General features: G+C 40.9%; 79 protein-coding genes, 1 tRNA gene and 4 pseudogenes. 45 read left to right on the plus strand and 39 right to left on the minus strand.

Annotated features, from left to right (window positions below):
• A partial coding sequence (locus M595_RS11350) for an HNH endonuclease (RefSeq protein ID WP_040483967.1) occupies positions 1-238 on the plus strand: 238 nt, incomplete at its 5' end.
• A gap of 154 nt (positions 239-392) precedes the next feature.
• Here M595_RS11350 and M595_RS11355 read toward each other — a convergent pair.
• From M595_RS11355 to M595_RS11370, 4 genes and pseudogenes are all read right to left on the minus strand, one after another.
• Positions 393-1,634, minus strand: a complete 1,242-nt coding sequence (locus M595_RS11355) for an RNA-guided endonuclease InsQ/TnpB family protein (protein ID WP_023066450.1) — start codon at positions 1,632-1,634, stop codon at positions 393-395.
• 173 nt (positions 1,635-1,807) lie between these two features.
• A pseudogene (locus M595_RS11360) lies at positions 1,808-2,077 on the minus strand (Uma2 family endonuclease); the annotation flags it as partial.
• A 137-nt stretch (positions 2,078-2,214) separates the two neighbouring features.
• Positions 2,215-2,814 carry a CPBP family intramembrane glutamic endopeptidase gene (locus M595_RS11365; protein WP_023066385.1) on the minus strand — a complete coding sequence of 200 codons (600 nt, stop codon included), beginning with the start codon at positions 2,812-2,814 and terminating at the stop codon, positions 2,215-2,217.
• 35 nt (positions 2,815-2,849) lie between these two features.
• The gene (locus M595_RS11370) at positions 2,850-3,935 is read right to left on the minus strand and encodes a DUF3326 domain-containing protein (RefSeq protein ID WP_023066375.1); all 1,086 of its coding nucleotides are present in this window, start codon (positions 3,933-3,935) and stop codon (positions 2,850-2,852) included.
• 120 nt (positions 3,936-4,055) lie between these two features.
• Here M595_RS11370 and M595_RS11375 point away from each other — a divergent pair, with 120 nt between their 5' ends.
• Positions 4,056-6,206 carry a serine/threonine phosphatase gene (locus tag M595_RS11375; protein WP_023066444.1) on the plus strand — a complete coding sequence of 717 codons (2,151 nt, stop codon included), beginning with the start codon at positions 4,056-4,058 and terminating at the stop codon, positions 6,204-6,206.
• A gap of 201 nt (positions 6,207-6,407) precedes the next feature.
• Positions 6,408-6,878, plus strand: coding sequence for an Hsp20/alpha crystallin family protein (locus tag M595_RS11380; RefSeq protein ID WP_023066441.1), 471 nt, complete (start codon positions 6,408-6,410; stop codon positions 6,876-6,878).
• Between the two features lie 103 nt (positions 6,879-6,981).
• Here the strand turns inward: M595_RS11380 and M595_RS11385 are convergent, their stop codons facing one another.
• Complete coding sequence (locus M595_RS11385) at positions 6,982-7,596, minus strand: PQQ-binding-like beta-propeller repeat protein (RefSeq protein ID WP_023066366.1); 615 nt, start codon at positions 7,594-7,596, stop codon at positions 6,982-6,984.
• Positions 7,597-7,767: 171 nt separating this feature from the next.
• Between M595_RS11385 and M595_RS11390 the strand changes: the two genes are divergently transcribed.
• Together M595_RS11390 and clpS are read left to right on the plus strand one after the other, a co-directional pair.
• Positions 7,768-8,451 carry a lecithin retinol acyltransferase family protein gene (locus M595_RS11390; protein ID WP_023066449.1) on the plus strand — a complete coding sequence of 228 codons (684 nt, stop codon included), beginning with the start codon at positions 7,768-7,770 and terminating at the stop codon, positions 8,449-8,451.
• A gap of 370 nt (positions 8,452-8,821) precedes the next feature.
• Entirely contained in the window at positions 8,822-9,115 is a 294-nt protein-coding gene (clpS, locus tag M595_RS11395; protein ID WP_023066376.1) for an ATP-dependent Clp protease adapter ClpS, read from the plus strand.
• Here clpS and M595_RS11400 read toward each other — a convergent pair.
• From M595_RS11400 to M595_RS11405, 3 genes and pseudogenes are all read right to left on the minus strand, one after another.
• Positions 9,112-9,345, minus strand: coding sequence for a DUF6737 family protein (locus M595_RS11400; RefSeq protein ID WP_040483970.1), 234 nt, complete (start codon positions 9,343-9,345; stop codon positions 9,112-9,114). The genes clpS and M595_RS11400 overlap by 4 nt on opposite strands.
• Positions 9,346-9,628: 283 nt before the next feature.
• Positions 9,629-9,724, minus strand: a pseudogene (locus M595_RS30125) (RNA polymerase subunit sigma); the annotation flags it as partial.
• 35 nt (positions 9,725-9,759) lie between these two features.
• On the minus strand, positions 9,760-14,211 hold the full coding sequence (locus M595_RS11405) for a WD40 repeat domain-containing protein (protein WP_040483971.1): 4,452 nt from the start codon (positions 14,209-14,211) through the stop codon (positions 9,760-9,762).
• A 500-nt stretch (positions 14,212-14,711) separates the two neighbouring features.
• On the opposite strand from M595_RS11405, the gene M595_RS11410 reads away from it, so the two are divergent.
• On the plus strand, positions 14,712-14,918 hold the full coding sequence (locus M595_RS11410; protein WP_023066396.1) for a hypothetical protein: 207 nt from the start codon (positions 14,712-14,714) through the stop codon (positions 14,916-14,918).
• Positions 14,919-15,060: 142 nt separating this feature from the next.
• Here M595_RS11410 and M595_RS11415 read toward each other — a convergent pair whose 3' ends face one another.
• From M595_RS11415 to M595_RS11445, 6 genes are all read right to left on the minus strand, one after another.
• On the minus strand, positions 15,061-15,849 hold the full coding sequence (locus M595_RS11415; protein ID WP_040483972.1) for a peroxiredoxin-like family protein: 789 nt from the start codon (positions 15,847-15,849) through the stop codon (positions 15,061-15,063).
• Positions 15,850-15,988: 139 nt separating this feature from the next.
• Positions 15,989-16,498 (minus strand): MogA/MoaB family molybdenum cofactor biosynthesis protein, encoded by a 510-nt coding sequence (locus M595_RS11420; RefSeq protein ID WP_023066365.1) that lies wholly within the window; start codon positions 16,496-16,498, stop codon positions 15,989-15,991.
• A 116-nt stretch (positions 16,499-16,614) separates the two neighbouring features.
• The gene (psb28, locus tag M595_RS11425) at positions 16,615-16,950 is read right to left on the minus strand and encodes a photosystem II reaction center protein Psb28 (RefSeq protein ID WP_023066420.1); all 336 of its coding nucleotides are present in this window, start codon (positions 16,948-16,950) and stop codon (positions 16,615-16,617) included.
• A gap of 121 nt (positions 16,951-17,071) precedes the next feature.
• On the minus strand, positions 17,072-19,450 hold the full coding sequence (locus M595_RS29230; protein WP_071809909.1) for a DUF1565 domain-containing protein: 2,379 nt from the start codon (positions 19,448-19,450) through the stop codon (positions 17,072-17,074).
• A gap of 294 nt (positions 19,451-19,744) precedes the next feature.
• Positions 19,745-20,293: a DUF3611 family protein gene (locus M595_RS11440; RefSeq protein WP_040483974.1), complete on the minus strand. Its 549-nt coding sequence runs from the start codon at positions 20,291-20,293 to the stop codon at positions 19,745-19,747.
• Positions 20,294-20,451: 158 nt separating this feature from the next.
• The gene (locus tag M595_RS11445) at positions 20,452-20,760 is read right to left on the minus strand and encodes a hypothetical protein (RefSeq protein ID WP_023066439.1); all 309 of its coding nucleotides are present in this window, start codon (positions 20,758-20,760) and stop codon (positions 20,452-20,454) included.
• Positions 20,761-21,454: 694 nt separating this feature from the next.
• On the opposite strand from M595_RS11445, the gene M595_RS11450 reads away from it, so the two are divergent.
• Positions 21,455-22,669, plus strand: a complete 1,215-nt coding sequence (locus tag M595_RS11450; protein ID WP_023066423.1) for a 2,3-bisphosphoglycerate-independent phosphoglycerate mutase — start codon at positions 21,455-21,457, stop codon at positions 22,667-22,669.
• 40 nt (positions 22,670-22,709) lie between these two features.
• On the plus strand, positions 22,710-23,582 hold the full coding sequence (locus M595_RS11455) for a YihY/virulence factor BrkB family protein (protein ID WP_023066389.1): 873 nt from the start codon (positions 22,710-22,712) through the stop codon (positions 23,580-23,582).
• A gap of 132 nt (positions 23,583-23,714) precedes the next feature.
• Here the strand turns inward: M595_RS11455 and M595_RS11460 are convergent, their stop codons facing one another.
• Complete coding sequence (locus M595_RS11460; protein WP_023066400.1) at positions 23,715-25,196, minus strand: cytochrome P450; 1,482 nt, start codon at positions 25,194-25,196, stop codon at positions 23,715-23,717.
• Between the two features lie 138 nt (positions 25,197-25,334).
• On the opposite strand from M595_RS11460, the gene M595_RS32710 reads away from it, so the two are divergent.
• The 4 genes from M595_RS32710 (at position 25,335) to M595_RS11475 (ending at position 29,732) form a co-directional block, all read left to right on the plus strand.
• On the plus strand, positions 25,335-25,463 hold the full coding sequence (locus M595_RS32710) for a hypothetical protein (RefSeq protein WP_275044461.1): 129 nt from the start codon (positions 25,335-25,337) through the stop codon (positions 25,461-25,463).
• Between the two features lie 457 nt (positions 25,464-25,920).
• The gene (locus M595_RS11465; protein ID WP_023066399.1) at positions 25,921-27,615 is read left to right on the plus strand and encodes an FAD-dependent oxidoreductase; all 1,695 of its coding nucleotides are present in this window, start codon (positions 25,921-25,923) and stop codon (positions 27,613-27,615) included.
• Positions 27,616-27,639: 24 nt separating this feature from the next.
• Positions 27,640-28,875, plus strand: coding sequence for a hypothetical protein (locus M595_RS11470; protein ID WP_023066394.1), 1,236 nt, complete (start codon positions 27,640-27,642; stop codon positions 28,873-28,875).
• Positions 28,875-29,732, plus strand: coding sequence for a mechanosensitive ion channel family protein (locus M595_RS11475; protein ID WP_023066373.1), 858 nt, complete (start codon positions 28,875-28,877; stop codon positions 29,730-29,732). Before M595_RS11470 ends, M595_RS11475 begins: the two co-directional genes overlap by 1 nt.
• Before the next feature lie 24 nt (positions 29,733-29,756).
• On the opposite strand, the gene M595_RS11480 is transcribed toward M595_RS11475, so the two are convergent.
• A complete protein-coding gene (locus M595_RS11480) occupies positions 29,757-30,176 on the minus strand; it encodes a hypothetical protein (protein WP_023066428.1) in 420 nt (139 codons plus the stop codon).
• Positions 30,177-30,270: 94 nt separating this feature from the next.
• Between M595_RS11480 and M595_RS11485 the strand changes: the two are divergent.
• Positions 30,271-30,618: pseudogene (locus tag M595_RS11485) on the plus strand (aminotransferase class I/II-fold pyridoxal phosphate-dependent enzyme); the annotation flags it as partial.
• Positions 30,619-30,683: 65 nt separating this feature from the next.
• On the opposite strand, the gene M595_RS11490 reads toward M595_RS11485, so the two are convergent.
• The gene (locus tag M595_RS11490) at positions 30,684-31,022 is read right to left on the minus strand and encodes a hypothetical protein (RefSeq protein WP_023066437.1); all 339 of its coding nucleotides are present in this window, start codon (positions 31,020-31,022) and stop codon (positions 30,684-30,686) included.
• A gap of 78 nt (positions 31,023-31,100) precedes the next feature.
• Here M595_RS11490 and M595_RS11495 point away from each other — a divergent pair, with 78 nt between their 5' ends.
• A complete protein-coding gene (locus M595_RS11495; RefSeq protein ID WP_023066433.1) occupies positions 31,101-31,844 on the plus strand; it encodes a YdcF family protein in 744 nt (247 codons plus the stop codon).
• A gap of 33 nt (positions 31,845-31,877) precedes the next feature.
• Here M595_RS11495 and M595_RS11500 read toward each other — a convergent pair whose 3' ends face one another.
• Positions 31,878-32,363, minus strand: a complete 486-nt coding sequence (locus tag M595_RS11500; RefSeq protein WP_023066434.1) for an allophycocyanin subunit alpha-B — start codon at positions 32,361-32,363, stop codon at positions 31,878-31,880.
• A 158-nt stretch (positions 32,364-32,521) separates the two neighbouring features.
• Here M595_RS11500 and rlmD point away from each other — a divergent pair, with 158 nt between their 5' ends.
• The 8 genes from rlmD (at position 32,522) to M595_RS11535 (ending at position 39,276) form a co-directional block, all read left to right on the plus strand.
• Positions 32,522-33,922 carry a 23S rRNA (uracil(1939)-C(5))-methyltransferase RlmD gene (rlmD, locus tag M595_RS11505; protein ID WP_023066431.1) on the plus strand — a complete coding sequence of 467 codons (1,401 nt, stop codon included), beginning with the start codon at positions 32,522-32,524 and terminating at the stop codon, positions 33,920-33,922.
• A 120-nt stretch (positions 33,923-34,042) separates the two neighbouring features.
• Positions 34,043-34,363 (plus strand): YkvA family protein, encoded by a 321-nt coding sequence (locus tag M595_RS11510; protein WP_023066367.1) that lies wholly within the window; start codon positions 34,043-34,045, stop codon positions 34,361-34,363.
• Between the two features lie 356 nt (positions 34,364-34,719).
• Positions 34,720-35,280, plus strand: coding sequence for a universal stress protein (locus M595_RS11515; RefSeq protein ID WP_083492816.1), 561 nt, complete (start codon positions 34,720-34,722; stop codon positions 35,278-35,280).
• A gap of 147 nt (positions 35,281-35,427) precedes the next feature.
• Positions 35,428-36,477 (plus strand): UDP-3-O-(3-hydroxymyristoyl)glucosamine N-acyltransferase, encoded by a 1,050-nt coding sequence (gene lpxD, locus M595_RS11520; RefSeq protein ID WP_023066417.1) that lies wholly within the window; start codon positions 35,428-35,430, stop codon positions 36,475-36,477.
• Between the two features lie 678 nt (positions 36,478-37,155).
• Positions 37,156-37,563: an AbrB/MazE/SpoVT family DNA-binding domain-containing protein gene (locus tag M595_RS11525; RefSeq protein WP_023066374.1), complete on the plus strand. Its 408-nt coding sequence runs from the start codon at positions 37,156-37,158 to the stop codon at positions 37,561-37,563.
• Between the two features lie 29 nt (positions 37,564-37,592).
• Positions 37,593-37,826, plus strand: coding sequence for a hypothetical protein (locus M595_RS32285; protein WP_023066401.1), 234 nt, complete (start codon positions 37,593-37,595; stop codon positions 37,824-37,826).
• Complete coding sequence (locus tag M595_RS11530) at positions 37,786-38,448, plus strand: CPBP family intramembrane glutamic endopeptidase (RefSeq protein WP_238987064.1); 663 nt, start codon at positions 37,786-37,788, stop codon at positions 38,446-38,448. The genes M595_RS32285 and M595_RS11530 overlap by 41 nt, the downstream gene beginning before the upstream one ends.
• Before the next feature lie 24 nt (positions 38,449-38,472).
• Positions 38,473-39,276, plus strand: a complete 804-nt coding sequence (locus M595_RS11535) for a radical SAM protein (protein ID WP_023066416.1) — start codon at positions 38,473-38,475, stop codon at positions 39,274-39,276.
• 23 nt (positions 39,277-39,299) lie between these two features.
• On the opposite strand, the gene M595_RS11540 is transcribed toward M595_RS11535, so the two are convergent.
• Complete coding sequence (locus M595_RS11540; RefSeq protein ID WP_052001757.1) at positions 39,300-44,090, minus strand: GAF domain-containing protein; 4,791 nt, start codon at positions 44,088-44,090, stop codon at positions 39,300-39,302.
• Positions 44,091-44,884: 794 nt separating this feature from the next.
• Here M595_RS11540 and M595_RS11545 point away from each other — a divergent pair.
• On the plus strand, positions 44,885-46,927 hold the full coding sequence (locus tag M595_RS11545) for an AAA-like domain-containing protein (protein ID WP_040483975.1): 2,043 nt from the start codon (positions 44,885-44,887) through the stop codon (positions 46,925-46,927).
• Positions 46,928-46,958: 31 nt separating this feature from the next.
• Positions 46,959-48,158 carry an AAA-like domain-containing protein gene (locus tag M595_RS11550; RefSeq protein WP_052001758.1) on the plus strand — a complete coding sequence of 400 codons (1,200 nt, stop codon included), beginning with the start codon at positions 46,959-46,961 and terminating at the stop codon, positions 48,156-48,158.
• On the opposite strand, the gene M595_RS11555 is transcribed toward M595_RS11550, so the two are convergent.
• Genes M595_RS11555 through hpsE form a run of 3 tightly spaced genes read right to left on the minus strand, consistent with a single transcriptional unit; the run spans position 48,104 to position 51,019 of the window.
• Positions 48,104-49,027, minus strand: coding sequence for a polysaccharide pyruvyl transferase family protein (locus M595_RS11555; RefSeq protein WP_040483976.1), 924 nt, complete (start codon positions 49,025-49,027; stop codon positions 48,104-48,106). The two genes, M595_RS11550 and M595_RS11555, sit on opposite strands and share 55 nt — an antisense overlap.
• Positions 49,024-50,058, minus strand: a complete 1,035-nt coding sequence (locus tag M595_RS11560; protein WP_023066397.1) for a hypothetical protein — start codon at positions 50,056-50,058, stop codon at positions 49,024-49,026. Before M595_RS11560 ends, M595_RS11555 begins: the two co-directional genes overlap by 4 nt.
• A gap of 13 nt (positions 50,059-50,071) precedes the next feature.
• Entirely contained in the window at positions 50,072-51,019 is a 948-nt protein-coding gene (gene hpsE, locus M595_RS11565) for a hormogonium polysaccharide biosynthesis glycosyltransferase HpsE (protein ID WP_023066387.1), read from the minus strand.
• A 359-nt stretch (positions 51,020-51,378) separates the two neighbouring features.
• On the opposite strand from hpsE, the gene M595_RS11570 reads away from it, so the two are divergent.
• Entirely contained in the window at positions 51,379-52,608 is a 1,230-nt protein-coding gene (locus M595_RS11570) for a DUF790 family protein (protein ID WP_023066418.1), read from the plus strand.
• Here the strand turns inward: M595_RS11570 and M595_RS11575 are convergent.
• The 3 genes from M595_RS11575 to M595_RS11585 all read right to left on the minus strand — a co-directional run bounded on the left by M595_RS11575 (position 52,605) and on the right by M595_RS11585 (position 54,642).
• A complete protein-coding gene (locus M595_RS11575; RefSeq protein ID WP_023066381.1) occupies positions 52,605-52,889 on the minus strand; it encodes a hypothetical protein in 285 nt (94 codons plus the stop codon). The two genes, M595_RS11570 and M595_RS11575, sit on opposite strands and share 4 nt — an antisense overlap.
• Before the next feature lie 74 nt (positions 52,890-52,963).
• Positions 52,964-54,016 (minus strand): ABC transporter permease, encoded by a 1,053-nt coding sequence (locus M595_RS11580; RefSeq protein WP_040483977.1) that lies wholly within the window; start codon positions 54,014-54,016, stop codon positions 52,964-52,966.
• Positions 54,017-54,126: 110 nt separating this feature from the next.
• Entirely contained in the window at positions 54,127-54,642 is a 516-nt protein-coding gene (locus M595_RS11585; RefSeq protein ID WP_023066372.1) for an adenine phosphoribosyltransferase, read from the minus strand.
• A 375-nt stretch (positions 54,643-55,017) separates the two neighbouring features.
• Here M595_RS11585 and M595_RS11590 point away from each other — a divergent pair, with 375 nt between their 5' ends.
• The 3 genes from M595_RS11590 to M595_RS11600 all read left to right on the plus strand — a co-directional run bounded on the left by M595_RS11590 (position 55,018) and on the right by M595_RS11600 (position 57,890).
• Positions 55,018-55,623 (plus strand): DUF3038 domain-containing protein, encoded by a 606-nt coding sequence (locus M595_RS11590; protein ID WP_023066380.1) that lies wholly within the window; start codon positions 55,018-55,020, stop codon positions 55,621-55,623.
• Positions 55,620-56,705, plus strand: a complete 1,086-nt coding sequence (locus M595_RS11595; RefSeq protein ID WP_023066378.1) for a DUF4335 domain-containing protein — start codon at positions 55,620-55,622, stop codon at positions 56,703-56,705. The genes M595_RS11590 and M595_RS11595 overlap by 4 nt, the downstream gene beginning before the upstream one ends.
• 294 nt (positions 56,706-56,999) lie before the next feature.
• Positions 57,000-57,890 carry an OmpA family protein gene (locus tag M595_RS11600; RefSeq protein ID WP_023066411.1) on the plus strand — a complete coding sequence of 297 codons (891 nt, stop codon included), beginning with the start codon at positions 57,000-57,002 and terminating at the stop codon, positions 57,888-57,890.
• Positions 57,891-57,979: 89 nt separating this feature from the next.
• On the opposite strand, the gene M595_RS32715 is transcribed toward M595_RS11600, so the two are convergent.
• Positions 57,980-58,105, minus strand: a complete 126-nt coding sequence (locus M595_RS32715; protein ID WP_023066390.1) for a hypothetical protein — start codon at positions 58,103-58,105, stop codon at positions 57,980-57,982.
• A gap of 19 nt (positions 58,106-58,124) precedes the next feature.
• On the opposite strand from M595_RS32715, the gene fmt reads away from it, so the two are divergent.
• The 4 genes from fmt (at position 58,125) to M595_RS11620 (ending at position 61,657) form a co-directional block, all read left to right on the plus strand.
• On the plus strand, positions 58,125-59,108 hold the full coding sequence (gene fmt / locus M595_RS11605) for a methionyl-tRNA formyltransferase (RefSeq protein ID WP_023066414.1): 984 nt from the start codon (positions 58,125-58,127) through the stop codon (positions 59,106-59,108).
• 319 nt (positions 59,109-59,427) lie between these two features.
• Positions 59,428-60,432, plus strand: a complete 1,005-nt coding sequence (locus tag M595_RS11610; protein ID WP_023066446.1) for an anti-sigma factor antagonist — start codon at positions 59,428-59,430, stop codon at positions 60,430-60,432.
• An 8-nt stretch (positions 60,433-60,440) separates the two neighbouring features.
• Positions 60,441-60,887 (plus strand): ATP-binding protein, encoded by a 447-nt coding sequence (locus M595_RS11615; protein ID WP_040483978.1) that lies wholly within the window; start codon positions 60,441-60,443, stop codon positions 60,885-60,887.
• Between the two features lie 212 nt (positions 60,888-61,099).
• The gene (locus tag M595_RS11620) at positions 61,100-61,657 is read left to right on the plus strand and encodes an NUDIX hydrolase (RefSeq protein WP_023066406.1); all 558 of its coding nucleotides are present in this window, start codon (positions 61,100-61,102) and stop codon (positions 61,655-61,657) included.
• Positions 61,658-61,918: 261 nt separating this feature from the next.
• On the opposite strand, the gene M595_RS11625 is transcribed toward M595_RS11620, so the two are convergent.
• Positions 61,919-62,953: an adenosine deaminase gene (locus M595_RS11625; RefSeq protein WP_023066413.1), complete on the minus strand. Its 1,035-nt coding sequence runs from the start codon at positions 62,951-62,953 to the stop codon at positions 61,919-61,921.
• A gap of 168 nt (positions 62,954-63,121) precedes the next feature.
• On the opposite strand from M595_RS11625, the gene M595_RS11630 reads away from it, so the two are divergent.
• A complete protein-coding gene (locus M595_RS11630) occupies positions 63,122-64,462 on the plus strand; it encodes an adenylosuccinate synthase (RefSeq protein ID WP_023066388.1) in 1,341 nt (446 codons plus the stop codon).
• Between the two features lie 98 nt (positions 64,463-64,560).
• Here M595_RS11630 and M595_RS11635 read toward each other — a convergent pair whose 3' ends face one another.
• The 4 genes from M595_RS11635 to M595_RS11650 all read right to left on the minus strand — a co-directional run bounded on the left by M595_RS11635 (position 64,561) and on the right by M595_RS11650 (position 68,754).
• Positions 64,561-65,547 (minus strand): patatin-like phospholipase family protein, encoded by a 987-nt coding sequence (locus M595_RS11635; RefSeq protein ID WP_023066368.1) that lies wholly within the window; start codon positions 65,545-65,547, stop codon positions 64,561-64,563.
• A 63-nt stretch (positions 65,548-65,610) separates the two neighbouring features.
• The gene (locus M595_RS11640) at positions 65,611-66,276 is read right to left on the minus strand and encodes an HAD family hydrolase (protein ID WP_023066443.1); all 666 of its coding nucleotides are present in this window, start codon (positions 66,274-66,276) and stop codon (positions 65,611-65,613) included.
• 238 nt (positions 66,277-66,514) lie between these two features.
• Positions 66,515-67,954, minus strand: a complete 1,440-nt coding sequence (locus tag M595_RS11645) for a thioredoxin domain-containing protein (RefSeq protein ID WP_023066410.1) — start codon at positions 67,952-67,954, stop codon at positions 66,515-66,517.
• On the minus strand, positions 67,951-68,754 hold the full coding sequence (locus M595_RS11650) for an alpha/beta fold hydrolase (protein ID WP_023066405.1): 804 nt from the start codon (positions 68,752-68,754) through the stop codon (positions 67,951-67,953). The genes M595_RS11645 and M595_RS11650 overlap by 4 nt, the downstream gene beginning before the upstream one ends.
• A 317-nt stretch (positions 68,755-69,071) precedes the next feature.
• Here M595_RS11650 and M595_RS11655 point away from each other — a divergent pair, with 317 nt between their 5' ends.
• Positions 69,072-69,317, plus strand: coding sequence for a TIGR02450 family Trp-rich protein (locus M595_RS11655; protein ID WP_023066426.1), 246 nt, complete (start codon positions 69,072-69,074; stop codon positions 69,315-69,317).
• Between the two features lie 4 nt (positions 69,318-69,321).
• Positions 69,322-69,927, plus strand: coding sequence for a hypothetical protein (locus M595_RS11660; protein WP_023066435.1), 606 nt, complete (start codon positions 69,322-69,324; stop codon positions 69,925-69,927).
• Positions 69,928-70,083: 156 nt separating this feature from the next.
• On the opposite strand, the gene hpf is transcribed toward M595_RS11660, so the two are convergent.
• Positions 70,084-70,722: a ribosome hibernation-promoting factor, HPF/YfiA family gene (hpf, locus tag M595_RS11665; RefSeq protein ID WP_023066427.1), complete on the minus strand. Its 639-nt coding sequence runs from the start codon at positions 70,720-70,722 to the stop codon at positions 70,084-70,086.
• Positions 70,723-70,956: 234 nt separating this feature from the next.
• Here hpf and lipB point away from each other — a divergent pair, with 234 nt between their 5' ends.
• From lipB to M595_RS11685, 4 genes are all read left to right on the plus strand, one after another.
• Positions 70,957-71,643, plus strand: a complete 687-nt coding sequence (lipB, locus tag M595_RS11670) for a lipoyl(octanoyl) transferase LipB (RefSeq protein ID WP_023066429.1) — start codon at positions 70,957-70,959, stop codon at positions 71,641-71,643.
• 66 nt (positions 71,644-71,709) lie between these two features.
• Entirely contained in the window at positions 71,710-72,480 is a 771-nt protein-coding gene (locus M595_RS11675) for a pentapeptide repeat-containing protein (protein WP_040483980.1), read from the plus strand.
• Between the two features lie 45 nt (positions 72,481-72,525).
• Entirely contained in the window at positions 72,526-74,268 is a 1,743-nt protein-coding gene (locus tag M595_RS11680; RefSeq protein ID WP_023066438.1) for a hypothetical protein, read from the plus strand.
• A 106-nt stretch (positions 74,269-74,374) separates the two neighbouring features.
• A tRNA-Ser gene (locus M595_RS11685) sits at positions 74,375-74,466 on the plus strand.
• A gap of 185 nt (positions 74,467-74,651) precedes the next feature.
• On the opposite strand, the gene M595_RS11690 is transcribed toward M595_RS11685, so the two are convergent.
• From M595_RS11690 to M595_RS11705, 4 genes are all read right to left on the minus strand, one after another.
• Positions 74,652-75,119 (minus strand): DUF2141 domain-containing protein, encoded by a 468-nt coding sequence (locus M595_RS11690; protein WP_023066384.1) that lies wholly within the window; start codon positions 75,117-75,119, stop codon positions 74,652-74,654.
• A gap of 463 nt (positions 75,120-75,582) precedes the next feature.
• Positions 75,583-77,496 (minus strand): molecular chaperone DnaK, encoded by a 1,914-nt coding sequence (gene dnaK, locus M595_RS11695; RefSeq protein ID WP_023066409.1) that lies wholly within the window; start codon positions 77,494-77,496, stop codon positions 75,583-75,585.
• A gap of 381 nt (positions 77,497-77,877) precedes the next feature.
• Positions 77,878-78,237, minus strand: coding sequence for a DUF760 domain-containing protein (locus tag M595_RS11700; protein WP_023066370.1), 360 nt, complete (start codon positions 78,235-78,237; stop codon positions 77,878-77,880).
• Between the two features lie 159 nt (positions 78,238-78,396).
• Positions 78,397-79,662, minus strand: a complete 1,266-nt coding sequence (locus M595_RS11705; RefSeq protein ID WP_023066415.1) for an MFS transporter — start codon at positions 79,660-79,662, stop codon at positions 78,397-78,399.
• 205 nt (positions 79,663-79,867) lie between these two features.
• Between M595_RS11705 and M595_RS11710 the strand changes: the two are divergent.
• Positions 79,868-80,064 (plus strand): annotated as a pseudogene (locus tag M595_RS11710) (transposase); the annotation flags it as partial.
• Between the two features lie 292 nt (positions 80,065-80,356).
• Here the strand turns inward: M595_RS11710 and M595_RS32290 are convergent.
• Positions 80,357-81,727, minus strand: coding sequence for a carbonic anhydrase family protein (locus M595_RS32290; protein WP_023066395.1), 1,371 nt, complete (start codon positions 81,725-81,727; stop codon positions 80,357-80,359).
• Between the two features lie 303 nt (positions 81,728-82,030).
• Positions 82,031-83,101: an RNA-guided endonuclease InsQ/TnpB family protein gene (locus M595_RS11720; RefSeq protein ID WP_023066448.1), complete on the minus strand. Its 1,071-nt coding sequence runs from the start codon at positions 83,099-83,101 to the stop codon at positions 82,031-82,033.
• A 140-nt stretch (positions 83,102-83,241) separates the two neighbouring features.
• Between M595_RS11720 and tnpA the strand changes: the two genes are divergently transcribed.
• On the plus strand, positions 83,242-83,649 hold the full coding sequence (tnpA, locus tag M595_RS11725; protein WP_023066447.1) for an IS200/IS605 family transposase: 408 nt from the start codon (positions 83,242-83,244) through the stop codon (positions 83,647-83,649).
• A gap of 132 nt (positions 83,650-83,781) precedes the next feature.
• Here tnpA and M595_RS11730 read toward each other — a convergent pair whose 3' ends face one another.
• The gene (locus M595_RS11730; RefSeq protein ID WP_152983565.1) at positions 83,782-85,173 is read right to left on the minus strand and encodes an ABC transporter substrate-binding protein; all 1,392 of its coding nucleotides are present in this window, start codon (positions 85,171-85,173) and stop codon (positions 83,782-83,784) included.
• Between the two features lie 700 nt (positions 85,174-85,873).
• On the opposite strand from M595_RS11730, the gene M595_RS11735 reads away from it, so the two are divergent.
• The 4 genes from M595_RS11735 to M595_RS11750 all read left to right on the plus strand — a co-directional run bounded on the left by M595_RS11735 (position 85,874) and on the right by M595_RS11750 (position 90,219).
• Positions 85,874-86,749 (plus strand): SDH family Clp fold serine proteinase, encoded by an 876-nt coding sequence (locus M595_RS11735; RefSeq protein ID WP_040483981.1) that lies wholly within the window; start codon positions 85,874-85,876, stop codon positions 86,747-86,749.
• 50 nt (positions 86,750-86,799) lie between these two features.
• Positions 86,800-88,866, plus strand: coding sequence for a prolyl oligopeptidase family serine peptidase (locus M595_RS11740; protein WP_023066445.1), 2,067 nt, complete (start codon positions 86,800-86,802; stop codon positions 88,864-88,866).
• Between the two features lie 470 nt (positions 88,867-89,336).
• Positions 89,337-89,675 carry a hypothetical protein gene (locus M595_RS11745; protein WP_023066386.1) on the plus strand — a complete coding sequence of 113 codons (339 nt, stop codon included), beginning with the start codon at positions 89,337-89,339 and terminating at the stop codon, positions 89,673-89,675.
• A 208-nt stretch (positions 89,676-89,883) separates the two neighbouring features.
• Positions 89,884-90,219, plus strand: coding sequence for a hypothetical protein (locus tag M595_RS11750; RefSeq protein WP_009783543.1), 336 nt, complete (start codon positions 89,884-89,886; stop codon positions 90,217-90,219).
• Positions 90,220-90,304: the final 85 nt, after the last annotated feature.

Here is a 90,304-nt window from a genome sequence, read left to right on the forward strand (position 1 = left end):
TGATGGGGACTGGGTTTACTGGTCAACCCGAATGGGGAGACATCCCGAAGCCAAAAAGAAAGTCGCTTACCTACTAAATCAACAAAAGGGAAAATGCTCTCATTGTGGACTCAGATTCTTCGTGGATGACCTCATGGAAATCCACCACATCGATAAGAATCACCATAACAGCAAATGGGAAAATTTAACCTTATTACATCGCCACTGCCACGATGAGGTACACAAGACAAGTGCCTAGTTATTGAGGAGCGGTGTGAACGAAAGTCTCATGCACCGTTCTGAAGACGAGTATAAAACGGTGACGTTTATGCTTAGTTTAACAACATTCCTGGAATACTGGATAAACGCTTCCGGACAGATGAGCCTCTTTTGTATTGATGAAAATCAATACTCTAAGTTCGCTGGTTGAAGGAAGAATCCCCCGCTAAAATCTTCGATTTAGCGGCGGGAGTGTCAATCCGACTTACATCTGGGCGACAGGCTTTATCCCCCGTTCCAGGGGTCTGTCTTGAGTGCGTCTTACATTCGCCGTGCGACGGCGAATTGCGTACTCGCAAAATTCGTAGTCCCTCGTCTCTGAGGTTAATAGCTGCGTTCACATCCCTATCATGTTTTGTATGGCAGTTATTGCAAGTCCAATATCTTACATCAAGTGGCAAACTACCAACTTGATTAAGGCAAACATGACAGATTTTTGAACTCGGGAAAAATCTATCAACTTCCTGATAAATTTTCCCTTCCATTTCTGTTTTGTATTTCAGCATTGTGCAAAACATTCCCCATCCTACTTGATGTATAGCTTTGGCTAGTTTATGATTCTGCATCATGCCTTTAACATTGAGATTTTCAGCCACAATAACTTGGTTTTCGTTGACTATCCTACGAGATAGCTTGTGTAGAAAATCCTCACGGCAGTTAGTTATTTTCCTGTGAACTCTAGCAACTTTTCTTCTAGCTTTTATACGGTTATTAGAACCTTTCTTTTTCCTAGATAATTGTTGCTGCTTGAATTTTAAGTTTTTTTCATGTTTATTGAGTATTCTAGGATTTTCAAACTTAGAACCATCGCTAGTAATAACAAAGTGAGTCAAGCCCAAATCAATACCTATCGCTTTACCATCTGTGTTTGATTCTGGCTTATCCTTACCATCATCAAACAGAATAGCAGCAAAATATTGATTAGAACAGTTTTTGGATATAGTTACAGTCTTAACTTTTCCATCAATCGGTCTATGAATTATTGCTGATACATCCCCTATCTTGGGCAGACTTAAATAATTATCAGCAACCTTGACGTTTTGAGGATATTGTATTGACTGCTTACCATGTTTTGATTTGAATCTAGGGTATTTAGCTCGTTTTTCAAAGAAATTATTGAAAGCTACACCCAAGTTTAAACAGACTTGTTGCAAGCATTGTGAATAGGTCGAAGTTAACCATTCATACTCTTTCTTTAACTGGGGAATTATCTTTTTTACTGCATAGCCAGATAAACCCTTACCAGTCTCTTTGTATGTTTGATTCATCAAATTCAGGCAGTAATTCCAAAGCCAACGACAACAGCCAAAAGATTGCGCTAGAGACTGCTGTTGTTGGACATCTGGATATAACCTGACTTTGACGACCTTGAACATATTAGAATAAACAGCGTTTGCTATAAAATACTATATCATAATGATTGCTCGTTTCCGACCTGTTCTGTTCTCTGTTTTTCCGAAGGGAAAAATTGGTCACAGAACTGTCGTCAACTCGCGCGCAATTCATCTCACGCTCCCCTTCGGGTGAGACGTGGGGCAACATGGCTGTTCAAGCTAAATCCTGTCGAAGAATCGAAAGCTTCTCCTAACTCCTGATGCTCCTCATACCAGCGAGCAAGTTGCCCAATAATACTAAAATTCCGTTTACCTGATTCACCACCCGTAGGAGGATTCACAATTAACTCTCCAAGTGAGGTACGTTCTAGTCTTAAATCCCGGTTCGTTATGGCGATCGCTTCAAACTGTTCTGGAGTAACATTGAGAACAATTTCAGGAGGTATTTCTAAAGATAAAGTGTCTGATTCAAATGAAATTTGCATGAGCAATCATCTCCACCGAAAATTTGAGTAAGCCAGCCTTGAACTTAATTCTGAATGTAGAATTCATAATTCTGAAAAGAACTCCCGAATCGGAAAACAAAAATCTCTGTCCTCTCAGAATTAATCCTTTTGATCATTCATAATTCTGTTCCTTGTCCGATATATTTTAACTTCCATAAACAACCAGAGATCAAGTTGGTAAAAATATGAGCGACAATCGGCACAAATAAATTCCCTGTGATGATCGCACTATATCCCAAAATCAATCCGACTACGGTTGCCCAAATCACATAAGGCCATTGTTGAGAACCACTAAAATGCAGCACCCCAAAACAAACACTAGAAATCACTAACCCTATCGGAGTAAAGCCAAACGCAGCCAAAATCACACCTCGAAAAAGCAATTCCTCACTTAAACCCGGTAACAATCCTAACCACACCAAATCCGGCCATAAAAGTGGCGTAAGCACCAACTTCAAATATAAATCAGCACTGCGACTATAAGCCTGCCAAAGCCGATAAATGACCGAACTAGCAAGGGTAATTACAATCCCAATGGTCAAACCCCAAAATAGATCAAGAGGGGTAAAATGCACAGGTAACATTGAGATGTTCCCCAAAGAAAGCCACAATTTAGCAACAATAAACAGTAACGTCGCTGTCCCCCCCATCGCCACAAGAACTTGGGTGCGCGTTAACGATTCAAACTCTGGATTTTTAGGACTATGTTCTACCACGATATTTTGATAAAATGCAAAAACAAAAAAACAGTTTAAACAAAAGAACTCGAATTAATTTTAGCGATCGCTAGCAGATTTGGACGCAGAGTATTGGGATCAATTCCGGCTCGAAAAGCCGCCAAAACCCCTAAAGCTTCCAGATAAGAATTCACCGTGATGGCTTTAATTCCTAGTGATTCTGGAGAAACTTGCATTTGAGTTTGATTTTCCTCCACTGCAATAATCTGAGTCTGGTGATCACTAAAACTTAGAATAGCACTCCCACCGCAGGCTGTGGCAGGAACAACAACCGCATCTACAGTATTTCCCCAAATCAGATCCGATGAAAAATGAGAACCCGGAGTCTCGAATGCAGGAGTCACAAACTGCGGCGCCCGACTCAACCCCACCAAAACACAAGGAAGAAAAGTATACCCTAATTCCTCGGCTGCCGAACGAGGCGATAAATCAGGATCGAGCGGTAAAGTCGATAAAGCTGGAGCATGAGCGCAAGGAATGTTAAACTGGCGGACAATTAAGTGAGAGATCACGGCTTCTGCTCCCGCTAATGGATCAACACCTTGGCCATGTCGGTAGTGTTCGAGGGCAAGACTGTCTTGATCTTCAGGAAATCGAGTCACAACTGCAATTGCATTGGCTTTAGCTTTTTCAATCAAAGCTGTCGCACCTCGTAACAAGCTACCGGGGTTGCCAATCGTTCCCCAGGAGCCTCCAGAAGCCGCCGTTCGCAGCTCAACATCAATTGGAGCATCTGTGACGACATAATCGGTTAAACTTAAACCTAGCGTCGCTCGTGCCGCATCAGCCACTTGTAGATGGCGTTGGCGTAACTCCGGTTCAATTGCTTGATCGAGAAGTAACCCGACACGATTTTGATGAACGGGTTGTAGTCCCCAATTTCCTCTGGCAAACTGATCGAGTGCATAGCCTTCGACATAAAACACATTTGACAGCGGCCAATAGAGTTGAGCGCCATTGAGAACGTTAGGATGAGTAATCAGGCGATCGCAAACTTGAGACATCGCTCTAGCGACAGGTAAAGCATCTCCAGCATACCCTCCAATAGCGGCACCAACTCCGGTTGGTACGATTAAAACAACAGTGTATGGACGAAACATAGTCATTTCAATTGTGAAGACAACGACAGCGATTGCTCATTCCTGATAAATTGTGCCTTAGAATGGAAGTCTGCACATCCCAAAAACCCTAACGACTTTATCGCTCTAGGGAATCGAGTTATGCTGGTCTGTCCCCAATGTCTGTTTGAAAATCCGAGTCATCACAAGTTTTGTCAGAAATGCGGCTATAGTTTAACGCAGAAGGTTTGTGGTGAATGTGGTTCTACGGTTTCTCTGAGTGTGCTTGATTGTCCGAATTGCGGTGCAAGGACAGGCACGGTAGCGATCGCGGTTATTTCTCGCTTACCTGTTGAGCGTGAGCATGATATTCTTGATCGGGTTGAAAATCCTTCATCTTCACCAGAACAAGATCGACTCGGTGGGGCGATCGCTGAAATTCCTGAAGAAACTCAGACACAAAGTGATAAAATTCAAGCGGCTTCGGTCAAATCTGAGCTAGAACTGACTCCTGATGAGATTGCATCTTTGAGTGAAAATGCTGTAGAAGTTGATTCGGTGGCGGCTGAAACGGAGTCTAATCAGATTTGGGGTTTAGAGGCTTTTGATGCGAGTGAAATTCCTGTTAATGATGCTCTCGATCCTGATTCAAATGACTCTGTTGAGTTAAAATCAGATGGCTCTTGTCTTTCGGATTTAGAGAAGGGAATGTATTTAGATGAAAATCAGCGATATCAACTGATTAAACCTTTAAAGACGTTGAAACCGGATGAAACGGTAACGGTAGAAGTTCTTGATACTCAGCCGCTGGAGATGTCTCCCCCAGAAGCCGCCCAACTTAATTTACTGTCGTCATCCGAGAAGATGGATACTTTTGTGATTGCTGCGGCGCAAGCTTATTTGATTTTACAATCTCAGTTTCAAGACCATTTTCCCAAACTTAAAGATGCGTGGAAATCGGATCTTTACACGGTTGTTATTCTGGAAAATTACTCTGATTTTCCGATGTTACTTGAAAAATTTAGGGATTCACAAACCACACCTCAACAAATTCTCTCATGGTTTCAACAAATGGCGAATTTATGGGGAGATTTAGAAAGTTTTCAGTGTCGTCAAAGTTTACTTGAATTAACGAATATTCGGGTTTATCCGACTTCTCCTCATCAAATTTGTTTACAACAGTTGTATCAGGAACTGCAAGCGGATACTATTTCTCTATCGGATTTGGGCAAAGCTTGGAAAACGTTAATCCAACAGTCACAGCGTACTTTGTTGGGTTCTTTGACTCAATTACTGCGAGATCTAAATGAAGGTGAAATTAAAACGATTACTCAACTTCAAGATCACTTAGCAGAGATTGAACAAGAACTTCATTCTTCTTCGACTGAAACCCCGTCTATACCTATTTCTTCCCCAACTCGTATTCAGGAAAATGTTGATGAGGATATCACTGATGTACCGACTGGGGGTAGCGTTGCGCCCACGATTCCTCGTCTTAGTCAATTGTTGCATTTAGAGGCAGTTGGAGCAACTGATATTGGTCGCCGACGTCAACGCAATGAAGATTCGTTTGGTGTACAAACGACTATACACGAACAACAAACGCCTCAAGGGCGAGTGGTAGAAGCCAAAGGATTGTATATTTTGTGTGATGGTATGGGAGGACACGCCAGTGGTGATGTGGCGAGTCAGTTGGCTGTCAATACACTCAAGCAATATTTTCAAAGCCAATTGACGGGTGAACTTCCCACCCAAGAGATGATCAAAAATGCGATTATCCAAGCCAATACGACAATTTATGAAGCCAATCAAGGAGCGGTTCGTTCTGGAGTTGGACGCATGGGGACAACCCTAGTGATGGCAATTGTAGCAGAAAATCAAGTGGCGATCGCTCATGTCGGAGATAGTCGGCTTTATCGCTTAACGTCTCAGGGGATTGAACAAGTTACGGTGGATCACGAAGTCGGACAACGGGAAATTCAACGGGGAGTGAGTCCAGAGGTGGCTTACGCTCGTCCTGACGCTTACCAACTGACTCAAGCGTTAGGGCCACGCGATCGCAATTTTGTTAAGCCTGATATCCAGTTTTTGGAAGTACAAGAAGATACTGTTTTTATTTTAGCATCGGATGGGCTAACAGACAATGATTTACTCGAAATTTATTATGCGACTCATCTTGATCCTCTACTCAATCCCAAAACCGATCTTAATACGGGAGTGAAACAGTTAATTGAGCTAGCAAACGAACATAATGGTCACGATAATATCACGATTATTGCGATTCGGATGTTAGTCTCTCCCAGTCGGAAATAGGGAATTTTGAGAACTAGAGAAAAAGTGATCAACTTCAAACCCCAAAGATTCGGTTTTCCTCCCCAAAGGTTCGGTTAAAGATTCGGTGTGGAAACCTCACTCTAAAGTGGGGTTCTCTACTCTTTAAAATTGCTTTTTTGATTGGCATTATTAAAACTGTAAGCAATAAATCATCACCACAAAAACAGGAGAGAAAACAATATGATGTTAGTCAGTCGTTACAACCCCTTCGCTGAAGTTGAAAAAATGCACAACCAATTTGAAAGAATGTTTGAAGAAATGACAACAACTAGAATGACAAATGATTGGACTCCCGCAGTTGAGTTACAAGACAAGTCAAATCACTTTATTCTACGAGCGATTATTCCCGGTTTAGAGACATACAAACTGGATATTCAAGCCACAAAGAAAGGGATTGTATTCTCAGGAAAAACAACACGTCCCCAACTCAATGAGGCTGAAAAATACCTGTACAGTGAGTTTCCAGTGGGTGAATTTCGTCGAGTTGTTGCTTTACCAGAAGCGATTATCAATACAGAAGTTAAAGCCGATTATACCAACGGAATTTTAACTCTAACTTTACCCAAAGCACCGGAAGCTGTCAATCGTGTGGTTAAGGTAAACTTAATGGAAACTCATCAACCTGAACAGTTAGAAACTGCCGAAGTTTAATCACTCAAAACCCCTTTAAATTTGGGGTTAAAAATAGATAAATTAACCCGGTTTCTCAAGATAATTTTAACTCTTAATCTCCCCTCAGAAACCGGGATTATTATTAAACTTCAGAATCTATAGTCCAACACCAAAGTTGATGATCAGAAGTGGCGGCATACAATTTTCCATCCATTCCCGCCATTGCAACCACATTATTAGCATGACCGATTTCTTGCCATTTTATCCCATCAGAAGTGAGATTAACCTGCCAAAGTTTATGATCAAAAGTTACTGCATAGAGTTGATTATTTGTCGCAGCTAATGAGATCACAGAAATTCCTCGACCAATCTGTTTCCAGTTGAGATCAACTCGACCATCTCGTACCCAAAATTTATCATCGGAACTCACGGCATAAAGTTTACCATCCATGGCAGTCATTGTAACTATATTATTCGCCACAGTAATCGCTTGCCAACCCCGATCTTCTGTTACAATAGCTCGTATCCAGAGTTGATCTTCAGAAGTGGCTGCATAGAGTTTTTCATCCATTGCCGCCATGGCAACTACATTATTTGCATGACCAATAACTTGCCAGTTAATATCACCCCGAATAGCAACTCGTACCCAGAGTTTATTCTCAGAAGTTGCAGCATAAAGGGTTTCATCCAACGCTGTCATTGCAATCACATTATTCGCATGACCAATCAGTTGCCAATTCACTGAATTAATACTCATTGTACCTGATCCTTTTCAATCCCATTAATAAGACAAATGCAGCAAATGCTAGGATACTTCCGGAAAGGTTAATCAACTTTCAAAACAAACAACACTTCTGAAGATAAATCATTCTCAGTAGACAACTTAAACAATTTATACTAAAAAATAGAGTTAAACAGCAGGGGAAATATGGCCAGAGGCGATCAAGTTTATGCTTATCGAGAATTTTTTAATCTAGATGGCGTTTATGAGCATCATGGAGTAGACTGTGGAGATGGTAGCGTTATTCACTACCGCAAACCCAGCGAAATCGTTGAACGGACTTCAATGGAAACTTTTGCACGGGGGGGGAAAGTTTATATTAGACCTTATCCGGTGCGCTATATTCCTGATACTGTGATTCAGCGAGCAGAAAGTCGTTTGGGAGAGTGTAAATATAATTTATTATTCAACAACTGTGAACATTTTGCGACATGGTGCGTGACAGGTGTCAATGATAGTCGCCAGATTAGAAATTTTGTACCGCTTCTCAATCAAATTGATGTTGATCAATTATATCGACCTATTCAAGAAGCTTTAACCGGGATTAAAAAAGATAACGCACCGTTGTTGTTAGATAAAGCCTTAGCTGATATTCGTACTGCTTGGGATGATGTTCATCCGCAATATAAACAAGCTCTTGAAGATATGAATACTTGGCAAAATGTAGCGAAGGAAGCTTTAAAACGAAATCGAGAAGATTTAGCTCGCCAAGCATTACAACGAAAGATTGGTTATGAAAAACGCGCTCAAGAACTTGAAGAAAATTTAGAAAATTTAGCTGCAATGACTCAAACTTTAATTAGTAATCAGAAAAATCTACAAATTCTCTAGAAGGGATTGTCTCTTGACCCTAAAATTAGCGCTGATTTCAATCTGGGTCAGGAGTGCAGGAGTCCGAAACGCGCCGATGATGAACTCATAGAGGAGTGATCGCGATTTTCTCCCAACCCCATGACCCTGACCCATAAATCCGTCAATAGGGGCAAGAGTGCTGACTCCATCTGTTCTAACTCCTTAAATAACATTTGAGCCTGTTTGGGGCTGATCAGTAATGAGATTAACCCCTTGTCAAGTTGGAGATTTGTGTTATATTTTTAGACTAATGGCTATACTTGCCAATAGTTTGTCCGAGCTATTCGGCTGAGTTTAGATTAAAGTCTTGATTGTAAAGTTGTTAAACCCTTGTTCTGGTAACTGACCCATGACATCTTCTCCTACTGTTGCGCCCAGTCGTTCCAGTCAAGTTACCCAGCAACCTTATCCCAACTATAAGGTAATTGTTCTGAACGACGACTTCAACACCTTTGAACACGTTTCTAGTTGTCTGATGAAGTATATTCCAGGAATGAATAGCGATCTCGCCTGGAAACTTACGAATCAAGTTCACTTTGAAGGCCAAGCAACAGTATGGGTTGGCCCTCAAGAACAGGCTGAACTTTATCATACTCAATTAAGTCGAGAAGGATTAACGATGGCCCCCTTAGAAAAGGCTTAACGTTTGGAGTCTAGGATACCGCTTTCCACCATTAATTTTGGCCAGAGTAATAGAAAGTATCCCATCCAAACTAAAATCGGAATAGCAATAATAGCAGTTAACCAAAGGGTTTGAAAGACCAGCCAACTCCCTCCGATTAAAGAAATTCCTGTTAGCAAGATTGACCAAGGTTGACACCACCAAGGTTTATAATTCCAGGGATTCAGGGGTTTAGGATTTTCTGAAGTCATAAAAAAGTATTGAATCTGTTGAGGTAACAACCCTGCTAAAAGTCTTGTAACTTGGTAATAAGAGTGATCTTTGGTATAAAAAGAACAGTCTCAATGATCAACAAGATCGCTAATGGGTGAAAATACTTCAACAATTCTATCAGATTTACCCTCAAAATCGATTATATACTACTCAGTCTACATTTTAGCTTCCTAGTCACTCCGTCAAGTGATTTTGGTCGATGGAGAGGATAGTCAACACAATTCTCACAATATTTTCTACAACCCATCTAGTTTTCTACAGTTATGTGAAATATTCTAAGTAATCACGAACTCGGTTGTGATGCTTGGGTTGACGCAGTTTTTGTAAGGCTTTGGCTTCAATTTGACGAACCCGTTCATGATCGCTGAACATCCTATGTTTCTTCAAACTTACTAGGCGGCGCCGATTTTGTTTTTAGTTTCTTCTAGAATTTCTTCTATCGCCCAAACAGTGGCTTGTTTTACAGTAATTTTATTATCAGACCCATACATTATTCTTTTTACTTTTCTAGAAACAACTCTCACCAATTCATATCTATTGATTTTGTGCGGCTTACATTCCGTTGTTAATCGATCCAATAATAATTGTATGGGATCGAAATCTTTATCAAGATTTGCATGATATTGTGACTGATTATTTTGATTGCTTGAACTATTATTTGCGGAAGTTGGTGACTGATTATTTGAATTGCTTGAGCTATTATTTTCGGGATTTTGTGGCTGATTATTCGGTGAATAAAACTGAAAATCCAGAGCTTCAATTTTTATCGATATTGAATGACTACGTTCTCCAACTCTAGCTTGAAATGAGAAATCACCCTCTACATCGCCAGCAATAAAATCAAATTCAGCAATCCAATCGTTAGACTTTTTAGAAATCCTTAAATTCAAGATTTGATTATCTTTTTTAGCGGTAATTTTACCCCCTTTTGACTGCCATTTTACATCATTTACTTTAATTGAATCTCCAACTTGATCGTACCCCTTAAGCGTTAAAGTACACTGTTCACCGGGTTGAAGTTTAGTTTGGCTAGTGGATATTTCTAATGTTCTGAGTACAGGAACAATTTCAACCGTTACTGTATCATCAACTCCTGATACTTCGATAAATCCATCGGCAATCCATTCAATGATATTCAATATGTATTTAAGAACTGTTTTAAGTACCCAGGCTTGAAGATTTAACTCTGCTGTAGATATATCAGGATCAAAATCAGCATCTGAATCAATGATTTCTTCTCCCATCTCATCTTCTGGCTGTAACTCAGCATTTTCTTCTTTATCCTTAAACAAATTTGTAAATTTTTTAATCTTGATACCCCATGAAAAAATTTGTTGTATTTGTCGGATGATCTGTAAAATCAGTTTGAGATAAATTCCCCAAGTAAAGAGTTGTACTTGAATCCCATATTTAGGAACACTACAAGTTTTAGCTTTAACCCTGTATACACCCTTTGAGTTATAGCCAGCAGTATAATGTCCTTTCTGGTTAATTATTCCTCCGGTTGCTTCCCAGTTAATTATTCCAGGGTCTATAGAATAACCAAACTGATCTAAACCAATTACAGTAAATTGCTGATGTTCACCAGGTTCTAATTGAATAATTGAACTCGGATTAATCTTGATTTCTCGTAAGACAGGAAGTAATGTAACAGAAGCAGTTTTATAAACTTCTCCCACACTCGCAGTAACAGTTACATAACGTTCTTCATATCCTCCTTTAAAAACTCCATTAGAATTAATTTTACCTCCTGGACTACACTCCCATTTCACATCATCCAAAGCACAGAGTTCGCCTGTCTGATCGTATGCAATCACATCAAAATGCACGGGTTGATTCGGTTCAACAGATATGTTTTCTGGTGAAATTAAGACATATTCTAAGACAGAAGGAACAATAAATTGAACAGAGGCTTTGAGATTATAACTGGGAATAGATGCGGTAACTTCAAAAGAACCTTTAGCGTTTTCATCAACAGTTAAACAGCCTTGTTGGTCAATTTTTCCTCCTACCGCTTTCCAATAAACAGACTTAACAGGAAACTCATTCCCCCTTTGGTCAAAACCTTTAACTGTAAATTGGAAAGTTTTACCGGGGTTTAATTCTATTAAAGATGAATTCAACTTGCATATTGTTTCAGGTAGAGCAATCTCGATAGCATCAAGACGCGCAGGTTCAAAAACTTTAACAAATGCTTTACCTGAAATGTTGTTAGCAGTTGCAGTAATCGTAACATAAGCATCTCGATTAGATACTTCATTACCATCCGATAAAGATTCTTCTGTGTGCGGATCAATAGGCAAATCTTGATTCTCTAATTCGGATGGGAGTTCATTCGAGTCATCATAATCTTGATTAGATACTTCATTACCATCCGATAAAGATTCTTCTGTGTGCGGATCAATAGGCAAATCTTGATTCTCTAATTCGGATGGGAGTTCATTCGAGTCATCATAATCTTGATTAAATACTTCATTACCATCCGATAAAGATTCTTCCGCCATAAATTGATAGGGTTGGTCAGGTTTGAGTGAAATATATTCCGGTTCAATCTTTAAGTTTTTAACAATAGGAGGAACTTCAACAGTAGTAGAACCTTTGACATTCAACTCCGATGAAATAGCTTGAACTGTAAATTTTCCTTTTGTATTTTGACCAACTTTTAGATAGCCGTTGTTGTCAATTTCAAGACCTTCTGCTTCCCAGATGATAGGATTTTCCGTTGAAATTTCCCGTTGATGTTGGTCAAAGCCACGAACTTTTAATTGTTTAGTTTCACCCGGCTTTAAAGTGAAATCAGAAGGAATGATTTCTAGAGATGTTAACTTAGCAGGTTCAAGGACTGTAACCTCAACTTCAGCTTTTATTTCTCCAACAGTAGCGGTAATTTTTACTTTTTCTTCGGTCTGACTGGCGGTAAAAGTTCCATCCTCATTAATCTTTCCACTTGTTGAAGTCCAGCAAACCCGATCTATTTTGATAGTCTGTTTATATTGATCAAAACCTTTGACTTGAAAAGACTGAGTTTCACCAAATTCTAACCCAACAAAAGATGGGGAAATTTCTAAAATCGTCAGTTTGGGAGGTTCAAGAACTTTAACCGTTACCTCGTTACTACTAATACTTCCAGACTTGGCGGTAACTTGAAAAATCCCATCATTATTTCCGGCTGTATAGATACCATTTTCAATAGTTCCACTCGTTGCATTCCAAGAAACAGTTTCAAGTTTAAATTCGTTATTATATTGATCGAATCCTACGACGGTAAACGTTTGTTTTTCTTGAAAGTACAGCTTAGACACAAAACCCGGTTTAATGACTAACTTATCAAGCCTTGGCGGTTCTAAAACATCAATAGTAATGCAATCCTTTAGACAAGTTCCAGCTTTTGCTGTAACGGTAACTTTAGCCGTTTTTTGATCCGCTTTATATTCACCCGTCTGAGGATTGATTTTACCCTCTGTAACTTGCCAAAATACAGGTTGAGTTATTTCAAATATTTTATCATATTGGTCAAATCCCTGAGCTTTAAACTGATAAACATCTCCGACTTCCAAAGGTTTAGTCGGTCTTAAAATTTGAACTTTGCTTAATTCGGGTTTGGAACTTCCTTTAAATGTATAGGGTGATTCCTTCGTGTCTAGATTCCAAACTTTTAGCCAATCACAGCTTCCGCAAATTAGCTTTTTATAATCAGAATAAATTGCTATACAATTAGTCAAGCCATGATTTAAAACCCAAGATTTTTCCGTTTCTATATTTTGAAACCAGATTGTACCATTACTGTCTACAATCACGAGAGTCTTTTCATCTAAAGTTAACTTAATGTCTTGAATTTTAGTGGACTTTTTGAAAATAGTATTACTGGAAATAAAGTCATATTTTTTTGGATTATCTTGGTCATTATTAAAGTTTAATAAAATAGACATAAAACCCAGACTCATTCCACCTGTCAACTTAACCAATATAAGTGAAATAGCTATAATTAATACTTTAAAAGCGTTGATTATTTTGTTGTTTTTATCGGAAGGAACATTTTTCCAAAATTTTATTTCTCCATTTCGACTTCCACTAAATAGCCGTTCACCATCTGAACTAATCGCTAAGGCTTGAACCCAGTCCGAATGTTCCTTGAGAGTTTGTAAGAGTTTACCGCTATTTAAGTCCCATAATTTAATCGTGTTATCGGTGCTACCACTGGCTATAATGCCGTCAGAACTAATTACAGCAGAACAAATCCACCCCGAATGATCGGTTAGAGTATGTTGCTGTTTTCTGGTGTTTAAATCCCAAATTTTAAGGGTTTTATCGCAACTCCCACTGACCAATTTTTTTCCATCAGGACTAACGGCGAGCGTTGTTACCCAACTCGAATGTCCTTCCAAGGTAAATAAAATTTTTCCGGTTTCCAGACTCCAAATCTTAATTTGACTATCTGTACCCCCCGTAATTAGAGTTTTACTATCTGGAGCGATAGCAACAGACAAAACCCAATGAGAATCAGCCTCTATTTTTCGTAATAATTCTCCGGTTTCCGCATCCCAAACTCTAACAATCTTCCAACTTCCACCAACAATATATTTATTATCAGGACTAATAACAATACTTGTAATTGTATCGGTAGCAATGGGTAAGTTACCGTTTTCAGTTAAATCTGGGTTGTATCCCTGCAAAATTCTATAGGTTGATTGTTGTACTTTTTCGGATTTATCTTTTAACGCCTGTCGTGTAAACAAATCCAAGTGTTCGTTAGATTTTAAGCAATTTTGCAAGGCATTGAGTCGAACATGAATATCGGGACTATTTAGGCAAGATTCAAGAGTAGGTTTGGGTAGAGTTTCCATGATTTTACCTTGTTTAAAATTGCTTTTTAGATTAGAATTTGGAGATTGGAGATGATGCAGGTTAATCAAGCTTTAATTGAAATCTTGGTGGTGGCAACTGGATGATGAGTTTATTTCAACCTCTACTCTCCAGATTAAGCGTTTTAAACTTGGATAGCTACGGGGTAATTACGGAACTTTGATAATTTTATTAGCCTCAAAAATTAGATCGTTCTCAGTAGAATTACTGATCTGATAGCCCAACACCCTATAGGCTATGCTTTTCATTCAACTGTTGAATAAGTAAGTCGGTGTGAAAAAATTGAAGTCTGTAACAAAATATACAATATTTAAATATTTCTTCCCTGTGGCATAAGTGCCTATTGCCTTGCCATAAGGACTATTTTCAACGTCAACCGACTTAAATGTCAGAGTATTAATATTAGTTGTAGATTGATTATCGCTCGTCATTGCGATCGCCAGAAAATTGTACAATGTAATGATTCACAAGAAGACAACTAATGAGTAAAATCACAGTAGAACACAACCAACTCAATCATTTTCCTCAAGTTGGTGACACCATTGCCAATGCTTCAACCGGAGTACAATATGAAGTTTTGAGTTATGAATCTGGAATTTTCACTTTAACAAAACTTCCGCCAGAGGATGAAGTTACATCTGATTACATAGTTGCGGTTTTTAATGGAGAAGTTTTAGAGTCTGACTAAAATATTCCCCGATAACTAGCAGGATTATAGAGATAAAAAAAGCCTCCTGCTTTCAATTTGGAGGCTTTTTAACTTCAGTTTATGGAGAGCTTAAAAATTATTGATTTAAGAGTTGATAGCGCAAATTCTGTTGTTGATTTGACTAATATTTATTAGGAGTAACAAAACCCGAGAGGAAAGAGAGCGGATTACTCATATTAGCAGCGAAGTCAAGGATGGCGCGATCGCGATGTTCATAAAGCAATTTCCCTTGTTGATTAAACAGGAAAGTGGCTCCTCGTTGAGTCAGATAAGCAGAATTAGGAACATAGGTTTTCCAGTTGGTCAGCACTTCTGTCATATTTCGTAGTCGCAAAGTCGCTAACTCAAATGGACGCTGAAAACCCCGACCCCCTGCCCATTGGAAGAATGAACCTTTGAGTGGAGGTAGAGGAGTCGCCCGAACAATTTCGTCATCGCCAATTAACTGAGGTGCTTTGGCATCACCCCGATATCCGCGAAACACTTCGGCTAAAGTGCCGGGGCTACCAATTCCAGCACACATCAGCATCAGGTTCAGCCCTGCATTTACACCCGGTGATAAACCCGGTAACTTCAGAGATAAACCTGAATATAGATCGAGTGTTTGATGCAGTTCGGCGCTGCGATCGACAAACAAACAAGCGGGCGGAAATCCAGTATAATCACAGAATCGCTGACCCGAACTGCGATCGCCAATTCCTACAGCTCGAATTGTGATGGGTTGCTGAGATAGCTGTTCGGCATCTCGTCGCAACCACCAAGCATACTCCAAGCTGTCGAAATCTCCCAATTGTGGCAAGATTAGCACCAACTGCCAGGGTTTATATTGGCAACCGCTCAAGATAGATGTGACAACTCCATCACTCACCCGTTGCCGTTCAGTTTGATTCAAGAGAGTATATATATTCATCAGCGACCTGTCTACTCATTCCTACATTTTCCTTTAACCCCATCAACCCCGACAATTTTTTCGGTGAGAATGAATTTAGGAGAATAATCAAGTTATCAAAAAAAGTATTAAACTTAAACCATCAAAATGCGGGTTAAAATTAAGAAGATTTTAATTGGGTGATCAAATGAGTGAGTTCAGGTAAAATCAGCTTTTCCATGGCTAATTTGACTGCATTGGTTGAACCGGGAAGCGAAAACACCAACGTCCCCTGACAAATTCCAGCCACAGCCCGAGAAGCGATCGCCCGTGACCCGACTTCAGCGTAACTCAAACTGCGAAAAATTTCACCAAACCCCGGCAACGTTTTCTCTAAAATCCCTGCGATCGCATCATAAGTGGTATCGCGGGGTGCAATTCCGGTACCTCCATTGAGAATTAATACATCAAGATCCCGAAGTTGACACAAGCCCCGAACTTCAGTATGAATTTCTCCAGGTTCATCGGGAAGAATCAAATATTCTTTAATCTGATATCCCGCTTGTTGGAGTTTATCTTGAATCAACTGACCACTACTATCGGTTTCTGGGGTGCGAGTATCACTCACCGTAATCACCACACAATTGATCTTAATCTCAGAATGATCAGCATGAGGACGGGATGAAGTCATCGTCAATTTCCTCGTTTATACTTCTGACAAAGAGGGTTGGAAAAATGTCCATTTTCTAATGAGAAGTCAGGTTTTATGGGACGTAAAGACCTTTCCCGACTTCCCCTAGCACCCTATCAAGATTTGCTAAATTCTAAGCCATTGGCTTCAGCATAACGGTTCATAAACCGCATAAACCGATTCCACTCCTCCTCCGACTGCATTAAATAAAATGCCTCTATTGCTTCGGGCTTACCATTAATAAACTTTGCTTTCACCTCACGGGTTAGTAATTCTCCTTCCTCGTCAATTAAGTACATTCCCGTAATTTCCTCAGCAAAATCATTCGCGAGGGCGTTGGGATTATCAAAATAAAAAGTCGCCGTTCCCTGAGTGTTATCGCGAGAACGAGTTAAACGAACATTCGGAATTACATCTTCATCAATTCCTTTTGCAAATTGGATTGTAGCCATAATCTTACGAACAGATTTTAAACAATTGTTAAATTTCCATCCTCCATCATAAAACGCCAAGGGCACCTAAAACTAGATGCCCTCAAAAATTGAAGATGAATTTCTCGAACTTCACCCTACCTTAGACAATATAAGGAGAATCAATTCTCTGGGCGCGACCTGTCGCCACTAAGGTTTGATATAAAATCGCTGCCACTTCTCCGCGAGTAATATCCCGTTGAGGCGACAATAAATCCCGACGGGGATGATTAACCACCATTCGTTTTTCTGTTGCTGTCGCCACCGCATCTGTCGCAAAACTCGGAATTTGGGCGCGATCGCTATAAGCGAGTAAAGAGTTCGAGGTTCCCCCGGTCAGCTTCAATCCATTTACTAACGATACAATGGCTTGGGCGCGAGTTAAATTTTGGCTAGCCCGAAATGTACCATCGGGGAACCCGGCTAAAAATCCCCCCCGGTTGGCTTTCTCAATTACCGCTTTTGCCCAGAAATCAGAGGCAATATCCTTAAAGTTCGTCCCGGAACGAATGGGAGTGAGTTCAAACGCCTTTGCTAATAATGCGGCGTGTTCAGCGCGACTTAAACTATTATCGGGTCGGAAAGTACCATCAGGATAACCGCTAATAATATCTAAATCAACTAACCCCTCAATAAACGCTTTTGCCCAATGTGTACTAATATCGGTTAGACCATTACCACCAGGTGTGGGTGTAGGAGTGGGGGTTGGAGTGGGTGTGGGTGTGGGTGTGGGGTCACTAATACCATAATCAATGTCTCCTTTTGTGTTATTCGGGTTAATTTGGTTTCCGACGGAGATCAGTTTAAATTTTCCCGCATTCTGCACATCATATTTGCCGTTATCGCGGAAAATATTCTCACCCGGATCTTGATAATTGCCTAAATCGGGAAGGGCATCTGCAATTACAGTTAACCCATCTTGGAGGTTCTTTTCAATTAGATTTTTCCGTAAAACGGGTTTACTACTCCCGGAGAGAACCAATCCGGTGCGATTTCCTGAAATCTCATTATCTACAATTAACGGCGCGGCTTGAGATTGTACTGCGATCGCATATCCAGTATCTTGAAACTTATTACCGCGAATTTCTCCTTTGGCATTTCCGGCTAAAGCAATTCCATTCCCGGCATTTTGCAGGAATACACTGTTTAAAATTTCAGGAGTCGCGGTTCCGGTAATAAATACCCCTTCTCGCTTAGATTTCGCAAAAGTACATTGACTCACGGTACAAGAAATTGATTCGATCCAAACGGCGGTTCCGCGAATTTGGTCATTGGTGACACTAAATCCTTCTAGCGTAGAACCATTTTCCATCCACACCGTCACATTCTGACCTGCCGCACTCGGACTGGTAAACCGTCCACTTCCGGTAATTTGAGTATCCTGACCCTTTTTAGCTGCATTTCCAGAAAGCTTCACCCCAGACGAGACAAAGATCGGAAAGCTTTCTCCACTAGCTGCGGTATAGGTTCCCGGTGCGACTTGTACAACGGTTCCCGCTTGGGCTTGTTGGAGGGCTTTTGTAATTGTTTTAAATGGACTCGATTGAGTACCGGAGTTAGAATCATTTCCTGTAGTGGAATTAACGTAAAGAGTCATAACTGAAACTGTAGTAAAATTCTGAGCAACAACATTGACATTACCTTGAATGCGATTTCCGCTAACCTGATTGCCAAAGGAAGCGATCGCCACAAGGCTACTATTTTGTACATCAAATCCGCCATTAGCGGTGAAGGTATTTCTCCCCGGATCTTGAGAAGATCCCAAATCAGGGGCAGCATTTTGAGTAATGACGATGCCATCACTACTATTGCGTTCAATTCTATTGCGGCGTAAGATGGGCTTGGCATCACCTGAGATCAAGATCCCCGAGCGATTTTCAAAGATGCCATTATCGCTAATGTAGGGGGCAGCCTGGTCTTGGATAGAAAGGCCGTATCCAGTATTTTGAAAGATATTTCCCCGGACTTCTCCGGTGACAGTCCCGACGATCGACAAGCCATAGCCAATATTCTCGATCAACAGATTATTGAGAATCTGCGGACTTCCTGAACCTGTGGCGTAAATCCCTTCCCGTTTGTTATGCGTTAGAGTACAGTTGGCTATTGTTACTGTTGCAGACTCTAACCAGATCCCCGTTCCGCGAATCTCGCTATTGCTGACAGTAACACCTCGGAGTTGAGCCTTATTTTCTAATAATAAGGTAACACTTTGACGACCTGCACTCACACTGGGGAAAAGACCACTTCCCTCAATCAAAATACCACTGCCTTTCCCTGACTCATTCCCCATAACAATCACTCCAGCAGGAATCTTTAACGGAAAAATTTCTCCACTGGCGGCGCTGTAAGTTCCAACCTCAAGTTGTACTGTTGTATCAGACTGCGCTTGAGATAATGCTTGTGTCAAGGTTTTCAAAGGCACTGACTGACTACCCTCACCCTGATCATTACCTAAAGCTGGGTTGACATATATCGTTGTCATCGCTATTGGTGGCTACCTAACCCTTTTCGCTTATTCTATGATTCAATTACACCTTCGTTAAACATTGTTCGGGAAATGTCCATTAAAAAATTAATTTCACTTTTCCTGTTCGCTTAAAAGATGCTGTAACCTCGATTATCAAAGGATTACAGCTTTTTTTGTCAAAAAGTCCCTTTAGGCAAGGTTTGAACGTAAACTCTTTCCCAAGTTCGTCAGTGCTATCCCATTTTTTTAAGCGAAAGATTTCACTTTTGTGATCCACTTACCCAATTTATTTTTTTATTACCATTACATTTAGATTTGATATTTCAACCAGATTGAGGTCACAGTCCCAATAAAATGAGCCGCAACTCCATTCAAATTAGCCACCATAATCAAAACATCTAGCGCCCGCACGGCTTCACTGGCATCGGTTAATGTGGTTCCCGGAGGTTGAGAAATTGTTTTGGCCACTAATACTGCTGCTGTTAAACCTGAACCGATTAAAGTCACAAACATTCCTCCTAAACCGATGATTAACCCCAGTTGAATCAGTCGAGTTAAATCTGATTTTGGAGGGGGTTGAGTGGAATCCGCTTTTCGTAAACGTTGACCCACTTGCGTATACCAAAATGCCAAAATAATACTGACGACCGCAGCGATCATTCCACTGATCGCCAAAAATACTCCCCATCCCATTGCTGGATTGGTTTGGGCAGAAATCTGACGACCTGTAATCACAAACAACAAGGAAATTCCCGAAACTAAAACCCCTACAATTTGCAACCAGAAGCAACTCCATCCAGTTAGACGCAAGTTTAATGCTTTTTTCTTTAAGTTTGGAGAAACGGATGAGCTATTCATTTTTTTACTTTTGTATTATGTTAATAAAACTGTCAGTAAACTGCCTAAATTTTCGCTAAATTTTCAACATAATCTAGCTTTCCAGTAAGAGATAAAAAATTAATCAATGTTATGTCTATTTAAAAAAAATTGAGACATTGAGCTGGATATTTCAGTTTCTATTCTTCTATTGAGGGTTTAGAGGAGCGGCGATAAACAGAATTCAGTAATACATCCAATACACCGATTTGTCTAGCTTTTAGGACAGCTTTATGAGTAATTAAATCACCGACATTGAGAATAATTTTGTCCTGTTTATCTCGAATGATGCGCTTAATGGGACGGCCGAGAGCCGCCTTAATTTCCTTGTCTTGTGTGATGCTAGCGATTTGATCTTCGGTGAGGTGAACCGATGAAGACTCTTTCCTGCTTCTTCCTCCCCCCGGTGATCCCATCTGAACTTGTTTTAGATAACTGGGTACTCTCATTTGTGATAACCTCCTGTTTTGGTTTTGGATTTAACGCTGTTTTGATTTAAAATATAGGTTGTAAAAATCAAGTTTTTTAAAATTTACCCCATATATAATATAGTTGAAATCCCCTCTTAGTTTTATCTTCCATAGGTCATAACTTTAGCTGGAAAGGGCATTCTCGTTAAAAATAGTCTCCCTCAACTTGACTGAGAACAGTTCCCAGAAAAGGCTAATCGTCTCAAAAATTGCTATTTTAGCAGAGGAAAATAGTAGACTGACCAAGAAAATATTAAAACTTTCTGAAAATTGATCAAGTTCAACACATTATTCATCTGGATCAAAATAACCGATTAGATTTTACAATCTCTGGCTTAAGTTTGCAAAACACTGGGCGTTACTAAGACTAATCGTATACAAGTTTAAAATGTCCCCACTAAATTTTTTGTAAATTAAGGGCAAACAAGGCTAACTGTTTACTGTTCCCTGTGGACTAACTGAGCCTCCCCATCCTGATTTATATCTTCTCATAGCGATTAATCTGTCTTAGGTTAGAGGAAATTTGATCTATATTTATATATTCTCAAGATATTAGTCTATAATCGGAATCTTTAACCAAAAATTACTGGAAATTCGAGGTACGGCGAGCATAGCCTCAGTTAAATCATCTGATTTCAGATATATTAATTATCGATTAGAGGAAACAATTATCATGGATATAACAACCGTTTGGGAAGAACTCGCCTGGGAACGAGGGGGCAAGATTATATACATAATTCTCGATGGTGTTGGAGGACTTCCTCACCCCGAAAAAGGAGGCACTGAACTCCAAATTGCTCACACTCCCAACCTCGATCAAATTGCCCAACAGTCGAGTTGTGGACTCTTAGAAATTGTCGGCCCAGGAATTACCCCCGGCAGTGGCCCCGGTCATTTAAGTTTGTTCGGTTATGATCCCCTATCCTGGGATGTAGGTCGGGGGATTTTATCAGCTTTGGGGATTGAATTTGACTTACAACCGGGAGATATTGCCGCCCGAGTTAACTTCGCAACGCTTGATGAACAAGGAAATGTTTCTGACCGTCGCGCAGGTCGTATTGAAACCGATCTAAACCGTCGTTTATGCAAAAAAATTAATGAAAAAGTTACATTAGATTTTGAGGGAGAATATTTTTTTGAAACCGTTAGTGAACATCGAGCGGTATTTGTATTACGAGGAAAAGAATTAGATGGTCAGTTAGAAGATACCGACCCACAAGCAACAGGAATCCCGCCAAAAGATCCAAAGCCGTCATCAGAAGAATCTGAAGCAACAGCAGAGTTAGTTAGGTCTTTTATCAATCAAGTTAATCAAGTTCTCGCCGATGAAAACCCCGCGAATAGTATTTTGATGCGAGGATTTGATCGTTATGTTCCTTTTCCTTCTTTAAATGATCGCTTTGAGTTAAATGGGGTTTGTATTGCCGATTATCCCATGTATCGGGGTGTTAGTCGGTTGGTGGGAATGGAGGTTTTACCGCGTCCGGGTGGCATGAAACAACGGTTTCAAGCTTTAGAATCTTGCTACGGCGATGATTATAATTTCTATTTTCTTCATGTTAAACATTCAGATAGTCGCGGTGAAGACGAAGACTTTGAAGCAAAAGTGAAAGTGATTGAAGAAGTTGATCAACTGATGCCAACCGTTACTCAATTAAATCCGGATGTATTAGTGGTGAGCGCTGATCATTCTACACCTGCAATTATGGGCCGCCATAGTTGGCATCCAGTTCCAGTTATGATACAAGCCAAAACAGCACGAATTGATGATGTGGCTACCTTTGATGAATATGCTTGTTTGCGAGGCGCATTAGGGACAAGACCCGGTGTTCATCTGATTGGATTGGCATTAGCTCATGCTCAACGATTGCGGAAATTTGGGGCGTAATTTAGGGAAATTTATTGAATAATAACTCGGAGTAATTTTGATGGGATTTAAGCAAATTTTTCGGCTTTTAAAAGAAACCTTTCAAGAATGGCAAGAGGATAAATCTTCTCGTTTAGCGGCTGCTTTAGCTTATTATACTGTTTTTTCATTAGCACCTTTGTTAATTATTGTAATCGCGATCGCGGGGGCTATTTTTGGAGAAGAAGCAGCTCGGGGTGAAATAGTTGGTCAAATTCAAGGGTTAGTTGGAAAAGACGGGGCGACGGTTATAGAAGAAGCGATTCAAAATGCAGATAAACCTCGAATTAGTAGTATTGCTTCAATTTTTAGTCTAATTTTTCTATTGATTGGAGCATCCGGTGTGTTTGCTCATTTGCAGGAATCTCTGAATGCAATTTGGAATGTTAAAGCCAAGCCTAAAAATGGTTTAGCCGGATTAATCAGAAAGCGAGTTCTCTCCTTTTCTGCGGTTCTGGGAATTGGATTTTTGCTATTGGTTTCTCTGGTTCTCAGTGCAGTTATTTCAGCTTTGAGTAATTATTTAAGCGGTTTAATTCCAGGCGTAGATTTCCTTTGGCAAATTCTAAACTTTGTGGTGTCTTTTGGTGTGATTACTCTGTTATTTGCGTTGATGTACAAGTTCTTACCGGATGCTAAAATTCAGTGGAGTGATGTTTGGATTGGTTCGCTAATTACGGCTTTATTATTTACGATTGGTAAATTCGCACTCGGACTCTATCTCGGACGGGGTAGCTTTGGTTCAACCTATGGTGCAGCAGGTTCTCTGGTGATTATTTTGGCTTGGGTTTACTATTCGGCTCAAATTCTATTTTTTGGGGCAGAATTCACTCAAGTTTATGCCCGAAAATATGGTTCTCGAATTGTTCCAGATGAACACGCAATCCGAATTTAATTCTAGAGAAAAAACCGTTGGTTAGAAAGGGTTTATTATAGAAAAGTAGACTGAGTTAATCGGAATTTTAGCAGCAATACTCAGTCTACAAATATCAAGGTTATTCTTGAAAAAACTAGAAATTTTATCAGCCTATGAAGGTAACTTTACCATTTCTCTAACGTTACCTTCTACACAGCCAACTCCTCGCACAAATTCCCGATCTTGTGGACAGACTTTCATTTGCATTCCAAATTTGGGTTTAATGGCAATAAAACCATTACGATCTATTTTTTGTACCGGAAGATATTCCCAGCGGAAACGCTGTAACAACATCGCTAAAACGATTTTAATTTCCATCATCGCAAAAGCCGCACCCAAACATAAACGGGGGCCAGCACTAAACGGATTGTATTCATAAACAGAAGGATTAATATTCTCCCATCGATTAGGATTAAATGCTTCAGGGTCGCGATAAATATCAGATAGATGATGAGTGTGATAAATACTCACAAAAACCTCTGTTCCCTTCGGTAATAAATAACCTCCTAATTCAGTGGTCTGGGAAGTTACTCGTCCATTCCAAGGAACAGAAGTTATGACTCGTAAACTTTCCTTGATTACTCTTTCAAGTAAAGGTAATTGCTGTAATTGTTTGACGCTTGGAGAGTCGCCATGTAGGGTACTATCAAGTTCATCAAGGAGATCGTTACAGACTTGAGGATGTTGGGAAAGCAATAATAAAGTCCAAGTTAGAGCGTTGGCTGTGGTTTCGTGACCTGCGAGAAAAAGGACTCCGGTATGAGCAATTAATTCGTCTTCTGTTAACGGATGACCCGTATCTTCATAACGGGCTTTGATCAACATTGAAAGTACATCTGAGTCGGGAGTTGTTTTAGCTTTCTTTTCTGCAATAATCCCTTTCATTTGTGTTTCAAACAGGCTCAAGTAATTGAGATATCGATGAAAACTAAAGCCGGGTAAATCTAAGGGCAAGAGTTTGGTAAAAGGAGAGATTTGAATATTAAGAATTTCTTGCAGCAGACTCCCTGCACTTTGATCTTTTTGAGTAACATCCTCACCAAATAAACTCTTAGTAGCGATTCGTAACGTTAACCTTTTCATAAATTGGTTAATTTCACAAGGCTCATTCATCTTAATTTGTTCGATTTCTGACTGCGTGATAGCAACCATATCATCTCGATAAGAATGAAGTTGTTGATGATGAAAAGCGGGCATCATCAATTTTCGTTGCTGTAAATGAGTCTCGTCATTGACTCCAAATAATCCAACACCATAATTTTTGAGGGGTTTAGTTCGTTCTGAAATATCTTTGTAACGATAAAGTGTTCCCGATAAAGGTGCTTTATGATAAATATGAGTTTGAGTGGCAACCTGACGCACAATTTCCGGCCCATAAGCAATCACACTACCCGGACAGTCCGAAGCAGCAGAATAAAGATTTGTTCCCCCTCCCGCAACGATAGAAGCAACTTTACCATAGGTTTTAAACAGTTCACTACTGTAGCCAATAGAGTCTTTAGCGAAGTTGATTGTATTCACTGTCCGTCCTACTAACGGTAGGGGACTAGGGCCAGGAATTGTCCATGCTTTTTGATTAGCGATGGCAGTCATCTTTTTTACTCCCAGATCTATAAATTTGGCTTGATATGCTACCGAAGTTAACATAGGTCGCTATACATTACAAGTGTTTTTTATAAACAATTCTAATGATTGTAGAACCATTAAAGCTTTACACTAATATTCAGTTCAATGGGTATCAATATGCAAAATCTACAATATTTATCTGAGAGTGGAATTCTAGATTGGCTTGTTGTTTTTGGATATCTGGGAATTACCGTTTTTATCATGTGGCAAGTGTTTAATACAAAACCCCGATAAAATTAACTCTGAACCCAATTTCACTTAAATTGAATCAAAAAACAAAAAGCACCCCAACTCCTGGGTGCTTCTTATATAACTCTAGCTCATCGTGATTCAATCACGTTTCATCCCAATCAACTCAAGGAGTTGGGTTGATAATTGAATTAAAGATCGACCATAGACAAAAACAATTACTGATCTTAGTATTGTTATATCTAGAACTCATAAGATTGAATTGTGAAGTCAGTTCTCTTTCAGGATGAAACCCGGACTCTTGTCGGTTAGGGATAGTTGTTAGGACATAATAGAGGAGTGAGTCAGGGGGGCAAATGCCGTCACCTGATAGCGATGACCTTAGATCAAACAAGAATGAGATTTAATTTTAAATTAACAACCTCCTAAAGATAGATATTTTAAACATGAAGGGTCTGCTAAAGTATATAAAATTATTCGGTTAGGAATAGAAGCTATTACTGTGTCTGGAAACTCTCAGGTTGTGATTGTTGGAGCCGGGTTTAGTGGAATTACGGCTAGCAAGATTCTCGCTCAAGCGGGAGTTAACGTTATACTCATTGATCGTAATAGTTATAACACTTTTATTCCGTTACTCTATCAAGTTGCAACTGGACTTCTACAGCCCCAACAGGTTATTTATCCAGTTAGTCGTATCTTAAAAAATTATCCTCAAGCTCGATTTTTGCAAGCTGAGGTTAATGATACAGACTTTGAACGTCAAATTATTCATACCCATGCGGGAGAAATTGACTACAACTATTTGGTTTTAGCCACGGGAAGTCAGCCCCAATTTGCTGAAGTTCCTGGTGCTTCTGAATACGGAAAACCCTTAGTTTCACTTTCAGATGCGGTTAAACTTCGACAACATTTGCTGACTTGTATTGAGCAAGCTCAACAAGAATTAAGCCCAGAACAGTGTAAAATGCTGTTAACATTTGTGATTGTAGGAGGAGGGCCAACTGGAGTTGAAATGGCGGGGGGTTTATGTGAACTCTTGAACAGTTTATTGACGAAGAATTATCCCCAATTACGACAACTCTCTGAAGTTATTTTACTCCAATCTCGCGATCGCTTATTGGTCAGTTTTCCCGAAAAACTGAGTCGATATACCGCCCAACATTTGCAGAAAATGGGCGTAAAATTGCAATTTTCCAGCCGAGTTCAGCGTGTGAGTCCAGAGGGTGTACAATTAGAAGATGGTACGATAATCCCGACAGCAACGACGATCTGGACAGCCGGAGTCGAAGCCAACCCCGCCACCGACACTGAAAACCTTCCCACCGCCCGCAAAGGAAAAATTGTTGTCCAGCCAACCCTACAAATTCCGAATTATGATCATGTTTATGCGGTTGGGGATGTTGCTTATGTGAAATTGGGGGATGAAGCCTTAGCAGGAGTGGCGCCGGAAGCGTTACAACAAGGAGAAGCAACGGCTCATAATATTCTTCGACAAATTCGGGGTAAATCTCCTCAGCCTTTTGAATATATTGATAAAGGTAGAGCAGCAATTATTGGGCGAAATGCGGGTGTTGTTAGCAAAGATAAATTACAACTACAGGGAATATTGGGATGGTTAATTTGGTTAGGAATTCACTTCTATTATCTTCCCGGTGGGCGAAATCGTCTTAATGTTGTTTATAGTTGGATTTGCGATAATATACAACAGTCTCGCTTTGTTAAGCCCATTCTTTCACCTTACCCCGAGTTCAAATCTCTCTATCCTCATAATAAACCGATTTTAACTGTTAGTCAAGGAGCTAAACCCATGAAATATATTCCTTTAGTTGGACGTTCTTTTTTATCGAGTATCTTTCTGTATTCAGCCATTACTAAAATTTTTGGCTTTGCAGGCACCCAACAAATGATCGCAGATCGTGGATTACCGTTTCCGACTTTAATGCTCTTAGGAAATATTATCTTTCAGTTAGTTGGAGGAATTTCGTTAATTTTGGGATATAAAACCCGGATTGGAGCTTTGGTTTTAATTGCCTTTTTAATTCCCACAACATTAGTCTTTCATAATTTTCTCGCTGATCCCGCAGAAACAACAGCATTTCTTAAGAATTTAGCTCTAATTGGGGCATTATTAATGGTATCCTATTTTGGAGCGGGGCCGGTGAGTTTAGATACTGGCAGTGGTGTTGATAAAATTTAACGGAGTCTGAAACTAATTATTCAGATGAACTTTCACATTGAAGATATTGTTCAAAAAGTTAAGGCTTGGTTTCCTAAAGCTCAAGCCCAGATTGAGGCTCAAGCTGCTGAACTTGAAGCCCGATTTAATGAGCAGAATTATATGCCGCTTTCCCCCGAAGAAGTTGCGGATTATCAAAATAAAATTCAGTCTTTATCCTTGCCAGAAGTCTATAACAATGCAATTCAAACTAAACTTTCAGAGGTTTTAACGCCCTGGAAAAAAAACAAAAATTCTGCCAACCATTTATTTATTGTATTTAGTCCTGTTGAGCCAACACAAGCCATTTTTAAGCAAACATTAGAGCAAGTAAATGATGAAACTTTACTGAGAAAATCTCTATCTTGGGAAACTCGCCCGGACGACTATTTGACACTTGAAAATCAGCTTCAAAGCCAAATAGAATCCTCAGAGGATTCTGAGGGAAGCGATAACAACACAAACTCCCAATCTTTAGTAATTATTCCCGACTTAAGTTTATGTTTTTTACGCTGTGTTGAGGGATTAGATAGTGTCGAATACTTGTTTGATTTGATTCTCAAAGATCATTCTCGATTTTGGGTGGTGGGTTGTAATCAATGGGCTTGGAACTATTTTAACTATCTCTATAAAGTGAATAGTTGCTTTGAGCATATTTTTCCTTTAACGAGTTTGAATGCAGTTCAACTAAAACAATGGTTAACTCCCCTTTATGAAAACCTTCCTATAGAATTTGGTGATAATAATGAAGAAAATTATGAGAATAAAGCGAACGAATGGGATGAAGATCAAAACTGGATTTCTAAAGAGGAAAAACAATATTTTGAGCGTTTAGCAGATATTTCCGAAGGATTAAGTCAGCCTGGTGCTTATCTTTGGTTAGATTCCCTGCGATATGTTAAACAGCAAGAAGAAACGAACTCAAAAACGGTAGAACTTCAGGAAGATAAACAAGAAAAACGCTTAATTCTCAAGCGAGCAACTCTGCCCAATTTACCGGAACTGACGAAAGAAGATCGATATTTATTATCTTCTATTGGCTTACATGGAGAAATCAATTTGTCAGCTTTAGCTGTGAGTTTAGGAGAGCCAGAAAGTCAGATAAGAATTCAAGTACAGGGATTATTAAAAACTGGACTTATTTTGCAACAACAGGAATTATTACTATTAAGTTCAGCCTATTATCCTCGACTCAAACGAGATTTAATTGACAATCAAATTTTAGCCGGAGAAAAGGATTAATGCTACTCGGATATTTTTTGGCTCAAATCAATAATGATAATGGTTTAGAAAAAGCTTCAGATATTCTCTCAGAAATTACAACTTCTAAAATCATTCAAGCCCTGATTATTCTTGCCATTACTTACGTGGGAATGTTTGCTATCGATAAGTTAATTCATTGGTTGGCAGAAGAAGTTCCCCTCAGATTTCGCTTGAGTGTAAAACAATCTTTACCCTTTTGGAGAGCATTTTTACTCGGTTTAGCGATCATTCTGTTGATTCGGTTATTTTTGAAGCTGTCTTCTAACAATGTTTTAGCTTTAACGGGAACAGTTGCAGTTGCGTTAGGGTTTGCATTTAAGGATTATATTAGTTCGGTTATTGCTGGAATTATTGCTTTATTTGAACGTCCCTATCAAGTCGGTGATCGGGTTAAAATTGGAGATGAATATGGAGAAATTGTTGACTATGGTTTGCGAGGTATTCGTTTACAAACACCCGATGATAATATTGTTTCTATTCCCCATAACAAAATTTGGACGGAAGCGATTTCCAATTCTAATAAAGGGGATGTAGAAGCTCAAGTTGTCGCCAATTTTTATTTTGAACATAATGTTGATGTTGACAAAGTGATTAAAATCTTATACCGAGTTGCGTATACGAGTAAATACACTCAATTAATGCTACCAGTTTTGGTGATTATGGATGAAAAACCTTGGGTAACTAACTTTAAACTGAAATGTTATCCCATCGATGCTCGGGATGAATTTATTTACAAAACGGACTTAATTAAACGGGCTAAACAAACCTTTGCAAAACAAGGAATTTCCTATCCGATGCTCTCTCCTCAATCCTACGACCTTTTGGAAACCGATTGATAATTATATCCTGAATTCAAAAGTTTAAATTCTCCGCCTTCCGCTAACATAGTCTATCCAATATGCCGCAACAATTCCCCAAATGGCGTTAAAAAGAATCACAAAAACCGGAGTCAAAGCCCCCAAGTCCAAACCCATCATTCCCTTTTGGGCTTTTAACGGAAAAACGATAAATAACTGTACCAAAGTTGGCCCAATACTCAATAATAATCCCTTTAAAAAAGGTTTGTAAGCTAATCCCGGAAGAAAAAATAAAAAGCCCCATAAACCGCCCCAAACAATGCGAGGATAAAGCCAAGCTGGGGTAAGTTGAGGGGCGATACTCACACCCAGAGAAGTCGTAATTCCCAGTAGTCCAAATAACCAAACTGCTAGACTATTCACTAAACCCCCTAAACAGCCGGCTGCAAAAAATAGTGTTAATTTTTGGGTGATTGATTTCATGTTAAAGTTAACCTAAGTTTAATATTAAATTGAATGTAATCAGAGATTTAGTCTAAAATTATTTTACTAAAAAATCACTCATTTTTCAAGGTTTATGACTTCTCAATTTTCTCGAATGCAGTTTGTTCAGTCTCCGATTATTCCCGTTGTTGCTGAACTGATTAGCGCCCATCCCGGTACAATCTCGTTAGGTCAAGGTGTAGTCTATTATAACCCGCCAACTGCCGCATTTGAAGCGATTTCTAATTTTGCCAATTCCGATAATCACAAATACAAAGCCGTTGTCGGAATTGAACCTTTACAAGAGGTTATCGCCGCCAAACTCCAAGCCGAAAATCAGATTTCAATCACCGATAAAAACTGTATTGTTGTCACCGCAGGGAGCAATATGGGGTTGATGAATACGATTTTAGCGATGACCTCTCCCGGCGATGAAATTATTTGACAAACGCCTTATTATTTTAACCCTGAAATGGCGATTGTGATGGCAAGTAAAGTTTGTCAGTTTTATTGAGTTAATGTTGCTGCACAAGCTGTTCCTACATCAAAAATTGCGGCGGGGGGTTCATCACTTTGATTAGTCTCCGCATAAACTTGAACAAACTCATCAAAAGTATATCGAGCTTGAAACTGTTCGAGTGTACAAGTACATAAAGATTTTGACTGTTTTTCTGTCAAACCTTGAGCCATAGATCCTTGCAAACAAGCCTCTAAATAAGCATCAGTAACCTCTTGAGGATAGGGATTTTTTGGTTGTTCTTGAGTCGGTTGTGCCGTCACACTGGTGATGGTTCCATAACCGAGAATAGCAGACAAAAGAATAACAGAAAGTTTTAAGATTTTCATGGTTATTGTTAGCTCAATCTGGTGTTAAATAAAATTACATCAATTCCCATCAAGACTGCTTCATCGTTCCCAATTTCTATGAGCCATCCCGCTAGCAAACCCTCAGTATTTAGACGTAGACTGTCTCAAAAAGTTCTACTGATTAGTTTGGGAATTTTGCTGATTGTGACTTCCGTTCGACTCATTTCTCAAGTGATCACTTTACCCTCCGCTGCCCAACACCCTGTTGATGCCTTTTTGGTTCTGGGGGGAAGTATCAAGCGAGAAATATATGTCTCCGAGTTAGCGGCGCAGTCTCCTAACACTCGAATTTTAATTTCAACGGGTTCTGATGACCCTTGTATTTTAAAACTATTTGAACGCAACAACACCCCCTTAAAACAAGTTTGGTTAGAAAAATGTGCCAACTCAACCTTTACTAATTTTGTCTTTTCCCAACCGCTTCTCAGTCAGTGGAATGTACATCATATTCAGTTAATTACTTCCAAAAGTCATCTTCCTCGGGCGCTGTGGATGGCGCAAATTATTCTCGGTGCCCACGGAATTTGGGTAGAACCGAACCTAGTCCCTGAAACGGGGGTTCCGGGAAATCGAGAGTCTATTGTCAAAACCGGACTTGATCTGACTCGCGCTGTCATTTGGGCGTTTGTGAGTCAAGGGGTTCAACTGTCTTGTTCTAACGTTGTTCAACTTCGTGATGTTAATCTTAAACAATGGTGTAAAGATGGATTTTCCTGTGAATATCAAGGCGGAGTTAATCCTCAACAGATTTGTCAGGAGTTGGGAAAGGGCGAAAAAAAAAACCCGCCCCTACAGTGGTAAAAGGCGGGTGAGGTAATCCTAAAAAGATAAAGATTAAGACATCGCTTGAATGATAAAGTCGAAATAAGGCCCTGCTTCGCGGGCATCATCTTCATCTAATAGGGCTAGAGAAGCATCCTTTAAACAGCGAATTGCTTCAACCATTCCCGGCATCGGGACACCGAGAGAGTTGTACATCTCTTTAACCCCAATTAAGCCAATGCTTTCAATGGGGTCTTTGTCTCCAGAGAGAATCCCGTAGGTAATCAAACGCAAATACCAACCATAATCGCGCAGACACAGCGCTTTTTTTTGTTGTCCGAAAGCATTACCCCCTGGGGCAAGGAAGTCAGGACGCTTTTTCCACAGTTGACCACTGGCGCGATCAACAATTTTCTTTTCATTTTCAGACAACGTGGTGGCAATACGCACCCGTTGTTCCCCCGTTTTTAAAAAGTCGCTGATGTTTTGGAGTTCACCAGTGCTAGGATAACGGAGTTCATCGTCAGCTTTGAGAATAACTTGGCTTACTACAGTCATCTGTAATTGGAGTTTATCAAGATCACATTAAGTAGTTTAGCGACTCTGGGATACACAAACCAACAAATAGCCAATTTTAACAAAACACTAAGTAATAATTCTTATTGCTATCTGTGTAAAACTTGATATCTAACAAATTTTACAGTGAACTCCGCGCCATGAGTGATTCCCTTTGGAAACAGGGTCAACAGCTTGAACTCGAAATTACCGACTTGACCGACACAGGCGATGGTTTAGGACGCGACCAACAACGGGTGGTGTTTGTTGCCGATACGGTTCCTGGCGATCGCATTATCGCCCGTCTGCTACACGTTAAACGCCAATACGCCACCGCTAAACTCGAAAAACTCCTCACCCCCTCTCCTCAACGCATTCGTCCAGCTTGCATTGTGGCTGATAAATGCGGGGGTTGTCAGTGGCAACATATTGATTATGACGCTCAACTGACCACAAAACAAAATTTAGTCGTTCAAGCTTTAGAACACATTGGCGGCTTTTCCCAACCCCCGGTGAATTCGATTTTACCCTCGCCCTCTCTACTCAATTATCGCAATAAAGCCACTTATCCTCTGAGTCGGTCATCGACAGGTCAAGTCCGGGCAGGATATTATCAAAAAGGCTCTCATCGTTTGATCAACCTCAATCAGTGTCCTGTACAAGATGAAAATCTTGATCCCTTCTTAGCGAATATTAAACAAGATATTCAAGATCAAGGCTGGTCGATTTACAATGAACGCCAACATCAAGGGATTATCCGACATCTATCAGTCCGAATTGGACGACTCACCGGAGAAATTTTATTAACTCTCGTCGCCACTCGCCCCTTACCTCGACTCGAAGAACAAGCCGAAACCTGGTTACAACAATATCCTCAATTAGTGGGGGTTTGTCTCAATATTAACCCCAATCAAACCAATGTGATTTTTGGGGACAAGACTCACTGCGTTAAGGGTCAAGGCTTCCTCCGGGAAGAATTTGCGGGGTTGACTTTTCATCTGACCCCAGAAACGTTTTTTCAGGTGAATACAGAAGCGGCTGAGACAGTCTTGAAAGTCATTCAACAGCAGTTAAACTTACAAGGTGATGAAATTATCATTGATGCTTATTGTGGCATCGGAACGTTAACGCTACCCATTGCTAAACAAGTACAGCTTCTGGCTTCTTCCCGAGAGAAAAACTCACAAAAACAGGTGATTGGGATAGAAGTCCAACCCTCAGCGATACAGCAAGCTTACCAAAATGCTTGGTTAAATGGGATTGATAACGTTACTTTTGAAACGGGAACAGTACAAAAGGTTTTATCTCGGTTCAGCCTAAAACCTGATATTATTTTACTTGATCCCCCCCGCAAAGGATGCGATCGCCAAGTTTTAGAGAGTTTGTTGAAGTTGCAACCCACTCAAATTGTTTATATGAGTTGTAAACCTGCGACTCTAGCCCGTGATTTGAAAATACTCTGTGAAAATGGATTTTATCACTTAACTCAAGTTCAGCCAATTGACTTCTTTCCCCAAACCCCTCACGTTGAATGTGTGGCTTTCCTAGAAGCAAAAGGTTAACGAGAAGATCGCGAAATCGGGAAATCGGGAGATTTTTACTTTTGCCTTTTGATCTTACAACCTCACAACCTCACGACATATACGCTGTTCCCTGTTTAGCAATTATTCTATTTTGATTCAATGCGGATTTCTATTCAAGCTTTGTATAGCCTCTATCGCAGTATCATCCGTAATCCAAAATACCGAGGATGGGTGATCTTGGGAACCTTGGTTTATTTACTCAGTCCGTTGGATATCTCTCCAGACGTCATCCCCATTTTAGGACAAGTCGATGATGTTCTACTGCTGACCATTTTCTTTTCAGAAGGGTATCAGATGTTAGTGGATTATACCCGTTCTTTAATGGGTCAGAGCGCAGAAAAAAAAGCCGACACTCCAGAATATCAAGGTTCGTCTCCGAGTCAAACCGTCGTTGATGTCGAAGCCGAAACAGTAGAATGATTGCTATCCATTCTCACTGAGGTATTCCCACTCACTATTGTGATCTCAGGTATTTTTACTGAGATTTGGGATCTTTTTCTGCAAAAGTTTTAAGAAAACTTACCAAACCCAATAAATTGATCACTTTTATAGTATGATTTTATTGAATATAGATCAACAGTGAAAACTTCTAGAGCATCGGTCTGGTTACAAAAAAACTGCTTTCGTTTCCAGGAATCATCGAGAGACACACACCAGACTTTTTGTGCCGATACTGGTAGGACTCTATCCCTCGTTTGATCAGCACGCTAACCGAAGTTCGGGTCAAGGAAATCATCCATTTTTGGGGAAACTGACCCAAACAATAATCACAGCAGATGTTTCGACTGGGTTTAATGGGGTTCAATTTTCTCAATGCTGCTGTCAAACTGATGGGAGGTAAGAAGATGTTTACAAAAATTCTAGTTGCGATTGATCTTTCGACCGTGAGTGAGAACGTGTTTGAAAAAGCATTATCCATCGCCAAACTCACTCAAGCCAAGCTGATGATCCTTCATATTCTCTCTCACGATGAACAAGGAAGTCCGATTGTAGAAGGAATCACCGGTTTGAACTACTACGAAATGGTAGAACTCGAAACCCTCAAAAGCTATCAAAAACGATGGCAAGAGTATGTAGAAACAGGGGTAGAAACCCTAAAAACCTATGCAAATCAAGCCACAGAAGCGCTCGTCAGTAGCGAATATTCTCAACTGACAGGAAAACCCGGTCGTCAAATTTGTCAAGTCGCCCAAGAATGGAATGCCGATCTGATTGTGATGGGACGTCGAGGATATTCAGGTTTAAGTCAGTTAATTTTAGGAAGTGTGAGTAATTATGTACTCCATCATGCTCATTGTTCCGTTTTAATCGTACAATTATCTCCACAGACTGAATAAAGATTTGGAGTAGCGAGGAACTTTTGCCGATCTTAAACAGACCATTCCTGTGAAGACGAATAAATCTAATGGTAATCAGACCAAACCTACAACGGTAGGTTTTCTTTTTGGGGATGATGTGTGGAGTTTAATCAAATCAAGTCGCCCATGAAATTTAGTGAATTGCTAAAAAAACTTAGTGCTTCTATTACTCAGCATAGCCTCAACACGGCTGAGTCCACTGATCTTGAACTCTGGGGAATAGATGCTATTGATCGCGCCGAAGCCGGAATGTTGAGTTATATTGAAGGGCCGAAATTTGCCGCCTACGTCGAGAAAACAGCCGCCAGCGCCTTAATTTTACCTGTCGATGAAACGCTACAAACACAAGCGACACAACGGGGCATTGCTTGGCTTTCAACCCCTCAACCGCGACTGGTCTTTGCTGAAGCAATCGGCTTATTTTATCAACCCTTTCGACCAGCGCCGAGTATTCACCCTTCTGCAATAATCGATCCCAATACAACGATTGGTGATCAAGTTTATATCGGCCCTCATGTCGTGATTCAAGCTGGTGTCACCATTGGGGATGGAGTCTGTATTCATCCGAATGTGACGATTTACCCCGACGTCCAAATCGGTTCACGTACTATTCTTCACGCGAGTTGTACAATTCACGAACGGAGTCAAATTGGTGCCGACTGTGTGATTCATAGCGGGGCGGTTATTGGTGCTGAAGGGTTTGGGTTCGTTCCCACTGCTGAAGGCTGGTTCAAGATGCAGCAGTCGGGGGTGACGGTATTAGAAGATGGAGTCGAAGTGGGATGTAATAGCACCATTGATCGTCCAGCAGTCGGAGAAACCCGAATTCAAAAAAATACAAAACTCGATAATTTAGTCCATATTGGTCACGGTTGTCGGGTGGGTGAAAATTGTGCATTAGCCGCACAAGTGGGCTTGGCAGGAGGCGTGGTGGTCGGTAATCAAGTCATATTAGCAGGTCAGGTGGGAGTCGCCAACCAAGCCAAAATTGGAGACAAGGCGATCGCTACCGCCCAAGCCGGAATTCATAGTAATGTAAAAGCGGGAGAGATTGTTTCTGATTCTCCGGCAATTCCCAATAAACTCTATCTGAAAATTTCTGCAATTCGCAAGCGCCTCCCCGAAATTTACAAAACTATTAAAGAACTCCAGCGCCAGTTGAATGATCATCAGTAGGAATTGATACCTGTTGGTCAATTCTCAACCCTCCTCAGCACAAACGAGTGAAGTTCATTAGACCTTAGAAACATCTCAGCGGCCGATCAGGGTTCCTGGGGTTTGTTTTGTCTGGGTTGGAAACCCGGCTGTAGATAGCCAGACTGTTTGTTCATCGGCAATTCAGCAAATTGAGTGTATTTTCTGAGGGGATTGAAATTTGCTCCGTGATCATTCCTGTTGTTGTCAAGACAAATTTCGTCAATATTGGCAACTCACCGTGAACAGTACAGTCTGAGCGAGCAGTTGCTGTTGGCAAAAAATTAATGCTTTGATTCCCTGACATTGAGGCAGGATAGTCGCTTTGTCATTTTTAAAATAGAAGGCATCTCCGCGTTCAGGACTCGACAAATCCACTCAGGATGCTGATACCCCCTAAGTAAAATTGTCTGATGTCAGCCCAGACCGCCGATCCCTTGGGCAGAATTTCAGCCGAGATTTTTTCATCCAATCCCAAAATAGACAAAAATTTTTCTTCTGTTGAGCAATTCCCCGTACCGAATCCTTACAATCTTCACAAGAATACTCAAAAAAACTTTGTCAAATTGATAAAATTAAGTATATATTATTTTTAGCAGCCCGAAACATACACTGGACTGACTTAATGTTTTCAATGACAAAAGGAGATTGTGTCAAACGATGTCTAAAGCAGCAACAGCACCCCTGACCGGAAAGGCTTTACTTCAAAAAGTCAAAGAACTTTCTCACCTTCCTCGCCGAGAAACAGCTAGACTGTGTGGATATTACAGTGTTACAAAAGATGATCAAGTCCGTGTGAATCTGACTGATTTTTATGATGCAGTTCTCAAAGCACGGGGAATTCCTCTTAGCCCAGATGGAGCTAGCGATGGTCGGGGACGCGCTCCTACCTATATGGTCAGCGTTCACAAAAATGGTCAAATTGTGATCGGTTCCACCTATACCAAAGAGATGGGATTGAAGCCGGGTGATGAATTTGATATTAAATTAGGCTACAAACATATTCACCTGATTCAAGTCGGTGAAGATGATGAGAGAAATGGCAGCATCGATCACGAAGAAGAGTAAACACTTTATTTATTGATCGCGAAGAGAATATGAACCCCTGGGAACTTCTAAATGCTCCAGCGATCATCAAAGTTGCTCTATTTTTTGGGGTTTGGGGACTGGTTTGGTTGCCAATTGCTGTCGTAACGGCAAAAGCACTCAATTGGCATCCGCCTCAACCCTTGAAAGAGGAACAAAAGCCCTTTTTTCTCGCTCTCACTGTATGTGATAGTTCCTTTTCTGGTGGGCTATCTGTCTCAAGTCGAGAATCTATCCTTTTCTAGCTACGGTTGGTTCTGGCAAATCTCAACCGGAATTTTGATGGTTCTCGGGTTGAGTGTGGCGATTCTCAGTTTAGTTGTATTATTAGCCTTTGAATGGATTTTGGGTTGGATCAATTGGCAACCTCAACCTCCTCTAGAACTCACGACTTCTCCCCAATCCTCAACCCTCTTTTCTGCTGTCTGTTCGCTATTGTCTATCCTTTTGCTGGCATTCTGGATTAGTGCGACAGAAGAATTGGTCTTTCGGGGATTTGTACACTATCATTTGCAACAAGATTATACTCTTGTGATTGCCGCCACGATCACCAGTTTAATTTTTGCTTTAACTCATTTGATTTGGAATATCCAAGAGACAATTCCTCAATTACCGGGACTGTGGTTAATGGGAATGGTACTCACCCTCGCTTGTCTCTGCGATCAGGGTTTGGGGTTAGCCATCGGCTTACACGCAGGTTTGATTTGGGGAATCACCAGTATACAGACTCTCGGAACCTTAACTTACACTCGGCGTGTTCCCCCATGGGTGACAGGGATTGCGGATCAACCCTTAGCAGGGGGAATGGGAATCACGATGTTACTCATGTTGGCCGGTTTATTCTGGACTGTCTACAATCTAGGGTGAAGTGTGATGGCACAGGAAAAGATGATGGCAAATTCCACAACAGTTCCCGTTTCTACAGTTTATGGCCCGGTTTCTTCCTGGCGATATGGGCGATCGCTGGGGATTGATCCGATTGGTGTAGTCTCCACTTGTTCATTTAACTGTGTTTATTGTCAACTCGGAGAAATTGAACAAATCACCAGCGATCGCCAAGTTTATATTCCGACTGCACAAATTTTAGAGGAGTTAAAAGGATTTGCCCCTTGGGATGTGGATGTGATTACCCTCAGTGGGAGTGGTGAACCGACGTTAGCTGTAAATTTAGGCGAAATTCTCCGCGAAATTAAACAATTAACCCATCGCCCGACTTTAGTATTAACCAATGCGACACTGTTACATGATCCGACAGTTCGTTCCCAATTAGCTTTCGCCGATCGCGTCTCTGTTAAAATGGATGCGGTTTCACCAGAAGGATTAAGACGAGTTAATCGCCCAGATTCTCAGGTCAACTTCAGTCAGTTATGGGCTGGAATTGAACAATTTTGTGCAGAATATCCCGGAGATTTAGGAATTCAAACCATGATACTATCAGCGTGGGATGAGCAAGCTAAAGCCGAATATATTCGCCAGATTAAAGCCATTAAACCAACAGAAGTTCAACTCAATACTCCCAGTCGTCCTAAACCCGTTAAACGTCAATTGGATGGCCGAGGCAATCATTCCGGTTCTGAGGATCGTCCCTACGAAGTTCGTCAGTTTAAATGTGTGAGTCAGGCGGTTTTACAAGCCTTAGCCCAAGAGATTCAAACTCAGACTGGGGTGCGGGTGAGAACAGTACACTCAAATTAAGCGAATACCTGCTGAATATAAATTCAATGTTCGGCAAGTTCCATAATGCGATCAAAGCGAAAATTACCCACTAATTCCCTCAATTTGTGAGCGAGTTGGGAATTTTCTGGGGGAATTTGTTCAATTAAGTGATAAGTCATGACATCGCTACACTGAGAAGCCGTCTGATAGAGTTGCTTAACCCAATCTGGGGGCATGACGTTTAAAGCATTAGAATCTAAAATAAAATCAGAGTCAGCCACAGGATTTAAAACTGAATATCCTCGTAAATCGGTTGGGTCTGCATAGAGATATTCTACACCTAAATGTTGACTAATAACAGTCAGTAGTTCTTCTTCTTGAAACGGTTTCCGAATAAAATCATCACATCCAGCCGATAAAATCGTTTGGCGATCTTCTTCAAATGCACTGGCTGTTAAAGCAACAATAACAGTTTGTTCTCCATTCGGTGTAGACTTAATCTGCTGAGTCGCTTCATAACCATTCACCACAGGCATTCGGATATCCATCAAGATTAAATCCGGTTGCCAACTTGACCAAATTGTAATCGCGTCTTCTCCATTGTGGGCTTCTTTAACGTCAAATCCAATCGACTGAAGTAACTTCAATAAGAGTAAACGATTGCTAAATTTATCCTCAACGATCAAAATCCGATAAATTCTTTGCTGAGTCGCTAAACCCACAACTTTTCGGTCAGAATCAATCGGTTTAACTGCTGTTTTTTCAGCCAACTTAACGATAATATTGAATGCAAAAACACTCCCCACTTGGGGTTGAGAATTAACCGTGATATCTCCTCCCATTAGTTGTACAAAGCGTTGACTAATGGGTAATCCTAGCCCCGTTCCTTCACTCGATTTTAAGCCAGTTTCTGTTTGACTAAACGCTTCAAATAAGCCATCTAATTCATGGGGTGCAATTCCTAAACCCGTATCTTCAACTTCAAAGTAAATCGGAATCGACTCTGAAGCAAGGATTGTAGTTGTTTTTTTCATAAGTTCTGACTGATCATCACAGGGAAAAGAACCATTTTTAAGGAGAGGTTGGGAGAAAACTCGTAAGGTGACATGACCAGATTCAGTAAATTTAATCGCATTATTTAAGAGATTGATTAAAACCTGACGTAACTTCTTGTCATCAGTTGTGATAAATTGAGGAACATCGACATCACAATAAAACTGTAATTTTAAGCCTTTTAATTTGGCTTTAAGTTGCAGCATTTCTTCAAGATTATTGAGTAAGCAATGCAAATCAAAACAGTTTTCATTCAGGGTAAGCTGTCCGGCTTCAATTTTCGACATTTCCAAAACATCATTAATCAAATTGAGCAAATATTCACCCGCTTGACTGATAATATGAATATATTGCTGATACTCTACCGATAAAGCCGGATCATTGTACATCAACTGAGTAAAACCTAGAATTGCATTTAAAGGCGTTCGGAGTTCGTGACTCATATTCGCTAAAAATTCGCTTTTTGCAAGGTTCGCAGCATCAGCGGTTTCTTTGGCGAGTTGAAGTTCTTCGGCTTGCTGTTGAGTTTTAGTTAAGAGTTCGGCTTGTTGAACCGCTACCCCTAATTGAATCCCAATTTGTACCATGATACGAATTTCGGATTCTTCCCATTGACGGGGAATTGCATTTTGATAAGTGGCGAGGAGTCCCCAGAGTTGAGTTCCACAAAAAATCGGAACCGTAATATAAGCCCGGGCTTGAAAGTATTCTAATAATTCTACATAACAATCGGAAAAATCAGCTTCATAGATATCATTAACACATAGATAGGTCACACCCTGTCGATACAAACCGCCTTGAGTATCTTTGAGATAGGTATCTTGAATACTAACCAACTTTTGAACTGTACATTCATTTTCAGAGACTGCATTTTCTACATTCGGATCAGAAGTCTTAGCGTTGAGTAAAGGTCGCCATTCGGAACTCACAGACTCAGCCACAAACTTTCCACTCCAGTCGGGTAAAAATTGATAAATCACCACCCGATCACTCTTGAAGGCTTCTTGAAGTTCAACCGTCGTGCTATTAAAAATAGTCTCTAAGTCGAGAGACTGGCGCATCCGTCGTAAAACTTTGGAAAAAGCCTGTTCTCGTTCAGCCATATTTCGCAAAGCTTGTTCAGAACGCTTCCGTTCAGTAATGTCAAGCGTCGTCCCCACTGCTCGAATGATTTGTCCTTGACTGTTAAAAATCCCCTGTCCTCGCGCTTCAATATGGCGGATCGAACCATCAGAGCGAATAATTCGACAGTCAAATTCAGTGGATTTTCCAAACTCCAACAATTGTCTAACTTGATGGTGCCATAAGGGTCGATCAACCGGATGAATTTGTTTAACCAGTTCTACATATCGGGGTTCTGCTTGGGCTGGATCGCGACCAAACATTCGGAATAATTCATCTGACCAAGTGAGCTTTTGAGTTTGAATTTCTAGCTCCCAGTTTCCCACATGAGCGACTCGTTGAGCGCTTGCCAGACTGGCTTCACTGGCGCGAAGTTGTTCTTCAGCTTGCTTACGTTCAGTGATATCTTCATAGGTGCTGAGAATACCGATCGCATCACCTTCGACATCATGGAGAGGAATTTTATGAGTATCAAGCCAGATGGGTTTTCCTTCGACATTTAACTGAGCTTCAATCAGATAATATTCTAATAACTCATGATTGATAGCTTGGTGCTGGTCTTGATCAGATCCCAGATATTTTTGTTTTGCCCAAGGCAAATCATAGTCAGTTTTACCCACAATTTGTTCGGGTGTGTTTAATCCAACAAGTTGAGCGAAGTTCTGGTTACATCCGAGATAAATGGAGTTGCAATCTTTCCAGAAAATTAATTGCGGGATATTATCAATCACTAATTGCAAAAGTTGTTTGGAGTTTCGCAGTTGAGTTTCTGCAAGTTTAACTTCGGTAATATCGTCAGCGGTGCCGAGAATTTGTTGGGGTTGTCCAGACTCGTTACACGAAAAAACAGTATCTCGACTCACTAGCCATAACCAATGTCCGTCGCGGTGTTTCATGCGATATTCAATTTCAAAGATATCTCCCTCACAACCAATTGACATTTGTGCGTAGTAATCGGACAATCCTGCTAAGTCTTCGGGGTGCATTAAGGCTTGAAAGAAATTTTGACTCATCTCTTGAATTTCTGTGGCGCTATATCCGAGAATATCGGCAATGGTGCGGTTCACGTAGAGGTTGCGCTGGTGTTGGAGATCGTAGAGATATAAGATTCCCGGACTCGCATCTGCAATTTGCTGGACCCAACGTTGGCTTGATTGTAAGGCGGCTTCAGTTTGTTTGCGTTCCTGGCTTTCAAGCGCGAGAGAGGTCATCTGAGCGAGGTAGGTGGTGAAGTTTTGTTCTTCTACAGCCCAATCTCGACTGTGACTGTCTTCTAAACTAATTACCCCGATAATTTCTCCGTGAAACCGAATGGGAACGGTGAGTAAGGCGGTGATCGAGTGTGGTTTTAGGTAGACTTTGCTGAGTTGTTGGGTGCGTTCGTCGGTACGAGCGTTGGCGGTGCTGATCACCCGTTGGGTCTCGATAGCAGCAAAATAGGCAGAACATTGTGATCGATTCAGGGAAATCTCTATTTTGTTCCGAGAATAGGTCGAATTCGGATATAAATAAGCACAAGAGAGTTGGGATTGATCTTCGGTGTAGAACCAAATCCCGGAACGGGCTACATTCAGGGTACGAGCCGCAATTCGAGTGATTTCGCTCAGGGCTTGGGTGAGATTTCCCTCGAAGATATTGGGACTTTGAGCGAGTTCGAGTAGTCCTACTTGTTGTTTTCGGAGGCGAATTCCACTGGTGAGGATGCTAAATTCGGCGGCGACTCGTTCTTGGATTTCTCGTTCAAGATTGGCGTTGACGGTTTCGAGTTCAGCCGTTCGCGATCGCAGTCCGACGGTGGCTTCGTTGACTCGGATTTCTAACTGGTTGTACGATTGTCTGCGGGCGAGTTCTGCTTGTTCGCGTTGGATTTCGGCGACGACTCTTGCGGCAAATAGGGTTAAAATCGCCTGGGTTGTGGTTTCATTGATCAGGGGTTGATCGCTGAGAATACACAGGGTACCGATGGCTTGTTGTTTTCCATTGAGAAGCGGAACTCCTAAATAGCTAACGGCTTTGATGGTTTTGAGAATTTTGGCTTCGGGAAACTGTTCGGGCAGACTATTATTATAAAATTGCAAGGTAGCCGTGTTGATCACGAGTTCACAAGGTATCCCCAGTCGGTCGCATTCAATCTCTTGCTGAAGTTCTCCTTTTGACCAAAAAGCCAGAATTTGCAGTTTTTTGGGATTTTGAGGATGAATGTGGGTAATGAGGACGTAGGGAACCTCTAAGCTAGTGGCGAGTTGTTCGACTAGAGTGGAAAAAAATTGGTTTCCGGTGACGGTGGCGGTGACAGCAACCAGTTTTTTGAGTAGGTTTTCGGCTTTGATCCGTTGCTGAATTTCGACTTGTAGGGTTTTGTCAATCGCTGCAAATTGGTCGGACGTGGGTAATGCGAGAACTTTTGGGAGTTTGGGGAGTAAGATTAAAGCAGTGTAAATCGATGCCAGAATCAAGAGGAATCGGGTTAGTTCTGGGAATAGATCAGCGGGATATCCTAACATCCACAGGTCAAGGAGTTTGATGGTTCCACAAGTAAAAAGGAAAATCCCGAGCCAGATGTAAGCTTGTCTTTCGGGAAAATCTTTTCGCCGATTCACCCAGTAGATCAATCGGGCTAAAATTAAATAGTAAGTTAGAGCAATGAGAATATCGCCCCCCGTATGTAGTAAGATCACGGAATATTGTCTGAAGTTGTCGAGATCGTGCTGATCACTCCAACTCAGAGTAAACAGGTTTTGTATGACTATTTTCCACATAGAAGTTGAACGACTGGTGATGAAGTGGGAAAGGCTATCGTAAATTTGTGCAAATAATGTCCCTTTCCCTCGGGAAAAGGCTAACTTATGAGCTTAAGTTTTTAGTTCGCGACTGCACCCCAACTCAGTGCGATTGGTTATTAGTCCTAGAGATTAAGGGTAATGAGATGGGTTTCAAGAATTTTTAGGGTTCTTGTTTCCAGTATAGATTGTAGCTCTATCTATCCTGAAGTAAACTTTCGGGGGGAGTAATCTGTTAAACTGAGGTCTTAAATCTTAATCTTGTTATGCTGTTAATTAATGATTAGAAATATCTCTAACGGATTTTTTCAATTCTGTTCTTTATTGCTGTTGATCAGAAGTATAACTAACTTTAGAAATCTCCAACACAGCAGAGAGTATCATAAAAAACAGTTTTTGTCAAGCTTAGTCTGTAGCCTTTCTCAAACAAAACTCAATAAAATTTATTCATAAAGAGCTACAATGTTTGCGAACAATATATGAGAATATTGTGCCTGTGCCGTTTTCTAAACTCAATCATAGGAGTCAATCAAGCATTGCTCAAACTATTATGCAGCGGTGAACGCATCAAAAGACCTCAATGTAGATAAACAACCGCTATTCGATTTCACGTAACATTAAATACCGAGTATCAGATCGTTGAATACTCAAAATCCTAAAACCATCGTAAAATTTCTTCATGTGCCTTCTCAATGATAATTGATGAAGTGATACAGGTGCTTAATGCTAGCCTGTCAGAACCTTTAACTTCTCTCCAAGAACTGATACTCCGTCAATCATGGGAGGGAAAAACCTATACAGTTATTGCTCAGGAAGCCTTTTATGGAGCAGAACGAGTTCGTAAAGTGGCAGCCCGATTATGGTTGTTACTCAGTGAAACCTGGTCTGAACCCATAAACAAAGCCAATTTTCGCAAAATTTTGGAGTCCCGTTCTTTGACCCTTGCTCAACAGCAGTTAATCCAAAAGCAATCAGAATCTTTAGTGAGAACCGTTGTCGAATTTCCCAATCGTCCTTTACTGTATAACTCTCGCTTTTATATTCCTCGACCTCCCATCGAGGAACTCGCCCATGCAGAAATGACCCAACCCGGAAGTCTGATTCGGATTAGAGCGCCTCGAAAAATGGGAAAAAGCTCCCTCATTTTTTATTTGTTAGCTCAAGCAGAAGTTGAAAACTACCAGAGTGTGATTATCGATTTTCAGCAAGCAGATCGAATTATTTTTAGCGATCTCAATAAACTCTTACGTTGGTTCAGTATTAATGTCACGCGCGAACTCAACTTAGAGTCAAGACTCGATCAATATTGGGATGAAGATATTGGGAGCAAAGTAAGCTGCACCAACTACTTTCAAGCTTATATTTTAACTCAAATCCAGTCTCCTATTATTCTGGCTTTAACAGAAGTTGATCGGGTGTTTGAATATCCCGAAATTGCTGGAGAATTTTTTCCGTTGTTGAGATTTTGGCACGAACAAGCTCGCCAGGTTAATAGTTGGCAAAAACTACGGATGATTGTTACCTACTCAACAGAAATTTATCTTCCTCTCCAGCTTCATCAATCCCCGTTTAATGTGGGTTTACCTCTAACATTAAAATCGTTTACCGCTCAACAAGTCCAACAACTTGCTCACCAATACGGATTAACTTGGATCGGAAATTCTCACATCGAACAACTGATGAATATGGTTGGAGGACATCCTTATTTAATTCAGTTAGCATTTTATCATCTCGCTTTTCCAGAATATCCCTTTCATCAACAATCTGTTATCCAGTCATCTAATTCTACACCTGAAAATGAAGTCTTAACTTCTCCTCAAAGTCGCTTTCAAAATCTATTAGAAAAAGCTCCAACGGAAGCGGGAATTTTTAATGACTATTTGCGTCATTTATTGACAAAAATTCAATCTGATCCCCAATTAAAAGCTTCAGTTAAAAAGATAGTTGAATCGGATACAGGTGTAGAAATCGAGTCAATTATTGCACACAAATTAAAGAGTCTTGGACTGATTCATCTAGAAGGTGATCGAGTTCAGCTTTGTTGTGCATTGTACCGTCTGTATTTGACCAAACAACTTTTATCCACTTCGGGGGACGCCCCCCTCTCCACATTAATTCCATATCCTGATACAAGTGAGATGGAAGATACTTCTGATTCTGAACAGTTGAAAAAAGAAAACTTAGAATTGCAGCAGCTTTGTAACTTAGATGAATTAACTCAACTGGCGAATCAACGTTATTTTAATAGCTATTTGCAAATGGAATGGCAACGTGCATCCCGTAACCAGACTGATCTATCTTTAATTGTTTGTGATATTGATTATTTCAAAATCTACAATCAAATTTATGGCTATTCTGCGGGGGATGATTGTTTGCGACAAATTGCAAGATCAATTCGAGAATGTGTGAACCGTCCAGATGATGTTGTTGCTCGTTATGGCGGCGAAGAATTTTCGATTGTACTTCCTCGAACTGATCTTTCAGGAGCAGTATGTGTTGCCGAAAGAATCCGTGAAAAGGTAAGATCTTTAGCAATTGAAATTAAAAGCAATAAGTTTGGTGGCTTTCCTGATGAATTTGTCACAGTTAGTGTGGGTGTCTCTCATACAATTCCCCATTCAGATGAAGACTATACATCGATTGTACAAGCAACGGAACGCGCACTGTATCAATCCAAAAGAAAGGGACGTAATCGAGTAACGGTGAGTCAGTTTCAAGCCAGTACAGTGAATTAAATTTTTCAGATTAAATAATGGGTGGGTGCTAATGTTTGTCTCTAGGTATCAGGTTGGTGGCAGTCTCAAAAGTGATGATTCAAGTTATATCATTAGAACAGCAGATTTGGAGCTTTATCAAGCCCTTAAACAGGGAAAATTTTGTTCTATTTTGGATGCTCGTCAAATGGGTAAGTCATCTTTATTAGTTAGAACAAAACAACATTTAGAAGCAGAAAAATTTTGTTGTATCTCTCTCAATCTAAGTAGTTTGAGTGACAAAAATACAAATCGAGAATGCTGGTATAAAGGACTTTTGTTTCAAATTAGTGGCGAGCTAAATTTAATCAAAAAAATCAACTTTAATTTTAATATTTGGTGGAATCAACATAGAAATCTCCAACCCATTCAGCGACTCCATTACTTTATTCGAGAAATTTTGACCCTTTATCTTCCGCAAGCCCAACTAATTTTCTTGATGGATGAGGTCGATAGTCTCCTCAGTTTACCTTTTTCTCTCGATGATTTTTTTAGCTTGATTCGATTTTACTATAGTCAGCGTGCGATCGCACTTGAATATAACCGTCTAACTTTTGCTGTATTTGGTGTAGCAACACCCTCCGATTTAATCAAAGATAGCCTTCAGAGTCCCTTTTTGATTGGGACTGAAATCAAACTTTCAGGATTTAAAGCCACAGAAGTTCAACCCTTGATTAAAGGATTTGAAGGCAAAGTCTCTCCCCCTAATCTGATCTTAAAAGAAATATTGTTGTGGACAGATGGACAACCTTTTTTAACTCAAAAAATTTGTCAAATTATTTGGAAAATTAGTCAGAAAAGGCCGAGAAAACAGATGATGATTCCCGAAGGGAAAGAAAAAAAATGGATAGCAATAATTATCTATAATTTTATTTTGCAAAATTGGCAATTTCAAGACGAACCCGAACATTTAAAAACAATCCAAAACCGTCTAACTTATCATCAAGAAAAAACTCAAAAAAACTTAAAAATTTATCAGCAAATTTTACAAAATGTTGACGTTAAAGTTGATCAGAGTCTAGAACAGACCGAACTCTTACTCAGTGGATTAGTCGTTAAACAGCAAGGTTTATTAAAAGTAAAAAATCCCATTTATCGCCATGTATTTAACCTCAACTGGGTTGAAGATCAACTGACTCAGTTTCAAGACTTAGAACATCAAGATTTAGAATACCAATCCGTTTTCAATAAATCAAGCTTTTCTTCGAGTTGAACGGTTAAGCCTTCCAGTTGGGAATCTGAACTCAGTTGTTGTCGTCCCGTTTGAGCAATTTTTAGGAGTTGCATTCCATAAAGTTCTTCTTGTTCTTGCCAAAATTGACTAATTTTTGGAAACTGTAGGAAACTATTTTTCCAATGGGTAAAAGCATTGAAACCTGAACGAATTCCCCGAGCATACTTTGGATAAGATTTAATCAAAGGAGAAAGAAAATAAGGATAATATTGAACATCAATAGAAGAACACCAATCTTGCCATTTAAACAGTAAAATTCTCGGACTGGTTATTATCGGAATCCAAGGAACTCTAAAAGTATCCGCAATAATGGCACCGTGCATCGCTTCAGCGAGTAAAACTTCAGTTTGGCTAATAGTAGATAAAACCTCATCAACGGAGGAACGAGGATCAAGATAATGAAACCCAATTTGTTCACAGATATTTTGCCAGATGTTATCTGCAAAAGTGGCATGATGAATATGGGGCATATAGGTAAAACGATAATTTTTTTGGGGTGAGGGCTGATATAAACGTCGGGTTAAAATTGCGCCATCTGTAATTGCTAAATCGGGAGATAACCCTAACTTTTGAGCCGATAATTTTCCACGAACACAATAAAGTTTCCAGTTTTTATCTAAAGTTTTTAAAGGCTGTTCATAACCCACACCCGTACTAAAAATAATTAACTGTTTTGCTTGAGGAACTCGTTGAGATAAAAATTGATTGAGTAGTGTTCCTATGCCTATAAAAGTCGTGGTTTCATCTTCATCAAATAATCCCGGCAAGAGTTGGGGCCACAACCAATTGTTTAGTTGATCTCCAAAGTTATTAGACCCATCCCGACGCTTGTAATAAAAGAGTTTCATCGTTTAAGTGTGTTTAAGGCGAAAGATGCAATTTTAGATTGTCCTCGATTAATCATCCAAGATAGATAGCGACTTTCAAGAATCATGTTTTGAACTTGACGGGGTTTAGAACACCATTCATAAAACGCCGCAGTTGCAGTTTCTTCGAGAAAATAACGCCAGTTTTGAGTGATTTTATCCCGGTGAATTTGATTCAGTTTTGATTGAGCATTCCGAATTAAGTATTTTCGGATCGTTTGATTGGATTTTAACTGTTTTAGAGCGAAAAGCAACTCATTTAAAGAAGTGACTTCTAAATAATGAAAATTTGGTATTCCCTCGGCGCGATAAGCGGACTCGTAACCCAAAACAGCGGGTACACCCGCCAACCAAGCATTAAAAAGTTTTGTTGCCGGTTTATTAATATATTTATTCTCTTTTCCAAAACTGCGAATAGCAACCACAGCATCGGCTTGACTGTAATCATTCCAACGAGGATCAATTGTTTGATAATCTGTCCAGTGATTTTTATTAATAATCGGACACCAATTTAAGCCGAGTTGAGACAGGGTATTTTTCCATTCATCGCTTAAAAGTTCGGGAGCGAGATTATTAAGATGACCAAAAAAAACGACATTTTCAAACCTTTCTCCCCGTTTATAATCCCGAGGAATTAATCCGGGTTGTGGCCAGTGAGGAATATAATGTCCGGGGTTTATTCTTTCTACTTCTTCAGGATTTTGAACCACATGAAGTTGAGCATAGGGATAGAAATTTGATTCGGCTTTGATACAAATGAGCAGTAAATTTCTGCCCGGTTTGGATGGTTTATGAACCGAAAGACAGTTGCGATGAGTCAGGACAATTCCAGACTGAGGGAAATAATCGACTAATTGACAAGGAAAACCATCTGCTTTTAAACGAAGATAAGTTTGTAAGATCCAAGCATAAATTCCGAGTCCAAATCCTGCCCAATTTTCATTAATATTTTGAGGTATTGTTTTGGGAAAAAGAGCATGAGGGATGTAAAAATAGATATTTGGCTGAATCATTGATTGTTTATTTCTAGGTTTTTAACCAATAATAAAAAGGACTAATTAAACTATTCCAGTAAAGTTCCAATTCACAACGACTGACTAAATCTGTATTGAGAATTTTATAATAAGTCCAGTAATGAATAATCAATTTACGAAGATCATTGAAAATATAAACGATTGTAAAAACAGGTTTTTTCCAAGTTGGAAGTTGCAGCATTCGAGTGTGATAACGACTTAAGCCAATTCCCCGCAGCAGCTTCAAAAGATAGGATTTTTGTAAGCGATTGTTAGGAATATGATGATCGACTTTCATGTGGGGATTGTGCCAAATTTCCCAACCCGTTTTCCTTAAATAAGACAGAATTTCAATATCTTCGCCTTTATTGTTTAAAGACTGGGCTGATACTCCCGTGAAAAAAGGCCGTTCGGGGACGCATTCCAACCAAGCTTGCTTGCGAATCACCAAACCCGCACCGGGAGGAAATAACCAGCGTTCTAATAAGTCATAACGAAACGTTTCTTCTCCGCGATCAATAATGGCTAAAAAGCAAGCAATTCGATGGAAATTTTCGGGGGGATTCGCTTCATATAATGGCTTCAGTTGACTTCCGTAAGCCCCCGCTTGAGGGTGCAATTGAGCAAACGAATAAGCCGAATAAATCCAATCCGTATGGGGTAAGTTATCATCATCAAGAAAACCAATTAGAGGACTTTTGGCTTCCTTGAAAGCCAAACGTCGGGCAAATGCTATCCCCTGTTTCGATTCAAAACAATAGCGAATTTGGGGATAATTTTGGGTGCATTCTGACTGGTATTTTTGAATTATTTTTTGGGTGTTATCCGTACTGTTGTTGTCAACGATCAGAATTTCCCAAGCCAGGTTTTCGGTCTGCTTTTGAGCAAGGAGCCGTTCCAAAACTTCGGGTAATCGATATTCTCCGTTATAGGTGCAGATTACAACCGTAAAATTCATCATAATCAGAAAACAAAGTCAACGATTGAGTTTACATTTATTCAAATTATCATTATCAACTACAACGGTAACAGCGTTCAAGACTTTTGCCTCTCATTTTAGAGAAATGGTACTCCGGTAAAATTAGAATGTACGGGTTAATTAGACATTAAAGCTCCGGGCAAAGCAAGGGTTTTTACTGAATATTTACATTAATTTGATACCGGAGAGCCTTTTTTAAAGTTTTGAGCGAATATGCGGTTGATGTTTTAATCTGAGCAACGGGTTAAATTGATCTGAATTGCCCGGCTGTGAAAAAACTTGATTTCTTGAAAAACTCTGTGATAATATATTTATCTGTTTAAAAAATAACCGTTGAGCGAATGCTACCGAGCGATTTATTAAGTCATCGTCAACAGGGAGAAACAATTATTCCTCTGCGCCTGAAGATTGACGCTCAAAATTTAGAGACTGCAACTCAGGCAATTTCCTGCTTTCAAAATGCGGTAAATTCGACTCAGGGAGAACTCAACCAACGCCTCAGTGAATTTGAAGGAGACAGTCCCAATTATCGTCTGCAACGAGGACTAGCTCATATACTCAAAAGTAGTTTTTGTACCTTTGAAATTATTAGTCCTCTCGAACCTGTTGAATTACGAGAACAGGTGTTTACATTAGCCGCCCAAACAATTCCGAGTGTAGAAAGTACACAAAAAACATTAGAAACTCTGGCTTTAAATTTATCTCAAAACCTGAAAAGAGAGGTGGTTTTAGATGAAATTAGAGCTGGTTTATATGCCGATTTACAAGAAAATAGAATCCTCACTCAATTTGACGAACCGACTCCAGAAGCCTTATTACATCGGTTTAATTTATCTCAAGTTCAGGGGATTTTTTATCGAGCCAGTGAGATTAAAATTAATGCTCATCGTAATGATCCCGGTGAATATAAGCTCTTATTTCGCTATCTCAAGCTATTTCAATTAATGACCTATATTGAAGGTGACGCCGAACATGGTTTTACCCTAACTTTAGACGGGCCAACCAGTTTATTTAAACCCAGTACCCGTTATGGTTTAGCATTAGCTAAAATGATTCCGGCTTTACTTCATGTGACTCGCTGGAGTCTCAAAGCTAAACTACAACAACGTGATCCTTATAGTGGAGTCATTCGGACTGGCTACTTTAGCCTCAATTCTGATTGTGATTTAGTCAGTCATTATCCCCCTGGAAAACCCTATGATAGTATGCTAGAACAGTCTTTTGCCAAACGTTGGAAATCACTAAAAACAGACTGGAAACTCGAACGCGAAGTTGATCTAATTCCCCTTCCCGGAAGTGTAATGATTCCTGATTTTCGTTTGGTTCATCCGGATGGACGAGTGTTTTTATTAGAAATTGTTGGGTATTGGCGTCCGGAATATTTACAAAAGAAATTTTATCAAGTTCGTCATTCTGACTGTGATCATTTAATCTTAGCGATTTCCGAACGCTTGAATTTAGAAAAAGCAGGTGTTAAACTTAATAATATTCCTGCTTGTATTGTCTGGTTTAAAAACAAGTTACAGCCGAAAGCAATTTTAGAGGCGATTGAACCCTCATCAAAGGACTAACTGACTTCCATAAATTCCATAACAGGGCCAGTTGAATCTTTAACCATTGCGATTCCTGTAAATCCCCAACGTTGTAAAATCCCTTTTAATTGAGAACCTGAAATCGATTCTACACTAAAACGGTCAGCCATATCACTGGCGTGTTTATTGAGATAACTTAAGGCTTCAAAATCTTCAGAAAAAAGCAATAAAAAGCTTTGAACTGAATCAGGATTAGGTCGAGCGGAAACATATTGACCATCGGCTCTAGAACGCAAAAGATAGTAAATTTGAGAATACATTTCAATTCAGTTATTCGAGATTACAAGATGGATAGAAAAAAACGAAAAGCAATCGAATCTTCGGTCTAATTATTCTATTTTAGATTTTCTAGTTTAATTCTAGGATCAACAAATTTAAGTAGCAAATCTGCTAAAAGATTACCCACAATCAACATCACAGCCCCGAGCATCAAACTCGCCATAACCAAATACAAATCTTGTTGTCGAACCGCTTGCAAAACCAGTTTACCGAGTCCCGGCCAATTAAAAAAGTTTTCGGTAATAAAAGCACCTCCCAATAAACCTGCAAACTCAAAACCCAGTAAAGTAATTAAAGGATTAACAGCATTTCGCAAAGCATGAACATAAATCACCCGATTTTCTGGAAGTCCTTTTGCTCGTGCAGTTTGAATATAATCTTGACGTAAAACATCCAATAATTGTCCCCGCATTAACCGTTGTAAACCTGCAAAACTGGTAATACTTAAAGCAATCGTAGGTAAGATCATATGCCAGGCTATATCCACAATTTTACCGCCCAAAGAAAGATCAGGAAAATCAATACTGGTCATTCCCCCCACTGGAAATAAGGGAGACGTTGTTTGAGCTAGATAGAGTAACAATAAAGCGGTGATAAAAGCGGGGAACCCTTGCCCGGTATAACTCAACACTTGTAAAATTCGATCTAGCCTTTTATTTTGATTAACTGCGGCAATAATTCCCAGAGGGATGGCAATTGCCCACGTAATAATCAGAGAAGAAATCGCTAGTAATAAAGTTGCTGGAACTCGCTCCCAAAGCAATTCAGAGACAGGCCGACGGTTCTCAAAACTAAAGCCAAAATCGCCTTGAGTAATGATTTGTTTTAACCAAATCCAATATTGTTGAATCGGAGGTTGATCCAAGCCAAATTCTTCTCGGAGTTGGGCAATAGTTTCCGGGGAAATTTGCGGCATATCTTGATATTTATCTAAAAAATTACCGGGTGCAAGCTGAGTAATGGTAAAACAAAGAGCCGAAGCTAAAAGAAGCGTAATAGCCGCTTGTAAAAGACGCTTGACAATATAAGCAAACGTTTCATTAGCAAAGATCGAAAGCAAAGAATTCCAAAACCGTTTTCCGACTTGAGTAAAAGTTTCACTGGTCATTGTAATTATTCAGTTTAAAAGAGCGTAGGAAAGACGTTGCACGCAACGCCTCTAGAAAAATATCAAATCACTCACTGATCATTGAGGAGCAATCTGATTTTTACCCTTGACTATTCGTATTGTAATAAAGTTACAATCGGTACATCGGGTAAATTTTTTCGTCCAGCTAAAGCAATTAATTCGATCACAAAAGCAAAACCCACCAATTCACAGCCCGCTTTTTCGACCAATTGAGCGGTTGCTTGGGCGGTTCCGCCTGTCGCAATCAAATCATCAACAATTAACACTCGACTCCCAGAAGACATCGCATCTTGGTGCATTTCCAGGCAATCTTTGCCATACTCTAGCTGATATTCAACCGCATAGACAGGGGCGGGTAATTTTTTCGGTTTACGAACCGGGACAAAGCCAATCCCCAACTGGTAAGCCAGAGGAACACCAAATAAAAAGCCGCGAGACTCCATCCCGACAATATAATCTGGGGACAGAGAAGCACATTTTTCGCTAAGTTGGTCAATGGTATAGCGTAACCCTTTCGCATCAGACAACAAAGTTGTAATATCCCGGAAGACGATACCGGGCTGAGGAAAATCTGGAATATCACGAATCAGAGACTTGAGATCCATAAATCGTTAGGATAGGTGTTAGGGTTGATACTCCCACAGTTTGTTCTCGTGGGGTTTTCGGCTCGATTTTGGAAAGCCTTACCCTCATTATTAGGGTTATGGAGGCCAACGAGCAGGCGATTATATGCCTCAAAAATCCTACACTAGAAGGTTACAGGGTGATTCAGTTTAGATTGCTGATCTGATGATTGCTTTTGTCTCCTGATTATCGGAGAAATTGCCCAAAAAATCTCATAATTGAGTTGATCGCGATCAATTTGTATTAGATATGGATTCTAAAAATTGCGGGTATCCCTAAATGATGTCCTGTTCTGAGCAGTTATATTCTTTTCAATATTTCCTGTCCGTCGTGAATTCCGTTAACCGTAAGTGTAAATGCAAGTAGAAAGTACCACCACCACAACCAACCCCATCATTTTGGACAGCTTACCGGATTTTCCTCTCTCCGATAAGGGATGTCCCCGTCGTACCCGTTTACAAATCGACTTGATGTTATTGGCGATTGAAGCATTATATCTTGGCGGTTCTGAACATATGCTAGCGTTGGTGTCCCAACTTGACCTGCAAGATATTATTAAAAATCGGGTGATCTTATGGCAACTTCGCAGTACGAACCCCCTACGCCGTAATAGTCAGCGACGCCCTCTCAGTCTGATAGAAGCCAAAGCGTTAGTCGTGATTATCTCAAATTTAGGCCGCAGATTAACCGTTCGGAATCGTCAGTTATTGATGGACTACGAACAAATGCAAAAGAAACAAATGCCCCTCAACCAGCATTTACAATTATCAAGTTATCTCGAACGTTTTCGCGCCCACTTCCGCAGTCGGATGAATCCTCGTAGAGCCGGAGTCATGGTTTATAGTTCAGATGAGAAGTTAGATGAACTGGCAATGGACTTGTTGAGGAAATTGCTGTTTTGTACGGGTACAAACGGAATGCAGAGATTTTGGATTAGTTTGTTTGATGGAGAAGTAGAATGACGATCGAACGCCAGTACAGTTTGCCCAACTGTAAACTGATTTTGCAAGGGTTAAGTGAGGCCAACAGCAACCCTAACGACAAACGCCCCTTGCTTTCGTTGCTGATGAATGCAGAATGTCATTTTGTGGGTCATCCTCAACCCGTGACAGGTGGACGAGATTTTTTTGAGAGTTTGGTTCAACAAGTCAGTTTATATGCTCAAAGCTTTCTCAGTGGGATTTCCTCTCTGGAGTCTGTCGAGAGTCAGCGGGAAATTGTTCAAATGCAACGACTTGATGAAAATAAGCATCGGTTAGTGGTTAATGACCAGAAAACCGGAGAAGTTCAAGACGCTTCTACACCCAACCCCTCTATCCAACAAATTGATTTAAGTACGGTACAACTGTTTGATCTCGTAGAAGCCGTCGATCAATTTTTTGCAGACTCGCGTACTCTACCGGAATTGTCGTTGCAGTTGCGCCCCGTTTCCAAACGAACCCTCAAAGCCGAAAAACCTGTAACTCAAAAAGCTCTACCTGCGGCGATTGGTATCTCCAGTTTAGCCGTGGCGGCGCTGGCTTTATTCTTTGTGCCGATTCCTGAAGTTCGTCGCCCAGAAGAACCTGTTCCCCAATCCCAAAGCCAATTAGAAACTCCCGAATCGCCTACAGCTAGCGGTTCCGATGATCCTCCGATCACAACACCGACAGACACTCCAGAACCGTCTTTAGAGTCTAACCTCTCCCCTGTTGGGTCTATTAATGATCCCGTTGAAATTGAACGTCTACAAGCCTTATTATTTGAGGAAATTAACCGAGAATGGGTCACATCACCCACATTTATAGATCCGTTAATTTATCGGGTTAGCGTTGCCCCGGATGGTGCGATTGTCGGGTATAAAGCAGTTAATGAGATTACTCCGGCTACCGAAGATCAAATACCCTTACCAGAACTTCTGTACAAACCAGTCGGAAGTCGAACCCCTGATGAACCTCTAGCAGACTATCAGGTGATTTTTAATCCGGATGGGATTTTGGATATTACACCCTGGAACAAGAAGACTCAAGACTCCCCTGCTTCTGACTCCATGAGTCCCGAGTAGAACTTTTTGAGAGGTGTGTATGTGACTTAACCGGATCAAACGGAAATCCGACTGAAAATATTGATTAAGTTTGTTCGATGGAACCCCGGCTGCGCGCGCGCGTCGGACTAAAATTTGAGGGGTGAGGAGGTTGGGGAGGTTGGGAGTTAGAAAAATAGGGAGATGGGAAGACAGTGATCAGTATTCACTTCATAACTTTTGACTTCTAACTTCATAACTTCTGACTTCTAAAACAGCCCTGATCCCTATCCCTGAATTTAAAGCACTTCTGCTTCTACCTCAGAAAATAGATCGATGACTAAATCCCCCCAAGCCAAAACAATTCGCCCCCCCAAGCCACGCCCGCCTATTTCTGTAATTTTGTTGTCGATTTTATTTCGGCTATTATTACTTGGAGTCGGAAGTGGTTTCGCCTGGGTTATTGGTATGGCGATCGCTCAAGTTTATCCGAGTAGTCGTTTACAGCCGCCTTTAGTCGAAAAACTGTTTGACAGGGGACAGGAAACCGGAAATAGTTATCAGCTTAGTCCATCTTCGGAGTCTACTCCCTCTTTTCCCTCCCCCACAACTCCTCAAGTTCAACTCACATCTAGCGAACGTCAACAACTCCAAACCCAACTGCAAGAACTCCAAGAACAACTTAATACTCTGATTGGACGTACCGCCGCCTTAGAAACACAATTAGGAATTAGTCGTCCGAGTGAAACCCTAGAAAAACGTCTACAAATTGTTGATCGACAACTTTCTCTAACCGATGAGACTGTTCCTCTTTCTGCAACTCCCTCCCCCACCCCAACACCGACTTCGACTCCAGCACAAACCCGTTTTCGGGCTTCTCAAGGTTTAGTGGTAACGCTTCCGAGTGATGTCTTATTTGAGACAAACACCAACAGTTTACGTCCCGGTGCGAGTGTCATTCTAGATACTTTAATTGCCGATTTAGAAAACTACAAAGGAGCCTCGGTACGGGTAGCGGCTCATACCGATGATACTGGAAAGGCTCAAGATAATCTCAGTCTATCGCTGCAACAAGCCGAAGCAATTGTTGCTTATCTCTCAACCGCTATCGGTTCAGAATATCATTGGGTGGCTATTGGTTATGGAGAAGGTCAGCCCACCGTAGAAAATGATTCAACTACCAATAAACAGCTAAACCGACGTGTAGAAGTGGCAATTGCACCTTAAACAGGGAACACCGGATCAGGGAACACCGGATCAGGGAACAGCGCTTGCCTTGCGGCCCGGCGGTTTCCGGCGAGACTTAGTTTGCAATCTTAGGGAATAGGCAATTCTAAACCTCTGACCTCACGACTTCTGACCTCACGACTCCCCACCGATAACCCATCCGTTACCAAAAGGATTAACCCAAAAAACCCACCGACAACCCATCCGTTACCCATCCCCATCTCCCTCTCTGCTATGAAAATCATCTTTTTTGGTACTCCCTTATTTGCGGTTCCCAGTCTAGAAAAATTATTGCATCACCCCGAATTTGAAGTCTTAGCTGTTGTCACTCAGCCCGATAAACGGCGAGGACGAGGGAGCAAGTTAACCCCGTCTCCCGTCAAAGCATTGGCTGTTGAGCATCAAATACCCGTCTGGCAGCCGAAACGAATCAAAAAACATCCAGAAACCCTTTCTCGCCTCAAACAAGCCCAAGCTGATGCGTTTGTTGTGGTTGCCTACGGACAGATTTTATCACCCGAAATCTTACAAATGCCTCGTCTGGGCTGTATCAATGGTCATGGTTCGATTTTACCGGAGTATCGCGGCGCCGCCCCCATTCAATGGTGTCTTTACAATGGTGAGAAGTCAACCGGAATTACAACGATGTTGATGGATGCAGGAATGGATACCGGGCCAATGCTACTCAAGCAGTCTACTCCGATTGGACTCTTGGATCATGCGATTAATTTAGCTGAACGCTTATCGAGTATAACTGCCGATTTATTAGTCGAAACACTCATCAAGCTAGATCGTGGAGACATTCAACCCACACCTCAAGACGACACTCAAGCCACCTACGCCCCCCTGATTCAACCCGTATATTATCGCTTAGACTGGTCAAAATCAGCACTCGCCCTTCATAACCAAGTCCGGGGTTTTTTCCCCAACTGCGTGACCCCATTTCGCGAACAAGCCTTAAAAATTAGTGGGACTATTCCTTTAGGAGTAAAACTTCCCTCAGAACTCCAAGAACTCGAACAGCAATGGCCTACATTGTCACAATTATCGGGAAAACAGGGAGAAATTCTCCACATTGTTAAACGCTTCGGGCCAGTTGTACAAACCGGAGACGGATTATTATTATTGCAGGAAGTTAAACTCGCTGGAAAACGCACTCAGTCAGGTTGGGACTTTGCTAATGGAACCCGTCTCGCTTCTGGAGAAATCTTGAGCTAGAATTAGGGAGAATCTTTAGATTCAACTCCCATTCGGGTCACGACTTCTATCGCCAAAACTGAATATTGATTGGAAAGACATCCAGATTGGGTCGTTCACGTCTTGAATAGATTCAGAGAAACCGTTTTTCAGTCAATTGTTACTTCGACTTCATTGCTGTTTTGAAGTACGGTTTTTGAGTTTAATTTCATCTCAAGATTGGGTGATGGGTAGAGAGATAATACGACTGCCCTTTTTTTGGGCTTCTCTTTCCAAAAGCATCTGTTTTAGACTAGGATAGAGCAAAAATAGTAGCAGTATAATTTAGCGGAACGTTGCGATGGTTAGCCAAACTCCCCAGGTGAATTTTGAAGTCATTATCCAAGAAAATATTACCTATATTCATCTTCCGGTTCGCTTGAGTATCTTGGAAGCGGTTGCTTTCAAAACCACCTGTCAAGAACTCATCAGTGCTGATCCGACTCCTGAAAAAATCATCCTTGATTTTAGCCAAACAACATTCCTTGATAGTAGCGGTGTGGGTGCTTTGATTAGCAATCTCAAAGCCGCCAAAGCAAAGGAGATTGAGCTGATTTTAACCAATGTTGGCCCTCAAGTGATGGCGGTGTTTTCGCTAACCTCTCTCGATCAAGTCCTAACGATTGAGCAACAGCCCGATCCCACTCCTTTTACAGAGAATAAGCCGCCGATTAATAATAATCAGCTTCCTATCACTCATCCGTCGGTTCGATCTTGGGTCAAACGTTTAATTGATATTGTTGGGGCAATTGTCGGATTAGGAATTACGGGGATTTTATCAATTCCCATTATTATCGCCATTAAACGCGATAGTTCCGGGCCGATTTTCTTCGGTCAAGTTCGGTGTGGTTGGATGGGTAAAAAGTTCCGGATGTGGAAATTTCGGTCAATGACTGCGGATGCGGAAAAACGTAAACACGAAGTCCCCAATGAAGCCACTGGTCATATTTTCAAAAATACAAACGATCCTCGCATTACAAAAGTCGGTCGTTTTTTACGGCGGACCAGTTTAGATGAACTTCCTCAATTTTGGAATGTTTTACAAGGAGATATGAGTTTAGTGGGAACTCGTCCTCCAACTCCAGATGAAGTGGAACGATATGAAGTTCCCCAATGGCAACGCTTAGATGTTAAACCCGGAATGACAGGAGAATGGCAAGTTAATGGTCGTTCTCAAATCAAGGATTTTGAAGATATCATTCGTCTGGATTTGAAATACCAAGAAAACTGGAGTTTGATGTATGATCTACAACTCATTTTTAAAACTATAATGATCTTATTCCAGAAAAATAGTGGTGCAATGTAATCAGATGCATGGGAGATGACACACTTGTGGTGCGATCGCATTTTCAGGTTCAGACCGATCTGAATGCCCTGAATGAGATTCTACAATGGTTTGAAAAGCAGACATCTACCTATCTATCTGAGGAGCTTTTATATCAATGTAAAATTGCTCTGACAGAAGGCTTTACCAATGTAGTTCGCCATGCTCATCGCACCCTTTTACCAACAACACCAATTGATCTAGAAGTCACGATTTTTTCCGATTACATTGAAATCCGAATTTGGGATCTCGGTCAACCTTTTGATTTAGAACAGACTCTCCAGTGTGTTCGTCATTTACATACAGATCCCCTCGCACATGAGGGAAGTCGTGGACTTCTATTTATGCAAAAATTAACGGATGAGTTGATCTATACCCGCACAAACGATGATCGTAATTGTTTGTTAATGCGAAAACAAATTGATTCATCTCATTAATTTTTGCTCGGGGAGCATCTACTCTTAGTTAAATTTTCCAAATGCAACAATAGGTTTTTCTCTAAACTGAGCGGGATTATATCCGATTTCATAGCCTATTTTTGGGCTGAAAATTTGAGAGCTAAAGAGAGAGCGATGACGACTTTAAACCCAACCCCTTGATCTTGCCACCCTCCAGAAACTCTGTACAATGAAACCGATAAACCCAAATCATGGACAAAAGTCTGTCTGATTGGAAATTACTGGATCGCTTTGTCGAAATGCGTTCGGCTTGGCTGACGCTTATTGGTGAACATTTCCAAGATCATCAAGGGAAAAACCGAGAATATTGGCGAGTGGAAAAAGCAGATTCTGTCGTCATTTTAACGATCAAGTCTGATCAGTTTTTACTTCCTCTTCCGGCCTATCGCCCAGGTCTAAATCAATTGACTCTTGATTTTCCTGGAGGACGAATTCCCTCCCATAAAACACCTGAAACTACAGTTCCAGATATCCTCAAACGAGAGTTAGGAATCGTTCCCAAAGATATCATTCAACTCACTGCTTTAAATACGGTCGGTTGGGCGATTAATAGTTCTTTTTCTAATCAAAAACTTTACGGCTTTGCAGTCAAGATTCACCCTGATACTGCGATCTGTCCTGACAAAATTGGTGCAACTTATCCTCTCAATTATTTGGGGATTCAAAGTCTACTTCAAGATTTGACCTGTCTCCAATGTCGATCAATCGTGTTAGAATGGCAAAGGCTTTTTTATCATAAAAATACTTAAAAATCTGCCCATTTTAATAACGGTTTGCTAAAGGATCAGCTTTGATCTTAATCTTGTAATAGGAAATACAAACAATAATGCTACACATCTTTCTCCCTACCTCCCCACCTCCCCACCTCCCCATCGATCATTTGTAGCAAATATTTAAGGATTTCATATAATTCTATAGTTTAGAGACGCTCCAGAGAACGCCTCTACCCAAACTCGATTTATAAATAAGTCTGACTTCATTCACAAAAAAATCACACCACACCAATCATTTTACGATCCAATCGATAAAGGTTCAGGCTTCAATAATTCCGTCAACATTTCCGCTGGAGGCTCACTATAGGGCCAAGCAAAAGCATGACGAAAAGCAGCCCGTTGACAGGCTTGTAATTGTCGAAAATCAATAATATCCAGCGTTAACAAATTCTCATACTCAAACGGTAAACGGACGTTATGCAGTCCTGCATTATCAGTACAAATGGCAATATCAACCCCCGCCTCAAAACACCGTTCAAATACAACTTTAAGCTCACGGATATCGTCCAACGTTCCTGTCTTAATATAAGTCGTCGGACACACTTCTAAACATTGTTTTTGGCTGGCTAATTCGCTTAATAATTCTGGATATTTTAACGGAATTTGAATGCCATGACCAATTCGCATTAAATAGGGGAGGAGTTCCGGATAACAACCGTCGGCTGTTTCATAAACGTGACCTGTTGTTTTTAGTCCTTTTGATCGCGCATACTTGTACAAACCAACAAACTCATCTAAGCGATCGCGATAGTGAGCATCTCCCCCTGCTAAATCCACTGCACAGACATATTGAGGCATTTGCGCCGCTAAGTCAACAATGGCTTTGTTCACCTCGTAGGGAAGCCGAGAGTGCATACAGAGAATTTGACTGGTAACAATCGGATACTCGTTCAACTGGCTGGCTTTCCCGACAATTTCCACGACCATGGCCATCGCTTCAATCCGTTCAGATTGACTGAGATGTTCCGGGGTTCGTAGGTAGGGAGTATAACGCAGTTCTAGATAAGCCAGATTTTCAAAAGTGTACGCCCCCCGCATCAACCGACAAATAAAATAGGGTAATGTCTCAGCCGTTTGGACGTGTTCCACCATCGTATGCAGTTCTAGATACTCATCGAGAGTATTACGAGGTTTGGTGTAAAACGCCTCAAAGTCTGCGTATTGGGGAAACTTTTCGGCTAAGTCGTCATTGTGGCGTCGGAAGTACCGCCAGAGAATACGGGGTACAACTGAACCCCCCAAGTGGCGATGTAATTCTGCGTGTAAGGTCATAGGAGTTTTAACTTAAATGATTAATCGTTCGCGCGTGAATTTCTGGTTATACTTCTAATCTTAACAAATCTTAATAATTCTCCCGTTACAAAAATTCATTTGACAGAAATCAGGTTAGGTGATGATAATTAGGATTTGTGTAAACTAGAAGCTTGGCGTAGAATTCCCTTGGCTAACGTAATTGTGGTCGGTGCCCAGTGGGGTGACGAAGGAAAAGGAAAGATTACTGATCTGCTGAGTCGGTCAGCAGATGTCGTAGTTCGCTATCAAGGCGGTGTGAACGCTGGTCATACCGTTGTTGTCAATAACCAAACGTTTAAACTGCATTTGATTCCCTCGGGGATTTTGTATCCCGACACGGAATGTATCATTGCCGGGGGAACGGTCATTGACCCGAAGATACTGATCCAAGAACTTGATCAAGTCGAAAGCCTCAATGTCTCTACAAGTAAGCTAAAAATTTCTCAAACGGCTCATGTTACGATGCCGTATCATCGATTGTTTGATCAAGCTTCAGAAGAACAACGTGGACAACGTAAAATCGGAACAACCGGGCGGGGAATAGGCCCAACTTATGCCGATAAGTCAGAACGAACTGGAATTCGGATGATCGATCTGATGAATCCCGAGGGACTGCGCGCCCAACTTGAATGGACGATTAGCTGTAAAAATGTTGTCTTAGAAAGATTGTACAACTTACCGCCCCTTGATGCGGAAGCAGTTATTGAAGAATATTTAGGATACGCTGAACGTCTACGTCCTCATGTGGTGGATAGTTCATTGCGGGTGTATGAAGCAATTCGCCGTCGGGAAAATGTTTTGTTTGAAGGGGCGCAGGGAACCCTTCTCGACTTGGATCACGGGACTTATCCCTATGTAACTTCCTCTAACCCCATCGCTGGAGGGGCTTGTGTGGGCGCTGGTGTTGGGCCAACGGTGATTGATCGAGTGATTGGGGTGGCGAAAGCTTACACCACTCGTGTGGGTGAGGGGCCTTTTCCGACGGAAATGGTGGATGGTATTGGAGAAGTATTATGCGCGCGCGGGGCTGAGTTTGGGACAACAACGGGACGTAAACGCCGCTGTGGTTGGTTTGATGCGGTGATCGGACGATATGCAGTGCGAGTCAATGGGTTAGACTGTTTGGCGATTACAAAGTTAGATGTTTTGGATGAATTAGAAGAAATTCAAGTTTGTGTTGCTTATGATATTGACGGGGAACGTTGCGAAAATCTTCCTAGTGATCCGCATAAATTTGCCAAATGTAAACCCATTTATGAAAGTTTACCCGGTTGGAAAAAATCCACGGAAGATTGTCGCGCTTTAGAAGATTTACCCCAAGCTGCGTTAGATTATTTAAAGTTTCTTGCAGAAATTATGGAAGTGCCGATTGCGATTGTTTCGTTAGGTGCGAGTCGCGATCAAACAATTATTATTGAAGACCCTATTCACGGGCCAAAACGGGCGTTACTGGATTCTAACGGTCAACCGATTCAGATAGAAAGTTAACGTTTAGTTAGCCTGTTTGAGAAAGCGGAAAATTGAATCGAAAGTGGGATATGTCCGAGAGTTAAGGTTAGGGTGAAACCGATAATTTTGATCATCTTTTAATTGGAAGCCTCTGATGATTCATCTAGTACCTTTTGAATCTCAGGAATCTTTGCTTTTGCAGCATCATATCCTTTTTGCATAATGGGTTTAGCTTGATGAAAATCAAAAATCCCAAAATCCATTAAATTCGGTTCAATTAGTAAATCCGGTTTGTCAATTTGTAGCTTAATCTCAGTCACTTGTTGTTCCATCACATTAATTGAATTTCCAATCACATCAAATATATTTAAACCCGTTTTAGGATCAGGTATCCAGTCGTCAATATCGTTAGGTAAAATCTGTTTCAGTGCATCGTATCGACCCGTGAGATTTTGAACAATTCCACTTTCTTGCTGTTCTTTCTCCTGACGTTCCTTTGATTCTTCGTCTATTTTTTCACTGCTGATATCGCTTTGGGAGATATAGGGATAACCATCAGAATCAGCTTCCTCTGCATCTGAATCACTGTTGAGGTTAACTGCAATAATAATCTCAGCACCCATATCTTTAACCACACTCACGGGAACGGGATTAACAATACCCCCATCGACTAAGTAAACTTCTTCGCGTTTAAAAGGTCTAAAAATTCCCGGAATTGAAATACTCGCCCTCACCGCATCAATCAAGGAACCCGAGTCAAAAACAATCTCTTTTTTTAACAAAAAGTTCGTCGCTACACATCGAAAAGGAATCTTGACCTCCTCAATGTTCTGATCCGACAGAAATTGACTAATAAAGCCAACAACTTTTTCACCATCAATCAATCCTAGATTCGGAAACGAAATATCCAACAAAGATAATAGATAATCAACATCAACCTCACTGGCAAAATCTTCTAATTTACTTAAGGCTTCTACACCGTAAATCGCCCCAACTAAAGCACCAATACTCGCCCCTGATAAATAATCAACTTTAATCTCCGCTTCTTCTAAAGCACGAATTACACCAATATGCGCCCAACCACGCGCACCGCCACTTCCTAATACTAATCCAACTTTTCCCAATGTACTCACCTCCTGTTTATTTAAAGTTATTTGATTTGAAGCAATTTACAGTGATTTAAAACATCAAGAACTCAGCGGAGATTCCTCATAATGATCAAGTAAATCAGCCGGATCTTTATAAATAGCAATACAACCCGCTTCTTTTAAAACGTCTTCAGAAAATCCCCCGCATAAAACCCCAACAGTTGATAAGGAAATTTTCTCGGCAGCTTGCGCGTCGTAGGGACTATCACCCACCACAATAACTGATTCTTTACTGACGTTTTCAAAATGATTAAGTGCGGCGATAAAAATATCAGGATGGGGTTTAGCCTGTTCAACGTCTCCTCTTGATGTTACCCCATTAATTAAATCTTTGATCCCGAGAAGTTCTTGATAATGTTCTACAGTTTTAGGACGAGCAGAAGATGCTAAAACGATCTGATTTCCATCTGCTTTTACTCGTTCTAAGAGTTCTCGAACTTTGGGAAATGGCTTGACTTGACCGAGCAAATTTTTCTGATAGTATTGTTTGCGATAATCGCTAATTTTAGAGCCGTCTTTATCTATTTCTTCTTGAGATATGAACTCGGGGAGAATATACTCTCCACCTTTACCAATTTGTTGTCTAACCTTATCAAAATCAGCATGATAACCATACTGTTCAAACGCTTTCACCCAAGCTTCAGCATGAAAATGGACTGAATCAACTAGGGTTCCATCTAAATCAAAAATAATAGCTTCAGGCATGAATATTTTTAACTCTAGGGGTTAAGTGCGATTGTCACTGAATCACCTTTATAGTAAACCTGAGATGGCAAGCTTTTGTCCTGTACCTATAGGTAGAAACTGATTAAAATAAAAGAAAAGTTATTTTGTCAATCCCTCATCGGGATTAATTATTTTTAGAGTAGAGGACATCCAGAGCGAAAAGTTAATGTTGTGATTATTAATTTTATTGTCTGATCTACCCTAAAAGTCTAATAACCTAAGTAAACTTGACTCGGAAATTCCCATTTTCTTGGTCGATAAACTGCTCAAGCTGTTCTAAGGTCAACGAACTTGGCAGGGGATAACGAGCGGAAATTAAACGCTTGAGATCTGTATGATAACGGATCATCGAAGCAAAATGTCTCGGATATTTCTCCTCATCTACACCGACAAAATTACCCTGTATTTTGGCTTTCTGAAAGACTTGACGCCAACGTTCGATAGAGGGTAAACCTACAGAATTAACACCATGAGAAAATAACATCAGGTAAATTTCATCGTAGGGATCAGTATTGTCTAAATAATTTTCGAGTGCGTCGAGAGAAGGTTGCTTATTAAACTTCATCCAAAACGGCACCGAACCCGTTTTTAACGTCCACATCGGTTCTGTTAATAGAAAAGATTCTACCAGCAAACAATTGGTGACAATTTGACGCTGTTTGTACCACCAACGGTAGAGTTCCGCCACAAAAGGACTCAAATCTTCCGGTTCAGTAAAAATAATTCGCCGAACATGATATCCTCGTTCTTGGGCAAACCGTTCGACATCGTGACGTAGGTCGGCTTCAAACCCCCATTCTGCCTCGGGTCGTTCTCCATCGGGTTGGGGTGCGTCCCACTTGCGGCGATGGGAGTTGTACCGTTCGAGATAGTCTTCGACTCGCTTGCTCCCGTGAAGAAATTCTTCCGATGTTGCTCCCCCCAACGCTCCAAACTGAAAAATATGGCGATCGCTAACTTTCGTCGTCGGCCAAGTTCGCTGACATTCGACCAAAAAAATTGTCCCGCCTGGGGGTAAAGTCTTCTGTAAAAAGCGTTCGTAGGTTTCCCCCAAACCCAACCGTTTCACCCGAAAATAAGCCATTCCCTGACTCGTTAACCGATCTTGACAGGGATCGTGCATTTGGTGCAATATAAGTTCTGGATTATTTTCCAGTAAAGCCTGTGATCGCTCTCGGCCCCAATTTAAAGCCTGTTTCGGTTCATCAATATCAATCTCGCCACCATGCTTAACCGGAATCAGAAACGTCTGGGGGAGCCAGGGAATACCCAACGCCGCACAGAGGTTAACCAAAGCACCACAGGACGAACCAATTGCCACAGCCGGATAGGAACGTTGGGGATATTGATTAACCATCCACTGGGCGACAACTTCGGCTCGGACGTCTTCTAACTGTTCGGGAGCGATCGCCTCTCCTGCACTTCCAGCAATATATATCTGTTCTTGCAGCGATCGCGGTAACTTGGTGATTAGATCGGTGATCGGTTCAAACGCAGAAGGCACCACACCCATTCCGGGAAAATCTTCTCCTCGCAGATAGGCGCTCGTTGCTCTTAGCATACCCGTAGCGGAGTCAAAGTCAGCAATATAAGGGGGAGTAAAGCCATTTTGAGCAAGAATAGAACTTACAACAGGATTGGTGGAAGGTGCTTTCATCGGGTTAACTCCTGATTTTTGCTGAGATGGGGTCCGGTACCGTTAATAAAGGCTCGTGTGACTCGGGCGACAGCTTCTGGCATCTTATAATTGAGCGTGTGTCCTCCGTCTGCAATTTCGACGAATTGGCTATTCGGTAAAAGATTAACGATTTCCTCAGCCCATTGGGGAGATACCAACGTGTCTTTTTCACCCCGGACAACCAGCGTGGGAACGTTGACGTGAGGTAGTTTTTCCTCCATCGCATCTGATAACGCCATTTCAAAGGTATGAAGAACCCGTGCAAAACCCGCTTTCCAGTAATCTTCAATTTGAATAACAGCTTGTGAGGGCGCTTCGTTGGGTGCATCGAGGATTAAACACCAAAGCTGTTGGTAAAATGTACGGGCGTGGCGATCAACTGTTGGCCCTTGTAAGATCGCTCGTTCGAGGCGGTTAGGGTGACGCACCGCAAACTCGACGATAATTTGACAGCCGAGGGAGTTTCCCAACATTGTGGCCTGTTCAATGCCCACTGCGTCCATCCATTTACAGAGGATATCAGCTAACTCGGATAAATTTAAGGGCGGTGAGGGTTTGTCGCTTTCGCCGTAACCCGGTAAATCTGGCACATATACTTGATAATCTGGTACGAGTTGTTCGGCAGTGGGAATCATGTAACGACCCGAAAGCCCTGCACCCGGCACTAAAATGAGTACAGGCGCATCTTTTGGGGGGATTTCTGCTGATATTCGGGCGTGTATTGATAAACCTTCAACAGTTGTATATAGCGATCGCAATTTTCCCTTTTGTCGGTTCATGTTCATTCTTTTGACTGGGTTTAGTTGATCGGCACATCGACTAATATTGCCTGGTATTTAACTGCACAACGCTTGATAGAAGTGATCGCTTCTTGCGTGAACACTGCTCGTTCAACAGTATAACGGCTTTGATTTGACGAGACTTCTAACCACAGAAAGAACTTTTCGGAACATTGAGTTGGATAATCGAGTTGGATAATCTAGAAAACTGTAGGGAATAAAAACGGGTTTTGCAAAAGTTACCGAGTTTTTGAGATTTTCCAGAAGACGGGAATCTGTCAAAATAGTCAAGAAGAAGGCAAGCTAACGACTGAAGAATGCCAAAAAAGCAAAAATTTCCGTATCTCGTCGGTTCCAAATGGACAGCCACTCAAAAAACCTGGGGTTGGCGACATTTTCAGGTTGTTAACCGTAAAAACGATGGCAAATGGGTATTTGCCGAAATGGTTGCGTCTTGTGATCCTGATGTTCGCTTTTGGTTAAACGCCAAACAACTTAAAGATCGTAGCCTCTGGGAACCCGGATGGCAGTCTACGCAGGAGTTAGAAAATCTGGAAGGATAAAACGATGATGGAAAATAACCCGCTAGAAACAGCAATTGATTTGTCTCAAACTGCAACGGATCAACTCAAATCTCTCGTAAACACATTACCGCCTGAACGCATTACACCACAACTGATCGCCGAAGTCGAAGTGCTATTACAGCAAACTTTAGCGAACTTAAAAGCGGTGATCAACCCGCCCAGTTTAGATCATATTCCTGCTGATGTTTTATCTCAAGCCGAAAGTTTGGGAATTCCTCTTGATGATATTGAAGTTCAGGTGGCAATGTCTTCCCATCATCTCAGTCAAATTATCGGTGTTTTGACAGAAATTGACAATCGGGCGGAAATGATTAGACGCAGACGAGAATATTTCCTGGTTCGACTTCCTGATATAACTGTTGAAAAGTTGGGTTCACGGCTTCCAGTCATGACAGCAGCAGACTTGCAGGGGCCAACCGAACACACTCCGGCATCGGTTCGAGACACACTGAAGGCAAAATACAATCTAAATTTATTAAACCCCAAAAGGCATTCACAAGGTTCGTTGTTTGAGAGAATTAAACAAGCCAAACAAGCGTTAGAACCTCAAGACATCAGTTTAGAAGATGAAGATGATTTACCCTTCTGATTTTGTTGAGGAGAGTTATAAATATGAAGAATTAAAAAAAATTTTATTTTTACAAAAGAGAGACGTTACTGATAACATCTCTACAAAAATATTAAATATTATGTTTTGAGGGCTTGACAAACGTCAAACCCCCAAATTTAGAACTAGAACCGATAGCTATACAGAAGACTCTTGTGGGAGAACCTGGCTGCTATGAGTTGCTTTTCCGTTGGTGTGACCGTTATTGTTGCGGGGTTGGATTAAACCGTATCCTCCATGATGAACACGTTTATAAATGACGTTTAGTTCTCCGGTGTCGGCATTGCAAAACACGTAAAAATCGTGATCGATCAGTTGCAATTGTTCCAGGGCATCTTGAAGGCTCATCGGGGGCATGGCAAAGTATTTGGTGCGTACCACCTCTGGGGGAAGTTCCGGTTGGCGATCGCCAATCAGATCTTCGATCACCGGTTGGTTTTCTACCACTTCCGCGAGTTTAGGTGAATGAAGATGTTTTCCTTGCCGTTTGTCTTTGAATTTGCGAAGTTGACGAGCGATCTTATCCGCAACGAGGTCAATACTCGCATACAGATTTTCACTACTTTCTTGGGCGCGAATCACAGTTCCATTTGCGTAAATTGTGACTTCGGCGGTTTGCTTTGGATTTATCCGAGGATTACGAGCAATTGATAAGTGAACATCCACTTCGTTCGTAAGCTGCTGATAGTGGTTAACAGCCTTAGTAATTTTTTGATGCACATATTCGTGAATCGCTTCAGTTATTTCAAGATTTTTACCCTGGACCACAAGCTTCATAAAGCTTCCTCCCGCTCATAATGTGGGCATAAACTCACCTTAACACTTTGGATTGAGGATAGATTATCCCTTTAAAATCTGTTGCATCCCTTGACAATTCTTGATACTTTCAGGGTAAAGTTATGTTAACTTCAACTTGATTTTTGAGGAGATTTCTACTACCCTCCTAACTTTTTAATCCTCTATGTATTGAGTTCGTCTACTTATGATATTAACATATACATCATCTACAAAATGTCTGTTTTGCTTGATCCCCATCCTCCTCGATGTCAAGTTTATCACTTAGGATTAGTCCCTTACCAGATTGCTTGGCAGTGGCAAAAATCGCTTGTACAACGGCATAAACAGCATCCGGAGTCCGATGATGTACTTTTATTACTAGAACATCCCCCGGTCTATACGCTAGGACAAGGAGCCGATCCAAAATTCATAAAATTTAACCCCAATTCTCAGAATGCCGAACTTTACCGAGTCGAACGGGGCGGCGAAGTCACCTATCACTGTCCAGGTCAGTTAGTCGGCTATCCCATTCTCAACTTACGACGTCATCAACAAGATCTGCACTGGTATCTCCGACAGCTAGAAGAAGTGATTATTCGGGTTTTGGCGGTTTATGGGGTGAAAGGCGATCGGATCGCAGGCTTAACGGGAGTTTGGATCGCTGACAAAAAAGTTGCTGCTATCGGGATAAAAGTCAGTCGTTGGATCACAATGCACGGTTTTGCGATTAATGTCTGTCCAGACTTAGAGGGATTTGAACACATTGTCCCTTGTGGAATTTCTGATCGCGCAGTTGGTCGTTTAATCGAGTTTATACCTACTGTTGCCCTCGAAGAAGTGCGATCGCAAGTTCAAAAGGCCTTTGCAGAAGTCTTTGGTGTGGAACTCATCATCGTTGAAGGTCAACCCAATGGGGAATAAGCACAATTCACAATTCTCTCCTGAATAATTTAAGATGACGACAGTAGCTTTACATTATTCTGTCCTATGAACTTCAGAATTCTTGCTACCGTGATGGTATTGAGTGTAGTAACTCTCGTTCAACCTACCCGAGCGGAAAACATAGAAACAATTCGTCAGCTTTTGTCCAGCAAACAATGTCCAAATTGTAATCTTGCGGGTGTGGGTTTGGTTTTAGCCGATTTAGTGGGTGCTGATCTACAAGGGGCGAACCTGACAGGGGCTAATCTCAGTCGCGCCAACTTGACGGGGGCGAATCTCGCCGGGGCGAACCTGACTGGAGCTAGTTTACATGGCGCCAATTTAACGGGTGCTAATTTAGCGAGAGCCAATCTCAACGGCACCGATCTGCGTGGGGCTTATTTAATGAATGCAGTTCTCAGCGAAAGTAATATTAAAGATGCTCAATTGGTGGGTGTTATCGGAATGCCAACCAATACGGGAAAAGCAGAAGATTATTACTTTTGGGGCGTTCAAGAGGCTAAAGAAGGAAACTATGTGAATGCGATTGATTTTTATAGTCAAGCCATTCGTTTGAAGCCCGATTTAGCGGCGGCTTTTTTTGGTCGTAGTATGGCTAAAGCGGATTTAGGAGACTTAGTGGGTGCGATCGAAGATGCCCGATCTGCTCAAAAATTGTATGAAACTCTAGGATCAAATGAGGGTAAAGAAATTTCTACTCAATTGGTTCAAATTTTAGAATATCAGCAAAATCCTGAGAAACCTGACAATAATGGTGGGGGATTTTTAGGAACGTTACAACAAGCAGCTCCTTTGCTGTTGAGATTATTGTTTTAGGTCAATTTATTAATCTAGTTGTTGTGTGACTGAGGGAGGTAAAATATGAGTGATCAGCAGAAATCTTTCTGGGATTCTGTGGGCAAAAAAGCATCAGGTTTAGGGAAGTCAATCGGTCATCAAGCCTCAGAAACGAGTAAAAAGATGACAAAAAAAGCCACCGATGCTGCTAAACAAAAAGCCACAGAAATGGGTGAAACGATTAGTAATAATGCTTCCGAAGCCGGAAAAAAGGTGATGGAGACGGCAACGGGTTCAGTGGAGTCTGCGAAAAAACAAACTCAAAACTGGGTAGAAAATATATATTCAGAATCAGAAGAAAGTGCCGAATCAACTCCATTACATGATTGGAGTTTAGATGAACTTTATCATACTTTTATCAGATCTCAAACCGCAAGTTTTGGTGGAACTCAAACCGTGACGTTGAAAACAGGTAAAAGCTACACGGTTAAAATTCCGCCTAACCCCAAAGAAGGTTCTACTTTGCGATTGAAAGGATGTGGTTTAGACGGACAAGATGCCTTTTTAGTATTACATACATTATTGAATCCTGTTTTTAATATTGATCGCAAAATCAATAATTTAATTGTTCAAGCTCCCGTTTATGATCGGACAAAAGTTCGGTGTTTAGAAGCCTATAACCGGATAATATTGGCTTTGCCGACAGAAGATTATGCGGCGTTAAATTTGCTAGATTATTTAGTTTTTTCCTCGAAAATATATTCAGAAATTGGTCAACGTTATACAATTGCCAGTCATAATTCTCGTTTACTTAGGTTAGAAGATTGTGTGCAGAAACTATTAACGGCTTCTCAACTTGAGACGGAAGAACAAAAACGGATTCGTTCAACTTATCAATATTTGAGGAGTGGAGAAGCGGTTCCTGAGTTCAAAGCTTTGGATCAGCTTGATGCCCTGATTCTCTATTCTAATTTAAAACCGGAATTAAAAAAATATTATTTAAGAGCAAGTGCGATTACACGAGTGATGACGATTGATTGGATTATGGTGAATGAGATTGATGTCAATCAACAGATTGTTCAGTCTGATCGACCTCGTTTTTTAGCGGTTTATTTACAACTCAGAAATGATCAAGAAATTGTAGATTTGAGAACATTAGAGGCGTTTGATGCTTGGGTGGAAAAAGCAAATTTACCTCTAATTTGTACGATGACTTATAAACTGATCCGTCAGCGAGAGTTTGAACTCAATGATGAGTTTGAGTTGGATGATTGTAGTGAATCTTATCAGGCGATAGAAGCGATGAATCAAGCACTAAAAACCTCTGGAAAGGGTCAGGAATTTAATGAGAATTATCGAGTCAATGTCATGGAAATTAAGCCGGGAATGTTGACGGAAACGGCTTATCATTCAGTCTCTAGAGGAGGGTTAGGACTGTTAAGTGGAATGCCGATGGTCAAAGACTCAAAAACATTTATAGAAACCGCAGCTAGAATTGCAATTACTCGGGTGAGTCAAATCACCAGTGCCGACAAAAATAAACTTGGAATTTCTACAATTTTGAACCCAGAAACAACCAACACTACAGTCGGAGGAAATTGGCAAGCAGTGAGTGCATTAGGAACACAAGAACAAGGCATGAGTCAGTTATCTGGCTTGGATGCTTATCGAGCAATAATTATGGAAATAGAAGGAGTTATGGGTTTAAGCCAAACCAGCGATCAGAAATCTGTTAATCAGTCTGGGTTAAACGTTTGGAAATTATTACGTGGAAATAGCGATCAACAGCGAACTCTTGAGCAATTAGAACATCAGTTGTATTGTTGAATAATGCAGGCCCCTTGCTCTCAAACTCTGGGACTGCCCTAAAAATCTATTTAAAGGATCTAGACACGCCTAAAATAATTTGCTATCATACGAAGATGTCACACTTGGAGAGGTGGCTGAGTGGTCGAAAGCGGCAGATTGCTAATCTGTTGATAGGTACGTAAGGCCTATCCGAGGGTTCGAATCCCTCTCTCTCCGTTCCTACCTAATATTTTCCCTCCCATTTCCCTCAGAAAAAACTATTTTAACAAAACAGTGAGCGACCCGATATTTCTTGATTTAATCATCAATAAGGGGATCACTTCATTTTTGTCAAATCTCATATTCAACCCCAACTCAAAGACAAAGCTAGAGGTAAAAGCAATAACCCCTAGCTTTTTGGCTTATTTGTTAAAATTCCACAGATATTGTAACTTAATCTGAATATTATTTTGTACCTGAGCGACCACAACAGCAGTATCATTAAACTGAGGAGGGCCAGCAAGAATAGTGGGGTTGCGAGAAAAACCAAAGCCTTCGGTGGGAATCCCCAAACTGTTGAGGTTTAGAGTTTGATCACTATTCGCGTCGTGGAAAACAGCAACCGCATAATTTCCCGGAATTAAGTTTTCAAACCTGATTTTTGGATTTTTTTTTCCAAGCTGAATACATTGAGTTTGCAAAGCATTCTCTTTGTTGTCAGGAAAGCCTTGACTACTTGAAAATAGACTGAGACAGACTTGACCTGTTTGATTTTTTAAACCATCCAGTTCAACAATTAAATTATTTTCCGTCGCATCTACACTCGGTATAATCCCAAAATTACCGAGAATAGAAAGTATCAAAACACTGGCTGAAAATCGTTTTTTCATTATGACCTTTTCAATAATTAATATTCAAATGCCATTCTTTTTATCTTCTCCCCTCAAAAATTGAAGAACGGAAATTGATCTCAAAATGAACCAAACCCCTATTCTCAGCTATACAGAGAAGCTTAAACAGAATCAGGGGATTTCGCTAGAAATATGAGTGATAGAGTAAGCCCCCCTCACCCAATTGAGCGCAGGTTAACGCCTTAATTTACATTCTGTGTGGCATTTTGTCAAGATTTGTTAAGGAAAATATAAAAAGTTTATTAAACATACAATAACACAAAAATACCCCCAATCCAAAAAACTGACTTCGGGGGGATTCAAGATCGAAAATATTGAATATCTATTCAAAAATTAGATCAAAATAGAAGTGTTCATCTTCAAAAAAACATCTATCTAATAACAGAAAAAGAGGTGAGCAAAGCCCACCCCAAATTCTACCGAAAGGTTGAGAGAAAACCGATTACTTCGTTTCTACAAAATCCGCATCAATGACATCATCACTAGCAGGGGAAGCCGTATTAGAGGTACTCGTGGTGTCGTTTGCCGTCGCACCATTACTAGCAGCACCATTGGCTTGACTATAAACTGCACTTCCTATCTGCATTAATGCTTGTTGTAGGTCATTGGTGAGAGATTTCATTTGTTCAAAATTATCCTGATTAATCGCCTCACGCAAGGAGGTAATCAAACTTTCTACCTGATTTTTATCCGCTTCAGAGACTTTATCAGCAAAATCTTTAAGCTGTTTTTCCGCTTGATAAGTCAACGACTCAGCCATATTTTTAGTATCAACTTGTTCTCGTCGCTGATGGTCAGTTTCGGCGTTTGCTTCCGCATCTTTAACCATACGTTCTACTTCAGTTTCATTCAAAGTAGAAGCCCCTTGAATGGTAATCGATTGTTGCTTACCACTGGCTTTATCTTGGGCAGAAACCGATAAAATCCCATTTGCATCGATATCAAACGTCACCTCAATTTGCGGCATTCCCCGAGGCGCAGTTGGAATACCATCTAAGCGGAAATTTCCCAAACTTTTATTGTTAGATGCCATTTCTCGTTCGCCTTGCAAGACATGAACATCAACGCTTGTTTGTCCGTCTTGGGCAGTCGAGAATGTTTCTGACTTCTTAACTGGAATTGTGGTGTTGCGAGGAATGAGTTTAGTCATCACACCACCCAAGGTTTCTACCCCTAAAGAAAGAGGTGTCACATCTAACAACACAACATCTCGAATTTCTCCGCCTAAAACTCCCGCTTGAATCGCGGCACCAACGGCAACAACTTCATCGGGATTAACACCTTGAGACGGTTGTTTTCCACAGATGCGATGAACTAATTCTTGTACTGCTGGAATCCGAGTTGAACCCCCAACCAGAACAACTTCACTCAGATTAGATGCACTCAAATTTGCATCTTTTAGTGCTTGTTCTACAGGAACCCGACAACGGTCTAGTAAATCGGAACACATTTCCTCAAACTTCGCCCGAGTTAAGGTAATATCAAGGTGTTTAGGGCCGTCTTGAGTTGCCGTAATAAAAGGAAGGTTAATGTCAGTTTGTGTCGCGCTGGAGAGTTCAATTTTAGCTTTTTCTGCGGCTTCCGTTAACCGTTGCAAAGCTTGTTTATCTTTGCGTAAATCAAAGCCTTCGTTCCGTTTAAATTCTTCTGCTAGCCAATCGACAATTTTTTTATCAAAATCGTCACCACCCAGGTGAGTATCTCCCGAAGTTGCTAAGACTTCAAACACACCATCACCGACTTCGAGAATAGAAACGTCAAACGTTCCTCCCCCTAAGTCAAAAACGAGAATAGTTTCGTTTTCTTTCTTATCTAATCCATAGGCGAGGGCTGCTGCGGTGGGTTCGTTAATAATCCGCAAAATTTCAATTCCGGCGATTTTTCCTGCGTCTTTAGTCGCTTGACGTTGGGAGTCGTTAAAATAAGCAGGAACAGTGACAACCGCTTGGGTAACTGTTTCGCCGAGATATTTACTGGCATCTTCAACCAGTTTACGAATAACTTGGGCGGAAATTTCTTCCGGTGCAAATTGTTTTTTAGATAACGGACAATCGAGTTTAACGTTACTGTTGTTATCCGATAATACTCCGTAAGAAACTTCTTTAGCTTCGTTGGTAATTTCTGCGTGTTTGCGTCCGATAAACCGTTTAACTGAATAAAAGGTATTTTCGGGATTCATTACGGCTTGACGTTTAGCAATTTGTCCGACTAAACGTTCACCTGTTTTGGTGTAAGCAACAACGGAGGGTGTGGTGCGTCCGCCTTCTGCGTTGGCGATAACGGTAGGTTTTCCGCCTTCTAATACGGCGACACAAGAGTTGGTGGTTCCAAGGTCTATTCCGACTACTTTTGCCATGTTAATTTCTCCTAAATTTCTTCTTTTAGTTAAAGTTTGTATTAGCGATAGATAACGTTATAATCTGGCTCTATCGAGTGGATTTTAGAGAACTCGATGATTTTTGCGAGCGGTTATACTTCGCTAAATTATCTTAAAATTTGACCGTTTAATCAGGTTGGATTGAATGGAGACTTTCGCAAACTCATTCTACAATCGGTTTATTTATTTCCTACCTACTAGGTTATCGATAATCTGTTTTTTGAGCAGTTCGGTTTGGCGAACCTTTATTATCGACTTTTCCGAACTCTAAAAATCAGATGTGATCACCATCTAAAAAAATAGAGGGCGCATTTTGCACCCCAGACCGTTATTTTGACAAGCGTTTAAGCTGGCTGTAAATTAGTGATTGTCTTTAGCTTCTGAGGACTGATCTTGATGATGGAGTGACGTCGGCAAAGAGTGTTCTAAATTCATGCGTTGAGAAGCACTATGCAAGAAATAACCATTTAACATCGCTGCGGCTAAGAGTTGTCCTAAATTTTCACGACTGGTGGTAATAGAGACATCAAAATGTTGGGGGGGTAAGTTCCCTAATATGCCGTTTAGATGAGATTCCATCAATTGACGAACTTCAGAATTCGGCTTAGACAGTTGAGTGATGGATTCGGCATCGAGAGATTGAATATACTCGGAGAGAACATTCTGATCACGAGCGTCAGAGTTGAACCCGTGTTGAGTAAATTGAGATTGATTATTCATGTTATTTTTCCTTTATGACTTTCTCTAAACTTTCTATCTATTTGCTAGTATAGAAGACTAAGGATGAGAGTTTAGTGAGTGTAACCGAACCATTTATTTTCGGATTTCACAGCCTGTCAGGTTATCCGAGAAATTAGTCAGGTTAATTTAACTTTAGGATTAGCTTTTGAATATATAAATATCTTCTGCTTTTCCGAGTGCAAATTTAATGGAGTCGGGAATATTGCGGCTAGACTGGGTGATAAATATGATTAAACCGAGTAGGGCTAACCCGGCATCTAAAAGATACATATTCGAGTAACCAACTTGTTCGGCGACCCAGCCAAATAGAGGGCCAGCCAGTGCAATTCCGATATCAAATCCCCCAACACAAAGGGAGAAAAATCGACCCCGTTCATCGGGCGAACAGCGGTCTGTTACCAGGGTGATAACGGTGGGAATGAGAATTCCGGCAGCCGACCCTTCTATGGCGGCGGCAAATAGAATTTCGGGGATGTTATCGGCCGTTCCCAAAAGCAGCATGGAGACCAGATAGAAAACCAAAGCGATGGTGATAAAGATACCCCGACCGTATCGGTCTGAAGCCCGACCGACAAATATACGGGAGCTAAAACTGGCGATCGCTGCGGTAGAATAAAATAATCCGGCATTTAATTCCAAGTTTGACGCGGCAATATAAAGCGGCAAAAAACTCACCAAGCTGCCAAAAATTAAGCCGACAATTGCCATGACAAAAGCGGGAGTTCGCAGGGGGGGACTTCCCATCAATTTGAAGTAGTGAAAGAGTTTGTTGAGGCGAAGTTTGGGCGTTGAGGGGGTGAAGGCCATATTTTCTAATGGGGGTTTGGGGCGGGTCGGTTCCCAAACTTGAGAAATGCCGAGTCCGGCCAGAAGTCCAAAGGTGGCGGCGGACAAAAATAGAAATTTATAGCCCATCCACGCCTGTACGAACCCCCCAAAAGCCGGGCCAATTGCCATACCGACGGGGGTAACGAGACTCATATAACCGATCACCTCGCCCCGGCGGTTTACGGGCGAAATATCGGCGACCAAGGCGCTGTAACCGATGGTAAAGGCGGCGATACTGATCCCGTGAAACGCCCGAATGACCGCCATTGTCGGAATGGAAGTGGCTAAAAGGTAGCCCAGGGGGGCGAACATGACGGCGGTTGTCCCGATGAACAAAACGAGTTTGCGACTTTTGGCATCGGCAAGGGGGCCGAGTCCAAACCGGGAGGGTAAAAGTCCGATGGCAAACGCCCCCATGACCAAACCGACTTGTTGGTTCGTGCCACCGAGGGCCTGAATGTACAGGGGTAAGGTGGGGAGTAGACTGCTGGTGCTTGACCAAAAACACAAACCTGCAATAAACAGAAGTAATAGGCTGCGGCGTCGCTTGGGTTCGAGAGTTGAAAAAACGTTCAAAATATCGATTCCTCGGAAGACTCAACTGGATGTCCGACCAAGCCGTTGGTGCGATGAAGACATCGGACATTCTTTCTATTGTGTAACAATTTATTAAAAATTGGGAGTTAACATCTATCCAATCTTTTTGATAAGTTTAGATTGGTTCTGATTTTTGTTATGAAAAATAGGAAGACCCGTGCATGAGAGTCACTCGTACCCTGCGTTAAAGAATTGTCTGATTCCTCAACTCGAACCGGGAGACATTATTATTGTTGATCGTGCCAGCTTTCATCAAGGAGAGTATATTAAAGAAATTATTGAAGACGCCGGATGCGAAATTTGGTACTTGCTCTCATACTCTCCAGATTTGAACAAGATTGAAAAGTGGTGGGCTGTTTAAAGACATGGATGAAACAGCGAAAAGTTGAGGCAGTGCGGTCTTGGGGTCTCCCCAAGTAGAGCAACTGCCGTGGCGGTGTCGGTTTCCGGAGTCTGTGTCGCCTGGGGAGACCCCAGGCGTTTATACCGGACGTTCCCGCCAAAGTTTTTAAGAAGAGATTAAAGGAATTAAAGACGGTCAGAGAATGGGTAGACGCTGCCTTTTTTAATTGTCCTAATGTATGCGCGTAGCGCTAGAGTCAACATGAGCGGCTATATGCCCTTATATTCTCAAGTTAACCTGTCATAATTTTTGTTTAGGGATTCGTAGTCTCTAAACAGAAACAAAATTAGACGAAGTAAGAGTCGTTGTATCTACTCCTGTGAGCGTGGCTAAAATTTCTTTAGTGCTATCAACAAGAATACTGTTACCCGCGAAAGAAAGATCGCTAAATGTTAAACCTCCTGACAAACCAATTAAGTCATTTCCATTATTAAAATCAGCAATGGTATCTGCTCCTTCTCCAGTAGCTAGGACGAAAATATCATCACCTAAATCACCAAATAAAACATCGTTTCCTAAACCACCGTTTAGAAGATCATCACCTTGACCGCCGTGCATAGTATCATTACCTTCAAGTCCAAAAAGTTCATCTTCACCCCGGCCAGCGAAAATCAAATCAAAGTATTCACTGCCTGAAATAGTGTCATTGCTTAGAGTGCCGAAAATCTGATAGACAGGAGTCTTTCCAAAATTGAGATCGGTAATGGACTCATCGCCTGTTATCTGTATCTGGTAATTAACTTCGTTAAACTGCCTTCCATTAACAGGTTGTAAATCGCGATTATTAGATTCTACATTAGCACTTGCTAAAAAATCTTGGTAGATCTCGATTTGTTCTGAGGAGACTTCGATAGGTTCTTCAAAAACAAACCAATTAACATTTTCGCTAAATGGTGGAGTCGTCAACGAACCATTATAAAACCATCCCGACTTGTCTGGTAACAACTCGGTAATCTCAAGTGATTGGCTAAATTCTACGCTGTCTGGCAGTTGTCCGTTTGTTGCTAGCTGTGAGTTTACAGTATCGAAAAGGGGGGCTAATGTTGGGTTGAATTCGCCCTCTTCAATTAATACGCCAAGGACTGTCAGTCCTCCAGTTTCGTTGCTATGTACGATGTGCATTTCTAGATCGGAAAGCTCGCCATTTACAGCGTGTTCGCTTTCTGCATGAAAATGAATATTAACTAGCTCAAACTGTTCTCCGTTGAGACTAACAAAGTTATTGTTTCCTGCTCCATAGACCACTTCAAAACTGGTGCCTTTATTTTCAATTTCTATCGCTCCCTGACCATCGTAGCTAGTTTTGACAATCTCGTTGAAATCGGTCGGGGCAATGTTAACAATATTGACACCAGATTGGAAATCGTCCGTGACATCAGGCTCAATTTCTATTGTCTCTGTAGCAAAAGTCGGCGAAGTTTGTACAAAGCTTGGCTGACCCACTTGGCGAACTATATAGGAATCCGGGGCTAAATTTGAGAATTCGTAACCCCCAGAGGTATCTGTAGTGTCTGTTGCTACGATGTTGCCACTCGAATCAAGTAATTGAATTTGAACACCATTTAATCCCGCTTCTTGTGAATCCTGAACTCCGTCAGAATTAAGATCGCTAAAGATTGTGCCTGTAATTGAAGCTACCATGTTAAAAACAAATTAAGTTATGTTAAGTTATATTAATAATATAAATGTAATACCGTTTCTTTGTAAAGCTGGGCTTAATAAAAAACGCTTAATAAAAAATTAAGCTGATCTAATCGACCCAACTCGACAACATAAGCTATCGGTTGGGAGAAGTTGAGATGGACAATGATCGGCTTGGGATTGGCCAGCAACAATTGGCCAGCAACAGGATGCTGAGATTGAATATAGAGTTGCAAAACGCTGTAGTCATCAGGGGTGAAGTACCTGTCGCCAACATTTCATTTATGGCGCAGGCTTCCTGCTTCATTGACAATTGCCTCTGCCAGAAATAGGTTCCGGCTTTGGTCTTACATCGTCTCCACAGGCTAGTACGCCACTTCCTGGCGCTAAAAAATAGTCACGCAAATTTCTTGCTGCATTAATATCTCTATCGTGCAACGTTCCGCAGTTAGGGCATTCCCAAGTCCTGATTTTTAAGGGCATTGATTTCATTCGATACCCACAGTGATTACAGGTTTTTGAACTGGGAAAAAATCGGTCTGCAAACTCAACTACTTTTCCTTGCTCTTTAGCTTTGTATTCGGTTAGAGTTTGCAGCATCCCCCAAGCAGCATCATTAATTGATTTCGCCAAACAATGATTGCGAGTCAAGCCTTTTATATTTAGGTTCTCAAACACGAGAACTTGGTTTTCGTTGACAATCTTGCGTGAAAGCTTGTGATGAGAATCTAATCGACAATTTGCAATCTTGCCGTGAATTTTGGCTACTTTTAATCTCGCCTTATTCCGATTAGCAGAACCTTTGGTTTTGCGAGACAAACGCTTTTGGTATTTTGCTAACTTCTTTTCATACTTTCGATAGAATAGGGCAGGTTTAATCTTTTCTCCATCGCTCGTAACAATCAGAGCATCTAAGCCCAAGTCAATCCCGATAACTTTTCCCTTTGTTGATTGTTCCGGTAATTCTCCAAGCAACTCAATCCTGAGTGAAGCAAAATACTTGCCTGAAGAAGTCATCGAAACCGTGACAGATTTAACCTTGCCTTTGATTTGTCGGTGAACTTTAGCCTTAACTTCGCCTAGCTTTGGAAGTTTAACAGAACTACCATTTACCTTGAAACCTTGCGGATAGGTTACAGATTGTTTTCTGTGTTTTGACTTGAATCTTGGGTGTTTACCTGTTCCTCTGAAAAAGTTTTTGAAAGCTGTGTCTAAGTTTTTAAGCGATTGCTGTAAAACTTGACTGGCAACTTCAGCCAACCAAGGTAATTCTTGCTTGAGAGTGGGTAATTGATTAGCGCATTTTGTGTAACTCAATCCTTTACCCGTTTTCTCATAAGCCTTGTTCCACTCCGCTAAAAATCGATTATACACAAATCTAGCACAACCAAACTATGCGCGAGAGTTGAATGCACTGTTCTGAGTTTGGATATAATCTGATTTTTAGAGAGGTAAACATTAACCCTGAGCGATAAACTGTTGATAGTATAACGCAAATGGAGTCGATTGACAATATGAGTGTAAAAGTATCGGCTAGAGCAATTTCAGACATCAAAGCTCATTTGGTGCTAGTCTCTAAATATCGGAAAAAAGTGTTCACAGATGAAATGTTGACGACCATAGAAGTTGTAATGAACAAGAACCTAGAGAAAAATGGTTGCGAGTTGATAGAGTTTAATGGGGAACCCGATCATGTACATCTGCTTTTTCAATACCTCCCCCAACAACAACTAAGCAAATTAGTTAACTCAATGAAAACCGCTACCAGCAGAGTATTGTCTAAGCAGTTTGAGTCTGAGTTGAAACAAGTTTACTGGGGCAAGAAAGTTGTATGGTCAAGTAGCTATTATATTTCTAGCTGTGGAGGGGTTACTGTTGACAGGCTTAAAGAGTACATTGAGGAGCAAGATAGACCTGATTAGTTATTTTTTTGTCGCGATTCATCCCGTCGCCAACATTTCATTTATGGCGCGGGTCTTCTCACTCCATTGAGATAAATTTATCAAAAATATCCCTTGAGGACTGTTCAACATGAAAAATTATCAAATTAAGCTCTATCTGTTCGCCTCATTTTCAGTCGATTGTTTCGGCCAACTTTTATTAATATCAACCAACACCCTATCGATATCTTGACCATCAATATAATTAAGAATTCCGAGCCAGAAAGCTCCAGTACCAACTGTTCCCGGCATAATATCGGAGCCATCAAAACGAATTGTATCGGCATTTAATAAAATTTCAGCTTGCTTGCGAGTAACAGTATCAGGATAAACCTCTAAACTCACACCCCGATGGGGAGAAATATAGCCTCCCATTGACGCCGAAATTTCGTGAGGTTGAATAGAGGCTAAATATTGCATTAATTGCCGAGCTTGGGGTGTATCGTTGAACATGGCAACGACATCGCCGCCGACTAAAATAGGTAAGCCAAATTCTTCGTTAATCGGGGGTAAAGGAAAAATATCGACATTTTGACCCAGTACCACACCTTCCGGGAAAAAACTACTAATAAAACTGGCTTGACGGTGTAGATAACACTCAGGCGGATCGGTAAATAAACCGTTGGGAGACAAACCAAAGGGAATGTTAACGATACCAATGGTACCGCCAACAACGTATTTAGGATTGAGGGCGATTTGACCAAACTTTTCAAAGGCTTCTTTAATCGGTGGAGAATTAAACGGGATTTTGTGTTGAACCCACTGATCATAAACTTCTGGGCCATAAGTTCGCAGGACAATATCTTCAATCCAATCCGTACCGACCCATCCAGTTGCATCTCCGCTTTGGATTCCCAAACACCAAGGAACACGGCCATCGGCGACAATTTGATCGGAGAGAGCGACCAGTTCATTCCAGGTTTTCGGGACGGTGTATCCGGCGGCTTGAAAGGCTTGAGGATTATACCAGACTAAACTTTTAACGGAGGCTCTATACCAAATTCCGTAGATTTTGCCATTCACAGTACCCAAAGTCAGCCAGTCGTCTGAAAAAGCTTGAGTGAGATCTTCTCTATCAATGACGGTTTCGAGGGGAACGAGTAAGTCTTTTTGAGCAAAGTCTGCCATCAAACCGGGTTGAGGAAACATCGCAATATCGGGCGCATTTCCCGCTTCAACCCGCACAGGAAGCAGGGTGCTAAAGGCTTCTGTTCCCTGATAAATGACTTCGATCCCCGTTTTTTCAACAAAGGGGGTCAGTGCAGCTTCTAGCTTTTGTTGTTGCGGGCCTGTCATTGCCCCTAATATCGTCACAGTTCCCTGGGAGGGGGGATTGCTCTGAGTTTGTTGGTTTTGATTTTCCGCCGTTCCCGCACTACAAGCAACAGTCAAGACCGACAGACTCACCAACAAGCCTGCATTGCTGAATGCACGACGGTACTGACCGCAAGAACACCAAATTTTATCAACTTGAATAATCACTCTATAAATTTGAGCTTCCCACATTGTGATTTCCTCCTGACTAGACTTTAGCTATTTGGAAAATAAAGAGCAACACAGTTAGACTGTTAGACCCAAGCTGTTCTATAAAGTTACACTCCATTTTGAGCAAAATAACCAGAGGAACAGTGCAAATATGATTAGTCTGAGACTTTTGTCTCCGGTGTCCAGCGATTGATGATCAAATTAACTTGATATGCTCGAATAATCTGTTATATAGTGGGTATAAATAAGTTTTGGCTCAATTCTGGGTATTCTCAGAGAAATAATCGCTACATCGCCTCACTTGATTAGTCTTTCAGACCGCATCTGTTTTCAAAAGTGCCACGAATTCTCAGAAAAAACACCGCTCCTGAAGCGAGAGCGGTGCATAGGGGGTGTTATGGGTGTTACGGCTACTAGAGTAGCAGAGTCGAACTGGGTCTGAGTCTCAAGCTTGTGCTAGTTGAAAAATTGTCACAATATTTTTAGGATTCTGGAGTTGACTCAACTGACATTGGGCCAAAAAAACACCGCTCCTGAAGCCAGAGCGGTACATAGGGGGTGTTATGGGTGTTATGAGTCCTACGGTAACAGACCCCATATTTAGTGATCAGGATGGTTGTGCAAGTGATCAAATTGTCACAATTGAGGAGCACAGATGTTATAATTCCCTAGACTCAAAGGATGGCAAAATGGGAAATCAGATGCCAAAACAAGGGTTGCTATGAATTTTAGTCTTTTCGATCTATTCTGGATTTTTCTGCTGATCAGCTCTTTGCAACCTGTAATTCAGAAACGTTCAATGGAGTCCCGTCGGATCAAAGCGATTCGAGAATTTGAACAAAAGCGCAAAAGTCGGGTCATCCTGCTGATTCATCGTCAAGAGTCGATTAGCTTGTTCGGAATACCACTCTCTCGTTATATCAGCATCGAGGACTCAGAACAGGTACTCAGAGCCATTCGCCTCACTCCTCCTGATGTTCCCATTGATTTAATTCTGCATACTCCGGGCGGTTTGGTATTAGCGACGGAACAAATTGCTCATGCTCTCATTCGTCATCAGGCTAAAGTTACGGTGTTTGTGCCTCATTATGCCATGAGTGGAGGGACGATGTTAGCTTTGGCCTCGGATGAGATTGTCATGGATGAAAACGCCGTATTAGGCCCGATTGATCCCCAGTTAGGTAATTTTCCGGCAGCAAGTATCTTAAAAGTTCTTGAAGATAAACCGATTAGTGAAATTGATGATCAAACTTTGATTATGGCGGATATTTCTCGGAAAGCAATTCGTCAAGTTCAAGACTTTGTAAGAACTTTGCTTGAAGATAATATTCCACAACAAAAAATTGATCCTAGCCGCATTGATGGGGTGATTCATACCTTAACGACAGGTCGTATTACCCATGATTGTCCGATTATGGCAGAAGAAGCAGCAGAATTGGGATTACCTGTAACACCGGGATTGCCAAAATCAATTTATGATTTGATGGATTTGTATCCTCAGCCGCGAGGAAATCGTCCGACTGTACAATATATTCCGATGCCCTATAATCAACCTGGGGCGATACCTGAACGAACCAAAAAATCAGATCGACGCTAATTTTTCTTTGAACAATACTCAACCTAAATTGTTATATAAAGACAGAAATTATGTTAGACTCTAAACCTTCTTTAACTTATCCGACCACTCGCCAAGGGGATCACGTTGATGATTATCATGGGGAAAAGGTTGCTGATCCCTATCGTTGGCTCGAAGATCCCAACTCAGAAGAAACAAAGGCCTGGATTCAAGCCCAAAATGAGATAACATTTGCTTATCTTCAACAAATTCCTGCCCGAGAAAAGCTGAAACAACGCCTGACTAAACTTTGGGATTTTGCTAAATATAGCACACCTTATAAACAGGGAAATCGCTATTTTTATTATAAAAATGACGGTTTGCAAAATCAAAGTGTATTGTATGTTTTAGATGATTTAGAAGATCAGCCCGAGGTTTTACTAGACCCCAATACGTTATCTGAAGATGGTACCGTTGCCTTATCTGGGGTTTCTATTAGTGAAGATGGAAATTTGATGGCTTATGGGATTTCGACATCGGGTTCAGACTGGCAAGAGTGGAAAGTTCGAGATGTTAATACCAAACAAGATCTCGACGATCATTTAAAGTGGGTTAAATTTTCGGGAGCGTCTTGGACACACGACCACAAAGGCTTTTTCTACAGTCGTTACAACGAACCTAATGAAAACACTAAACTTGAAGATAGCAACTACTATCAAAAGTTATTTTATCATCGTTTAGGTACACCTCAATCTGAAGATCTTTTAATCTACGAACGTTCAGATCAAAAAGAATGGGGTTTTGGGGGTTCAGTCACAGAAGATGGCAAATATTTGATCATTTCGGTTTGGCAAGGAACTGATCCTAAAAATCTAGTTTTTTACAAAGATTTAACTCTATCCGATGCACCTGTAATTGAACTGATCAGCGAATTTGAAGCTGAATATAATTTTCTTGATTATCAAGAGACAAAGTTTTGGTTTCAAACGGACTTGAATGCTCCGAAAGGGAAGGTGATTTCCCTCGATATTGAGAGTGGAGAACGAACTGAAATTATCCCCGAAATTGAAGAAACTCTCCAAGGAATTAATGTTCTCAATCATCAGTTTGTGGCTTTTTATCTCAAAGATGCTCACACTCAAATTAAAATCTTAAATCTGGATGGTTCTTTTGTGCGAGAAGTCGAACTCCCAGGAATTGGTTCAGCAGGAGGATTTCGTGGTAAACGTCAGGACACAGAAACATTTTATGCCTATACCAGTTTTACCACACCTACGACGATTTATCGTTATGATATGGTAACAGGAGAAAGCCGTCTGTATCGTCAGCCAGAAGTTGATTTTAACCCCGAAAATTACGAAACCCAACAAATTTTTTATCAAAGTAAAGATGGAACTCAAATTCCCATGTTTATTACTCACAAAAAAGGTTTATCACTTGAGGGGAATAATCCGACGATTTTGTATGGCTATGGAGGGTTTAGTGCTTCCTTAACCCCCAATTTTTCGATTAGTCGCATTGCTTGGTTAGAAATGGGGGGAGTTTATGCAATTCCTAACCTCCGAGGTGGTGGTGAATATGGAGAAGAATGGCATCAAGCGGGTACAAAACACAACAAGCAAAATGTCTTTGATGACTTCATTGCTGCGGCGGAATGGTTGATTGAAAATCAGTATACTTGTTCGCAAAAATTAGCGATTTCTGGGGGAAGTAATGGCGGTTTATTAGTGGGGGCTTGTATGACTCAACGCCCAGATTTGTTTGGGGCGGCTTTACCCGCAGTTGGGGTGATGGATATGTTACGCTTCCATAAGTTTACGATTGGTTGGGCTTGGTGTTCAGACTATGGTTCACCAGATAATGCCGAAGATTTTCAGGCAATTTATGCTTATTCTCCCTTGCATAATTTGAAACCTGAAACGGCTTATCCGGCAACTTTAATTACAACTGCCGATCATGATGATCGGGTAGTTCCGGCGCATAGTTTTAAGTTTGCGGCAGCCTTACAAGCGGCTCATTTGGGAGATAATCCGGTGCTAATTCGGATTGAAACAAAAGCTGGACATGGTGCGGGTAAACCGACGGCAAAAATTATTGAAGAATTAGCAGATGGATTTGCTTTTTTGGTGAGAGTATTTGAGATGAATTCTATGTTTTAAGCGATTGAGTTCTTTGGGGTTGAGAGCGGCGACTTTTCACTTAAAATTAAGTGATTTGAATCGGTATCATTTAAGTAGAATGTCGTCAAGTTCAACCCTAAATCTAGTGAATATTAAGTTTTTTTTCAAGTTGCATCGGTCGAAGATTAAGTTAAACTTAAAGTTGGGTTGCTTTTGTTAAAATTATGCTAGATTATTTAGTCACAAGCTCATTGGAGCCATGGGTTAATCAAGGCTATACATCGGGAACCATTGAGCGAGAATCTTGATCATTAAATTCTGAATATCCATTAACATTAGATTTACGAAAATTCACACAAAAACAATTTTTTTTGTCAAACTGTAAAATAGAGCGAAAAAATGCTGACTTAGTTATCCAGTTTATAAAAAATATCTTAAGAGAAAGTGAGTTTAGGGGGAAAGTGCATTGTAAAATAAAGAGGACACCACGCCACACACAATAGAGAAAAATGACCCAAAGTAACCCCGAAACTCAAACCATTCAAGAACAAACTGGACTCAGACAGAGGCATTTTGCTGATCTGATTCGAGTTGCACAAATCATTTTTGATCCTTGTGGAGGAATTACAGGTCGAGTTGTGAATGCGGATTGGCAAGAATTTGGTATTCCGATTGAAGTTGAAAAAAATCTTAAACTTTTAGGAGAGAAATATCGCTATGCTTCTCCTCATTTACCGATGGCAGAAGTTTGGGAACAGTTAACCCCGGAAACACGAAGTTGGTTTATTGAAAATAAAAATAAATTGTGGATGTTAGAAGAAGCATTTCCGGCACTTGATGAAGACTAAATATTAACCTCACGTCACGACGACTCGATTTGATTTCACCCAACCCAGACGGCCCAATGGGTCGTCTAAACTTTATAATTAATTATGAAACATTTAAAGAAATTTATGAGATAATAGAAATGAACCTTGACTTTAGTTTTAAAATGTATTATATATGTAATATAATACAGATAGTCGTTCCATATGCTGATCTGAGGCAAGTTAAACAGTGAGCAATTTCTCACAGAAGGTCAACCCAAAACCCAATCTTCTCTATCAACGACTAGAGGAGGCTCTCCAACAGGGGAATGAAGTGCAGGTCGTATCATCTTGTGGCAGATTTTTTGGTATTCCCTCTGCTCTTGATGAAGATTTTTTGGAACTCGTTAATCTGTATATTCCCTCTGAAGAAGAAGGTTGGGAAGATGAGCCATACGAACGCACAGTTTGGTTGATTAAAATTTCTGAGATTGTTGCAGTTGCTTATCCAATTCAATCGTTATCAAAAGCTCAATTAGAGTCATTGATTAACCCCAGTCAAACAGTCTTTGAATCCGAAGATTAATCAAGCCATTCAATGAGGTGGTTTCCCAAGACTTCAAACACGATAACCCGGAATTTATCTCGGGGATAGAATGAATTTTAATTCA

It is taken from the genome of Lyngbya aestuarii BL J, assembly GCF_000478195.2.
GTDB classification, from domain to species: Bacteria; Cyanobacteriota; Cyanobacteriia; order Cyanobacteriales; family Microcoleaceae; genus Capilliphycus; species Capilliphycus aestuarii.

Coding starts and splice junctions, on each gene's coding strand:
- M595_RS11355 (WP_023066450.1), bottom strand. CDS start 1,634: ATGTTCAAGGTCGTCAAAGTCAGGTTATATCCAGATGTCCAACAACAG.
- M595_RS11370 (WP_023066375.1), bottom strand. CDS start 3,935: ATGTTTCGTCCATACACTGTTGTTTTAATCGTACCAACCGGAGTTGGT.
- M595_RS11375 (WP_023066444.1), top strand. CDS start 4,056: ATGCTGGTCTGTCCCCAATGTCTGTTTGAAAATCCGAGTCATCACAAG.
- M595_RS11380 (WP_023066441.1), top strand. CDS start 6,408: ATGATGTTAGTCAGTCGTTACAACCCCTTCGCTGAAGTTGAAAAAATG.
- M595_RS11385 (WP_023066366.1), bottom strand. CDS start 7,596: ATGAGTATTAATTCAGTGAATTGGCAACTGATTGGTCATGCGAATAAT.
- M595_RS11390 (WP_023066449.1), top strand. CDS start 7,768: ATGGCCAGAGGCGATCAAGTTTATGCTTATCGAGAATTTTTTAATCTA.
- clpS (WP_023066376.1), top strand. CDS start 8,822: ATGACATCTTCTCCTACTGTTGCGCCCAGTCGTTCCAGTCAAGTTACC.
- M595_RS11400 (WP_040483970.1), bottom strand. CDS start 9,345: ATGACTTCAGAAAATCCTAAACCCCTGAATCCCTGGAATTATAAACCT.
- M595_RS11405 (WP_040483971.1), bottom strand. CDS start 14,211: ATGGAAACTCTACCCAAACCTACTCTTGAATCTTGCCTAAATAGTCCC.
- M595_RS11410 (WP_023066396.1), top strand. CDS start 14,712: ATGAGTAAAATCACAGTAGAACACAACCAACTCAATCATTTTCCTCAA.
- M595_RS11415 (WP_040483972.1), bottom strand. CDS start 15,849: ATGAATATATATACTCTCTTGAATCAAACTGAACGGCAACGGGTGAGT.
- M595_RS11420 (WP_023066365.1), bottom strand. CDS start 16,498: ATGACTTCATCCCGTCCTCATGCTGATCATTCTGAGATTAAGATCAAT.
- psb28 (WP_023066420.1), bottom strand. CDS start 16,950: ATGGCTACAATCCAATTTGCAAAAGGAATTGATGAAGATGTAATTCCG.
- M595_RS29230 (WP_071809909.1), bottom strand. CDS start 19,450: ATGACAACGATATATGTCAACCCAGCTTTAGGTAATGATCAGGGTGAG.
- M595_RS11440 (WP_040483974.1), bottom strand. CDS start 20,293: ATGAATAGCTCATCCGTTTCTCCAAACTTAAAGAAAAAAGCATTAAAC.
- M595_RS11445 (WP_023066439.1), bottom strand. CDS start 20,760: ATGAGAGTACCCAGTTATCTAAAACAAGTTCAGATGGGATCACCGGGG.
- M595_RS11450 (WP_023066423.1), top strand. CDS start 21,455: ATGGATATAACAACCGTTTGGGAAGAACTCGCCTGGGAACGAGGGGGC.
- M595_RS11455 (WP_023066389.1), top strand. CDS start 22,710: ATGGGATTTAAGCAAATTTTTCGGCTTTTAAAAGAAACCTTTCAAGAA.
- M595_RS11460 (WP_023066400.1), bottom strand. CDS start 25,196: ATGACTGCCATCGCTAATCAAAAAGCATGGACAATTCCTGGCCCTAGT.
- M595_RS32710 (WP_275044461.1), top strand. CDS start 25,335: ATGGGTATCAATATGCAAAATCTACAATATTTATCTGAGAGTGGAATT.
- M595_RS11470 (WP_023066394.1), top strand. CDS start 27,640: ATGAACTTTCACATTGAAGATATTGTTCAAAAAGTTAAGGCTTGGTTT.
- M595_RS11475 (WP_023066373.1), top strand. CDS start 28,875: ATGCTACTCGGATATTTTTTGGCTCAAATCAATAATGATAATGGTTTA.
- M595_RS11480 (WP_023066428.1), bottom strand. CDS start 30,176: ATGAAATCAATCACCCAAAAATTAACACTATTTTTTGCAGCCGGCTGT.
- M595_RS11490 (WP_023066437.1), bottom strand. CDS start 31,022: ATGAAAATCTTAAAACTTTCTGTTATTCTTTTGTCTGCTATTCTCGGT.
- M595_RS11495 (WP_023066433.1), top strand. CDS start 31,101: ATGAGCCATCCCGCTAGCAAACCCTCAGTATTTAGACGTAGACTGTCT.
- M595_RS11500 (WP_023066434.1), bottom strand. CDS start 32,363: ATGACTGTAGTAAGCCAAGTTATTCTCAAAGCTGACGATGAACTCCGT.
- rlmD (WP_023066431.1), top strand. CDS start 32,522: ATGAGTGATTCCCTTTGGAAACAGGGTCAACAGCTTGAACTCGAAATT.
- M595_RS11510 (WP_023066367.1), top strand. CDS start 34,043: ATGCGGATTTCTATTCAAGCTTTGTATAGCCTCTATCGCAGTATCATC.
- M595_RS11515 (WP_083492816.1), top strand. CDS start 34,720: ATGTTTCGACTGGGTTTAATGGGGTTCAATTTTCTCAATGCTGCTGTC.
- lpxD (WP_023066417.1), top strand. CDS start 35,428: ATGAAATTTAGTGAATTGCTAAAAAAACTTAGTGCTTCTATTACTCAG.
- M595_RS11525 (WP_023066374.1), top strand. CDS start 37,156: ATGTCTAAAGCAGCAACAGCACCCCTGACCGGAAAGGCTTTACTTCAA.
- M595_RS32285 (WP_023066401.1), top strand. CDS start 37,593: ATGAACCCCTGGGAACTTCTAAATGCTCCAGCGATCATCAAAGTTGCT.
- M595_RS11535 (WP_023066416.1), top strand. CDS start 38,473: ATGGCAAATTCCACAACAGTTCCCGTTTCTACAGTTTATGGCCCGGTT.
- M595_RS11545 (WP_040483975.1), top strand. CDS start 44,885: ATGATAATTGATGAAGTGATACAGGTGCTTAATGCTAGCCTGTCAGAA.
- M595_RS11550 (WP_052001758.1), top strand. CDS start 46,959: ATGTTTGTCTCTAGGTATCAGGTTGGTGGCAGTCTCAAAAGTGATGAT.
- M595_RS11555 (WP_040483976.1), bottom strand. CDS start 49,027: ATGAAACTCTTTTATTACAAGCGTCGGGATGGGTCTAATAACTTTGGA.
- M595_RS11560 (WP_023066397.1), bottom strand. CDS start 50,058: ATGATTCAGCCAAATATCTATTTTTACATCCCTCATGCTCTTTTTCCC.
- hpsE (WP_023066387.1), bottom strand. CDS start 51,019: ATGATGAATTTTACGGTTGTAATCTGCACCTATAACGGAGAATATCGA.
- M595_RS11570 (WP_023066418.1), top strand. CDS start 51,379: ATGCTACCGAGCGATTTATTAAGTCATCGTCAACAGGGAGAAACAATT.
- M595_RS11575 (WP_023066381.1), bottom strand. CDS start 52,889: ATGTATTCTCAAATTTACTATCTTTTGCGTTCTAGAGCCGATGGTCAA.
- M595_RS11580 (WP_040483977.1), bottom strand. CDS start 54,016: ATGACCAGTGAAACTTTTACTCAAGTCGGAAAACGGTTTTGGAATTCT.
- M595_RS11585 (WP_023066372.1), bottom strand. CDS start 54,642: ATGGATCTCAAGTCTCTGATTCGTGATATTCCAGATTTTCCTCAGCCC.
- M595_RS11590 (WP_023066380.1), top strand. CDS start 55,018: ATGCAAGTAGAAAGTACCACCACCACAACCAACCCCATCATTTTGGAC.
- M595_RS11595 (WP_023066378.1), top strand. CDS start 55,620: ATGACGATCGAACGCCAGTACAGTTTGCCCAACTGTAAACTGATTTTG.
- M595_RS11600 (WP_023066411.1), top strand. CDS start 57,000: ATGACTAAATCCCCCCAAGCCAAAACAATTCGCCCCCCCAAGCCACGC.
- M595_RS32715 (WP_023066390.1), bottom strand. CDS start 58,105: ATGGGTAACGGATGGGTTGTCGGTGGGTTTTTTGGGTTAATCCTTTTG.
- fmt (WP_023066414.1), top strand. CDS start 58,125: ATGAAAATCATCTTTTTTGGTACTCCCTTATTTGCGGTTCCCAGTCTA.
- M595_RS11610 (WP_023066446.1), top strand. CDS start 59,428: ATGGTTAGCCAAACTCCCCAGGTGAATTTTGAAGTCATTATCCAAGAA.
- M595_RS11615 (WP_040483978.1), top strand. CDS start 60,441: ATGGGAGATGACACACTTGTGGTGCGATCGCATTTTCAGGTTCAGACC.
- M595_RS11620 (WP_023066406.1), top strand. CDS start 61,100: ATGGACAAAAGTCTGTCTGATTGGAAATTACTGGATCGCTTTGTCGAA.
- M595_RS11625 (WP_023066413.1), bottom strand. CDS start 62,953: ATGACCTTACACGCAGAATTACATCGCCACTTGGGGGGTTCAGTTGTA.
- M595_RS11640 (WP_023066443.1), bottom strand. CDS start 66,276: ATGCCTGAAGCTATTATTTTTGATTTAGATGGAACCCTAGTTGATTCA.
- M595_RS11645 (WP_023066410.1), bottom strand. CDS start 67,954: ATGAAAGCACCTTCCACCAATCCTGTTGTAAGTTCTATTCTTGCTCAA.
- M595_RS11650 (WP_023066405.1), bottom strand. CDS start 68,754: ATGAACCGACAAAAGGGAAAATTGCGATCGCTATATACAACTGTTGAA.
- M595_RS11655 (WP_023066426.1), top strand. CDS start 69,072: ATGCCAAAAAAGCAAAAATTTCCGTATCTCGTCGGTTCCAAATGGACA.
- M595_RS11660 (WP_023066435.1), top strand. CDS start 69,322: ATGATGGAAAATAACCCGCTAGAAACAGCAATTGATTTGTCTCAAACT.
- hpf (WP_023066427.1), bottom strand. CDS start 70,722: ATGAAGCTTGTGGTCCAGGGTAAAAATCTTGAAATAACTGAAGCGATT.
- lipB (WP_023066429.1), top strand. CDS start 70,957: ATGTCTGTTTTGCTTGATCCCCATCCTCCTCGATGTCAAGTTTATCAC.
- M595_RS11675 (WP_040483980.1), top strand. CDS start 71,710: ATGAACTTCAGAATTCTTGCTACCGTGATGGTATTGAGTGTAGTAACT.
- M595_RS11680 (WP_023066438.1), top strand. CDS start 72,526: ATGAGTGATCAGCAGAAATCTTTCTGGGATTCTGTGGGCAAAAAAGCA.
- M595_RS11690 (WP_023066384.1), bottom strand. CDS start 75,119: ATGAAAAAACGATTTTCAGCCAGTGTTTTGATACTTTCTATTCTCGGT.
- dnaK (WP_023066409.1), bottom strand. CDS start 77,496: ATGGCAAAAGTAGTCGGAATAGACCTTGGAACCACCAACTCTTGTGTC.
- M595_RS11700 (WP_023066370.1), bottom strand. CDS start 78,237: ATGAATAATCAATCTCAATTTACTCAACACGGGTTCAACTCTGACGCT.
- M595_RS32290 (WP_023066395.1), bottom strand. CDS start 81,727: ATGGTAGCTTCAATTACAGGCACAATCTTTAGCGATCTTAATTCTGAC.
- tnpA (WP_023066447.1), top strand. CDS start 83,242: ATGAGTGTAAAAGTATCGGCTAGAGCAATTTCAGACATCAAAGCTCAT.
- M595_RS11730 (WP_152983565.1), bottom strand. CDS start 85,173: ATGTGGGAAGCTCAAATTTATAGAGTGATTATTCAAGTTGATAAAATT.
- M595_RS11735 (WP_040483981.1), top strand. CDS start 85,874: ATGAATTTTAGTCTTTTCGATCTATTCTGGATTTTTCTGCTGATCAGC.
- M595_RS11740 (WP_023066445.1), top strand. CDS start 86,800: ATGTTAGACTCTAAACCTTCTTTAACTTATCCGACCACTCGCCAAGGG.
- M595_RS11745 (WP_023066386.1), top strand. CDS start 89,337: ATGACCCAAAGTAACCCCGAAACTCAAACCATTCAAGAACAAACTGGA.